This window comes from Gordonia sp. SCSIO 19800, assembly GCF_018132775.1.
Classification (GTDB): domain Bacteria; phylum Actinomycetota; class Actinomycetes; order Mycobacteriales; family Mycobacteriaceae; genus Gordonia; species Gordonia hongkongensis.
Map to the genome: position 1 here is coordinate 1 of NZ_JAGRQM010000002.1, position 109,307 is coordinate 109,307.

Consider the following 109,307-nt stretch of genomic DNA (forward strand, 5'->3'; position numbering starts at 1 on the left):
CGAAGGGCCTGGTGAGACAGGTTGCGGAGCCCTTCGTGGCTCGCTTCGCTCGCACCTCAGGGAGCAGAGATGTGGACCATCAAGAGGGTTCTTCGTAGTCCACGACGGCCGCCCGGCCGCAGGTACTGAGGAGCGGGCCGGAGCTTGCGCAGGGCCCGACCACCCGCCGCACTAGCCCCCGGCGAGTTCGTCCAGCCAGACCCGCGCCGACGCATCCGAGGGTGAACGCCAGTCGCCGCGTGGGGACAGCGACCCGCCCGACCCGATCTTGGGGCCGTTGGGCATCGCCGAGCGCTTGAACTGGTTGCCCATGAACCGCTTCAGGAACACCTCGAGCCAGTGCTCGATGGTCGCGGTGTCGTACTCGTTGCGCTTGTCCTCGGTCAGCAGATCCGACCACGGGCCACGGCTGCGGTCACCCCACGCCTGGCGCGCGAGATAGGCGATCTTGCTCGGGCGATAACCGAAGCGCGTCAGGTGATAGAGGAAGAAATCGTGCAGCTCGTAGGGGCCGACCGTGTCCTCGGTGCTCTGGATCCGGCCGTCGTCGCCGGCGGGGACGAGTTCGGGAGAGATGACGTCGTCGAGGATCTCGACGAGCGTCTCGGTGGTCTCGGCGGAATGGTGCCCGCTGGTGATCATCCACCGGATCAGGTGCTGGATCAGCGTTTTCGGCACCGACCCGTTGACGTTGTAGTGCGACATCTGGTCGCCGACGCCGTAGGTGCACCATCCGAGCGCGAGTTCGGAGAGATCGCCGGTCCCGAGCACGATGGCGCCGTTGGCGTTGGCGAGCCGGAACAGGTGTGAGGTCCGCTCACCGGCCTGCACGTTCTCGAAGGTGACGTCGTAGACCTTCTCGCCGCGCGCGTACGGATGGTCGAGGTCGGCGAGCATCTGCTCACAGGACGGCCGGATGTCGATCTCCGCGCCGCTCACCCCGAGCGAGTTCATCAGCGCGTGGGCGCGCCGCAGTGTCGGGCCGCCGGTCGCGAAGCCGGGCATCGTGTAACCGAGGATGTTGGTGCGCGGCAGGCCGAGCCGGTCGAAGGTGTCGACCGCGACCAAGAGTGCGAGCGTCGAGTCCAGCCCGCCGGACACCCCGATGACGATCTTCTCCAGACCCGTCGAGCGCAGTCGTTGGGCCAGTCCCTGGACCTGGATGGAGCGGACCTCTGCGCAGCGTTCGTCGCGGTCGTCGGAATCCGCTGGGACATAAGGGAATCGGGGGACCACCCGCCGGACGACATCGTCGTCGGACAGGTCTCCGAAGTCGAAACCGATGCGACGCAACGACTTCAACCGGTCGGAGTGATCGCCGACCTGGTCCCGGAGGCTGATCATCCGCATGCGTTCCTGCCGCAGGCGGTCGAGATCGATGTCGGCGGTGATGATCTGGTCGATCGTCGCGAACTGTTCACTGCGGGCGAGGAGCGACCCGTTCTCGGTGATGAGGGCATCGCCGTCCCAGGCGAGGTCGGTGGTCGACTCGCCGTACCCGGCAGCGACGTACACGTGGGCCGAGATGGTCCGCGCGGAATGCCCGGTGCACAGGTTGGTGCGGTAGCTCTCCTTGCCGATGGTGACCGGGCTGCCCGACAGGTTGGCCAGCACGGTCGCGCCGCCGAGAGCTGCCCATGTACTCGGTGGGATCGCCACCCAGCCGTCTTCGCAGATCTCGACGAACAGTGCGAAACCCGGCAGGTCGCGGGCCTCGAACACGAGATCGGCACCGAACGGGACCTCGTCGTCGCCGATCCGCACGGTCGTGGGGACCGCGTCGCGCGCCGCGGCGAAGAAGCGCTGCTCGTAGAACTCGCGGTAGTTCGGCAGGTACGACTTCGGGACCACCCCCAGGACCGCGCCGTCGTGGATCACGGCGGCGCAGTTGTACAGGCCGTCACCCACGCGCATCGGCAGTCCGACGCAGAGAACCGGCTTCAGCCCGGCACTGGCCGTCACGATGTCGTCGAGTGCGGTGCGGCAAGCGTCGAGGAGGGCGTCCTGGTGGAAGAGGTCGTCGACGCTGTACCCGCACAGCCCGAGTTCGGGGAAGACGACAATGCAGGCGCCGTCGTCAGCGGCCTGCGTCGCCAGTTCGACGGTGCGCGCGGCGTTGACCGCGGGTTCGGCGAGCGTCAGGACGGGTACGGCTCCGGCGACGCGGGCGAATCCGTTTGCGTAGACAGACACTCCGACACCCTAGTCGCGCACAGCCCGCCGTGCGGGGTCCGCCGAACGCGCCGGCCGGGTGCAGCGCTAGGACCGCCACCACGTGTCGTCGACCTCGACGGGGGTGGTGCGCTTGTGCCGGTTGCGGTGCCAGGCGGCCTCGATCTTCTCGGCCGCGTCCTCGGGGATCTCGCGCCCCTCGAGGTAGTCGTCGATGTCGTCGTAGCGCAGGCCGAGTTCGTCCTCGTCGGTCTGTCCGGCCTTCTCGTCCAGCAGGTCGGCGGTCGGGACCTTTTCCCACAGCTGCTGCGGCGCATCCAGGTGGCGCAGGATGGCACGCCCCTGTCGCTTGTTCAGGCCGGAGAGCGGCAGCACGTCGGCCGCACCGTCGCCGTGTTTGGTGAAGAAGCCGGTGACGTTCTCGGACGCATGATCGGAGCCGATCACCAGCAGCCCGCGGTCACCGGCGAGGGCGTACTGCGCGACCATGCGGTGCCGCGCCTTGGCGTTGCCCTTGGTGAAGTCGGTGAGCCGGGTGCCGGTGGCCTGTTCGATCTCGTCGTCGAGGGCATCCACGCCGGGTGCCACGTTGACGGTCACGACCTCGTCGGCGCCGATGAACTCGAGGGCCGCGGCCGCGTCGTCCTCGTCGTGCTGTACCCGGTAGGGCAGCCGCACGCCCATGAAGGTCGCGTCACCGCCGTCGGACCGGATGCGTTCGGCGGCGAGTTGGGCGAGCTTCCCGGCCAGGCTGGAGTCGACGCCGCCGGAGATGCCGAGTACGTAACCCTTGGCGCCGGTGGCGCGGACGTAGTCGACGAGGAACCCGACCCGCCGCTCCACTTCCTCGCCGGGGTCGATCGAAGACTTCACGGCGAGGGCGTCGATGATGGTTCGCTGGATCTCACGCATGATCCCAGTGTGCGCCACCGGTCACCCCTCGCGTGGGATCCGCACGCCGACGAGGTGGGCCTCGGGGTCCGGGGCCAACCCGATCCGGTCCCACTCGTGGGAGATGCCGACGACCGCATAAGCCGAGGTGGGGAAGCGTTCGATGTAGCCGTGCGGATCGAGCGTCAGCGCGGTCGACGGCATCCCGGGCTCGTGGCCGACGACGAGGACCGTCCGCGCGTCGGCGGGCGCGTGGACGCGGATGGCCTCCAGGATCTCCTCGGGCGCGCCGCCGTAGATGTCCTCGACGAAGGTCACGGGCGCATCGATGCCGGTTCGGGCGAGCGTCTGCCGCGTTCGCGTCGATGTCGAGCACAGCGCCGCGTCGATCCGCAGGCCCTCATCGGCCATCCAGCGTCCGGCGAGGGCGGCCTGCCGATCGCCGCGCTCGGCCAGCGGACGGTCGTGATCGGGCGTCGCGGGCGGATAACCCGACTTGCCGTGCCGCATCAGGACCAGCGTGCGGGTCCGGCTCATGCGGCGCCGTGCCGGCCGCGGTCCCGGGCGTCGGATTCGGACCCCGACTCGGCGCCGATCATCCGCAGGACCCGCACGGTCGCGCGCCAGGCGGCGGCCTCCTGGCGGAGGTAGGCCGCGTGTTCGTCGTGACCGCGGGCCTCGGCCTCGTCGGCGGCGACGTCGAACTCCAGGTACTCGTCCACGGCACAGTCGATGAGCTCACCCACCGAGGTGCAGTCGGTGCAGGCCACCTCGATCGCGGCGGCGTCGAGGGTGGCCAGTCGTTCCAGATCTGACCGATAACGCATGGGTTCGAATCTACGTTGTCCGGGCAGGCCGTTGGTGTTACGACACCGTCGATGTCGCCCGGGACGACCCCGGCCGGGACCGCGACCGCGGCTCACCGCCGTTACCCTGGGGATCGTGCACACCTGGGTACCCGCGCTCCTCGCGGTGCTGGCCGCGTTGATGATCGCCGCCGGTACCGTGCTGCGTCAGCGCGCCTCCCGGGTCAACGGTGCGATCACCCCGGGATGGTGGGCCGGTGCGGCGATCGCGCTGTGCGGCTTCGGTTTGCAGGCCTCGGCACTCGGACTCGGCTCGATCCTCCTCGTGCAACCCCTCGTCGTGCTCGCCGTGCTGTTCGCCCTTCCGCTCGAGGCGTGGGCCGATCATCGGCACCCGGCCCGCATCGAGTGGGCCTGGGGCGGGGTTCTCGTCGCGTGCGTGGTGACATTCCTGATCGTGGCGCGTCCCGAACCGTCGATGCGACGCCCCGATGCTCTCCTGCTGTGGGGCACCGTGGGAGCGGTCATCGGCGTCGTGGTCGCGCTGGTGATCCTCGCCCACCGCTCGAGTCCGCACTACAAGGCACTGTTCTACGGGCTCGTCGCCGGCATCCTGTTCGGCGTGTCGGCGTTGCTGGTGAAGACCGTGATCTACCAGATCACGCACCACTTCTGGCGTTCCTTCGTCCACCCCGAGATCTATCTCTTCGTGCTGGTGGTGGTCTGCGCCATCCTCGCCCAGCAGATGGGGTTCGGCGCCGGTGATCTGCAGACGTCGTTCCCGTCGATGACCGTCGCCGAGCCGGCCGTCGCGATGGTGCTCGGTGTGCTGCTGCTCGGTGAGAACCTGAAGGTGTCGGTACCGACCGCGCTGTTCCTGGGGATCGTGCTCGCGATCATGGTGCGCGCTGTGTGCGAACTCGCGAAGCTGTCGGCCGTGCGCGGATACGAGCAGGCCGTGGCGGCGGAGGAGTCCGCCGCAGCCGACGCCGCAGCGGACGCGGGCCCGGCGGCGGGCGCGACGTCGCGCCCGGCGGGTTGACCGGCCGCGTAGACGTCAGGCGTGCTCAGATCTCTTGGGAGATTCCCTCGGCCCACTCGGCGGCCTGTTTCGCCGGCTTGATGGGCGAGGAGTTGTCGTGGCGGGCGTGCTCGCCGACCTGGACCGCGCCGCGCTTGGTGAGCATCTCGGCGACGATCTCGCCGCCGCGGTTGAACGTGTCGTAGATCGAGTCCCCGAGACCGAAGACCGCGAAGCGGAGACCGGTGAGGTCGGGGTTCACGCTCTCGAGTTCGTCGGCGAAGGGCTCGGCGCCAGTCGGCAGCTCGCCTTCGCCGTACGTCGAGCACACGATGACGAGGAAGTCCTCGGGGTCGAGGTCCTCGACCGCGTATTCGCTCATGTCGTAGATCGACGGATCGTGGTCGGCGGCCAGCGTGTCGGCGATGGCGTCGGCGACGAGCTCACCGTTCCCGGTTTCGGTTCCGTAGAGGATGACGACCGACATGTGAACTCCTCTCGACGTCGGCGTTTTCGCTAAGCGAGGGTAGCCTAACCCGCCCGTCGGGGCGAAATCCCAGTTGAGGGGGGTTGGAAGAAATACTTGGATGTCCTACTATGTGGTGACACCGGCCATACCCCCAACGAAGTCGAAGGTGATCTCCGTGTCCGCTCCTGCTGTCCCCTCGATCCCGCACTACCTGAACGGCAAGCGCGTCACCGCCGAGGGCGGCCGCTTTGCTGACGTCTTCAATCCGAGCACCGGCGCCGTGCAGTCTCAGGTTCCGCTGGCGTCGACCGACGAAGTCGCCGCCGCGATCGCGACCGCATCGGCCGCGCAGAAGGAGTGGGCCGCCTGGAACCCGCAGCGGCGCGCCCGCGTCCTCATGCGGTTCGTCGACCTGGTCAACAAGAACGCCGATGAACTCGCGACCACGCTGTCGCTCGAGCACGGCAAGACCCACGCCGATGCGCTCGGCGACATCCAGCGCGGCGTCGAGGTGATCGAGTTCGCGATCGGCATCCCGCACCTCATCAAGGGTGAGTTCACCGCGGGTGCCGGCGGCGGCATCGACGTGCACTCCATCCGTCAGCCGCTCGGTGTCGTCGCGGGCATCACCCCGTTCAACTTCCCGGCGATGATCCCGCTGTGGAAGGCCGGACCGGCGCTCGCGTGCGGCAACGCCTTCATCCTCAAGCCCAGCGAGCGCGATCCGTCCGTGCCGGTGCGTCTTGCCGAGCTGTTCACCGAGGCGGGCCTGCCCGACGGTGTGTTCCAGGTCGTCCACGGCGACAAGGAAGCGGTCGACGCGCTGCTGACCCACCCGGACGTCAAGGCCCTCGGCTTCGTCGGCAGCTCCGACATCGCGCAGTACATCTACTCGACCGCGGCCGCCCACGGGAAGCGCTCACAGTGCTTCGGTGGCGCCAAGAACCACGCGATCATCATGCCCGACGCCAACCTCGACCAGGTCGTCGACGCGCTGATCGGTGCGGGCTACGGCAGCGCCGGTGAGCGCTGCATGGCGATCAGCGTCGCGGTCCCGGTCGGCGAGCAGACCGCAGACCGGCTGCGCGCCAAGCTGATCGACCGGGTCAACGCACTGCGCGTCGGTCACAGCCTGGACCCCAAGGCCGACTACGGCCCCCTGGTCACCGCCGCCGCTCTCGAGCGGGTCCGCGGGTTCATCGACAAGGGTGCCGAGGAGGGTGCCGAGGTCGTCATCGACGGACGTGAGCGCGCCAACAACGAGCAGACCTTCGGCGACGAGGACATCTCGAAGGGCTTCTTCATCGGCCCGACCCTGTTCGACCACGTCACCAAGGACATGACCATCTACACCGAGGAGATCTTCGGACCGGTCCTGTCGATCGTGCGCGCCGGCGACTACGAGGAGGCCCTCGCCCTGGCGTCGGATCATCAGTACGGCAACGGCGTCGCGATCTTCACCCAGGACGGCGACGCCGCCCGCGACTTCACCGCTCGGGTCGACGTCGGCATGGTCGGCGTGAACGTGCCGATCCCGGTGCCGGTGGCGTACTACACGTTCGGCGGATGGAAGCGTTCCGGCTTCGGCGACCTCAATCAGCACGGCCCGGCGTCGATCCAGTTCTACACCAAGACCAAGACGGTCACGACGCGGTGGCCCTCGGGCATCAAGGACGGCGCCGAGTTCGTCATCCCGACGATGGACTGATCGGCGTTGACGACTTTCGCCGACGCCGCACTCGCCCGGCTCGACGGTGACGAACGTGTCATCGTCGAGACCGCGGCGGGTTTCGCGGCCAAGAAACTGGCGCCGTTCGCGCTCGAATGGGATGCCACGAACCACTTCCCGGTCGACGAGTTGCGTGAGGCCTCGGAACTCGGGATGGGTGCCATCTACTGTGCCGAGGATTCCGGCGGCAGCGGTCTGCGACGCCTCGACGGGGTGCGCATCTTCGAGCAACTGGCGTACGCCGATCCGGCCGTCGCGTCGTTCCTGTCCATCCACAACATGTGCACGTGGATGGTCGACGAGTACGGCACCGACGAACAACGTTCGACGTGGGTGCCGCGCCTGGCGACGATGGAGACGGTGGCGAGCTACTGCCTGACCGAGCCGGGTGCCGGCTCCGACGCGGCGGCGCTCGCCACGCGTGCCGAGCGGTCCGGCGACGAGTACGTGCTCACCGGGGTCAAACAGTTCATCTCCGGGGCCGGGTCGTCGGACCTCTACGTCATCATGGCGCGCACCGGTGACGCCGGCCCCAAGGGCATCTCCACGTTCTTGGTCGAGAAGGATTCGCCCGGACTGAGTTTCGGTGCGCAGGAGCACAAGATGGGCTGGCATGCGCAGCCCACCGCCCAGGTCATCCTCGACGAGGTGCGGGTGCCCGCGGGCAACCTCCTCGGCGGCACCGAGGGCATCGGGTTCGGCATCGCCATGAACGGTCTGAACGGCGGCCGCATCAACATCGCGGCGTCGTCGCTCGGTGGGGCGCAAGCCGCCTTCGACAAGGCGGCGGCCTATGTCGCGAGTCGCCGCGCGTTCGGCAACGCGCTCATCGACGAGCCGACCATCCGGTTCACCCTCGCCGACATGGCCACCTCGCTGCAGGCGTCCCGGCTCATGTTGTGGCAGGCGGCGACGGCGCTCGACGATGGCGCGTCCGACAAGGTCGAACAGTGCGCAATGGCGAAGCGTTTCGTCACCGACACCTGCTACGAGGTCGCCGACCAGGCGCTACAGCTGCACGGCGGATACGGGTATCTCACCGAGTACGGAATCGAGAAAATCGTCCGCGACCTCCGTGTGCACCGCATCCTGGAGGGGACCAACGAGATCATGCGGGTCGTGCTCGGCCGTTCGATCGCGACCCGCTACCGGTCCCTCGCCCCCTGAGGTGCGAGGAGCGTTAGCGACGAGCCTCGAAGGGCTGACACTTCGCTTTAGACAACCACTTTCGTAGGAAGCAGAGACAATGACGACGATCGCCTTCCTCGGCCTCGGCAACATGGGTGGCCCGATGGCCGCCAATCTGGTGAAAGCCGGTCACACCGTCCGCGGTTTCGATCCGGTACCCGAGGCGGTGAAGACCGCGCAGGACAACGGCATCGAGACCTTCCCGGCCGCCATCGAGGCCGTGTCCGCCGCCGAGGTCGTGGTGACGATGCTGCCCAATGGCGGCATCGTGAAGAAGCTGTATGACGAGATCCTGCCGGCAACTCCGACCGGAGCCCTGTTCATCGACTCGTCGACGATCTCGGTCGACGACGCGCGGGACATCCACCAGCGCGCCACCGAGCACGGCTTCGCACAGGTCGACGCCCCGGTCTCGGGTGGGGTGAAGGGTGCCGTCGCCGGCACCCTGGCGTTCATGGTCGGCGGCGAGGACGAGGCCTTCGCCGCAGCGCGCACCACCCTGGATCCGATGGCGGGCAAGATCATCCACTGCGGTGCCGCGGGTGCGGGACAGGCCGCCAAGGTGTGCAACAACATGGTGCTCGCCGTCCAGCAGATCGCGGTGGGGGAGGCCTTCGTGCTCGCCCAGAAGCTGGGCCTCGACGACCAGGCGCTCTACGACGTGATCACCGGCGCCACCGGCAACTGCTGGGCCGTCGAGACCAACTGCCCCGTTCCCGGGCCGGTCCCGACCTCGCCGGCGAACAACGACTTCAAGCCGGGCTTCGCGACCGCCCTGATGAACAAGGACCTCGGTCTTGCGATGGACGCCGTCGCCAGCACCGGCGCCCGTGCGCCGCTGGGTACCCACGCCGCACAGCTCTACCGCGGCTTCGCCGAACAGCACGCGGACCTCGACTTCAGCGCGATCATCACCTCGCTGCACTAGGTCGTTCGCCGACCTCACGAGATCCGTATGACGTTGTGCCCGGTTTCCGGGCACAACGTCATACGCGTTTCAGGCGGCCGCTCGTCGGAGCACGGCCCTGACGTCCGCGGCGACCTGGGCGGGCCGGTCGACGAGGTCGGTCCACGTGAAGTTGAGGACAGTCCATCCGTTGGCGGTGAGCAGGTTGCGCTTAGTGCGGTCGCGCTGGAAGGCCGCGGCGTCACGGTGGAAGGAGAAGCCGTCGATTTCGACTGCGACCTTCCTGTCGGGAAAGGCGAAATCGATGACGTAGCCGTAGGCGGGCATGTTCGGCATCCAGCCGGAGATCCCAGCGGCGGTCAGCAGTTCGGTGGTGAGTCGTTCGGCTTCCGATCGTGCTCCGTCGCCGAGGAGTTTCAGATAGGCAGCGACGCGCGGTGCTCCGTGCCGGTTGGGGTAGCGGTCGTGGGCGGCGCGGAGAGCGTCGAGGGTGACGCGGGTGCTGAGTAGTGCTGAATCGAGGATGCTGATCCCGAGGTCGAGGGAGGCGTCGAGGACGGTCAGCGCGGCGCTCGTTGTTCGGAGACCTTGATGCTCGGTGATGTCGTCGTCGTGTAGTCGCCGGAACCTGACCACCGCGGTCGCGGACGAGCGTCGGGCGCTGCCGCGGGTCGGGGTGTAGACGAGGTGTTTTCGGGGTTCGGTGTCGTGCAGTCCGAGCCACCAGGCGGCCGCTGGTCCGCCGAGTACCGCCATGTTGTGCACCGACAGGACCGCGATGCGGGCCTGAGCCCGGGCTGTGCGGTGGTGCCCGGCGACGAGGTACACCCCGCGTGCTACCGCTTTCCACTCGCCGGCAGCGACTTTGCGTTGGATCGTCGACGAGCTCGCACCGCAATCACGCGCTTCGCGGGTGGAGAACACGCCGTCTCGGCGGGCGGTCAGTTCGGCGAGGTCCATGGGGTTTCGACGCAGACGATCACCGCGCGGTTCCAACGCCGAGCAGCTGAGCGAATCCGTATGACGTCGAACCCGGATTCCGGGCACGACGTCATACGGATTCCGCGCGCCGTTTCAGAAGTCCCCGTTGTGCTTGCGAAGTGACTGGATGGCGCCGACGAGGCCGGTCATCTCGTCGTCGGACATGCCGACGTTGCCGAACACCTCGCGGTTGAGGGTCTCCGTGGCGTCGCCCACCGTCTTGCGGCCGAGGTCGGTGATCTCGACGAGCGTGGTACGTCCATCGGTGGGGTGCGGGACGCGGCGGACGAGCCCGCCCTCCTCGAGGCGACGGATCGCGTGGGTCACGCTGGTCACGTGGACCTGGAGCCGGTCACTGGCCTTGGTGATCGGCAAGGACCCCTGACGCGAGAACGCCAGCAGCCGGAGCAGTTCGAAGCGGGAGAAGCTGAGATCGAACGGACGCAGGGCGGCCTCGACACGGGCGAGCAGGATCTGATGGGCGCGCATCACCGACGTCACCGCGACCATGCCGTCGGCGACCTCGCCCCACCCCGCCTGGGTCCAGTTCTCCCGTGCTTCGGCGATGGGGTCGAAATCCATGCTGCGCCCTGCCATACCGACACCCTAGTGGTCCTCCGGCCCCGCCGCGGTCAGGCGCGAGCAGGACGCCATCCGTCGATGACCGCCGTCGCCGCAGCCACCGGGTCGGCACCGTCCGGGTAGTTGCCCGACAGCAGGAGCATGGCCATGCCGTGCACCTGGGCCCACAACGAGGCGACGACGGTGTCGGTGTCGGCGTCGCGGAAGACGCCCGCGGTGATCGCGGCCTGTACTCCCTCGCGCAGCGGGGTGATCGCCCGCGTCGCAGCGGCGCGGGTCTCCTCGGTGCGTGCGACACCCACCAGCGCATCCCCGAACATCAGCTCGTAGAGCCGGGGATTCTCCAGCGCCCACCCGACGTATGCGACACCGAGTTCGGCGAGCGCGGTCGGGTCGGTTGCTGCCGCCGCGGCGGAGCGCTGTGCGTCCGCGAACGCGTCGAAGGCGCGCACCAGGATCGCGCGCGCGAGGCCTTCCTTGTTGCCGAACAGCGAGTAGACGGCGGTGGTGGAGGTGTCGGCGGCGCGAGCGACCTCCCGCACCGACAGCGCACCGATGCCGTCGGCGGCCACCATGCGAACCGCCTCGTCGAGGAGCCGGACACGGACGTCTTCGGTGTGGGATCGGGGTCTTGCCATGTCCGCAATCGTTTCATAACATCGTTTCGTAACAACGTTACGAAATGTCCTGGAGGTCTCATGTCCGCTCGCCGAGCCGCCCGCACGACCAACGACACCCCGCCGCCGGGCACGACGCTGTTCTTGATCGGGATGCGGGTGACGCGACCCTGGCGGGTACGCGCCTGGTTGCCGGTGCTGACGTCGATGTCCCGGATGCTGATCCACCTCCGTCGCCGACCGGATGCGGGCATGCTCGACGCGCGCCTCTATCTGGGCGGTTCGCCGATGGTGTTGTCGTACTGGCGCAGCGCCGACGATCTCCGACGGTTCGCGTCCGACCCCGACGCCCCGCATCTGTCCATGTGGCGGTGGTTCAATCGCGAGCTCGCCGACACCGACTCGGTCGGGATCTGGCACGAGACCTACGTCATCGGCGAACACGAGACCATCTCGAGCGGGATGCCCCCGCAGGGCCTGGCCCGGGCGGTCGGGTGGCACCCCGTGGGGCCGGGGACCGCAACCGCCTCGGCTCGGTTGACGCGCAACCGGCCGGCCCCGCAACGTGGCTGACCCAGGGCAGCTGCGTTCGCTTTTTGTCGTTCATCAGTCGTGTCGTCTCAGCGAATGACGTCGACGATCATCTGGTTCCGAGTCGTCGACATCGGCGCCGCATTTCCGATGAGTCCGGTCCGGCGCCAAACGCTGAACATGGATAAACGATTCGTTAGCAATGACACCTAAACAAGCTCCGTCTGTTCTGGGCGATTTGCGTGAGACGGGCGTGATGGACCGATTGATCGGTCGCCCGAAAAAACAACTGCTCCTTGTGGTTTGACAGACTCCGAGTGAAGAATGAATCCACATTCGCTTGTCGAATGAGTTGATCTGAAAATCAGAGACACGGGCGAAAATCCACGCCTTTCGGAAAACTCATCCGAATGGACTATCGAATTTCTCCGTGACCATTCTGAGACGTTTTATCGCTGGTCTTTACTTCGCCTTTACTGACGTTTTACCTTTGCCGAAAAGGGATGTCGGCGAATGTTAATCGGGAGTATGGTCCGATTTGTCGACGGGGCGACAGCTCTCCAGGGGGGGCTTATCTGGCTTGATCTCGCGCGGGTTGTGAATTGTCCATCCCGTGGTCTGCGGGGGTGCCCGGGTGGTCCTGATACCCGGACGAGTGCGATCGATACGAACGCATGGAGGCCACGTGACCATCTCAGACAAGGATCTCGTCACCCCGTCCGCGCACTCCTCGTCGACCCGGATGCCGGCCGGTGACCATCCCACGGAGACGACCGGGGCCGCCACGTCGGCGAGACCGGATCCCGGTGTGGACTCACTTCCGTTGTCCGCCGCGCAGCGCGGCATCTGGTTCGCCCAGCATGTGGCCGGTGACCTGCCGATCTCGGTGGCACAGTACGTCGACATCGACGGCGAACTGGACACCGAGTTGCTGACGGAGGTCTGCCTGATCACCGGGCGGGAGTTCGGCTCGGGGCACCTGCGCCTGGTCGTCGTCGATGGCGAACCGCGGCAATACGTCGCTTCCCAGAGCGCTCCGGTGAGCACCGTGGATCTGCGCGGCGAGGCCGATCCGACCGCGACAGCGCACCGGCTGATGCTGCTCGACTACACGAGACCGCTCGACCTGCTCACCGACGACCTGATGACGAGCATCGTCTACCGCGTCGGGGACGCGCACTACATGTGGTACCTGCGGGCGCACCACATCGCGCTCGACGGATTCGCCGCGGTGACGATGGTCCGGCGGATCACCGAGCTGTACAACGCGGCCGTTCGCGGCGATCCCGCGCCGCCGTCGAAGGCGAGCGACATCGCCGACATCATCGCCCAGGACGCGTCCTACCCCGGGTCGACTCGTCACGACAACGACCGCAGGTACTGGAGCGACCATCTCGACGGCGCCCCGCCGGTCGTGACCCTGGCCGGCCGGCACGGCAAGCCGACGCTGCACCCGATCCTCGTGAGCGCGCCGATTCCCGCGGAGACGGCCGCGCTGCTCGATGCGGCCGCGCAGGAGGGAGGTGGCGTGACCCCGGTGGTCGTCGCGGCGTTCGCCGCGTACCTCGCGCGGATGACCGGCAGTGCCGAAGTCCTTCTCAGCCTTCCGGTCTCGGGTCGCCACTCCGCCGTGCTGCGCCGGTCGGGCGGCATGGTGGCCAACGTCGTGCCGCTGCGTGTGCCGGTCGCCGGCCGCACGCTCGGCGACGTGGTGACCTCCGTGCAGGGGGAGTTGCTGAGTGCTCTGCGGCGGCAGCGGTACCGGCAGGAGGACATCTTCGCCGACATGGGGATGGCCCGAGACGAGTCGGCGTCCTTCGGGCCGGCGGTGAACCTCATGATGGTCGACAGCGAGGTGGTGCTGGGTGAGGTCACCGGGCGGTTGCACGTGTTGACCTCGGGTCCGACGTCCGATCTGTTCGTCAACATCTACCCGGGCGCGGGAAAGAGCAGCACGCACATCGACTTCCAGGGCAACCCGAACATCTACACCCCGGACGAGCTCACCGGGCACCACCGTCGCTTCCTGATGTTCCTGCACGCATTCCTCGGCGGGGCGTCCGACGATCGCGTGGGACAGCTCTCGTTGCTCGACGAGCATGAGCGGGCGACATTGCTCCCCGTGCGGGGCGCGCGTTGCGCCCCGCCGCGGGTACTCGCCGACATTCTCGCCGAAACGGTTGCGCGACAGGGAGAATCTACCGCGGTGTGCGCGTCCGGGCGTTCGATGACGTATCGCGAACTCGACGCCGCCTCGTCGCGCCTCGCGCGGCGCCTGCTCGCCGCGGGCTGCGCGCCGGAGGAGTCGGTTGCCATCCTGCTGCGACGGTCCCTGGGCACCGTCGTGGCCGTCTGGGCGGTGGCGAAGACCGGTGCCGCGATCGTGCAGGTGGATCCGGAATACCCGCGAAAGCGCATCGAGCACATCTTCGCCGACAGCGGTGCCCGTGCGGCGATCACCGTCGACGAGTTCGCCGAGCGGGTGCCCCCGTCGGCTGTCCGGATCGACCTCGGCGACCTCTCGCCCGACGGGAACACCGACGGCGCCTCGGGCGGCGGCTTCGACGACTCGCCGGCTCCGTCGCGGGCCCGGCTCGAGAACGTCGCGTACATGACCTACACGTCCGGTTCGACCGGCGTGCCGAAGGGCGTGCAGGTCACCCACTCCGGGTTGGCGAGTCTCATCGCCGATCGCACCCGCGCCTATGGCCTCGCGCCGGCGTCCCGGGTCTCCTACGCGCTCTCCCCGAGCTTCGATGCGTCGATGGAACAGCTGCTGACCTGCTTCGCAACCGGATCCGCCCTGGTGATTGTGCCTCCGGAGGTGATCGGCGGCGAGCGGCTCACCCAGTTGCTCGCCGAGGAGGAGGTCACCCACCTGACCCTCACGCCCGCGATGCTGGCGACCATCGAGCCGGAATCGCTGACCCGGATGCAGACCGTCGTCGTCGGCGGCGACCGATGCGCACCGCACGTGGTCGAACGGTGGACCCGGTCGGCGACGATGATCAACGAGTACGGGCCGACCGAGTCGACGATCACGGCGGCGAGTGCGGTGGTCGAGCCCGATGCAGACGTCACGGTGGGCGGCCCCATCCGCGGTACGTCGGTGATGGTCCTCGACCACGCACTGCAACCGGTGCCGATGGGAACCGCAGGCGAGCTGTACCTCGCCGGCCCGGGGCTGGCTCGCGGCTACGCGCGCCTGCCCGGTCAGACCGCGGCACGTTTCGTGGCCCACCCGCACGGCGCGCCGGGCGAACGGATGTACCGGACCGGCGATCTCGCCCGCTGGGTCGGGGCGGGGACCGCGCCGTCGCTGGAGCTGTTGGGCCGCACCGACTTCCAGCTGAAGATCCGTGGGTACCGGATCGAGCCCGGTGAGATCGACGCCGCTCTCACCGGGCACGCCCAGGTGGACCAGTCCGTCACCGTGCCCGCGCTCAACCTCGCCGGCGCGACCGTCCTGGCGTCGTACGTGGTGCCGGCGACGGGACAGCGGGTCGAACCGGCGGAGCTGGAGCGATTCGCACGCGAGTGCCTGCCGCCGCATCTGGTCCCGTCCGTCATCACGATCCTCGACGCCCTGCCGCTGAATGCGTTCGGCAAGGTCGACCGACGAGCCCTGCCCGCGCCCGTGTTCGCATCCGCGCGATCGGGGGGGCCGCCGTCGACTCCCCGGGAATACCGACTGGCGCAACTCTTCTCCGAGGTACTCGGGGTCGTCGAGGTGGGTGCCGACGACAGCTTCTTCGTCCTCGGCGGCGACAGCATCCTGTCCATCCAGCTCGTGGCGCGGGCGAAGGCGAGCGGGCTCGCGTTCACGACCCAGGATGTGTTCGAGCACAAGACCGTCGCCGCGCTGGCCGCGATGGCTTCCGATGTCTCCGACGACGACGGACTGCGCGAGTTGCCCGGCGGCGCCGTCGGCTCCATCCCGCTGTCGCCGATCATGCACGCGATGCTCGAACGCGGTCCCGTCGACCGGTTCGGACAGGCCGCGCTGGTCGAGCTCCCGGATGCCGCCGGGCGCGACGAACTGGTGCGCACACTGCGCGCGGTGCTCGACCGGCACGACATCCTCCGGGCCACGCTGGTCGACGATCTCGCCGACCAACCCCACGTGGTGGTCCGCCCACCCGGTGCGGTCGACGCCGACGAGGCGCTCGAGCACGTGTGGCTCGACCGACGGGACGGCGACGAGATCGACCGCCACCTCCAGGCCGCGGCCGATCGACTCGACCCACGCGCCGGCGTCCTGGTGCGGTTCGTGTGGATGCAGCACCCCGACCGCACCGCGCCCGACCTGATGTGGCTGGTCATCCATCATCTGGCCGTCGACGGGGTCTCCTGGCGCATCCTTCTCGCCGACCTCGTCACCGCCTGGCACCAGATCCGCAGGGGCGCGGTGCCGGGCCTCGGCCTGCCGACGACGTCGGTCCGCCGTTGGGTCCACGGCCTCGTCGAGCAGGCACCCGTGCGCGCCGCGGCCGAACTGGACCGATGGACGGAGATCCTCGAGCCCGGCGACCGGTTGCTCGGACGCCGCGCGCTCGACCCGGATCGAGACATGGTCGCCACCGCCGGACGCATCCGGATGCGGATTCCGGCGGATGTGACCGAGGCGGCGCTCACCACCATCCCCGCGCGGTTCCACGGCGGTGCCAACGATTCGTTGCTGGCCGCGCTGGCCCTGGCGCTCGCGCACTGGCGACGTCGGCGCGGGCAGGCCGACGGCAGTGAGTTGATCGCCCTCGAAGGCCACGGTCGCGAGGAGGCCGCGGTACCCGGCGCGGACCTCACCTCGACGGTGGGCTGGTTCACCTCTCGGTTCCCGGTCCGGCTCGAATTGCACGGCGTCGACGTCGAGGACGCCCTCACCGGTGGTCCGTCGGCCGGACTGGCGATCAAGCAGATCAAGGAACAGCTGCGGGCGGCCCCCGACCACGGGATCGGCTACGGCATGATCCGATATCTCGACCCGGCCGGCCGCGACGAACTGGGCGACCGGCCCGAACCCCAGATCAGCCTCAACTACCTGGGCCGGATGGGGACCGGCGAGCACACCGGTCCGTGGATGCCGGCGCGCGATTTCGACGCGTTGGTCGGGACCGGGCACCCGTGGATGGCGTTGCCCGCCGTCATCGACATCAATGCGATCGCCGAACCGGGTTCGGCCGGCGTCGAACTCGACGTCGGCTGGGAGTACGCCGCGCTGGTGCTCGACCGGGTCGACGTCGAGGAGCTGGCCGGCCTGTGGGTGCAGGCCCTGAAGGGTCTCGCCCAGCACGTCCGGTCCGGGACGGCCGGCGGCCACACGCCGTCGGACTTCCCGCTGGTCTCGACCACCCAGGCCGACATCGATCACTGGACCGCCGCCCATCCGTCGATGGTCGACGTGTGGCCGCTGACCGCGCTGCAGTCCGGACTGCTGTTCCACGCGACCTACGACGCCGCCGCCGTCGACGGGTACACGGTGCAGGCCGAACTGCGACTCGGCGGGCGGCTCGAACCGGACCGGATGCGTCGGGCGGCGCAGGCGCTGATCGCCCGGCACGACAGTCTCCGCGTTGCATTCGTCGAGACCGGCGCCGGGCCGCGGCAGATCCTGCTCGACGACGTGACCGTCGACTGGTCGGACTCCGACCTCACCGGGATCGCCGACGCCGACGACCGGGACCGTGCACTGCGTCGTCTCATCGCCGGGTCGGCGGCCCCCTTCGACCTGGCTCGGCCGCCGCTGGTCCGTTTCCACCTCATCCGGTTGACACGCGACACCGAGAACCCGGGTGGCGACGAGTTCCTGCTGTCGATCACCAACCACCACATCGTCCTCGACGGGTGGTCGATGCCCGTCGTCATCTCCGAACTGCTGCAGTTGTACCTGGCCGACGATGACGCCGACGGCGCTGCCGGACTTCCCGCACCCCGGACGTTCCGGGACTACCTGCAGTGGCTGCATACCCGCGACCACGACGCGACGGCACGTGCGTGGCAGGAGACCCTCGCCGGCATCGAGAGTCCGACGCGACTCACCGGCGCCGCGGAGCGCGACGCGACGGCCGAGGTCGACGAGACCGCGCTCGATCTCGACATCGCGACGACGGAGGCGATCGCGGGTCTCGGGCGCGCCCACGGGGTGACCGCGAACACCTCGATCCAGGTGGCGTGGGCGATGCTGCTCTCGATCATGACGGGCCGATCCGACGTGGTCTTCGGCAACACGGTGTCCGACCGTCCCGCCTCCATCCCGGGCATCGAGCAGATGATCGGGCTGTTCATCAACACCCTCCCGGTGCGGATCCGGCTCGACCCGGACGAGCGGGTGATCGACCTGCTCACGAGAGCGCAGTCCGAGCAGGCGGCGATGCTCGGCCACCGCGACATCGGCCTCGCCGAACTCCAGCGGGTGACCGGGGTGGCCGACATGTTCGACACCGCCACGGTGCTGGAGTCGTACCCGGTCGACCCGGACGAGATCAACAGCATGCTCGGCGACGCGGGACTGCGGTGGAACGGCCTGGCCGCCCACGACGCGACCCCGTACCCGGTCAGCCTCCAGGTCACGCCGCCCCGGCCCGGACGGGCCGACCAACCGGCCGCCGATCGGCCCGGCACCTACGAACTGGTGGTGAAGTACGCCGTCGACCGCCTCGACCGGGAGTCCGCCGAGGTACTGCTCGAGCGGTTCGTGCTGCTGCTGCGCCAGATCGCCGCCGAACCGGGCCGCAAGGTCGCCACGCTGGCACCCTGTTGGGACACCGAACGATCCGCCCTCTGTCCGATCGAGGGTCCGCCCGCCGTGTCGCCCCGCCTACTCCGGGACATCCTCGCCGACACCGCGCGACGACACCCCGAGGCACCGGCGGTGCGCGCCGACGGCGTCACGATGACATATCGCGAACTCGTGCGCCGCAGCAACCGGCTCGCCGACGAGCTCGCCGCCCGCGGCGCCGGACCGGAGACCTCGGTGGCCCTGGCGATCCCGCGGTCGGCCGCGCTCATCGTGGCGATCTGGGCGGTCGCCCGGACCGGAGCGGCCTTCGTCGCCGTCGACCCGGGCAATCCGGCCTACCGCATCGCCGAACTGCTCGCCGACGCGCGGTCCACGATCGGGGTGACAGTCGACGCCGTCGTCCCGAATCTCCCGGACAGCGTCGAGTGGCTGACCCTCACCGGACCCGGCTCGCTCCCGCTCGGTACCGACGACTCGACACCGCTCGGTACCGGGGACCCGCTCCCGCTCCGGCCGGACAACGCGGCCTATCTGATCTTCACGTCCGGCTCCACCGGCCGGCCGAAGGCCGTCCACGTCACCCATCGCGGCCTCGCCGACCTGGTGGTCGAGTACGCGGAATCCTTCGCGGTGGAACCGAATTCGACGGTCCTGCAGGTCGCGTCCCCCGGCTTCGACGCCTGCGTGTCGGAGGTGTTGGTCGCGCACAGCGCCGGCGCCTGCCTGGCCGTCGCGCCGCCGGAGATCTACGGCGGTGCCGACCTCGAGGACCTGCTGCGGACCGAGCGGGTGTCCCACGCCATCATCACGCCGACGGTGCTCAACACGATGGACCCGTCGCGTCTGCCGGAGCTGCGGATCGTCGCGGTGGTCGGCGAGGCGACGGGCGCGGACATCGTCACCCGGTGGTCGCCGGGTCGTCGGCTGATGAACCACTACGGACCCACGGAGACCACGATCTGGGCGACCGGCGCCGACGATCTCCGGCCCGGGGAGCCGGTGACGATCGGGGAACCGATCCGGGGAGTCTCGGCGTTCGTGCTCGACACCTGGTTGCGGCCGGTGCCGGTCGGAGTGGTCGGCGAACTCTACCTCGGTGGTCCCGGTCTGGCGCGTGGCTACTTCGACCGCGCAGGCGTCACCGCGACGAGGTTCGTGGCCGATCCCGTACGCTCCGCCGGCGAACGCCTCTACCGCACCGGCGATGCCGTGCGCTGGATTCGCACGGACGGCGCCCTGCGGCTGGATTATCTGGGGCGCAACGACCAGCAGGTGAAGGTCCACGGCCTGCGCATCGAGACCGGGGACATCGATGCCCATCTCGCGCGGATCGCCGGCGTCGCGCAGGCGGCGACCGTGCTCCAGCGCGGACCGGCGGGTCGTCCGGTCATCGTGTCCTACGTCGTGGGGACGCCGGACGAGCCGATGGACGTGCATGCGCTGCACGACGACCTCGCGAACACCCTGCCGCATTACATGGTTCCCGCAGCGATCGTCGAGCTGGAGTCGATGCCGGTCACCCGGTCGGGGAAGGTCGACACGAAGGCGCTGCGGCAGTGTGAGTTCCGTGCCGAGAGCGGGGGCGGCCGCCCGCCGGAGACACCGGCCGAGCGCGTCATCGCCGCGCTGTTCGCCGAGGTACTGGAGCTCGACGACGTCACCGCCGACGACAACTTCTTCACGCTCGGGGGCGACAGCATCGTCTCGATGCAACTGGTCGCGGCGGCGAAGGCCGCCGGACTATCGCTCACTCCCCGGGCGGTCTTCGAGGCGAAGACCGTCGCCGCGCTCGCCGAGATCGCTACCACCGCCTCCGCGACCGGCGACCCGGCCACCGGTTCGGCCGTCGAACAGGCTGTCACCGAGCAGGATTCGCCGCTCGTCGATCTTTCCGACGCCGATCTCGACCGGCTGCGCAACGACTACCCACGGCTGTCGGACGTCTGGCCGTTGTCGCCGACGCAATCGGGTATCCACTTCCATTCGACCCTCGATCCCGATGCGGTGGACACCTACACCGTGCAGTCGACGATCGCCCTCTCCGGTCCGGTCGACGCCGGCCTGCTGCGCCGCGCCGCGCAGGCGCTCGTGGACCGCCACGACGTCTTGCGGACGGCCTTCGTCGAGACGTCGCGCGGCCCGCGGCAGGTCGTCGTCGACGGCGTCGAGGTGCGCTTCCGGACAGTCGATCTCACCGTTGCCGCGGACCGCGGGGCCGCCCGGCGGGTCGCCGCCGACGACGCCGCCGCCGGTTTCGACCTGACCGAACCCTCGCTGATCCGATTCACCCTCGTGCGGCTCGACAGCGACCACTTCGCCCTGCACGTCACCAACCATCACGTGATCCTCGACGGCTGGTCGATGCCCCTGCTGCTCGGCGAACTGCTCCACTATTACGGCGACCCGGGGCAGATCGGCGCATGCCGGCCGGCAGCCTCGTACCGGGACTACCTCGCGTGGCTCGGCGAACAGGATCAGGACGCCTCGACGGCCGCATGGGCGCAGGCCTACGCCGACGTCGACGGACCCACCCGCGTGACCCGACTCGGCGCCGCGACCACCGTGTTCGACGCCGGTGAGGTCATCGCCGAGCTGCCCGGGCAGGAGTATGCGCGTCTGCGGTCGGCCGCCGCGGAGTCCGCGGTGACGGTAGGGACCGCGTTGTCCGCGGCGTGGGCCCTCGTCCTGCGAACCCTCACCGGCGACACCGATGTGGTCCTGGGCTCCGCGGTCGCCGGACGGCCACCGGAGCTGCCCGGCGTCGACCGGGCGCTGGGGATGTTCCTCAGCACGGTACCGATCCGGGTCCGTCTCGAACCGTCGATGTCATTGCGCGAGTTGCTGGTTCATGTGCAGGACGCGAACGCGCTGGTCCTGGACCACCACTACGTCGGACTCCCGGCCATCCACCGCGCGGTGGGCCGGTCGGATCTGTTCGACACCGCACTGGCCTTCCAGTCGTTCCCGCTGCGCGAGGACGCACTGCAACACTTGGTCACCGCGGCGGGCTTGCACGTCGACAGCGTCACCGGGCTCGACGCCACGCCCTACCCGCTGAGCGTCGTCGTGGCGCCGAAGATCGACGGCGGCGAGGGGGAACCGGGACTCGGCATCACCGTGCGGTTCCATCGGGACGAGTTCGACGAGAGCCGCGCACGGGAGATCGTCGACCACTTCGTGGAATGTCTCGCCCGCATCGCCGATGAGCCGGGTTCGCGCCTCGGCGCACTCCGTCACATCGGGCACGAGGCAGGCGCCGGTCGGATCGACGCGAAGACGGAACCGGCCACCCTGCTCGACATCCTCACCGCCGCAGCCGGTCAGGCGCCCGATGCGATCGCGGTGACCTGCGGCGAGCGGTCGCTGTCGTACCGGCAGCTGGACGCCGAGTCCGATCGCCTGGCGCGACAGATCTCGCGGCAGGCGCGGTCCGGCGTCGTGGCATGCGCACTGCCGCGGTCCGTCGAGGCGGCGATCGCGATCTGGGCGGCGGCCAAGGCGGGAGTGCCGTTCCTGCCGCTGGATCCGAACCTGCCCGCCGAACGCATCGAGTTCGTGCTGGCCGACGCCGGCGCCGGGTTGGGGATCACCGTCGGCGCGCGCCGGGCCGCACTGCCCGACAGCATCGATTGGCTCCTCGTCGACGAACTGCGGACGGACGGCCCCCAGTCGAACGAAGGCGGCGGCTCCCCCCGCTCCCTGAGGAGCGAGCTTGCGAGCGTCTCGAAGGGTCGCTCCAGCAATCCGGTCAGCGACGTCGAACAAGGCGGCCCGATCCGGCTCGGGGACACCGCCTACCTGATCTACACGTCCGGTTCCACCGGCACGCCCAAGGGCGTCGTCGTCTCCCACCGCGGACTCGCGCCGGTGGTCGCGGCGCAGCGCGCGGTACTCGGCGTCGACCAGTCGTCGACTGTGTTGCAGGTGGCCTCACCGAGCTTCGACGCCTTCGTGTTCGAACTCCTGATGGCCCACGGCTCCGGGGGACGTCTCGTGGTCGCGCCACCCGATGTCTACGGCGGTCCCGAGCTCGCGAATCTGATTCGGCGCGAGAAGGTCTCGCATGCCGTCCTGACCCCGTCGGCACTGGCCACCGTCCCGGCCGACGGTCTCGACACGCTGCGCGTACTGGCGACCGCGGGTGAGCCGGTCGGGCCCGAGTTGGTCTCACGGTGGGCCGACGGCCGGAACATGATCAACCTGTACGGGCCGACCGAATCGACCATCTGGGCCACCGCCGGCACGCCGCTGCGGGCGGGTCATCCGATCACGATCGGGACGGCGGTGGGACCGGTCGGCACGATGGTGCTCGACACGTGGATGCGTCCGGTTCCGCAGGGCGTCGTCGGCGAGTTGTACCTCGTCGGCCCCGGCCTGGCCGACGGTTATGTCGGCCGGCCCGCGACGACGGCGGCGCGGTTCGTGGCCTGCCCCGCCGACGCGCCCGGAACCCGGATGTACCGGACGGGCGACCTCGTCCGGGTCTCCCGGTCCGGTGCACTGGAGTACGTGGGACGCAACGACTTCCAGGTGAAGGTGCGCGGCACCCGGGTAGAGGTGGGCGAGATCGACGCGCGCCTCGGATCACGCGCCGACGTCGCCTACGCCGTGACCGTCCCGCGTGGCGGGAACGGAACGCCGCACTGTCTGGTCTCCTACGTGACCGCCACCGCGGGGGCGTCGCTCTCCGGTGACGAACTACGTGCGTCGCTGGAGCGATCGCTGCCCGCGTACATGGTCCCGGCCGCGGTGGTCGTGCTGGACGAGATACCCCTCACGCCGACCGGCAAGCTGGATCGGAGTCGCCTGCCCGAACCGGTGATCGCCCCGCGTGGGTTCCGTGCACCGTCCGGCCCGGCCGAGTCCGCCGTGGCGCACGTCTTCCAGGACGTCCTCGGCGTGCCGCGCGTGGGCGCCGACGATGACTTCTTCGCCCTGGGTGGCGACTCGCTGACCGCCTCGGTGGTGACGGCGCGGCTGGGTGCGGAACTGGGAGTACGGGTTCCGCTGCGGTCGGTGTTCGACGCGCCCGGCGTCGCGGCACTGGCGGAGCTGGTCGGGTCGCTGGGCGACGACCGGCGCACCGCGTTGACGGCAGCCGTTCGCCCGGAGCGCATCCCGTTGTCGCTGGCGCAGCAGCGGATGTGGTTCCTCAATCGGATGGAGCCGGAGTCGCCGGCCTACAACATCCCGGTGGTCCTCGAACTCACGGGGCACCTGGACCTCGCGGCGCTCGGGCAGGCCCTCGACGACGTGGTCGGGCGGCACGAGGTGCTGCGGACGATCTACCCCGACACCGACGGCGAGCCGTGGCAACTCGTCCTCGACCACGCCCCGGTGCTCCTCGAGTCGATGCGGGCATCGGCCACCGAGGTCGAGGACGTCGTCGCCGTATTCGTACGCCGCGGCTTCGACGTGACCGCGTCGGTACCGATGCGTGTGGCCGTGGTCGCGATGGACCCGGACGGCGTGGACGATCCCGATGGCCCGGACAACCGCGACGCACACGACGACCGGGAGGGGACCGACGGGCGTTTCCTGCTCGTCCTCGTGGTCCATCACATCGCCGGTGACGGCCAGTCCATGGCGCCGCTCGCCCGCGATGTGATGACGTCGTACGCCGCCCGCATCGCCGGCGCGGAACCGACCTGGGAACCGCTCGCGGTCCACTACGCCGATTACGCGCTGTGGCAGCGAAACATGCTGGGGAGCGAAGGCGATCCGACCTCGTTGATGCACGCCCAACTGGATTTCTGGCGGTCGACCATGTCGGGTGGCCCGGACGTCCTCGATCTGCCCACCGACCGCCCGCGTCCGCCGGTGGCGACCCTGGCGGGCGGGCAGGTGCCGGTGGCGATCGACGCCCGCCTGCACGGGCAACTCCTGGCCCTCGCGCGGGCACATGGCGCGTCGTTGTTCATGGTCGTGCACGCCGCGCTCGCCGCGGTGCTCGGCCGGTTGAGCGGCGCCGACGACGTCGTGATCGGCACCCCGGTCGCCGGGCGCGGCGAACCGGGACTGGAACCGCTCGTCGGCATGTTCGTCAACACCCTCGCGCTCCGGACCGACCTCGACGCCGCGGAGTCGTTCGCCGGATTGCTCGGCCGCGTGCGCGAGGTCGACCTGGACGCCTTCGAGCACTCCGACGTCCCGTTCGAGCGGATCGTCTCCGAACTCAACCCGGATCGGTCCACCGCGCATCATCCGCTGTTCCAGGTCGCGCTGGCCTTCCAGAACCTGTCCGACGTCCATCTCGACCTGCCGGACCTGCGCGTCTCCCGCGCGCAGGCCGACACCGGCATCTGCCAGTTCGACCTCCAGGTGGTCCTCGCCGAGTCCTACACCGAAGACGGCACGGCACAGGGTCTCTCGGGAACCGTGATGTTCGCCCGCGACCTGTTCGATCCGGGGACGGTGGCCGGCATCGCCAGTCGGTTGCACCGTGTGCTCGACGCGATCGTCGACGACGCGACAACACCCGTCGGTGACATCGACTGGCTCGGTGGAGCCGAGCGCGCGGAACTGTTGGCGAAGGTGGTACCGGGTGCGGTCGCGGAGCCCGTGCTGCTGCCGGAGATCTTCGCGGCCGCCGTCGTGGCCGACCCGGACGGTGCGGCGGTGATCTGCGGCGACGTCGAGCTGTCCTACGGCGAGCTCGATCGCCGATCGAATCGGCTGGCGCGGTACCTCATCGACAATGGTGCGGCACCGGAGCGGCCCGTGGCGGTGGCCGTGGAGCGGTCGGCGGAATCGCTGGTCGCGTGGTGGGCCGTCGTGAAATCGGGTGCTCCCTATGTCCCGGTGGACCCGCATTACCCGGCCGCGCGGATCGACCAGATGGTGTCCGATTCGGCTGCGCCACTGGGGATCACGACACGTGGGTCCCGGCCGACGCTGTCCGGGACGCTCGACTGGGTCGTGCTCGACGACCCCGCCACCGCCGCCGAGGTTGCCGAACTGTCGTCGTCGCCGATCCGACAGACCGATCGGGTGTGCCCGGTCCGGCCCGCGAACACCGCCTGGGTGGTCTTCACCTCCGGCTCCACCGGCGTGCCGAAGGGCGTCGCCGTCACGCATGCCGGCGTCGCCGACTACCTCGCCACGCTGCACATCGACCGTGAGCCCGGAACCAGCCCGCGGGTACTGCATTTCGCCTCTCCCTCGTTCGACGCGTCGCTGCTGGAGATCCTGCTCGCCGTGAGCGCCGCGGCCACCGTCGTCGTGGCGCCCACCGGGATGCGGGGTGGTCGCGAGCTGGCCGACTTCCTCCGCGATCACCGCGTCTCCCATGCGTTCGTCACCCCGGCCGCGCTGGCCTCGGTGGACCCGGACGGGCTCGACGACCTGCGGGTCGTCATGTCGGGCGGTGACGAGGTACCGACCGACCTGGTGAGCCGGTGGGTGGGTGCCGATCCGGCTACTGGCCGGGAATTCCGGGTGCTGTACGGCCCCACCGAGACCACCATCGTCGCCACCGCCACTACTCCACTGCGGGTGGGAGAACGGTCGACGATCGGCACGGCGCTCGCCGGGATGCAGACGCTCGTGCTCGACACCCGTCTGCAGCCCGTGCCGGACGGGGTCGCGGGGGAGCTGTATCTGTCCGGACCCGCGCTCGCGCGCGGCTACCTGAACAGGTCCGGGGTGTCCGCGGCCCGGTTCGTCGCCCACCCCTTCGGCGATGCCGGGGAACGCGCATACCGTACGGGGGACATCGTGCGCCGCAACCACTCGGGCGACCTGGAGTTCATCGGACGCAACGACTTTCAGGTGAAGGTCCACGGCTTTCGGGTCGAGCTCGGGGAGATCGACGCCGCGCTGGCAGAACTCGCTCGGGTGGCCTACGCCGTCACCGTCCCGCGGCACGACTCCGGCATCGGTGTGCGCCTGGTGTCCTACGTGGTGCCCGCGCCGGGCGTCGCCCTCGTCGGTGAGAAACTTCGTGCCGAACTCGGTGAGGTGTTGCCGACGTACATGGTCCCGGCGGCGGTCGTGGTCCTTGACGAGATCCCCCTGACACCCAGTGGGAAGCTCGACCGGCGTGCCCTTCCCGCGCCGGTCGTCACCACCCGGAGTTTCCGTGCCCCGGCCACGCCGGTCGAGGAGATCGTCGCGGGGGTGTTCGCCGACATCCTGGCCGTCGATGCCGCGGTCGGCGCCGACGACGACTTCTTCGACCTCGGCGGCAACAGTCTCGCCGCAACGCGGGTGGTGGCGAGAATCGGTGCGGCGCTTGACACCACGATCCCGGTGTCGGTGATCTTCGAGGCGTCCACGGTGACGCGGCTGGCCGCCCGCGCCGAGTCGCACACGGACACCGGGCGCGTCGACCTGGTGGCACACGAACGCCCGGAGCGGATCCCGCTGTCCTATGCGCAGCAACGCATGTGGTTCCTCAACCGGATCGAACCCGAGTCGCCGGCGTACAGCATCCCGGTCGTGGTGCGGTTGTCCGGAAGTCTCGATGTCGACGTCCTCCGCCGGGCGATCGGTGACGTCGTCGCCCGCCACGAGATCCTGCGCACCGTCTACCCCTTCGTCGAAGGCGAACCGGCCCAGGTGATCCTGCCCGCTGACACCGTCCCGATGGAGGTCGTCCAGGTTGCGGAATCCGATGTCGATCAGGCGATCGCGGAGTTGATCGCGGCACCGTTCGACCTCACCGCCGGGGCGTCGACCCGGATCGTGCTCTTCGAGCTCGGCGGCGACGAGTGGGTGCTCGCCGTGATCCTGCATCACATCGGCGGTGACGGCTCCTCGTTGGGGCCCCTCGCGCGGGACATCATGACGGCCTACGTCGCGCGTCTGCAGGGCGAGGCGCCCGGATGGGTGCCGTTGCCGGTGCAGTACGCCGACTACGCGATCTGGCAGCGGGCGGTCCTGGGCTCCGAATCGGACCCGAACTCGTTGCTGCGCGCGCAGATCGACTACTGGGCCGAGCAACTGGCCGGCACACCGCCGCTGCTCGAACTGCCCACCGATCGGCCGCGCCCGGCCACCCAGTCCTACGCCGGGGAGTCCGTCGGCCTGACCGTCGACGCCGATCTGCACGCCGGGTTGCAACGGGTCGCCCGCGCCCACAACACGACACTGTTCATGGTCTTCCATGCCGCGCTGGCCGCCCTGCTCGCGCGACTCGCCGCGACCGACGACGTCGCCGTCGGGACCCCGTACGCCGGACGCGGGGAACGTGCTCTCGACGATCTGGTCGGGATGTTCGTCAACACGCTCGTCCTGCGCACCCGGGTGCGGAGCGGGATGTCGTTCGCCGAGTTGATCGACGACGTGCGCGCCACCGACCTCGCGGCGTTCGGTCACGCCGACGTCCCGTTCGAACGGCTCGTCACCGAACTCAACCCGGTCCGCTCCGACGCCCACAACCCGCTGTTCCAGGTGATGCTGGCGTTCCAGAACATCTCGAGCACCGACATCGAAATGCCCGATCTGTCGGTGCGGGCCGTCGAACCGGACACCGGACTCGCCCTGTTCGACCTGCAGGTGACGGTCGCCGATTCCTACGACGCGCACGGGGCGCCGGCCGGCATCACCGGTGGTGTCACCTTCGCGTCCGACCTCTTTGACGCGTCGACCGTGGAGCGGTTCGTCGAACGGTTGGTGGCGATGCTCGAGGCGATGACGATCGACGCCGACCGCGCTGTCCACGACGTGGACCTGCTCGATGACGCCGAACGGTCTGCCGCCCTCCAGGGTCCGAACGCGACGATGCATGAGGTGGACTCCGCCGAGACCCTCGTCTCGATGTTCGCCGCGGCCGCGGTCGCGTACGCCGAGGACACCGCGGTGATCTGCGGGACGGTCTCGCAGACCTACGCCGAGTTCTCCGGTCGGGTGAACCGGCTGGCCCGCTGGATGGTCGCACAGGGGGTGGGGCCGGACTCGCTGGTCGCGCTCCGTATGCGACGCTCGCTCGACCAGCTCACGGCGATGTACGCGGTGCACGCCGCCGGCGGTGGTTACGTGCCGATCGACCCGGACCATCCGGCCGAGCGGATCGACTACATGGTCGAGTGCGCCGAGCCGGTGCTGGTGCTGTCCGCGCTCGACTCTGTCGACCTCTCGGGGTTCGACGACTCGCCGCTGACCGACGATGACCGGATCACGCCGCTGACCCCGGACGCCCTCGCGTACGTGCTGTTCACCTCCGGCTCCACGGGTCGACCCAAAGGCGTTGCCGTGTCGCATCGTTCGGTGGTCAACCAGCTTCGCTGGATCAGCGCCGAGTATGGGCTGAACCGATCGGACGTGGTGCTGCAGAAGACTCCCGCGACCTTCGACGTGTCGGTGTGGGAACTGTTCGCGACCCTCTCCGTCGGTGCCCGACTGGTGATCGCGCGACCGGACGGCCACACCGATCCGCGCTACCTGGCCGAGGCCATGTCCACCCATCGGGTGACCATCACCTCGTTCGTGCCGTCGATGCTGGCGGTGTTCGCCGATGCCCTGCCCACCGGCGCGGCGCTGTCGTTGCGGGCCCTGCTCGTCGCGGGTGAGGCCTTCGGGCCCGACGTGGTGGACGCCGCCCGCCGTGCGCTGCCGGAAGTGGAGTTGTACAACCTGTACGGGCCGACCGAGTTCACGGTGCACGCGACCTCCTCCGCGGTGGGGACGGCCGACGACGGCGCGGTGCCGATGGGTGCGCCGGTGTGGAATGCCTGTGCGTACGTGCTGGACTCGCGGCTGCGTCCGGTGCCGGCGGGGGTGACCGGCGATCTCTACCTGTCCGGGACGCAGGTGGCGCGGGGTTATCACGGACGACCGGCTCTGACCGCCGATCGCTTCGTGGCCGATCCCTTCACGGCCGGCGCCCGGATGTACCGCACCGGTGATCTGGTGCGGCGTCGCCGAAGCGGTGCGCTCGAGTATCTGGGACGCAGCGACTTCCAGGTCAAGCTCCGCGGGCTGCGCATCGAACTCGGTGAGATCGAGGCGGTCTTCGCCGCGCACCCGGACATCGCCCGCGCGGCGGCCGCGGTCACCTCGACCGACACGGTCGACTATCTCACCGTCTACCTGGTGCCGGTGGGGGCCGACCGCGGCGTCGGCGTGAGGGACGTCGGGGAGAGGTCGGTGAACACCGCCGAGGTCACCGCGTTCGCGTCGGCGGCGCTCCCGGGATACATGATGCCGACGGCGGTGATGGTGATCGACTCGCTGCCGATCACCGCGTCGGGCAAGCTCGACCGGGCGAGGCTGCCGCAGCCGACACGTGACGCCTCGGCGTTCCGCGCACCGTCGTCGTGGCTGGAGACCGAGATCGCCCGGACCTTCGAGCACGTGCTCGGTGTCCCGCGGGTCGGTGCCGACGACGACTTCTACGCGCTCGGCGGCAATTCGCTGCGGTCGGTCCAGGTCGTCAACGACCTCGAGACCGAGTTGCACGTCGAGATCCCGGTCCGGTGGATGCTGTCCGATTCGAGCCCGGCCGACCTGGCCCGGCGGATCGAGGACGGGATGCGTAACGGGTTCGACGTTGCGAGCGGGCCGGGGGACGAGTCGCCGGGCGGGGTGGGCTTCGACGTCTTGCTCCCCATCCGGCCGGAAGGCGAACTGCCGCCGCTGTTCTGCGTCCACCCCGCCTCCGGACTGGCCTGGTGCTACCAGACGCTGAGCCGGCAGGTCCCGCCCGGCCGGCCGGTGTACGGCCTGCAGGCGCCACAGATCGGTGGCGAGGCACCCGGCCCCACCACGATCGACGAGATCGCACGCCGGTACGCCGACGAGATCCGGACGGTACAGCCCGAGGGGCCGTATCACCTGCTGGGATGGTCGCTGGGCGGGGTGATCGCGCACGCGGTCGCCGCCGAGATGCGGGCGGCCGGTTCCGAGGTCGCGCTGCTCGCCATGCTCGACACCGAGGCCGACGGTGTCGACTCGTCGGCGATCACCACCGTCACCGCCGGCGAGCTGATCAGCAATCTCGGCCCGGTCCTCGGCATCGACTACGTCAGTGCGGACGCGACCGCCGAACAAGCCGCCGAGCAGATCGCCGAGCGCCTCGGCGCCGGGTTCGGCATCGACGCCGCGACGATCGAGCGGCTGACCGACGCCTACAACCTGTTGATCCGGGCCACCGGTGACTGGCACCCGCCGGTCGTCGACACCGACGTGCTCTACTTCACCGCAGTGCGCGATCGGCGACCGGATGCGTTGGGCGCCAACGGATGGGGTCGGTACGTCCGGGGGAGCATAACGAATGTCGACATCGACACCCACCACCTCGGGATGACCGAGGACGAGGCGATCAGACAGATCGCGACCGTCCTCGACGATCATCTGACGCGCGAAAGTGCCTCGCGGAAAGCCGCTTCGGGGTTAGCGTTTTCTCACGATGATCGGTTCACCAACAAGAGATGAGGTCGTCCATGGACAAGAACGGCAAATCCGGCGCACACCGTTGCCCACGTCCGCGCGGTCGCCGCCCGGCGGGCGCCTTGCTTGGCTGCGCAATGGCCGCGTCGCTCACGGTGACGGCCCCGGCCGTGGCCCAGGCGGTCTCACCCGGGGTGGCCCTGCCCGTCCCGGTGGTACCCTCCTCATCGACGTCGGGAGCACAAACACTGCCCGGCAACGCTTTCCGCATCGCGCAGATCGACGCCGCACTGGTCTCGGATGCGGCGCCGGTGGTGGTCGGGTCATGGCCGGAAGTGACGTCGGTCGTCCCGACACCGGGGCCGCGGCACCTGCGGCCACTCGGTTCGGTGGCGGTGCCGGTCGCCGATGCCGGGGACCGGGTTCGGGTCGGCAACCTGGACCTGACCCGTCCGCGAGCGGTGTCGCCGCAACTGGCCGCGCAGATCTCGGCGGGAGCCGGCGAGATCGTCCGAGGAATCTCGGATGTGTTGCAGAGCAACGGCGTACCGGTCGCGCGCGCCGACCGGGTGGCCGAGCAGATGGTCGGTGACGCCGCGGTCGGTGGCGTCATCGGAGCCGGGGTGGCAGCACCCCTCGCCCTCGCGGTCGGCGGTGTGGTGGGTGCCCCCTTGGGTCTGATACTCACGTTGCCGTTGTGGCCCACCGGACTCGTCGTCGGTCCCGTGGTCGGGACGGCTCTGGTCGCCACCCTCGTCGCGCTGCCCGCGGTCGCGGCCGGTGTCGCGATCGGCGCCGCGCACGGCTACGACAAGGGTTGGAAGGTGCCGGTCGACAAGCCGCGACACCTGCGCGCGGACGCCACCGAGGTGTCGGCCGAGCGGGTCGTACCGCATCAGCCGCGGCACGCCGCCCCGGAGCCGGTCGTACCGCAGGTCACCGGGCCGGTCGGCCGGCAGCTCGCCCCGACCCCCGCGGTGAAGCAGGTCGAACCCATGCGGGGTGTCGGGAGTGGTCCGGCGGACTGCTCGATCGTGCGCAAGATGGAGGTGGCGCTGCAGGGTGGCGTGATCGGAACCTGCTAGCCGTCACGCTCGCGGGGATCCCGTAGCGACGTGGGCCATGTGCGCTCTGTTGCTACAGGATTCGCGAGATCGCGTCGACGACGGTGGCGGCGAGACCGGCGGCCGTGTGTTCGCCGAGCTCGCCGCGCTGTTCGTCGGCGCGCATCATGATGACCGACTCCACCAGGCGGAAGGGGAGCAGCGTCCGCTTGTCGGTGGAGTCGCCGAGTGCCGCGGCCGCCAGGGCGGCATAGGAGTCGGCCAATTCCTGCCGTGCTGAACGGAATTCGACGAAACGCTGGTCGGCGACCTCGGGCAGCAGGTACAGGGCGCCGAGGTTCCAGCGCGACTGTGCCAGCTGATCGACATCGAAGCGCGCGAGCTCCAGCAGCCGCGCGAGCGCGGGTCCATCCCCGTCGAGGAGTACCCGCGCGCGGTCGAGTGAGGCGACGACTGTCGTCTCCAGCAGGGTCGCGAGAATGTCGTCTTTGGTGCCGAAGTAGTGGTACATCGACGCCTGTCGGATGCCGACCGCCTCGGCGATCATGCGTGTCGACGTCCCGGTGTACCCGTGGCGGGTGAACAATTCGGCAGCGGCGTCGAGGATTTCCTCGCGCGCGGTCTGCCCGCGGCGTCGGGCCTGGACCAGGCGCGGGCGGCCGCGGCCGGTCGGCGTCGGGGCCGTACTCGAGCCGGACGGCATGTCGTCTCCTCAATTGCGTCAACAGATCTCGCAACCCGGGCATCTTGTGACCCGGATTTCTCGACCCTAGCCGACAGACCGCGTGCTTCGGCTGTTCGCGGACCCGCCGACCGGGGAAATCCCAGGCGCGTTACGCGGACGTAACGGGAGTTTTCACGACCGGAACAATTCTGTCAATCGATAGAAATCAGCGAGGGCTTACCTATCAGGTGACAGGAAACAGTGCCTGCCTCAACCGTGCTCAACGTGGAGCTTTCTCTCAGAAAGGAAGACCACGCATGACCTCCACCCCCGAAGTGGCTCCCGCGCCATCGCCCTCCTCGGCCGCTGGATCATCGTCCGGCCCGGGCGCCGGAGATGCCGACGCACACGACCTCTCGGCACTCGGCTACGACCAGCAACTCCATCGTTCGCTCGGCAAGTTCGCGTCCTTCGCCGCCGGGTTCTCGTTCGTCTCGATCCTGACCACCATCTTCCAGTTGTTCGGTCTGGGTTTCGGTTTCGGCGGCCCGGCCTTCTTCTGGACCTGGCCGATCGTCTACGCCGGCCAGTTCCTGGTGGCGCTGTGCTTCGCCGAAATCGCGGCGCGATACCCGATCTCGGGCGCGATCTACCAGTGGTCCCGCCGAATGGGCGGCGAGGTCGTCGGTTGGTTCGGCGGCTGGTTCATGATGATCGCGCAGGTCGTCACCGCTGCCGCGGCCGCGATCGCCCTGCAGGTCGTCCTGCCGTCGATCTGGATCGGCTTCCAGATCATCGGCGACGACCCAACCCTCACCACCACGAGCGGTGCGGCCAACGCGGTGCTGCTCGGCTCGGTTCTGCTCGTCATCGTGACCGCGATCAACTGCATCGGTGTCCGGTGGATGAGCCGGGTCAACAGCATCGGCGTCGTCTGCGAACTCGTCGGTGTCGTCGCGGTGATCCTGGCACTGTTCACCCACGCCCAGCGCGGTCCCGACGTCGTCTTCGACACCGGCGTTCCCGGTCAGCAGCCCGGTTACATCTGGGCGTTCATCGTCTCCGGTCTGATGGCCGCGTACGTCATGGTCGGTTTCGGGTCGGCGGGTGAGCTGGCCGAAGAGACGAGGGACCCGCGCCGCGTCGCACCGCGCACCATCCGGATGGCGCTGACCGTCTCGGCCATCGGCGGCGGACTGATGCTGCTCGGCACCCTGATGGCGGCACCCACCCTCGATGAGCAACTCGCGACCGGCGGTCTGCCGTACGTCCTCGATTCCGTGCTCGGCAGCTTCTGGGGCAAGGTCCTGCTCGCCGACGTGGCGGTGGCCATCTTCATCTGTACCCTCGCCATCCAGACCGCCTGCTCGCGTCTGATGTTCTCCATGGCTCGCGACGGCCGGCTCCCGTTCTCGGCGCAACTGGCACATGTCAACAGCCGCACCGGGACCCCGATCCTGCCGTCGATCCTGATCGGTGTGCTCTGCATCGGCATCCTGCTCGTCAACGTCGGCAACTCGGCGATCTTCGCGACCCTCGCCAGCGTGTGCATCATCCTGATCTACCTCGCCTACCTGGCCGTCACCGGCCCGATGCTCTACCGGCGGTTCCAGGGCTGGCCGCATCGCGGCGGCCGGGACACGCCGGCCGTCGACGCCGGTGGCCGAAAGCTGTTCAGCCTGGGCCGATTCGGTATCGTGGTGAACGCCCTCGCGGTGCTCTACGGCGTCCTGATGGTGATCAATCTGGCGTGGCCGCGGGCCGAGGTCTTCGACCCGTCCGGTGAGATGCCGATCCTCCGCTGGGCCGGCCCCATCTGCATCGTGGCGACCGTCCTCGTCGGCATCGCCTGCTACCCCCGCGGAAAAGAACACCCGCGACCGGTGACGACCTCCCCGTCCGCCTGATGCCCCCTTGCTCCCTAATCCGAAAGAACCGCACAACCACTGCTCCCTGAGGAGCGCCCGGAGCTTGCGGAGGGCGCGTCACGAAGGGTCTGGCGAGACGAGTTGCGAAGACCCTTCGTGACGCTCGCAAGCTCGCTCCTCAGGGAGCAGGGGGAGACGTTCGCTAGCTCGCTTCTCGGGGAGCAGGGTGGCACCCGAACACCATCTACAACAAGGAGTTCCGAATGAGCACGATCACCGCGGCGGGTACCGGCACCACCACCGGCGCCCGCGAACACGCCCGTGCGCAGGCCGGTGCCATCACCGACAGCATGCCGGTGGTGCCGCCATCGGCCTGGCCCAACCCGCCCGCAGACGTCCCGCCCACCTCGCTGACCTGGGCGGAGACGGTGCCCGGTGGCCGCTACACCAGCAAGGTCCTGGCACGGGGAACCCGGTTGCGGCTCACCGATGTGGCCGGCGCGGCCTGCGCACATCTGCTGCTCTGGCGCGCCGACGCGCCGTGGGAGCGTCTCAACGTCGCCGACACCGTGAAGGTCCCGTGGCAGGCGTACCTGGGTGCGGGTCATCCGCTCCTCAGCGATCAGGGCCGCGTGCTCGCGACCGTGGTCGCCGACGACTCCGGTCACCACGACGCCCTGTGCGGTACCTCGACCCTCGCGGGCAATACCGCGAGATATGGAGCCGGGGAGGTGCATTCGGGTAGTCCGGCCGGACGTGAGCTGTTCACGCTCGCGGCCGCGAAGCACGGTCTGACACCCACGGATGTGGCGCCGTCGCTGTCGTTCTTCCACGGCGTCACCGTCGACGCCGACGGGACACTGCGCTCGACCGGCAGCGCGGGCCCCGGGCGTTCGGTCGATCTGATCCTGCATCTGCCGTGCACAGTCGCGATCGCCAACACCGCGCATCCGCTCGACCCGTCGCCGCATTTCGACACCACCTCGCTGGAAGTGCTGGCGTGGCAGGCGAAGAGCGACCTCGACACGCTGCTGGCCGAGGTCGCCGGCACCGACCCCGAGTACCAGCGCGCGGTCGCCAACTCCGAAGACGTCTGGGCCGCGGCTCATCACTGAGCCGACCCACAGAGAGGACCACCCATCGTGACCGAGACAAACACCGCACTCATCACCGATTTCGCCTCGCCGCCCGCCGCCGAACTCGCTCTCGTCCCCGGCGCCGTCGTCGACGACGCGCATGTGGGCGACCGGGCTCCGTGGTCGGGCGTCGTCGCCGCCGGCGACGTGCTGACCATCGTCGACCTGCACGGCAACCAGGCCGTCGACACGCTGTTCTACGCCGCCGCCGACACTGCCCAGCGGTATTCGGCCCAGGCGACGATCGCCGCGCAGGGCAACATCTTCCTCACCACCGGCAGCGTGATCCGTGACCACGACTCCACTCCGCTGATGACGATCGTCGCCGACGAGGTCGGCAACCACGACACCCTCGGCGGCGCCTGCTCGCAGGAATCCAACACGCTGCGCTACGGCCACCACACCAAGCACCAGCACGCATGCGTCGAGAACTTCCTCATCGAGGGCAGCCGGCACGGCCTCGGCAAGGCCGACCTCGTCGGCAACGTCAACTTCTTCATGAACGTCCCCATCGATCCCGACGGCTCGCTGGGGATCGTCGATGGGTTGTCCGCCCCCGGCAAGCGACTGGCGCTGCGCGCCGAGGTCGACACCCTCGTGCTCATCTCGAACTGCCCGCAGATCAACAACCCCTGCAACGGATTCGATCCGACGGCGGTGCGCGTCATCGTCACCCGGCCGTCCTGACCTCCGTTCACCTCCACGCCCCCGGGCGTCGCCTGACTCCGACGAGGATCCCACCATCATGTCTGCCACCACCACGGGCGCGGTGACCGTACTGCGGTCCGGTCCGCTCACCACCATCCAGGACTGGCCCGGCCGGGTCGGGTACTGGAAGGTCGGCGTACCCCCCTCCGGTCCCATGGACGACCTGTCCTTCCGGCTCGCCAACATCGCTGTCGGCAATCCGGGGACGGCAGCCGGTCTCGAGATCACGCTGATGGGGCCGGCCCTGCGGTTCGACCGGTCCGCGGTCGTGGCCGTCACCGGGGCGCCGGTCCCGGTGACGATCAACGGAACGGTTGCACCGCAATGGGTTCCGCTGACACTCGAACCAGGTGACGTGCTCGACATCGGATCGATCGGCACCCTCGGCATGCGGGCGTATCTGGCGGTGGGGGGCGGGTTCGACGCCGCCGATCACCTCGGGAGCCGCTCCACCTTCACCATGGGCAAGTTCGGCGGGCTCGACGGGCGGGCACTGGTGGCCGGCGACGATCTCGCGTTGCTGGGTGCGCCGGCCGGCGCACCCCGGCGCATCCTCTCCGACGAGCAGCCGGCGTTCACCAACAGCTGGCAACTGGCGGTGACCGTCGGACCCCACGGCGCCCCGGAGTTCTTCACCGAGGACGACATCGCCGATCTGTTCGCGACCGACTACGAGGTGCACTTCAACTCCGACCGGACCGGTATCCGGCTGATCGGCCCCAAACCCCGATGGGCGCGCGACGACGGTGGCGAGGCCGGCCTGCACCCGTCGAACATCCATGACACCGCCTACTCGGTCGGCGCCCTCGACTTCACCGGGGACACACCGATCCTGCTCGGCCCGGACGGCCCGAGTCTCGGTGGATTCGTGTGCCCGGTGACGGTCACGACCGCGCAGCGCTGGAAGCTCGGCCAGCTGAAGCCGGGTGACACGCTCCGGTTCGTCGCGGTGCGCGGTGACCGTGCGGCCTCGCCCGCCGAGGTGGGGCTGGGCCGGCGGGCGTGCTTCGTCGACGTCCTGTCGTCGGGCGGCGACGCCGACAACGGAATCCTGGGCACCACGACGACCGCCGACGGATCGACCACCGTCACCTACCGCCGGTCCGGCGACGACAACGTGCTCGTCGAGTACGGCGAGATGCACCTCGACCTGGCCCTGAGGGCCCGGGTACATGCGCTGGCCGAGCGGATCGCCGCCGAGAAGCCGCGCGGGCTCATCGATCTCACGCCAGGAATCCGCTCCCTGCAGGTGAAGGCGGACCCGGACGTGTGGTCGCAGGCGCACATGCTGGAGTGGCTGACCGAATGCGAGAGCCAACTGCCGGCCGCCGAAGACCTCGTGGTGCCGAGCCGCACGGTGCACCTGCCACTCTCATGGGACGACCCGGCCACTCGCGAGGCGATCGAACGGTACATGCTCGGCGTGCGGTCCGACGCCCCGTGGTGTCCGTGGAACATCGAGTTCATCCGCCGGATGAACGGCCTGGACTCCGTCGACGACGTGTACCGCACGGTCTTCGACGCGAGCTACCTCGTGCTCGGCCTCGGCGACGTCTATCTCGGTGCGCCGGTGGCCGTTCCGCTGGATCCACGCCACCGCCTGGTCACGACCAAGTACAACCCCGCCCGCACCTGGACCCCGGAGAACGCGGTGGGTATCGGCGGCGCCTACCTGTGCATCTACGGCATGGAAGGCCCGGGCGGTTATCAGTTCGTCGGACGGACAACCCAGGTGTGGAATCACCGGCATCCGTTGCCGGCCCCGGGTTTCGATCCCGAACATCCGTGGCTCCTGCGGTTCTTCGATCGAATCCACTGGTATCCGGTCAGCGCCGAAGAGCTCTTGGACATGCGGGCCGACGTCGCCGCCGGGCGCGGCGACAGCACGAAGATCGTCGACGGTGAGTTCTCGCTGGCCGCGCACCAGCGCTTCCTCGACGAGCACGCCGGCGACATCGCGGCTCGCCGGGAGACGATGGAGATCGCCCGTGCGGAGGAGCGCGAGAGATGGTCGTTACAAGGTGAATTCGCTGCGCGAGCGGCCGGTGTGAGCGTGGCCGACGGCGGAGCGTCGGAGCGCGCGGACGACGAGGAGCGGGTGGCATGAGCAGGATCGACGAGGTGTACGCGCGGATCGCCGAGGCGGATCGTCCGGAGGTGTTCATCACGCTCCGGCCCGAGGCCGAGGTGCGTGCCGAATACGAGCGGTCCGTCGCGACCGGCGGCCCGCTGGCGGGCATTCTTCTCGCGGTCAAGGACAACGTCGACGTCGGCGGTCTGCCGACCACCGCCGGGTGTCCCGGTTTCGCTTTCACCCCCAAGGCCGATGCGCCCGCGGTCGCCGCCCTGCGTGCGGCCGGCGCGGTGGTGCTGGGCAAGACCAATCTCGACCAGTTCGCGACCGGACTGGTGGGTACGCGCAGTCCCTATGGTGCGGTGCGGGATTCCCGACGCCCCGACCGCATCTCGGGTGGATCGAGCTCGGGGTCGGCGGTGGCGGTGGCCCTCGGATTCGCCGACATCGCCATCGGGACCGACACCGCCGGGTCGGGTCGGGTGCCGGCGGGCCTGCAGGGCATCGTCGGTGTCAAGCCGACCCTCGGTGTCGTCTCCACCGACGGAGTCGTACCCGCCTGTCGGAGCTACGATGTCCTCACCATCTTCGCCGCCGACCTCGCGCTGGCCGACCGATCGGTTGCGGTGATGGCGAAAGCCGCTGGGACACGCCCCTTCCCGAAGTCTATGCCCTACGCCGCGCCCGAACGCCCGGTCGTCGCCGTGCCCACCGAGCTGCCCGGTCTGGACGACAGATGGCGCGCCGCGTTCGACGACGCGGTGCATCGTGCCGAGGCGGCGGGGCTCATGATCAAGACCATCGACCTGTCGCCGTTCCTCGAGGCCGCCCGGCTCCTCTACGACGACGCGCTCGTCGCCGAGCGATACGAGGCGGTGGGGGAGTACCTCGATTCCGTTGCCGATCCCGGCGCCGCCGGCCTCGATCCGACGGTGTCGGCCATCATCGGTGCGGCGGACCGTTTCTCGGCGGTCGACCTGTTGCGCGCCCGTTGTCGGCTTGCGGACCTTCGTGCGGCGGCGATGGACCAGTGGGGCGATGCGACGGTCCTGATGGTCCCGACCGCGCCGGCGCACCCGACGCTCGCCGAGGTGGCCGCCGATCCGGTGGGCGTGAACTCGCGGATGGGCACGTACACCAACTTCTGCAACCTCTTCGACCTCTGCGGACTCGCGGTGCCGGCCGGGACGGTCATCGAAGGAGACGGCAGCACAGCCCAGTTCGGCGTCACGTTCCTGGGCGTCGCGCATGCCGACGCCGTGCTCGTCGACGTGGCACGTCGCTTCGTCGGTGACGACTCGGTGGCGTCCTCCTGGGCGGAGCCCGACGATGCGATCGAACTCGCGGTCTTCGGGGCGCACATGCGGGGTGGGCCTCTGACGCACGAGCTCAGCGAACGGGGTGCCCGGTGGGCCGGCGAGGTCACCACGACCCAGTCGTACCGTCTGGTCGCACTTGATACGACCCCGCCCAAACCGGGACTGATCCGCGATCCCGAGGCCGGCCGTGCGATTCGCGGCGAGGTGTGGACGCTCGCCCCGTCGGCGCTGGGGGAGTTCCTGGCCGCCCTGCCCGAGCCGATGATGCTGGGCAAGGTCGAGATCGCCGCGGGAGAGAGCGGTCCTGCCCGCTGGCTCGTGGGATTCGGGTGCGCCGCCGACGCCGGTGCCACCGGTCAGGGTCTCGATCGCGACCGCTGGTAGGGGTGGGACGTCTGACCAGAACCGCCGATTCGTGCCATTTCCTCCGATCGACCATCTGTTCACCGAGCGTGATGATTCACTTACTCAGCTCGGGCGGTCGGGGAGAAGAGGGTGGGACGGATGACCAGGTTGGGGCGCAGCGGAATTCAGCGATCGAAGAAGGTCGCTCGACGCGAGAACCGGAAGCAGCGGCGGCAGCATCGTGCGATCGCGGGGGCGGCCGCGTTGGCGACCGTCGCCGCGATCGGAGCGGGGCAGGTCGCGGAGCCGACGGTGGCCGAGGCCGCGGTGATACCACCGGCGATCGGCGAACTCGACGACTGGCTGAACGGTTTCAACAGCGGAAACCCGCTCGGCAGTCTGATCTCCGAGATCGGGAACGGCGCGCTCGCCGACATCGCGGAGCAGTGGCGCATCCAGAGCTGCCTGTCCGGCGGCGTCCGGGACGGGGCCGACTGCTCTCAGTCGAGCACCGAGCTCGGCGGCATCGGACTCGCCGTCGTCCTGCCCGACCGCATCGAGGTGGTGCCGGTCGCGATCTACGATCCGGTCAAGCAGGTGTTCGACACCGTGTCCGGTTCGGTCCTCGGCGACATCCTCCGCTTTCTCGGCATCGACCTGCCGCCGACGATGACCGACGGCCCCGCCACCGAGGGTTCGGCGACGGTCGCCGGGAACGGCTTCCAGTTCGCGCTCGCATACCGTGGCGGCGACGCAACTGCGACATCGTATCTGCCGCTGAGCATCGCGACCGCGGGGGCGAGTGACGGACGGACGGCGAGGTCGTTCGCACTGATCGGGATGGCACACGCGTGGAACACCGGGCCGCTCGACGTCACGGTCCTCGGCGAGACGATCACGACGATCCCCGGCGTCCAGGGCGTGGGTTGCTATGGCGGCCTCACCGGTGCCTATGCCGACGGCGTCGGAGCCTGCGCGAACGTGCTGGGCACCTTCGACTTCCGGTGGCAGCAACCGAACGGCGAACTCCAGTTCGCGCTCACTGACCCGACAGCGCTGATCGCCGATCCGGGAGGGGTTCTCGGCGGACTCGGCGCCGACGTTCTCGAGGGTCTGCTCGCCGGCGCCCTGAGTGGTTCCGGAATCGACTTCGACGGCGACTGGATGTCGCTTTCCAAGGACTTCGCCCGCCTGAGCATCGGGGGCGACTACGACCTGTTCAGCGGGAACTTCCTCCGGCTGACGAGCGATTACGGATTCACGGCTCCGATCACCGTCGACTGGCTGGGTTCGACCGTCACCTTCCGACCGCTGGTCGAGGTCAACGGCGAGCTCCGGCCGAATCGACTGGGCCTGCCGGTCATCGAATTCGGGCAACTCGACACCGGCGAACTCGTCCCCGTGATCCGCATCCCGAGTTACGAGTTCCCGTTCGGCCTGCCCGCCACCGATCCAATAGACACCGGCGCGTCGAACACTTTGGCGCGCGCGAGCATGTCGGTCGTCGACACATCGGCGGATTCGGCCGCCACCGACGATGAGACCGACGAGGCCGATAGCTACGTCGGCAAGCACCGCTCGGCGGAGAACTCCTACGTCGGCAAGCACCGGACGCCAGAGCCCACCGACTACAGCGGCGTCGAGGGCTCGGATGCCGGCGACGCCGATGCAGCCGAGTCGGGCGGCTCGGACTCCGACAGCGAGGATTCCGGGAACCCGGATTCGGACAGCGTCGATCCCGACGTCTCGGCTCCCGACAGCTCGGATTCCGACGGAGCCGATGCCGACACCTCGGATTCCGACGACACCGACCCCGGGAGCGGGTCGGACTCTAGCGTCGATTCAGATTCCGGCACTGACTCCGGAGATGCCGCGGCCTGATCCGGCAGAGCCGCAAGTTCCGTGCTTCCTGAGCTGAGGGGTGGGTGTTGGCCGACCATGGCTGACCTACCCGCGTGGCCAACGGTTGCTGTCGAGGGCGAGATCGGTGGATTTCATTGCAAGGTCGCCCCCGACCCAACCGGGATGTGTACCGAAAGTGATTGCAAGTGATTGCCTTTCGCTGCAGCATCCCGGTGGGTGGGGTTCGGTTTCACACTGTGGAGTTGTCAAAGATCGTGTGGCATCGGGGTCGATGCCCGAGGGTCTGGTGCGGCGGGGACGGTTAGACGAGTGCGTCGTCGAGTCGCATGGTGCGCCGATTGTAGGCGGGTCGGGGGAGGCGTTTCGGGTCGATGTCGGCGGGTGGGATCAACCAGGGATGCCGGTCCGGGCCCATCACCACCTCCCAGCCGTGGTGATGGACCTGGGTGTGGCAGCGCTGGCAGAGTAGGCAGCCGTTGTCCAGATCCGTCGGTCCGCCGTCGGCCCAGTGGACCAGATGATGCACTTGGGTATGTGCTGCTGGGGCACCGCATTTCACACAACACGCATCCCGCACGACGATCGCCTGACGTAAGTGATGCGGAAACAGTCGTTTCGTCGTTCCCATCCGTAGCGGCACGCCTTCGGCGTCGAGGACGATCTCGGCGACCGCGCCGTCACACGACAACCGGCGCGCCGTCGACGCCGACACCACGCCCACCCACGGCAGACGCGCCGGATCGGCAGCGTCAGCAGGGATGGTGACCAGTAGTTGGGTGCGTGGTGCTCCTGCGGTGGTCATGGCCGCGCCGATCGCGGCCTGATCGAGCAGGAGTTCCAGACCGTCGGCGCGGCGTTGGCCGGCATCGCGGCGGTCGTCGGCGCCGTCGGGTTCGGGGCGTGGGCAGGAGCGTTCGTCGATCATCGTCAAGAATTTTTCCCCGATCACTGCGGTGACGTCTGCGCTGATCGCGACCCGGCCTTCGTCGGTCACCCTGGTGTGCAAGGTGTTCAGCGACGCATCATCGGCCGGCGCGACCGCGTGCGGATCGTCATCGGCGACCCGCATGGCGATGCTCCGGGCGTGAGTGTTGATCTCGGCGGGGGTGGCACCGGAGAAGGCCTGCGCCAGTAGTTCGCTTTCGAACGCCGACAGGTCGTCGTCGGTCAGCGCGGGCGCTGCCTGTTTGTCGATGGACGCGATGCCGCGGACCACGGCATCGACACACTCGGCCGCGAGATACCCGTCGGCGGCGCAGTCGGCGACTTTCGGCAACGATCCCAGTCCGGCGGCGATCCGTGCACCGCGGTGCGCGGCCGTCGGGGGTAGGCCCATCTCGATCAGCCAGGATCGGGTCGTCGACCCAGCTCGCGCCGGTGCCCCCGAATCCTCCAACAGGGCGATGTGGACGGCGATCTGGTGATCGAGGACGTTGCGCAGCACGCGTAGTCCGTCGAGTCGCTCGACTACCAGGCGACCACTCCCGTCGTCGGGCGGGGGTTGCAGACCAATGAGGGTGTCGCGGAGCTCGGTGATCGAGGACATGAGACCAATGTACTCGCCAAGACGTTCGACGACGAGGTTTGTCCACAACCTATCTGCCGTCGAATCAAGCTGTGCGGCAATCTATGTCACACTAACATCAGTGGTGAACCGCAGTGAACCGTGGTGAACAGAAACCCCAGCAGTCACAGGCTGTTGATCGAACAGGGTTGTCATCGCCACTACGCAGCCGACAACAGGAGCGGGTGCGACGCCGAGGATGTGCAACGAAACAGCCGACTGCCCGCGCATTTTCCCTGAGCCCAGCCGAGTCGCACCGCATCGGCAGACGAAAGCGGGTCGCGACCCGGAAGACCGCCGGCTCCGTCATCTGTGCAATCGGATCGGCAACCTGATCAACGCCAACCTGCCATACACCTACGGTCAGTAATCGGAATCCGCGACGTTTCATCCGTCCTCGGTTCCGTGGGTCAGTCGTAGAACGGCTGGCGACCGTAGCGGTCTGCGGTCACGACATCGATGTCGTTTCGCAATGTGAGGTCGCGGATGGTGGCTGTGTTCGCCCCGATCCCGGCCCAGTGAGGATCGGTGTCGCTTGCCAGGCACCAGGCATGGTCAGCGGGCCATACAAAGGCCGGCGGGTCGTGAAACATCGCAGGCGTTTCGTGCGTCAAGGGCTCCTCCCACGCCTTGAGGTCGGACAGTGTGCCGACGTAGAGGTGGTAGCCGCGGTTGGGGATGTACATCCGAGGGCCACCCGGTACAGGAGACACGACACCTGAATAGCCGGCCCAGATCGCGAAGTAGCACTCGTCCGAGCTGCGCGTCGCCGCAGCCAGGGCTCTACACGTCCTGGCGACGATGGCGTGCTCGTAGCCCTCATAGGCGGGCTCTGTGAAGTCCTTGTTCGGAACGCTCTGGTGAGGACGGTCTGGATCCGGTATGAAACGGACCCGTGCGTAGGCCTCGAACTCAGGAGGGCCGAACAGCGCTAGAGCTTTCCAAGCCTGGCCCGACGCGACGTTGTCGGTCGCGTCACGACTTCGTGTGATCCAGTCCGCGGCTGAGACGTCAGCACAGAAACGCAGCATGCCACGACTATGCGCCGGACGGGGTTGCCGCGGCCATCCTTTGTGAGAACGCCGGGGCGTCTCATCTGATGCAATATGCAGTCGATTACTTACCAGGTGAACCAGGTCAGACCAGACTTCGGAGCGAAGCAAGAAGTAGAAACCGCGGCCCTCCACATTCCACCAGAATGGAAGCCGCTGAACGGCATAGACATGTCAGTCGGAGTAGACATGATCGGGTGGACCCGACATCGGTGCCGGCTCCGCCGCGGTCACCGACATCCTCGCCGACCCGCACATGTTCGCGTTGGACGTCCCGGCCGACTCCTCGGGCAGATACATCTGCCGACATCGGACCGTGTGGCTGACGATATGGCTATTCGCTTCGCGGGCAGTTCGATGAGCTGAGAGCAGGGGTCAGACCGCAGAGTCCCTGACCGGAACGGGGGCGATTTTCCGGGCCTGTCGCGACACGCGGCTACCCTGGGCACACGACCCCGGGCCGTTCACGGGCCGATCCGGGTGCAACCGACCAGGGAGGGCATCATGGCCATCGATCGGGACAAGAGCAGAGCGGTGTCGGAGGTCGTGCGTCAGCACCCGGCGATGAGCCTGGTCGCGGTGTCACCGGGCATCGCGGTGTTCGTGACGTTGCTGCTGCTCGACCAGACCTTCTTGGCGATCTTGTTCCTCGTCCTGGCCGTCGGCGGGGGCGCATACCTGCTGACGCGCAAGCGCTGACGGTGTCGCCTGTTCAGCACCCGCGGCGAGCTGGGCGACCCCGCTACAGTGGTGCCCAACGAGCACCCGGCAGGGTTGAAAGCGCGGTGAAGGGAGTCGGCGTCGTGGGCACTGAACCGGGTCGGGGCGCCTGCGCCGGACGGACTCCCGGGTTGCGGACGAGTCGGCTGGGCGGCTGACCATGTCCACCCGCGTCGATGCCTACATCTGGGCCATCCGTCTGACCAAGACCCGATCGGCGGCGGGCGCCGCGTGTCGGGGCGGGCACGTCCGCGTGAACGGGGTGACCGCCAAACCGGCCCAGCCGGTGGTGCCGGGTGACGAGGTCCGCGTACGGCTCGCCGGACGGGAGCGCATCGTCGAGGTCACCAGGACGATCAGTAAGCGGGTGTCGGCGCCGATGGCCGCCGAGTGCTTCATCGACCGGTCTCCGCCGCCGCCGCCGAAGGAGATCCTCGCGAGTCAGCCGCGTCGCGACCGCGGTGCCGGTCGGCCGACGAAACGTGAACGGCGTCAACTGGATCGGCTGCGCGACGGCACCTTCCTCATCGCGGTTCTGGCAGCGATCACGCTTCTCGTCGGCGCCTGCTCGGACGACGAGCCGACGTCAGATCCAAACTCTCCGAACACGCCCGAGGCGCCCGCCCAGGCCGGTTCCGGACCGTTCTTCGGCGAATGCGGCGGCGTGTCCCTCGACGAGGTGGTCCGCATCACCGGGTTCGGTGGACTCACCGAGACCGTGAACAACACTTCGGTGTGCGAATGGGACACGACCGGTTCGCGGACGGGTGCCGTCGCCTCGTTCAATTGGTATCGCGGATCGCCGATCGGTCGTGAGGAGGCGAACGTGAAATTGTCGCGCGACGTCACCAACAGACTCGAGATCGACGGCCACGAGGGATTCATCGGTTACACGCAATCAGGGCAGATCTGTGAGGTCGGCGTCGGTTTCGGCGCGGACTTCTTCGAATGGTCGATCCGCGGCGACGCGGCGACACCACGGCCGATCGAAGAGATCTGTGACGCCGCACGCGAGCTGGCGACGCTGTCGATAGAGCGTGCGTCGTGAAGCGCGCCCTCATCGTGATCGCCGCGCTGCTGCTGGGACTGACCGCCCTGGCTGGGTGTGCGCGCACCGTCGACGGTGAGGCGGTGCCGTTGGGGGCCGCGGACCAGTCCGGCAGCAGCGACATCGACACCGACCAGTTCGACCGGCTCTTGCTGGAATGCGATGTGCTACCCGACGCGATGATCGCCGATGTCGTCGCCGGCGGCGGGTTCGCCGAACGGTCGTTCAGCGGGGCCATCTGCCGATGGTTGGTCTCCGGCACCACCGACGTGGTGAGTGTGACGTTCAACTGGTTCGAGTGGGGCAACGTCAACGTGGAGAAGGAGACGGCCAAGAAGCTCGGGTTCCAGACCGAGAACATCAAGGTCGCCAGCCAGTCGGCGTTCACCCAGCGCAGTCCCGACCGGCCGGGCGTCTGCGGTGTGACCGCCCGCGCGCCGAGCCGCGGCATCTTCACCTGGTTCGTCGAACCTCGCAGCGCGCCCCAGGGCGATCCGTGCGCGGCGCCGATCAAGCTGATGGAGTTGCTGCTCCAGGGCGGTCAGTAGAAGTTGCTCACCCCGGGAGCGGCCCGACGACGACGCTGGCCGCGACCACGAGTTCGTCGCCGGTGCCCGGCATCAGCAACCACACGGTGAGCCGGTCGCCCTCGCGCACCCGGCGCAGGACCAGCCGCGTGCCCGGCACGATGGGCCGGAGATACTCGATGACCACCCGGTGCGGAGCGTCGACCAGGTCGGGATGCTCGACCAGTTCGTCCTCGATCGCCTCGAGGTAGGCGGCATTGTTGAGGTGCTTGAACGGGTCGAAGTCGGTGATCCGGAGAACGTGTTCACGGTCGGGGAAGTCGATGTCGGCGGCGTCGGGGGCCTTCTCGGGGTTCATCGACCGCCAGCGAAGGCGGTGCTCGTCGGTCATCGCCGACAGCATCGCGAAGGCGTCGTCGGACAGGCGTGACGGCACGCCCTGCTCGTTGACGTTGATCCAGAACGCCTCGGTCTCGATCAGGCCCGCGGGACGCGGTCGGGGGTTGAACCGGTTTGTCTCGTGCTCGGCGGTGAGGCGCACGCGCATGTTGGTCCAGCGCGTCGACAGGGCACCGCACCAGCGCTGCGCGGTCACCGTACCCGGCCAGGTGATGGGCTCGATGACATCGATGATGGTCCGCCGAACGATCCAGAACGGGTCGGTCGCGCTGAACTCGGTTGCCTCGAGGTTGTCGTTGGCGACGTCCTGCAGGTAGCGGGCCACCGCATCGAGGCGCACACGCATGTCCTGATCGACGTCGCCGGTGCGGACGCGATAGCCCACCTCGTAGAACTGGGCACCAGGCTTGCGATCCGGGAGTGATGCAACCGACACTGCTGGCGTAACCTGGCTCACTCGAGTCCCTCCGATAGGTCGCCGGTATCTTTGCGGCTAAGATACATTCAATCGGAAAAATAGAACACGTTCTACGTGTCGGATCACGAGGAAACAGCAGATGGCGCATGTGATTACCCGCCCATGTTGCAACGATGCCAGTTGCGTCAGCGTGTGTCCGGTGAACTGCATTCACCCCACGCCCGACGAGCCGGAGTTCCTCACGGCGGAGGCCCTCTACATCGATCCGGAGACCTGCATCGATTGCGGCGCCTGCATCGACGAGTGCCCGGTGGAGGCGATCATCCCCGACGATCAGCTGGACGAGCGTGACGAGCCGTACCTCCAGATCAACGCGGACTACTACAAGGACCACGACGTCGAGGGCGGCCTCGTGCCACCGCGCAAGGCACCCAAGCTGCCCGAGAAGGAACTGCACGTGGCCATCGTGGGTGCCGGGCCGGCGGCCTTCTATGCCGCGGAGGAGCTCGTCCGCAAACCGGCCATCAAGGTCGACATGTTTGACCGGCTGCCGACGCCCTACGGACTCGTGCGCGCCGGGGTCGCACCGGACCACAGCGCCACCAAGGGCGTGGAGAAGACCTTCGCCTCGGTCGCGGCGAAGAAGAACTTCAGCTACTACCTCAATGTCGAGGTCGGCAAGCACATCAGCCACGACGAGCTGGTCGCCCGCTACCACGCGGTGATCTACGCGGTCGGCGCCGCGACCGACAAGCGGCTGGGAATCGAAGGCGAGGATCTGCGCAATTCGGTCGCCGCGACCCAGTTCGTCGCCTGGTACAACGGTCACCCGGACTTCGCCGACCTCGACGTCGATCTGTCGGGCGAGCGGGCCGTCGTGGTCGGCAACGGCAACGTGGCACTCGACGTCGCGCGCATCCTCGTCACCGACCCGGACGAGCTCGCCAAGACCGACATCGCCGACCACGCCCTCGCGAAGCTGCGTGAATCCAACATCTCCGAGGTGGTGCTCCTGGGCCGCCGCGGCGTGGCGCAGGCGGCATACACCAACAGCGAGTTCCTGGCACTCGGTGACGTCGACGGTGTCGACGTCGTCATCGACCCCGACGAGCTGGTCCTCGACCCGGCCTCGGAGGCGGCGCAGTCCGACGACACGCTCGACTCGACGATCGCCACCAAGGTGCGTCTCGCCCGAGAATTCGCCGAGCGTCCGCAGACGCCGGGCAACAAGCGCATCGTGTTCCGGTTCCTCACGTCTCCCGTCGAAATTGCCGGTGACGGGGAAGTGGCTACGCTTACGTGCGTGCGCAACGCCTACGCCGACGCGACCGGGACAGTCGCGGTGACACCCACCGAGGATCGGTTCGACCTCGAGACCGGACTGGTCCTGCGGGCCATCGGTTACCGGGGCGTGCCGGTCACCGACCTACCGTTCGACGAGGGGCACGGCGTCGTCCCCAACACCGAGGGGCGGGTCCAGACCGCGGCCGACGGCGATGTGATGCCCGGCCTGTACGTCACGGGTTGGATCAAGCGAGGAGCGACAGGGGGTATCGGCATGAACCGCATCTGCGGTCAGGAGACCGCGCAGGCGGTCATCGCGGACTTCGTCGCCGCCGCGTTCGACGACCCCTCGACCTCGCGGGACGACGTCGCCGCACTCGTGGCCGACCGCGGCGCCAACCGCATCGACCTCACGGGCTGGAAGGCGATCGACGCCGCCGAGAAGTCCGCGGGCAGGGCCACCGGCCGGGTCCGCACGAAGTTCGTCAGAATCTCCGAGTTCGAGGCGGCTGCCACCGCCGGGGCGCAGTGACCGTGCGCATCGCACTGCTCTCGTACCGAAGCAAGCCGCACTGCGGTGGCCAGGGCGTCTACGTCCGCCACCTCTCCCGCGAACTGGCACTGCTGGGGCACAGCGTCGAGATCTTCTCGGGGCAGCCCTACCCCGAACTGGACCAGGTGGCCATCGACGCCGGGGTCACCGTCACCAAAGTGCCGAGCCTCGGTCTCTACGACGAGCCGGACCCGTTCCGGACGCCTCGTCCGGGCGAGTACCGCGATTGGATCGACGTGCTCGAGGTCGGCTCGATGTGGACGGCGAGCTTCGGCGAACCGCTCACGTTCAGCCTCCGGGTGGCGCGCCTTCTCAAAGAGCGCCGCGACGACTTCGACATCGTGCACGACAACCAGTGCCTCGGTTACGGACTGCTCGACATCCAGAAGGCCGGGTTCCCGCTGATCGCGACGATCCACCACCCCATCACCCGCGACCGCACACTGGCGGTGAAGGCGGCCAAGGGGTGGCGCAAGATCAGTGCCTGGCGGTGGCATTCGTTCCTGCGCATGCAGGGGCGCGTCTCACGCCGTATCCCCGAGCTGCTCACCGTTTCCCGCAGCAGCGAGGTCGACATCCGCAAGGCCTTCGACATCCCGTCGGGTCGGATCACCACCATCCCGCTGGGGGTGGACACCGAGATCTTCACGCCGGCCGCCACGCGCGTTCCCGGACGTATCGTGTGTGTCGCCAGTGCCGACGCGCCGCTGAAGGGTGTCTCGTACCTGCTCGAGGCGGTCGCGAAGCTGTCCTCCGAGCGGGATGTCGAATTGGTACTGGTGTCTAAGTTGGACCCGAACGGTCCGTCCGCCAAGATGATCGAGGATCTGGCGATCGGCGATCGCGTCTCGGTGGTGTCCGGCCTCGAGGACTCCGAGATCGCCGGCCTGCTCGCCTCCGCCGAGGTGGCGTGTGTGCCCTCGTTGTACGAGGGGTTCTCGCTGCCGGCGGTCGAGGCCATGAGTTGCGGAACGCCGCTGGTGGCAACCCGGGCCGGTGCGATCCCCGAGGTCGTCGGCACCGCTGAGGAGGCGGCGTTGCTGGTGCCGCCGCGGGATTCCGGATGCCTGGCGCAGGCGATCGGCCGGCTGCTGGACGATGCCGATCTGCGGACGCGTCTCGGCGACGGTGGTCGTCGACGCGCCGAGGAGCACTACAGCTGGGCAGCAGTGGCCGCGAAGACTGCGGCTCACTACGAAACCGTGCTCGCCGGACATCGGCGGGCAACAGAAGGGACATCGAGTGCTCACAGTTGATTTCGACCGGCTTGGCGTTGGACCGGGCACCAAGGCGATCGACATCGGGGCGGGGCAGGGTAGGCACTCGTTCGAGATGTTCCGTCGTGGCGCGGAGGTCATCGCCTTCGACATGTCCGAGAGCGACATGTCCGACGTCGGTGAGATGTTCGACGCCATGATGGCGGAGGGTCACGTGCCCGCGTCGGCCAAGGCGCGCGCCGAGGTCGGGGATGCGCTTCGACTCCCGTACGCGGACAACAGCTTCGACGTCGTCCTGATGAGCGAGATCCTCGAGCACATCCCGACCGACGAGGGCGCGATCAATGAGATGGTGCGCGTGCTGAAGCCGGGTGGCGTCGCCGCGGTCACCGTGCCCCGGTACTGGCCGGAGAAGGTGTGCTGGGCCCTGTCGGACGAGTACCACGAGGTCGAGGGCGGACACGTCCGCATCTACAAGGCCTCCGAGCTCGCGGGCAAGTTGCAGCGAGCCGGACTCGAGGTCACCGGCACCGACCACGCCCATGCCCTGCACGCCCCCTACTGGTGGCTGAAATGCGCTGTGGGAGTCGAGAACAACGACAATGTCCTGGTGAAGGGCTACCACCAGCTGTTGGTCTGGGACATGATGAGCAAGCCGTGGCTGACCCGGGTCGGCGAGCAGGTGCTCAACCCGCTCATCGGCAAGTCGGTGGCCCTCTACCTGCGCAAGCCCGAGACCGCCACCGCGTCTTCATGACGGGGGCCTCCAGGACGGGAGCCCCATGACGGCCGTCCCGGCGATCCCCAGTGTGGTCACGGCCGAGCAGATGCGGGCCACCGGTGCCGCGATCGTCGGCATGCAGGAGGCCGACGGTGCGTTGCCGTGGTTCCCGGGCGGGCAGACCGACCCATGGGACCACATCGAATCGGCGATGGCGTTGTCCGTGACCGGGTTTCACTCCGAGGCAGAGGCGGCTTACGAGTGGTCGCGGCGTAAACAGCGCGACGACGGGTCGTGGCCGATCCGCACCGTCGTAGGAAAGGTGGAGGACGCCGGCACCGACAGCAACTTCTGCGCCTACATCGCGGTCGGGGTCTGGCATCACTATCTGATCACCGGTGACGACGCCTTCTTGCAGAAGATGTGGCCGGTGGTCTGGTCGGCGATCGACTGCGTGCTGCGCTTCCAGCGTGAGGACGGTGCGTTCCGCTGGGGCGGCGACCACCGGACCGGAGCGATGTTCGGTGAAGCGCTGATCACCGGGAACGCCAGCATCTTCCAAGCGCTGGACTGCGCGATCCGGATCGCCGGTGAGATGGATCAGCCCGACGCCGACTGGATCGCGGCGCACAGTGTGCTCGGCGACGCGATCCGTGCCGACGTCACGCGTGACGAGTGGCAGACCTTCACCCCGCCGTCCGAACACTCCATGGACTGGTACTACCCGATCCTCGGCGGCGCCGTCCGCGGACGCGACGGGCAGGAACTCATCGCGCGGCGGTGGGAACAGTTCGTGGTGCCCGGCAAGGGTGTTCGCTGCGTCGACCATCGTCCCTGGGTCACCGGCGCCGAGACCTGTGAGCTGGCACTGGCACTCGATGCCCTCGGTGACACCGCCGATGCCATCGAGCTCATCGCGTCGATTCAGCATCTGCGCGATCCGGACGGATCGTATTGGACCGGACTGGTTTTCGCCGATGGCAAACGCTGGCCCGTGGAGAAGAGTTGCTGGACCTCAGCGGCTGTGATCCTGGCGGCCGATGCGGTGAGCCGCACCAGCGTGGCCAACGGGATCTTCCGGGACGTCCGCCAGCGGCTCGTCGCACCGACTCCCTGAGCCGACTGCGGACGGCGCGCCCATCGCCGCTCCCTGGGGAGCGCCCCCCATTTGCTCCCTGGGGTGTGAGGAGCGATAGCCGCCGGGCCGTGCAAGCGACGAAGGAGCGCGTCGAGGTCGACGAGCCACGAAGGGCCTGGTGAGACAGGTTGTTACACCCTTCGTGGGTCGCTTCGCTCGCACCTCAGGGGGCGGGGGTGGGTCGCTTCGCTCGCACCTCCCACAACGGCCTACACGACCGCCGGGGTGATGCCGAGCTTGCCGGCCAGCTTGGCGAGGTAGCCGCTCGCGCGCTCGACCGAGTCGTCGGGGAGGCCGTACAGCACTGTCGTGACCCCGATCTCGCGCCACTTCTCGAGCTTCTCGGGTACCGGCCGGAAGTCGAGGACGACGATCTCGGGGTCGCCCGCACGACCGGCGTCGGACCAGATCTGCTTGAGCAACGACACCGACCCCTCGATGTCCTCCTCGCCGGGTGTGGTGATCCAGCCGTCGGCGCTGCGCGCGATCCACTTGAAGTTCTTCTCGTTGCCTGCCGCGCCCACCTGGACCGGGATGTGCGACTGCGTCGATTTGGGCCACGCCCAGCTGGGGCCGAAATTCACGAACTCGCCCGCGAACTCGGCCTCTTCCTTAGTCCAGAGCGCGGTCATCGCCTCGAGGTACTCGCGCAGCATCGTCCGCCTGCGCTTCGGCGGGACGTTGTGGTCGGCGAGTTCGTCCAGATTCCAACCGAATCCGACGCCGAGGGTGACCCTTCCGTTCGAGATGTGGTCGAGCGTCGCAATGGTCTTGGCGAGCGTGATGGGGTCGGACTGCACCGGCAGTGCGACCGCGGTGGCGAGCCGGATGCGTTCGGTGACGGCCGCGGCGGCGGCGAGTGACGTCCAGGGATCGAGGGTGCGCATGTAGCGCTCGTCGGGCAGGGTCTCGTCACCGGTGCGGGGATGCGCGGCGTCGCGTCGAGTCGGGATGTGGCCGTGCTCGGGAACGTAGTACGACGCGAAACCTGCGTCCTCGATGAGCGGGGCCAGGACGTGGGGCTTGAGCCCGCGGTCGCTGGTGAACTGCACGATCCCGAAATCCATGGGGCCCTCCGACGGCGTCGTTCGGTCGTCCGCGTTTTCCGGACGGTTGACTGGACACTAGTCTAGGTGATCGGCGTCACCCAGGCCAGAGGGCATCGGGGGCCTCACCGACTCATCCCTGCGGGTCGGTGGCCAGACCCGGCATGACGAACCGCTCGAGATGGCGTCGGACCTGCCGCGCGTCGTCGATGTCGAGGGCCTCACCCGGGGAGGTGCCGAGGCTGATCAGGACGCGCGCAACCCATTCGGACACCTCGTACGGATCGTGCGCGGGGTGTATCTCCCCGCGGGCGGCGGCCTGTTCGACGAACGGAAACCAGAACGCTGCCAGGTCGGGAACCAGCTTGACGACACCGACACCGGCGCATTCGGCGAACTCCGTGGGTTCCTCCGTGCGGAGTCGGAGCAGCAGCGTGCCCGGGTCGTCGTAGGCACCCCGGCCGATCCGGACGCCGGCGGTGAGTTGCCCGACCAGGTCGGGGATGGCGTCGAGTTCGGCCCGGGCGTCGCGCCAGAACGACTCGGTGAGACGGACGATGGTCGCGCCGATCATGGACGGTTTGTCCGGATAGTGCCGATACAGCCACGCGCGGGACACGCCTGCCGACTCCGCGACCTGCTGCATGGTGGTCGCCCGGATTCCCTTGTCGGCGAGCAGCTTCTGCGTGGCGTCGAGCAGTCGTTCGTGGACCGTCGTGGTCGAGGCCTCGGTCACTGACTCCTCCTGTGGTCGTGGTCGGTGCGCGCCGCGTCCCCACATCCACATGTCTGCTCAGGAGGGCGCTGCGTAGACAGTTCGCGGATTCTGTGTACACGATACGTCTCATCGTGTAGACACAAATCAGATTGTGTCTACATCCAACGGGTCCACCGAGGGGGCAGTGTGCCTTTACCAACCACCGCGATCATCGGCGCCGGTATCAGCGGGCTGACCGCCGGCAAGATGCTCACCGACTACGGCGTGCCGTACACCTGCTTCGAGAGTTCGGACCGGGTCGGGGGCAACTGGGCCTTCGGCAACCCGAACGGTCACAGCAGTGCCTACCGGTCGCTGCACATCGACACCTCGAAACACCAGTTGTCGTTCCGCGACTTCCCGATGCCCGACGAGTATCCCGACTTCCCGCACCACACCCAGGTCAAGGCCTACCTGGACTCCTACGCCGAGGCCTTCGACCTCTACTCCTCGATCGAGTTCACCAACGGAATCGAGCATGCGACCCGACTGGACGGGGGCGGCTGGGAACTGGAGACCCAGGGCGGTGAGCGCAGGCGGTTCGACCTGCTGGTGGTGGCGAACGGCCATCACTGGGATCCGCGCTGGCCCGATTTCCCGGGCGAGTTCGACGGAATCGAGATGCACGCCCACCACTACATCGATCCGCGTACCCCGCACGATTTCACGGGTAAGCGCATCCTCGTCGTCGGCCTGGGTAACAGTGCCGCCGACATCGCCGTCGAACTGTCGTCGAAGGCGCTGGACAACAAGCTGACCCTCTCCACGCGGTCGGGAGCGTGGATCGTGCCGAAATACTTCGGGGGCAAGCCCGCCGACAAGTACTACCGGTCGACGCCGTATCTGCCGACGTCGTGGCAGCGCAAGTTCGTCCAGGTCATGCAACCCGTGACCGCCGGCCGGCCGGAGGATTACGGTCTGCCGACACCGAATCACAAGTTCTTTGAGGCACATCCGACGCAGTCGGTGGAACTGCCACTGCGACTGGGCTCGGGCGACGTGACCCCCAAGCCCAACATCAGCCGGTTCGACGGGTCCACGGTCCACTTCGACGACGGGACCGCCGACGACTTCGACATCATCATCTACGCAACGGGTTACAACATCACGTTCCCGTTCTTCGACCCGAACTTCATCAGTGCGCCCGACAATCGGATCGACCTCTACAAGCGCATGTTCTACCCGGGAATCGACGACCTCGTCTTCGCCGGTTTCGCGCAGGCGGTTCCGACGCTGTTTCCCTTCGTGGAATGCCAGGCGCGGCTGATCGGGGCCTACGCCACGGGTCACTACCGGCTCCCGTCGGTACCGGAGATGCGGCAGACGATCGAGGCGGACATGCAGTACTACACCGGACACATGCTCGACCGCCCGCGGCACACGCAGCAACTCGATCACTATCTCTACGAACACAACATGCGGACCAAGGAGATTCCGGCGGGGATCCGGCGGGCCCACCAGCAGGGGCCGCCGACGTGGGCCGGGGTGGCCGACGATCTGGTCTCGAAGGGAGCATCCGCATGACCATTTCAAATGGTGCGACCACCGTACGCTTCCGATCGTCCGACGCCGACTGCGACGCCTGGTTCTTTCCGGGCGCGGAGTCTTCGCCGTTCGAGATCGACGGCAAGCGCCCCGTCGTCGTGATGGCGCACGGTTTCGCGGGGACCAAGGACTCGGGTCTGGCGCCCTATGCGCAACGGTTCGCCGACGCGGGGTTGGCCGTGTTCGCGTTCGACTACCGCGGCTTCGGGCTGTCCGGTGGCGAACCGCGACAGTCGATTTCGCTGGAACGGCAGGCCGACGACTACCGCGCCGCGATCGGCGCCGCCAAGAAACAGCCGGGAGTGGACCCGGAACGGATCATCCTCTGGGGAGTGTCGCAATCCGGCGGGCATGCGCTGACCGTGGCGGCCGACCGGACCGACGTGGCCGCGGTGATCGCGGTGGTGCCACTGGTCAATGGGCTCGCCGCCGGTCGCGTCGCCTACGCCCAGGTCGGCGGGGCGGCGATCGCCCGCTCGACCGCCACGGCAGTGGCCAGTTCGGTGGGTCGACGGCTGGGCCGGGGTCCGAAGATGTTGCGGGTCGTCGGCGAACCCGGCGACGTGGGCGCCGCGCTGACCGCACCAGGGTTTCTGGAGAGCTACCGCGCGATCGCGGGGCCGTCGTGGCGCAACGAGGTCGACGCCTCGGTCGGTCTCGAGATCGGCTCGTTCCGAGTCGACAAGCACGCCGCGCGCGTCGATGCCCCGGTGCTGTTCCAGATCGCCGACTTCGATTCCGCCGCACCGCCGTACGCGGCGTCGAAGACCGCGTTCAAAGCTCACGCCGAAGTGCGCCACTACCCGTGCGACCATTTCGACATCTTCGCGGGCAACGACTTCTTCGAGCTCTGCGTCACGCACGAGATCGGTTTCCTGCGCCGTCATCTGGCATCGAACGCCGACGTTGTGGAAGCGGCTACGCGATGAACCGGGCGGTCGTGATCGGGGGTGCCTCGGGGATCGGACTGGCCACCGTCGACGCGTTCGTCGGCGAGGGGATGCAGGTGGTGGTGGCCGACCGCGACGTCGAACGTGCCGAGCAGGTGGCGGCGACGCGCGACGGGGCGCGGGCGGTGCACATGGACGTGACCGACGAGGACTCGGTCGCAGCGACTTTCGCCGGCATCGGCGACTTCGACACGGTGGTGAACTGTGCCGGACTGTCGAATCCGGGTGCGCTGACCGAACTCGAACTCGATGCCTGGCGCAACACCGTCGACATCTGTCTGACCGGAACGTTCCTCGTGATCAAACACGCCGGCGCCCGGATCGCCGAGGGCGGATCGATCACCTGCATCGCCTCACTCAACGGCCGCCAACCGGGCGCCGGGATGGGGGCGTACTGCGCGTCGAAAGCCGGTGTGCTGATGCTCGTCGAGGTGGCCGCACTCGAACTCGCCGACCGTCGGGTGCGGGTCAACGCGGTGTCGCCGGGGCTTGTGATGACCCCGCTGACCGAGGGCATCGGCTTCGTACCGGGCCTCACCGAGGACTACCTCGACAACACCCCACTGGGCCGGAGCGGAGAACCCGCCGAGATCGCCGACACCGTAGCCTTTCTCGCCTCCGACAAGGCGCGTTGGATCACCGGTGCCGCCTTCGACGTCAACGGCGGTGCGCACCTGAAGCGCTATCCCGACGTGCTCGGCAAGGTGCGGGCGCTGGCCGGCGAGGCCTGACGCTGACGGCCTCCGACGTGGTCAGGCTTTCCGCGGTAGCGGTGCGCCCACCTCGCCCGAGTCGCGGCGGAGGACGCGCAGCGATCCCTCCGCCCGCACCTCGGTGAACTGTCCGGTTTCCAGTGCCTGGCAATAGATCTCGTACGGCGGGCGGCCGCCGTCGGCGGGGTCGGGGAAGACGTCGTGGATGAGCAGGGCCCCGCCGATGCGCACCCACGGCGCCCAGCCGTCGAGGTCGGTCTGCGCCGCCTCCATGCTGTGGCCGCCGTCGATGAAGACGAAATCCGCCGGTCGGCCCCAGACCTTAGCGGCGACGGCCGACGGGGCGAGCAACCCGACGACGGTGTTGTCGAGCCTGGCGTCGAACATGGTGCGGCGGAAGCGTGCCGAGGTGTCGAGCGTCCCGGTGTGTGCGTCGACGAGGGATTCGTCGTGGTACTCCCAACCGGGCTGGTGTTCCTCGGAACCGCGGTGATGGTCGACGGTCACGATGACGGCGTCGTTCGCTTCGCCGGCCGATCCCAGGAAGACGGTGGATTTCCCGCAGTAGGTACCGATCTCCACGCCGACCTTCGTCGAATCAGGTTGGGACAGATATTCTCCGGCGATCTCGAAGAGCGTCTGGGCCTCGTCGAGCGGCATGAATCCGGGTGCCTCGTCCGCGACGCGGAGGCGGTCGGGGGAGGGTGCGTTCGGCGACTGTGCCGCAGGTTGTGACATGGCATCAGATCCTATCGGGTGTGTGACGGTCGCCGCGTAGGGTGAGCCGTATGAAAGCTCAGGTACTCACCGCAGAGACAGGCCCGTCCGGACTCGAGTTGCAGGACGTTCCCGATCCCACCCCGGCCGACGGCCAGGTCGTCGTCGACGTGAAGTCGTGCGGCGTGTGCTTCCCCGACGTGCTGATGAGTCAGGGCAAGTACCAGCTGCGCGTGCCGACGCCGTTCACGCCGGGTACCGAGGTCGCCGGCGTGGTGCGCTCGGCTCCCGAGGGTGCCTCGGTGAAGGTCGGGGACAAGGTGCTCGTGGCGTCGATCGTCGGCGGATTCGCCGAACAGGTCGCGGCCGCGCCCGAACAGCTCCTGCCGCTTCCCGACGGGCTGTCCTTCGAGCAGGGCTCGGCCATGGGCATCAACTACCAGACCGCCTTGTTCGCGCTGAAGACCCGTGCGCACACCCAGCCCGGTGAGGTGGTCGGCGTGCTCGGCGCCGCCGGCGGCGTCGGGACCGCGTCGATCATGGTCGCCAAGGCGATGGGCGCGAAGGTCATCGCCATCGTCCACCGGAAGGGTGCCGAGGACCTGCTGCGCAGCGCCGGGGCCGACGAGATCGTCCAGCTCGAGGAGGGCTGGGGTACCAAGCTCAAGGAGATCGTCCCCAAGGGCGTCGACGTGATGATCGACCCGTCGGGCGGCGAGGTGTTCGACGAGGCACTCCGTCAGGTCGCCCCCGATGGCCGCTACGTCGTGGTGGGCTTCGCGGCCGGTGGCATCCCGACCGTCAAACTCAATCGAGTCCTGTTCCGCAACATCGCCGTCGTCGGGGCCGCGTGGGGCGAGTACGTGCGCACCCATCCGGAACTGAATCTGCCCGCGAAGCTGCACGAAGAGCTGTCGAAGATGATCGCCGACGGGATGGAACCCCAGGTCAACGTGACCTACACGCTGGATCAACTGCCGGAAGCGTTGACCGATCTGGCCGAAGGGCGGATTCTGGGGAAAGCGGTGGTCAAGATCGGCGAGTAGGCCCTCGGCGGGTCGGCCGGTTGCGAGGTCGCATCGCCTTCCGCCCAGCGCGTCCGTCATCGAAGGGATCTGCCATGTGCCGCAACATCACCGAACTCCGCGGACTCGAACCGCCGGCCACCGAGGACGAGATCGAGGCGGCCGCGCGGCAGTACGTGCGCAAGGTGAGTGGAGTTCGCAACCCATCGCCGGCGAATGCGGAGGCCTTCGAGGCCGCGGTGGTCGCCGTGACCGCGGCTACCCGCACGCTGCTCGACGTCTTGCCCGAGCGTCGTCAGCCGCCGAAGACGGTGCCCCCGCTCCGGCGCCCCGAGGTGCAGGCGCGGATTGCCGCTCGGGGCTGAGGAGTCCCACACAGGTTCAGCAGTAGGTATCGCGAGGCGATACCTACTGCTGAACTCGTCCTGAGGTGGTGGAGCCTACGAGCCGGCGGCTTCGTCACTGCCGGTGACGATCATTTCCGCGAAGTCCCACAACAGATTGTCGAAAGCCTCGATTGCGTAGAAGATTGCAGACAGCATGATATTTCCCGCTTTCACTTCGAATTCGACAGTGGACGCAGGCCGCAACAAAGGCGCACGTCGGCGGCCCGTGGGATAGCGGGATGGGTGCCAGATGATCAAGAGGGGGTTGATTTCTGGCGCGGTGAAGAAATGATGTTACAAATCCCGAATCCCTGTATCATTGGTAGCACGCGAATCGTTTTCCGACAAGCAATTGGCAAATTCCGATAGAGAAGTATCGGCGTCGACCCCACGCAAGTGTCCCCGATGATCGGCGTGAGATGGCCAGGCCGACGGTGGCCTCCGCAGCGCGCCTCGCAGGCGCCCCGTGACGACGACGATCCCCAGCTCAACCGGGTTAAACCCACCGGCGAGCAAAAATTTGGGACACCTCCTGCGCGTGGGGATAGTGTCGACATGGTGTCCAACCACCGATCCCATCGCGCCCGACGGGCCGCGCCGCGCGCCGTGCGCGTCGTCGCGCTGGCACTGACGGTCGCCATCGTCGGCCTGCTGACCATCCTCGGCGGACCTGCGCCACGAGCCCAGGCGGCTCCCGCCGACAGCTGTGCGCCCGCTGGACTCGCGTCGGCCTCGGCCGCGCCGGTCAACCTCGCCGCAGCCGATCAGGGCGGTGAGGACCGCTACACCACCAAGTCCACCACGCCGCTCGACCAGATCGACGTGAGTCGTCTCGAGTTGCTGTCGCCCGGCAAGATCTCCGTCGGCACGCTGTCGGACGCCGGACCGAGCATCTGCGTCAACGGCGCGGGCGACTTCACCGGCTTCGACAACGAACTCCTCAAGGCCGTCGCCGTGAAGCTGGGTCTGCAGATCGAGTTCAACGGCACCGAGTTCGCCGGCCTGCTGTCCCAGGTCGCCAACAACCGCTTCGACGTCGGGTCGTCGTCGATCACCACCACCGACGACCGGCGCAAGACCGTCGACTTCACCAACGGCTACGACTTCGGCTACTTCTCACTCGTGGCGCCGACCGACGGGGCGATCAAGGGCTTTGGCGACCTCTCCGACTCGACGCGCATCGCCGTGGTCCAGGGCACCGTCCAGGACGACTACGTCGTCAACACCCTGGGCCTCGACCCGGTGAAGTTTCCGGACTACGCCACCGCCTACGCCAACCTCCGGAGCGGTCAGGTCGACGCCTGGGTCGCACCGTCGCAGCAGGCGGAGGGTGCGGTCCGAGAGGGCGACGGCACCGCGATCGTCGAGAACACCTTCAGCGTCAACAACTTCGTCGCGTGGGCCGTCGGCAAGAACAAGCCGCGGCTCACCGAGGCCCTGAACTCCGGACTCGACGCCATCATCGCCGACGGCACGTATGCCGACCTCTACGTCGACTGGGTGCCGCGCGAGCTACCCGAGGGGTGGAAGCCGGGCAGCAAGGCCGCGCCCGCGCCCGAACTCCCCGACATCGCCGCCATCGCCGCCGAGAACGCGGAGAAGGCGGGCCCGGCCGAGGAGACCGCGCCCAAGAGCACCCTGGAACAGCTCGGCGACACCTTCTTCAACTGGGATCTCTACAAGGAGTCGTTCCCGGAGCTGATCAAGACCGGGCTCGTGAACACCTTGATCCTGTCCGTGGTGTCCGGGGTGCTCGGCACCATCCTGGGCATGATCCTGGCGCTCTGCGGCATCTCCCGGTCGCGGTGGCTGCGCTGGCCGGCGCGCGTCTACACCGATATCTTCCGCGGACTGCCCGCCGTCGTCGTCATCCTGATCGTCGGACTCGGTGTGGGCCCGGTGGTCAAGGGCATCACCGGCAACAACCCGTACTGGCTCGGGGCGGTCGCCCTGGCCCTGCTCGCCGCGGCCTACATCGGCGAGATCTTCCGGTCCGGAATCCAGAGCGTCGACGACGGGCAACTCGAGGCCTCGCGGGCCATCGGGTTCAGCTATCGGCAGTCGATGCGTCTGGTGGTGGTGCCGCAGGGCGTGCGGCGGGTGCTCCCGGCGCTGATGAACCAGTTCATCAGCCTGATCAAGGACAGCTCGCTGGTGTACTTCCTCGGGTTGCTGGCCAGCCAGCGGGAGCTGTTCGCGGTCGGCCGCGACCTGAACGCGCAGACGGGCAACCTCTCGCCCCTCGTCGCCGCGGGAATCATGTACCTGATCCTCACGATCCCGCTGACGCACCTGGTCAACTACATCGACCGGCGCCTGCGCACCGGACGTCCCACCGACGTCCAGGACGACCCGCTGCCCCCGACCGTCGTCGAGAAGGGATAGGTCCATGCCTGATCTCAACAAGTCCGAGACCGACACCGAGGGCTCCCAGACGCCGGGCTCCCGGACGCCGAGTGCGACCGCCACCCGGACGGCCGTCTCGCTCACCGGCACCGACCTGCACCTGTCCTTCGGCAAGCACCACGTGTTGCGGGGCGTCGACATCCAGGTCGACGCCGGCACCACGACGACGGTCATCGGACCGTCGGGCTCGGGCAAGTCCACTCTCCTGCGCGTGCTGAACCGGCTGCACGAACCCGACCAGGGCGACATCCTGCTCGACGGCCGGTCGGTCCTGAAGGACAACCCGGACGAACTCCGACGCCGGATCGGCATGGTGTTCCAGCACTTCAACCTGTTCCCGCACAAGAGCGTCGTCGACAATGTCGCGCTCGGACCGCGCAAGCTGAAGGGGCTGAGCAAGGACGAGGCCCGCGAGGTCGCGCTCCGTCAGCTCGAGATCGTCGGGCTGACCAACAAGGCCGATGTGCGCCCGGCACGCCTCTCCGGCGGCCAGCAGCAGCGGGTGGCCATCGCCCGTGCGCTCGCCATGACCCCCGAGGTCATGTTCTTCGACGAGGCGACCTCCGCCCTCGACCCGGAACTGGTCAAGGGGATCCTCGCGCTCATGGCCGACCTTGCCAGCGAGGGGATGACCATGGTGGTCGTCACCCACGAGATGGGCTTCGCGCGCAACGTCTCCGACAACGTGCTGTTCATGGATCACGGTGCCGTCGTGGAGACCGGGCGTCCGGAACAGGTCTTCGACGACGCGACGTCGGATCGGCTGCGGGCGTTCCTGTCCCAGGTGCTGTAGGCGCTCGCCCCGGTCAGCCGATCCCGAAGAGCCTGGAGCCGTTGCGGTAGAACACGTCTCGGAGCCACTCGGCCCCGAGGTCGAGGCGGATGATCGCCTCGAGGGCGTGGGTGTAGCCGTAGGGGATGTTCGGGAAGTCGCTGCCGAACAAGATCTTGTCGCCGGCGTCGGCCAGTCGCGGCAGGTAGTCCGACGGGAACGGGGCGTCCTCTTCGGCGAAGTCGGTGAACGCCATCGTGGTGTCCAGGCGCACGTTGGGGTACTCCAACGCGAGGTCGAGGAACGCGGTGTACTCGGGCATCCCCATGTGCGCGACGATCAGTGGCAACGACGGAAACCGGTGCAGCAGTTCGCGGATGGGGTCGGGTCCGGTGTACGTCCCCGGGGCGGGCCCGGAACCGCAGTGGATGATGACCGGAACCTGGGAGTCGGCGATCTGCGACCACACCCCGTCGAGCAGCGAATCCGTCGGGGCGAAGTCGCCGACCTGGATGTGGCATTTGAAGACCTGCGTGCCGGCTTGGATGGCGCGGGAGACGTAGGTGTGGGCGGACTCCTCGGGATAGAACGTCGCCGTGTGCAGGCAGTCGTCGTGGTTGGCGGCGAAGTCGTGCGCCCAGCCGTTCAGCCACTCGGCCATGTTCGGTTTGTGTGGATAGACCAGGGACGAGTAGGCCCGCACCCCGAAGTCGCGCAGGGTGGCGACGCGGACGTCCTCGTCGGCGCGGTAGGTGATCGGCCACTCCCGTCCGACCAACGGCCCGACGGCATCGAAATAGGCCCACACCTTGTCCATCACCGGTCGCGGCATGAAGTGGGTGTGGACGTCGACGATGCCCGGCAGGCCCAGCTCGGCAGAGATCGCGCGCACCTGCCGCGCCTCGTCGGTGCTGAACGGCTCGGGGGCTTCGGGGACGGCACTGTTCACCCGAGTGACCGTACGCCGGTTGCGCGGGCGGCCGCGAGTGCCGATCAGCCGACCGTGGACACCCCGGGCGCGATCAGCACCTTGCGGTGGTCGTTGGGCGCCGAGAGCTCGCGGACGACGCGATCGGTCTCGTCGAGCCCCACGATCCCGCTGACCAGCGTCGACGACCCGATCGCGCCCTTGTTCAACTCCGCTGCGGCGGTGTCGAACTCGCGCTTGGTGTAGTAGGAGACGAAGTGCATGGTGATCTCCTTGACGACTCCGGCCACCGGCATGAACGTGTCCGGGCTCAAGCAGACGCCCGCGATGACCACTGTGCCGTGGGTCGCGACCGCGTCGAGGGCGGACGCGATCATCCCCGGCTTGCCCACGCACTCGACGACCACGTCGAAGCCCGATTCGACCTGGGCGGGGAGTTCGTCCGGAGCGCACACCGCGGACGCGCCGAGATCGAGTGCGGCCGCGCGCCTGCCCGGCGACGGGTCCGAACACACGAGTTCGGTGGCCACGCCGCGGGAGAGCCAGTGCAACGCCGCGAGGCCGACGGGACCGGCGCCGAGGACCAGCACCCGGTCGCCGGGCCGGACGGACGCGCGGGTGACGGCGTGCAGACCCACCGCCAGCGGCTCGACCAGCGCGCCGTCGACCGGGTCGATGTCGTCGAGTAGGACACTCTCGGCGGCACCGACCACCGCGAACTCGGCGAGTCCGCCGGGTAGGACGCCGAGTCCGAGGGTGCGCGCAGACGGGCAGCGGGCGACGTCACCGGTGAGACAGGCGCGGCACCGATGGCACCCGATGACCGGCATGGCGGCCACGGCGTCGCCGACCCGGAAGGCGTGGGGGACGTCCGGGTCCGCGGGCCCGATGCCGACGACCTCGCCGGCGAACTCGTGGCCCATGATCGTGCCGGCCGGGAGCAGCGGCGCGGTCGACAGGTCGGAACCGCAGATCCCGTTCGCCGCGACCCGCAGAACGAGTTCGCCGGGTCCAGGCGTCGGATCCGGACGGTGCTCGACGACGAATCCGCCTGGGCCGAACTGTCCTGGGCCGAACTCTCCTGGGCCGGACTCTCCTGGGCCGGACTCTGCGGGGGCGGTAACCGCGGCTCGCATCAGCCCGCCGACCAGCGCACCGACGGGACGTCGACCGCGGAGCGGGGCACGATGAACACCCCTTCGGCCTCGCAGGTCACCCCGTCGGCGTCGGAGATCGTGCCGCGGACGATGCGTTTGCGTCCGTTCTGCTCGGTCACCGACGCCTGCGCGACCAGTGCGCCCAGGGGCGTCGGTCGCCCGTACCGGACGGTGAGGGTGCCGGTGTAGCACGGCCCCTCGACACTGGCCGCATTGCCGAGGACGTGATCGAGGACCATCGCGCACACCCCGCCGTGCACCTGACCGGGCGGCCCCTCGTAGGCCGCTCCCAGCGTGAACTTACTGCGGACCCCGTCGGCGACATGCACCACGTCGAGCGGTGGCGCGAGCGCATTGCGCACGCCGATGACCGCATTTCCCCAGGCCATCCCGGTGTTCTCGCGGGTGTGTCGCACCCCGAAGGCCCCGTCCATCTGGCTTCTCCGCAAATCGGCCACCACGTCGGCGATCCGTCGGCGCGCTTCGTCGAGGTCCTCCTCGGCGACCTCGGTGCGGATCACCGCGTCGACGAGGTCCCGGACGGTGTCGGTGAGAGGGGTGTAGACCGCGCGGCGACGCGCGACCTCCGCTTCGGAGATGTCCTCCAGGATGAAGTCCATAAGGCTACCGATCAGTCAGTTGTGGCATGGGTAACGAAGTGTGGCGACGCAAAGTAGAACGTGTTCTAATTTAACCACTAGAACGTGTTCTCATTTTGCGGTTCCGAGGACATCGACCCCGGTCGGACATCTGGCTCCGACCGATCCAGCGGTGATCCGCGCGAACCGCGAAATCGATCCCACAGGAGATGGACCGATGAGTGCCGAGACCTTCGACCTCACCGCACGCGACGAGACCTGGGTGAAGCGGGTGCTGCCCGTGCTCAAGCTCGTGGCCAAGACCTACTTCCGCTCCGAGGTCCGGGGCATGGACAAGGTGCCCGACGGCGGTGCCCTCCTCGTGTCCAACCACTCGGGCGGTCTGATGGCCTTCGACGTCCCGGTGATCAGCGTGGCCTTTGCCGACGAGTTCGGGGCGGACCGGCCGTTGTACACCCTGGCCCACGACCTCATCTTCACCGGATCGGGCAAACAGATCTTCGGAAAGGTCGGGTTCCTGCCGGCTCACCCGAAGAACGCGGTCGCCGCCCTGCGGTCCGGCGCGGCCACCATCGTGTTCCCCGGCGGGGAGTGGGAGGCGCTGCGGCCGAGCAGCCAGAGCGCGACGATCGACTTCCACGGTCGGACCGGGTACATCCGCACCGCACTCGAGGCGGGCGTCCCGATCGTCCCGATCGTCACCATCGGGGGCCAGGAGACGCAGCTGTTCCTCAACCGCGGTGACACGCTGGCCCGGATACTGCGGCTCGACAAGCTGATCCGCACCGACACCGCTCCGTTCGCGCTCGGCTTCCCGTTCGGTCTGACCGCGCACCTCCCGCCGAACATCCCGTTGCCGTCGAAGCTGGTCACCGAGGTCCTCGACCCGATCGACATCACCGCCGAGTTCGGCAACAACCCCGAACACGACGAGGTGGACCAGATGGTCCGCAAACGCATGCAGCACGCACTGGACGACCTCGCCCGCAAGCGCCGATTCCCGGTCATCGGCTGATCACCAGGAGACGACGGTGATCTCGCAACTCCGCGATCGCGTCACCACACAGATGTGGCTCGTTCGCACCCTCGTCCGCAGCGGCTTTCTCGGTTCGCTCCGGGTCGATCGCTATGTCCGCATGGGGCTCAACCTCCGTCGGCACGGCGGCGCCTCGCCGGTGAGCGGGATCGGCCTCGCCGCGGCGCGCGACCCCCACGGACTCGCCCTCATCGACGAGGCGGGACAACTCACCTGGCGCGAGCTCGATGCCCGCTGTGACGCGCTCGCCGTCGGTCTGCGCGATCTACCCGGCACGACCGTCGGCACCGTCGCCATCCTCTGCCGCAACCACCGCGGTCTCATCGAGGCGCTCGCCGCGACGTCCCGGCTCGGTGCCGACGCGGTACTCCTCAACACCGGGTTCGCCGGACCCCAGCTCGCCGACGTCCTCGAACGTGAACAGGCAGACGTGCTCATCGCCGACGACGAGTTCGACACCGTCGTCGAGGGCGCGGCGCAACGACTTCCGGAACTGCGGCGCATCCGTGCATGGACGGAGTACGAGTCGTCGCAAGGTGTCACCGTCAACGGACTGATCGGCGCGAATCGCGGCGCGCGACCCGCGCGGCCCGATCGTGCCGGCCGGATCGTGTTGCTGACCTCGGGAACCACCGGAACGCCCAAGGGTGCGCGCCGAGGCGGAAGCACCGACGTGGCGTCCCTCGCCGCGATGCTCGACCGGATTCCCTGGCGCGCAGGCGAGTCCATCGTCATCGCGGCCCCGGTCTTCCACGCATGGGGTTTCGGGCAGGTGGCCATCGCGGCGACGATGACGTGCACGATGATCATGCGCCGTCGCTTCGATCCCGTGGCGACGCTCGACATGGTCCGCGACCACGGGGCCACCGGCCTCGCCGTGGTTCCGGTGATGCTCGAACGCATCACGGACCTCCCCGACGACGTCCTCGACGACCACCCGATGCCGACACTGCGCTTCGCCACCGCGAGCGGATCGCGGATGCGCTCCGACGCTCTCGTCGCATTCCTGGACCGGTACGGCGACGTGGTCTACAACAGCTACAACGCCACCGAGGCGGGTCTCATCACCACCGCCACCCCAACCGATCTGCGCACCGCGCCGGAGACCGCCGGGCGGCCGCTCGCGGGTACGAGTGTTCGCATCCTGGACGACGACGACCGCGAGGTCCCCGTCGGCGAGGTCGGGCGCATCGTGGTCGCGAACAACTCCGGGTTCGACGGTTACACCAGCTCGGACACCAGGGCATTCAGCGACGGACACATGGTGTCGGGCGATGTCGGCCGCTTCGACGAGAACGGGCTGCTGTTCGTCGTCGGCCGCGACGACGAGATGATCGTCTCCGGTGGGGAGAACGTGTATCCCCTCGAGGTCGAGTTGGTCATCGGGGCTCTCGACGAGGTGGTCGAGGTCGCGGTGACCGGGGTCGACGACGACAGGTTCGGCCAGCGTCTCGTCGCCCATGTGGTGCGAGCACCGGAGGCCGAGATCGGCGCCGAGGACATCCAGCGGCACGTGCGAGAACAGCTCGCCGGGTTCAAGGTCCCCCGCGACGTCCACTTCCTCGACGAACTGCCGCGCAATGCCACCGGCAAGATCCTCAAACGCGAACTCCCGTCCGCCCCGTCGACCGAACGAAAGGTGAGCTGAATCATGCACGCTGTCAAGCAGATCGACCGCTCCACCGGTGTTCTGGACGCCGAACGGATGTCCGGTCCCGACGCGCTGATGCTGAACATGGAATCGGCGTCGACCCCGATGCACACACTGAAGGTCGCGGTGCTCGACACCTCCCGTCGTGGCCGGCCCCTCGATCTCACCGAGATCGCCGACGTCCTGCCCGACTACCTCGGCATGTTCCCGCGCGCGACCCAGCGGCTCGCGTGGGCTCGCGGACACGGCGCCCGTCCCTTCTGGGTGCACGACAACGACTTCGACGTGCGCCGGCACCTGGACGAGCGTTCCGCCGCCGCACCGGGGGGACGTGCCGAGCTGGACGCGATCCTGTCCGAGCTCGCCGTCCGGCAACTCGATCGGAGTCGGCCGCTCTGGGGACTGACCCTCGTGCACGGTCTCGCCGGTGGGCGGCAGGCGGTCGTCGTCCGCGTCCATCACGCCGTCGCCGACGGTCTCGCCGCACTCAACACGTTCATGGCCGCGACCGCCGGTCCGGATGAGCGGGTCGAGCAGGCGCCGATCTCCGCGACCCGCATCGAGCACGACGACGACGAGCTCACGCGCGCAGCGCGTTCGGAATCCTGGCGTATGGTTCGTCGCCTGCCGTCGGCAGCGTCGGCACTGGCGCGTGCGGTTGTCGCGAAACGCCGGGCCGGCGATGCCGAACTCATCCCGAAACCCCTGACGGTCCGTCGGACGAGTTTCAACGCCCGCAGCGGCGCCGAACGCGTGTGTGCGTCCGGCGACATCCCGCTCGCCGCCGTCCAGCGACTCGCGCTGGCCACCGGAAACACCGTGAACGGGGCTCTGCACGGTGTCATCGCCGGTGCGATCCGGGCGGAACTCATCGCTCGCGGCGAGGAGCCGGGAGTGTCGGTCTCGATCTTCGGGGTATGCAAGGACCTGGCCTCCACCCGTGTGCACGGCAACGAGATCGCCACCGCGATGGCCTATCTCAGGTCGGATCTGGCCGACCCGATCGAGCGGATCGCGGCCACCGGTGAGAGCTGCTCGGCGACTGTTCGATGCCGGCGCGAGGTCGGCTTCGATCTCACCGACGCGCTGGCCACCTACACCGGACGGCTCGGCCCGACCTTCCGCGGTCTGGCCGCGAATCGCGCGCCGCTGGTGATGAACAACATCACCACCGCCAACATGCCGGGTCCGCGCACCACGCGGTGGGTCGGGGACATCGAGGTCGTCGACTGGATCTCGTTCGCGCTGGCCATCGCACCCGCCGACGTCAACCTCACCACCTACAGCTATGCCGGCAGGCTCAGCATGGGCCTCATCGCGACACCGGAGTCGATGCCCGACCCGGCCGGCTTCTTGCGGCGGGTGGCCGACGCGGTCGCCGAGGCCGCCGATGCGCTCGGACGGACGACCGCCGACGAGGACGAGAACAGTACCGCGATGGCGCAGGAGGCGAGTTGATCGACTGGGAGTCGGGAGCAGCACGACTGGGGTTGTTCGCGAAAGTGCTGCCCCGTGCGATCGGCAGTTCGCGTGCGGCCAGCCGCGGGGATCCCGCGACGGGCGTCCCGCCGGCGGACTGCGGTCCGCGGATGGTCGGGGAGACCGCCGTCGACGAGCTGTTCATCGCGGTCAACTCGGTGATCCGGGACATCCCGCCGATCGACTTCGTGGAAGACTGCGTCGACCGATGTGTCGGTGTCGCAGATGAACTGGCTGCCCTCGGTCCGTCGCGAGTCCACCTCGACCCCGGCCCACCCGGCATCGTCTCCCGCAACCGGAAGACCTTCGGGACCACCTCGTTCGATCACATCGACTACTCGGTGGCGGTGCCGCTCCCGGAATCGATCGCCGCGGCCGACCCCTACGCCGACGGGATCGCCTCGGTGCGGGTGCTGTCACGACGACGCGCCGGTCGCCGCTGGTTGATCTGGGTCCATGGGGCGGCTCAGGGTCGGGCCGACGATCTCTACGCGTTCCGCGCGGCCAACCTGTACAACAAGCTCGGTTACGACGTGGTCTTCCCCGTTCTTCCGGCCCACGGCTCGCGGCGAGTCGAGAAGGTGGCCTATCCGGGGTTCGATCCACTGGTCAACACCGTCATCACCATCCGGGCGATCGCCGAGATCCGTTCGCTCATCACGTGGATCGAGAGTCAGGAACCCGCCGACATCGCGATCGCGGGCACGTCGCTCGGCGGACCGATCGCCGCGATGGTCGCCTCGATGGACCCCCGTATCAGCTCGGTGCTCGCCGTCGTGCCGATGCTGGAGATGCATGCCACCCTGGCTCATCACATGGAGCGCGGCGGGTCCAAGGGGCGCCATCTCGCGTCGTTGATGCGGAGCGAGCCGGTTCGTGCGGTCTCGTCGGTCATCAACCCACTGTCCGTGGAGCCGGTTCCGACACCAGAACGCCGCATGGTGGTCGCGGCGCTCAACGACCGGGTGACCTCCGTGACCGCCGCCCAGCAGCTACACAATCACTGGGGTGGGAAAGTCCACTGGTACTCCGGTAGCCATGTCGGACACGCCATCTCGGGCAGTATCCGACAGGCCACCGACGAATTCTTCCGCGCCGCTCCGCCCCCGCGGTCCGACAGCGAACCGGGCCTCCGTTCGCTGATGTGAGGCAGCGCTGACCTCTTCTGCTCCCTAATCCGAAAGAACGCCCTGCCCCTGCTCAGGGAGCAGTAGTTGGGCTCGCACCTCAGGGGGGTGGGTTCGTTTCGCTCGCACCTCACGGGGTGCTGTGATACCCCAGTTCCTCCGCGCGTCGAACCAGTGCGAGATTGCGTTCCCAGGATGCGTCGACCGGGTCGTCGGGATGGTGTGCCGACGCCCAGGTGCCGTACACATTGGTCCACACCCCGAACCGGGGCCCGGTCACGAGTTCGCTCCCGTCGCGGGACGCTGCAGCCAGGAGTCGAGTTCGAAGTCTTCTTCGATGCTGCCCTGCTCGACCAGGAATGCCTTGGTGCCGGTGAGCAATTCGACGGCGCGGGCCGGGAACGGCTCCTCGGAGTAGCCCTCGGGGTTGGCGGCGGCACGGACGGCGGCTTCGGGTGCCTTGGAGTTGCTGAGCTCGAACTGGAGGTACTCCTCCCAGTTCGCCTTCGCGTAGCGGACCGACGACGCGTGCAATTGCTGCCACGTCGCGGCGAAGTCCGGGTTCTTCTCCAGGAACTGGTCACTGCTGACCGTCACGCTGGTGCCGGCCAGATCGGGATGGTCCCGGTAGACCGAGTCGACCAGGTGAAATCCCCTGCCTTCGAAGGTCTGCAGCGCCACCGACGGGATGACGCCGGGCAGCGCCGCTCCGTCGATCTCACCGGAGTTCAACGGTGCCTCCTGATCGGCCGGATACAGGTGGATCAGGTTGGCGGTGATGCCCTGTTCGGCCAGTGCGCCTTGCAGATAGCGGTCGATGTAGGACCCCTTCGGCACACCGATGTTCTTGCCCGCCAGGTCGGCCAGCGAGCGGATCGACGGGTCTTTGGCCACCACGCCGGCATCGTTGTCGAACTGGTTGATCGACAGCAGGCGGGTTTGTAGTCCCGAGCCGCGGGCGACGAGGGCCGGGGTGTCACCGTAGCTCGCCACGTCGAGGCGTCCGCCGATGAGCGCCTGGTTGAGATCGGGCCCGTTCGGGAAGTTGAAGACCTCGACGTTGTTGACACCGAGCGGGGCGAAGGCCTCGAGCAGTTCGCCTCGACTGTGGGCGAAGCCGACCGGACCGGCGATCACGTTGCTCGAGCCGATGACGCCGATCCGGAGTGTGTCGATGACCTCGCGCTGCGCCGACGACGCGTCGTCGGAACCGCACGCGGCCACCGCTGCGATTGCCACGCCCGCCGACAAGAGGGCGAGGGCGCGTCTGATCCGGCGCAGCGGTGATCCGAAAGATGATGTGGTGGGCATGAGTTCTCTGTTCTGGCGATCTGAAGGGATGAACGGGGTGAGCCGGTCAGTCGGCGTGTTGCTCGACGAGCCGGGGTGGCGGGTCTCCATGCGGGATCGGGGGCCCGACCGCGGTGAGGCTTCCTGGTGCGCGCCCCTTGCCCCAGCCGAGCCGCTCCCGGTAGCTGCCGATCAGCTCGAGCGGCAACGATTCTCGGGTGCCGAGTGGGGACGACTCCGGGCTGACGTAGAGAGCGTCGGTGGGGCAGTACGCCTCGCACATGAAGCAGGTCTGGCAGTCGGACTGCCGTGCGATGACTGGTACGCCGTCGGGTCCGGTGTCGAAGACGTTGGTGGGACAGGCATTCACGCATTTGTCGCAGGCGATACACGCCGACGCGACGACGAGCTCGATCACGCGGGAATCCTGACGGCGAGCCGAGGGGCCGGGTCTGGCCGGCGGACAGCCGATCCGGGTGCGGCGACCCAGACATCGCCGAGTCCGCCGGTGCGGACGTGATCGCCCAGTGCCGGGTCGAGCTCGGGGTGGTCGGCGCGCTTGCTCATCCCGCGGGATTCGGTGCGGGCGAGTGCGGATCGGTAGATCCACCGTCCGACCGCGGTGATCGCAGCCGCCTCCCGCGCGCGGACGCGCCCCGCCGGTGTGCGGGCGCCGTAGGCCGGGCCGGAGACCTCATCCCACAGCGAGTCCAGGGCGTTCAGCGCCGGACCCATGCGGTCGCCGTGACGCAGGTAGTTCTTCTCGAAGGGGATCAGTTCGCCCTGTGCGGCGGTCACCACCTCGTCGGGTGTGATCCCGCTCCGGGCGGAGTCCAATCCGACGGTGCCGGCGCCCGAGAGCCGATCGAGTGGGGATGCCCCGCCCGCGTCGCGGGCCGCTCGTGCCGCGGCAGCGCCTGCGAAACTGCCCGACGACATCGCCCAGGCGGAGTTGTGACTGCCGCCGCCGGTGAAGCCACCGCAGATCCGCTCGCGGGTGGCGGCGTCGCCGGCCGCGTAGAGACCCGGGACGCCGGTCCAGCAGTCCGCGTCGACGATGTCGATGCCACCGGTTCCGCGAACGGTGCCCTCGGCGAGGAGATCGACCTCGAACCGGTCGGTGAACGGGTTGATGCCCCGGCGGTCGAACTGGAGGAAGAAGTTGGGTTGACCCTGGCGCATCTGTGCCGCCACCCGCTCATCGGCCCGGTCCAGCTGTGCGTAGACCTTCTCCTGCAGCAGAGTCCGTGCGATCACCGACCGCCCCTTCGTCGATCCCGCACCCTCGACGATGCGTCCGTCGGCGTGGAAGAAGGTGGCGTAGCCGTAGTACGCGGTCTTGGTCACCGTGGAGCCTTTCGGCACGATCGCGTACGCGTTGGCGAACTCCATCCCGGAGAACGAGGCACCCACCTCCGCCGCCATCAGTGCGCCGTCGCCGGTGTCGACGTTGCTGCCCAGTGCCTTGGACAGGAACGCACATCCGCCCGTCGCCACGACGACCGCGCCGGCCGAGATCCGGAAGTCCTGGCCGGTCTGCCGCTGGTGTCCGGCGGCGCCCCGCACGGCGCCCTCGCTGTCGGTGAGGAGTTCCAGGACGGGGGAGTGATCGAGGATCTGTACTCCGCGGCGTCGGACCCACGCGCGCATGCGACGCATGTACTCCGGGCCCTGTACACCGGTGCGGATGGGCTCCCCGGTGTGCTCGTCGATCGGGAACGGGTAGCGACCCTCGGTGCCCAGCCGGTGCATGTTCGCGTAGGTCCTGTCGAGAACCCGGTCCATCCAGGCGTGGTCCGCGAGATACCCGCCGAGGGCTTCGCGACTCGCCTTCGCCGCCGAGCGCTTGTCCGGGTCGGGGGCGACGTACCAGACCCCGGTCCCGGCAGGGGCCGTCGTACCCGACGCACCGCAGTAACCCTTGTCCACGATGATCACCTCGGCTCCGGCGTCGCGAGCGTGGATGGCGGCCCAGGTCGCGGCGGGACCACCGCCGATCACCAGCACGTCCGTGGACAGGGTCAGTACGTCAGACATGGGTGAACTCCCGGGGTGTCGTTGTCGGTGTCGTTGTGGGGCCGGTGGATTCGGCGTCGGTTCCGCCGACGCCGAGCCCGGCGAGCAGTTGCGAACGGAGGGCGACGAATTCGGGATCGGTGACCTGGCGTGGGCGAGGTAGATCCACGACGATCTCCTGTGCGATCCGGCCGGCCCGCAGGATCAGCGCGCGATCCGCGAGCAGAAGGGCTTCCTCGACGTCGTGCGTCACCAGCAGTGTTGCCGGACGGTGCGCTTCCCACAACCGGGCCACCAGGCGTTGGGCATTGATCCGGGTCAGGGCGTCGAGCGCGCCGAACGGTTCGTCGAGCAACAGCAGGTCGGGCTCCCGGACGAGTGCGCGTGCCAGCGCGGTGCGCTGGGCCTCGCCACCCGAGAGCGTGGACGGCCAGGCGCCGGACTTGGCCGCCAGCCCCACCTCGTCGAGTGCGCGGAGCGCGCGGGCCTCGGTGTCACCGCCGCGCCTCCCGAGCGCGACGTTGCGCCACACCGACATCCAGGGCATGAGTCGGTGCTCCTGGAACACGATCGCCTTGGCCGAGGGTGCCTCGATCGTGCCGGTGAAACCGCGGTCGAGCCCGCCGATCCCCCGGAGAAGGGTGCTCTTCCCGGAACCACTTGCTCCGAGCAGCGCGACGAACTCGCCCCGGGCGATGGTCAGATCCACGCGGTCGAGAACCCGCCGGCCGTCGAACTCGCGCCCGGCCCCGAGGACGCGGACACCGTCGATTCGATCTGCGGACATTCCACTCACCTACCTTCGAATCCGTTGCGCCACGACAGGAACCGACGCTCGAGTCTTCGCACGCCGATGTCGGTGAGCAGTCCGAGTACCGCGTAGATCACCAGGACCAGGAAGATCTGATCGGTGCGTAGGTACTCCTTGGCGTCGTTCATCAGGAAGCCCAGACCGACCGGGGTGGTCTGCATCTCCGCGACGACCAGGACAAGCCAACCGATGCCGAGCGCCTGTCGTAGCCCGACGAAGATCTGCGGTAGTGCGCCCGGCAGGACCACGTATCGCACGAGTTCGAAACGCGTCAGCTCCAGCGATTCGGCGGCTTCGATGAGCTTCTGGTCCACGCCCCGGATGCCGGCGAGGAAGTTGAGATAGATGGGGAAGATCGGGGCGACGATGATCAGGGCGATCTTGAACGAGTCGCCGATCCCGAACCAGATGATGAAGACCGGGACGAGGGCCACGGCGGGCATCATCCGCAGCACCTGGACCGGTGCGTTGACCAGGTCTTCGGCGACCTTGAAGAGGCCGGCGGCCGCGCCGAGCACCGCGCCGATGGCGATCCCGAGCGCCAGTCCGATCGCGACGCGCCGCCCCGACGCGGCCAGATGGGTCCAGAGTTCACCGGTGCTGATCAGTTCCCAGCCCGCCTCGACCACCTCGGTGGGCGCGGGGGTGGTCGCGCCGAGCCATCCCCGCGCGCCGAGCTGCCAGATGACGACGACCAGGATCAGGCCGATGGACTGACGGAGCGTGCGTGTGGCGGCGTGACGGGAGAGCCGTCGCCGACGTACTCGGGCCGCCGGGCCGCCGGACGGCACGTCGACGGGCCCGGCCGCGGACGGGGCGGGGGCGACACCGACGGGTGTCGTGAGTTCTAGAGTCATCGAAATCCGCCTGGGAGAGGGCTGGCAGGACTTCTGGGACGCTACTGAGAACTCGACTCCACCGGCACCGTTGGAGTCATGGTGATTTTCAAACCGCCGCGCGCCGAGACGAATCGGCGGACGGTCAGTTCGGGATCAGGTCCGGATTGGCGTCGGCGAGCAGCTCGTCACGGTCCTCGGCGAGGACGAATCCGCCGGCGATGGCGGCGTCAGCAGCGTTCCGGTAGTGCTTCTCGTATTCGTCGCGCGTTCCGTACCGGGCCGCCAACGCGTCGGCGGGGACCGGGAATGTCGTGCCGAACAGCAGGCAGATGCGGGAGACGGGGTCGGCGACGATTCCGCTGAGGACCTGGGTCGGTGCGTCGACGCACGGCGTCCGGACCCCGCCCCGGACGTTGCCGATGTCGTCCAGCTCGAACACGGGGTCGGCGCCGTCGATGTCCCGGAGGGCCAGCGGGTCGGCTGCCGGCGGCGGATCGCCACCGTCGGCCCAGGATCGCAGGTGCCGCAACGCAGCCCGCAGGACGAAACGCTGCTGACCCCGGTTGACGGGGTCGGGGCAGCCGAGGAACTCCTCGAAGTCGCCGACCTGGTGCAGGTCGGCGTGGGACGTGCCCGCCATTTCCCACACGCGTAACCGGTCGGAATCCGGTTGCCGCGCAGTGTGATAACGGAAGTTGGTCAGGACGTCGGTCTCGGTCTGCACCACGAACACCGGTGCGTCGAGGTCGGTGCGGATCGTGGTGGGCTCGCGCCCGAAGACTGTCGCCACGTCGATGGCCGAACCGACCTCGCCTGCGGGCAACCCGGCGGCCGCGCGGCTGTGGATGAGGTATCCGTCGAACGGCGCCGCATCCGGGCCGATGGCGTTCACGTAGGTCGTCAGGGCCATCGCCGACTGTGATTCGCCGATCGCGAGCACGGTGGCGACCGTCAGGCCCGCGAGGGGATGGTCGGCCCCAGCGGTGTCCCGGGCGGCGCGTCCGATCGAGCTGAAGATGTCGTAGCAGTAGGCGTCGCCCGGATGGTGGAGTCCGGCATACCGTTCCGGGTCCTTGGCGGCGAGACTCTGCGGCGCACCGGTCGCGACGCCGACCGAGCCCGTGCCGCCCTCCACTCCGACGAACTGGGCCGAGACCCCGATCCAGGCGTGCCCGGAACGGACCAGTTCAGCAGCCACATAGGAGTATTCGGGGGCGGCGTCGGCGCCACTGCTGACGTTCAGCCACTCGACGACAACGCAGCCGCTGAACGTCGCGGGCTCCGCTGGGCGTCGGACGACGACCCGGGTCGTGAACTCGGCGGCGGATGCGGGCGGGTCCCCGACGATCTTCTCGGCCACCCCCGACGCCGCGTACTCGATGTCGGTGTATCCGGCCGCGGCGAGGTCGGGGAGGGGAGAGGCGCTGAGCAACGAACACCCGTCGCCGCCCTGTAGGACTCGAAACCGCATAAGTCGACTCACTTCTTCTTCCGGTGCTGCTTGATCACCTCACCGAACATGAAGTGCATCTTGGTGCCCTGCGGCCAGCCGACGTAGTAGCAGAGGAAGAGGCTGATCTCCTCGAGCTGCTCTGGGGTGAGCTCTCCGTTCCCGAGTGCGGCACCGGCCTGGATCTCGGCGACGTCGATGTTGTTGCTCGCGGCGAGCGCGCCGAGCAGGAGCAGCCGGCGGTCACGGTTGGACAGACCCTCCCGGGCCCAGACGTTGCCGAACACCTGGTCGGCGGTGTGCGCGAAGTAGTCGCCCGGACCGTCGCTCACCTCCCAGCCGTAGACCTCCGACATCTTGGCGAGGCCGCGCCTGCGCGCCTCGTCGGGTGCGTCGTCGGAGATGTGGGAACGGGTCATGCTGGTTCTCCTTCGAGGTGGGGGACACCGAGCCCGGTGGCCAGGTTCTGCAGCGCGAGCTGCCCGAGGGGCAGGTCGACGCCGAGTTCCTCACCGAGTGCGAGTGCGAGCGTCAGGTCCTTCTCGCCCAGGGTACGGACGCCGGTGAGGATTCCGTACCAGGGATCGTCGCGCTCGACGGGAGCGGTGGTGTCGCGCAACATGATCGCCCCGGCCCCACCGGTCACGGCGTCGGAGTGCCGAACCACCTTGCCGAGCTTGGTGATGTCGATGCCGGCCGCCTCGGCCAGTCGCGCGGCCTCGGTGGTCGCGGTGAACGAGATGAAGTGGAGGAGGTTGCGCGCCAACTTCATCCGGGTACCCGCGCCGACCTCGGGCCCCGCGTGGACCAGCATGTCGGCGGTGAGCGCGAACGGTTCCTTCAGCTTCTCGTACGCGTCCCGCGGTCCACCGACCATGATCGCGAGACGGCCCGACGCCGCACCCATCGCACCGCCGGAGATCGCTGCGTCGAGCAGTGTCACCTCGCGCGCCGCGCACAGATCCGCCAGTTCGACGGCGGTCTCCGGCGCGATCGTCGAGTGGACGGTGATGACGGTGCCCGGGCGAGCTGCCGACAGCAGGCCGTCCGGACCCGCGACCACGGTTCGGACCTGCGCGTCGTCGAGCACGCAGATGCCGATGATGTCGGCCGACGCGGCGAGATCGGCGAGCGATTCCGCAGCGGTGGCGCCTTTCTCGACGACCTTCGCGACGGCGTCGGACGACAGGTCGAACACCGTCAGCCCACCCGCCCAGGCGGCCAGGCTCCCGGCCATCGGCCCACCGATGTTGCCGAGTCCGACATACCCCAGACGGATGGGGGACGACTCGCTCATGAGCGGATGACCTGGCCGCCGTCGACGTTGAAGATCTGCCCGGTGATCCACCCGGCTTCGTCGGACAGCAGGAACAGGCACATTCCGACGAGATCCTCGGGAGTGCCGAAACGCTTCAGCGGCAGCCGGTTCACGATGTCTGCGACCATCTCCTTGGGCGTCGTGCTGCGGGTCGCCTCGGTGTCGATGGGGCCCGGGGCGATCGCATTGACGCGGATGTTCTGCCCGCCGAGTTCGGTGGCCAGCTGCTGGGTCAGGCCGTTGACGCCGACCTTGGCCAGCCCGTAGAAGCCGCTGTACAGCCATGCGGCGGTCGAGGACTGGTTGACGATGGCGCCGCCGCCGTTGGTCATGTGCGGGTAGACCGCCCGGGTCACGTTGAGCGCACCGTCGAGGTTCACGCTCATGAACTTCTTGTAATAGTCCCAGGGCACGGTGATGAGGAAGTCGAGTTTCATCCCGCCGTAGATCGCGGCGTTGTTCACCAGACCGTCGATCGAACCGTAGGCGTCGACGGTGGCGGTGGCGAGCGCCTTCGCCGAATCCTCGTCCGCGACGTCGGTGCTGACGTACAGTCCGCCGATGTCGGCCGCGACCTGCTTGCCCTTCTCGTCGGCGAGGTCGGCGACCACGACGTTCGCGCCCTCCGCGGCGAGGGCACGCGCATAGGCCTCGCCGATCCCGCCGGCGGCGCCGGTGACGATGATGGTCTTGTTCTCGAAACGCTTGGAACTCATTGTCCTGCTTTCTGTGTGGATGATGTGCCGACCCTTCGAGGCTCGCTTCGCTCGCACCTCAGGGAGCGGGGGGATCTGCTCCCTGAGGAGCGGGGTGGGTGGCCTCTGCTCCCTGAGGTGCGAGGAGTGGGGTGGGTGGCCTCTGCTCCCTGAGGTGCGAGGAGCGGGGGTGTGGCCTCTGCTCCCTGAGGTGCGAGGAGCGATAGCGCGAGGCTTCTGCTCCCTGAGGTGCGAGGAGCGATAGCGACGAGCCTCGAAGGGTCACGCCGGGCGGGCGACGGCCTTGGTCTCCAGGTACTCCTCGAAACCGGCGACACCCATCTCGCGGCCGATGCCCGACTGTTTGAAACCGCCGAACGGGACGTCGGCGGAATACCAGATGCCGCCGTTGACACCCATCGTCCCGGTGCGAACTCCGTTGACGACCTTGTTGATCCGGTCCTCATCGGTCCCGTAGACCATGCCCGACAACCCGTACGGCGAGTCGTTGGCGATGCGGATCGCGTCGTCGTCGCCGTCGTGGGGGATGATCACGAGCACCGGGCCGAAGATCTCTTCCTGCGCCACCCGCGCCGAGTTGTCCAGACCCGAGATCAGGGTCGGTTCGACGAAGAATCCGGCGGGCCTGTCGGCGGGACGGCCGCCACCGATCTCGATGGTGCCGCCCTCACTGGTGGCGAGTTCGATGTAGGACTCGATGCGCTGGCGCTGCCGGGCCGAGATGACCGGTCCGCAGATGGTGCCGCCGTCGGTCGGGTCCCCGGCGGGCAGGCCGGCCATCGCGTCGCGGGTGGCCGTGATCGCCTCATCGAGGCTGCCGCGCGGAACCACGAGACGCGTCGTGATCGCGCACCCCTGGCCGGCATGGGTGACGACGTTGAACGCGGCCATGGCGCAGGCGGATCCGATGTCGGCGTCGTCGAGGACGATGAAGGCCGACTTGCCGCCCAGCTCCAGGAACACCTTCTTCAGCGACTCGGAGGCGGCCGCCATCACCTTCTTGCCCGTCGCGGTGGAGCCGGTGAACGAGACCAGGTCGACGCGAGGGTCGGTGCTGAGCTGGGCGCCGAGCTGATGGTCGGTCGAGGTGACGATGTTGAGGACGCCCGGCGGGAAGTCCGTCTCCTCGGCGACCACCTTGCCGACGAGCGCCGCACACCACGGGGTGTCGGGCGCGGGCTTGAGCACCACCGTGCACCCGGCGGCGAGGGCGGGTCCGATCTTGGCGAAGTTGATCTGGTGCGGGAAGTTCCACGGGGTGATCGCGCCGACGACGCCGACCGCCTCCGAGCGCAGCTCACGGTGGTTCTTCAGTCCCATGGGTTTCGCGGTGCCGAGGTCGCGAGTCCACTCATAGCTCTCGGCGAGGTCGGCGAAGTAGCCGAGATCGGTGACGGGTCCCTCGAACTGCGGGCCGTGGGTGAGGAACGACGGGCATCCCACCTCGGCGATGGTGAGCTCGCGGAGCTCGTCGCCGTGGGCGAGCAGTGCGTCGCGCAGTTGACGCAGGCAGCGAGCGCGGAAGGCGTGATCGCGCGACCAGTCGGTGGTGTCGAAGGCGGTGCGCGCGGCCGCGATGGCGGCATCCATGTCGGCCGCGGTGGCGTCGGCCGCCTGCCCGATGACCTCCTCGGTCGCGGGATTGACGACGTCGAAGACGCCACCGCTCCCGGGGGTGAGCTTGCCGTCGATCAACAGATCCGACGCGGATTCGGGGCGAAGAGGCATGAGCTGGAACTCCATCTGGACAGGTGTCTGGACTCGCGTTCAAACCTAGTGTAGCGTGGCTCACATGTCCAGCCCCGTGTCTCAGGAATCCACCCGCCGCAGGCTGACCCAGCAGCAGGCGGAGACGGTCACACGCCTCACCGATGCCGCGGTCGACGTGCTGAACGCCGAGGGTTTCGACGGTCTGACCGTGCGGTCGGTGGCCAAGATCGCCGGGGTCGCGCCGGCTACCGCCTACACCTACTTCTCGTCGAAGAGTCACCTCGTCGCCGAGGTGTTCTGGCGTCGCCTCTCGGCCGGGGTGCTCGAACCAGATTCCGGTGCGACGCGCAGCGAGCGTGTCGCGCAGGTGCTCCGCGAGGTCGCGCTGGTCGTGGCCGGCGAGGGGCAGCTGGGTGGTGCGGTGACGGTGGCCCTGCTGGGCAGCGACCCCGACGTCGAACACCTGCGCGTGCGGATCGGCGCATTCATCCGGCGTCGTCTCGCCGCCGCCCTCGAAGAGGACCCGGAGAACCCGGGCCCGCTGCTCGACGCCCTGGAGATGATCTACTCCGGCGGCCTGGTCTACGCCGGTATGGGGCACATGACCTACGAGCAGACCTCCGAACGTCTTGTCGCAGCCGCACATCTACTGATGGAGAAGTGATGACCGAAACGACGGCGGTGTCGGGGATGGAGCACGAGCTCCCCTTCGACCCGTATGCCTATGGTTTCCACGAGGATCCCTACCCGACCTATTCCCGTCTCCGCGCGGAGGCGCCGGTCTACTACCACGGCGGGATGAACTTCTGGGCGCTCGCCGGACACGCCGACGTCCGTGCCGCATTCCGTGACACACAACGACTCTCGAACAGCTGGGGCGTGTCGATGGACCCCTCGGCGTACGGTCCCGACGCGCACAAGTCGATGTCGTTCCTCGCCATGGACGACCCCAAGCACATGCGTATCCGCAAACTCGTCTCCAAGGGCTTCACGCCTCGCCGCGTCAACGAACTCACCGGCCGGATCACCGCCCTCACCCATCAGCATTGGAGCAGATGTCTCGACAAGGGCGAGTTCGACTTCGTGCACGACTTCGCCGCCCTGCTCCCGATGGACGTCGTGTCCGAACTGCTGGGAGTGCCCGAAGCCGATCGCACCCGGCTGCGCCACCAGTCCGACCTGCTGTTGCATCGCGAGGACGGCGACCTCGACCTTCCCGAGGCGGCGGTGTACGCGTACATCGAACTGCACAAGTACTATTCGGAGCTCATCGCCGACCGTCGCAAGAACCCCGGCGAGGATCTGGTCTCGGCCCTCATCGCGGCCGAGATCGACGACGACGAGACCGGTGAGAAGACGAAGCTCACCGAGGACGAGATCGTCGGGTTCATGGTCCTGATGGTGGTGGCGGGCAACGAGACCACCACCAAACTGCTTGCCAACGCCCTGTATTGGGGCTGGCGCAATCCGGACGAGATCGCCAAGGTCTTCGCCGACCCGGAAGTCGTCGTCCCGGACTGGACCGAGGAGACGCTGCGCTACGACAACTCGACGCAGATCGTCGTGCGGCGGGTGATCGAGGATGCCCCTTATGGCGACTTCGTGATCCCGGCGGGCGACCGCGTACTCCTGCTCGTCGGTTCGGCGAACCGCGACGTCGAGGTGTTCGGCGCCGACGCCGGCCGGTACGAGATCGGCCGCGACTGCGCCCAGTCCCTGATGAGTTTCGGCCTGGGCGCCCACTTCTGCCTCGGGGCGCACCTCGCGCGCCTCGAGGCCAACATCGGCCTGACCGAGGTGATCAAGTCGATCCGGGCAGTGGAGATCGATGCCGACAAGGCGGTACGGGTCCACTCGGTGAACGTGCGCGGCTTCGCCGAGCTCCCGGTGAAGGTGACGGTGCGCTGATGGCTTTCCGTCCTCATCCCGAGCGCCGACCGGTCTTCGTCGCGGGCGCGTCGTCGGGAATCGGCGCCGCCACGGCCGAATTCCTCTCCGCCGCGGGCCATCCCGTCGCCCTGGCCGCCCGCCGGGTGGAGAAGCTACAGGAACTCGCCGACAAGATCACGGCCGCCGGCGGCGAAGCCGTCGCGGTACCGTTGGACGTCACCGACGAGCAATCGGTGGTGGATTGCGTGGCGAAGGCCGAGGCGGCGCTGGGGCCGCTGGAGATCGTCGTCGCCGGCGCCGGTGATCTCGCAGTCGGTCTCTCCTACGAGACCGGCACCGATCATTTCGCCGATCAGATCAACATCCACCTCACCGGCGCGTACCGTATCTACCGCGCCGTGATCGGCGGCATGATCGACCGTGCGCGAGGCGATTTCGTGTTCATCGGGTCCGATGTCGCCATCCACCCCAGGCCGTGGTCGTCGGCCTACGTAGCCGCGAAGTCCGGTATCGACGGACTGGTCGCGACCATCCAGCTCGAACTCGAGGGGACCGGTGTGCGGGCCGGGGTCGTCCGTCCCGGACAGACCCTCACGGGCATGGGGATGAACCTCGACCCGAAGACGACCGAGAACATGCTCAACGACTGGATCACACACGGTCTGGCCCGCCACGGCAATTTCCTCTCGCCCGAGCACATCGCACAGGCCGTCGCGGCCATGGTGACCATGCCGCGCGGAGCGCACATGCGGTCGGTCGAGGTGGAGGCCGAAGGCGCGGTCAGCGACAAGAAACGACAGGCAGTACAGGAGAAGGGGACGGATGGATGACCGCCATCACCGAATCAGGCCTGAAACAACCGAATCGCGTCTCGGGTGGCGAGGGCGAACACGGACATCTCGACGAACTCGCCACCGACCCGATCTCGCTGTTCTGGCGCGTCCGTGAGGAATGCGGTGACGTCGGCATGTTCCAGCTCGCCGACCGCGAGGTGGTGCTCGTCTCGGGATCGGCGGCGAGCGAGGAGTTCTTCCGCGCGCCCGAAGAGGACCTGGACCAGGCTGCCGCATACCCGTTCATGACACCGGTGTTCGGTGAGGGCGTCGTGTTCGACACGAGTCCCGAGGAACGGTCGAAGGCGATCCACAACTCGGCGCTCAAGGGCGCGCACATGAAGCAGCACGCGGTGACCATCCCCAACGAGGTCGAGCGGATCATCGCCGACTGGGGGGACGAGGGAGAGATCGACCTCCTCGACTTCTTCGCCGAGCTGACCCTCTACACGTCGTCGTCGTGTCTCATCGGACGGAAGTTCCGGGAACGGCTCAGCGGACACATCGCCCATCTCTTCCACGACCTGGAAAAGGGCACGGACCCGATCGCCTACGTGGATTACAAGGCCGACATCGAGAGCTTCCGCAAGCGTGACGAGGCCCGGGCAGAACTGGTCGAGTTCATCCAGGGCGTGATGGACGAGCGGATCGCGAACCCGACCGAGGACAAGGAAGATCGCGACCTGATGGACGTCCTCGTCCAGGTCGGCTTCGACGCCAACACCATCACCGGCATGTTCATCTCGATGATGTTCGCGGGCCACCACACGACGTCGGGCACCGCCGCGTGGACCCTCATCGAACTGCTGCGCAACCCCGACTACATGCGACGCGTGTACGAGGAGCTCGACGAGATCTACGGCGAGACCCCGCCCGGCGAGCGCCCGGAATACACCTTTGCGCACACCCGTCAGATGCCGCAGCTCGAGAACGCGCTCAAAGAAGCGCTGCGGCTGCACCCGCCGCTCATCATCCTCATGCGCGTGGTGCAGAACGACTTTCACGTCGAGGACTTCGAGGTGAAGGCCGGGCAGTCGATCGCCGTCTCGCCGGCGATCTCCAACCGGCTGCCCGAGGACTTCCCCGAGGCGGACACCTTCGACCCCGACCGTTACGACAAACCGCGGCAGGAGGATCTGGTCAATCGCTGGACCTGGATCCCCTTCGGCGCAGGTCGTCACCGTTGCGTCGGTGCGCAATTCGCGATCATGCAACTGAAGGCCATCTTCTCGGTGCTCTTCCAGAACTACGAGTTCGAGATGTTGCAGCCGCCCGAGAGCTACCGCAACGACCACTCGAAGATGGTGGTCCAGCTGCAGCAACCCTGCCGCGTCGCCTACCGCAAGCGTCAGGACGCGTGATGCGCGTCGAGGTGGACCTGGACCTCTGCCAGGGACATGGGATGTGTGAGCTCGAGGCGCCCGAGGTCTTCGCCGCGCACACCGATCATGTGGAGATCCTCGACGCGACCCCCGACGAATCCCAGCGCGCCGAGGTCGAGGCCGGCGTGCACTACTGCCCGACTCAGGCCCTTCGGATCATCGAGGACTGAGCTCCGACCACGTCGCCCACGCAAGACCCGAACGATCGAATAAAGGTGGAACACATGTCTTTTGACCGTGCCGAACTCGACGAGATGAAGGAGCGGTGGCTCGCCGCCAACATCGAGGCCGAAAAGTCGGGGGACTGGAAGCCCCTGGCCGACTTTTACACCGAGGATGCCACCTACGGGTGGAACTACGGCCCCAACAAGGATTTCATGGCCGTCGGCCGCGAGGAGATCCGCGAGCTCGCCCTCGGACAGGAGATGGAGGGTCTGCAGGGGTGGGAGTACCCGTACCAGGCCTGGGTCATCGATGACCAGACCGGCGACATGATCGGGCTGTGGAAGCAGATCTACGAGGGCACACGCGACGACGGCAGCCACTACGCCCTCGAGGGCATCCAGGGTAGCTGGTTCAAGTACGGAGGAAACTTCCAGTTCCGTTGGCAGCGTGACTTCTTCGACTACGGCAACGTCTCGGCTCTCTTCATCGAGATGATGAAGAACAACGCGATGAGTGAGCCGATGCTCAAGCGTGTGGAGAAGTCGGCGCCGGGTAATCTGCCGGGTTGGTACGACTTCGGCAAGGCCCCGGTCGCGTTCTGGTGAACTGACATGACTTCCACAGCCCCGACCTACCAAGGTCTGAGTCAGGATCAGCTCGCCGTGCTCGTACCGGAACTGCTGCTGTCGGGTCAGATGATCGACCGCAGCGGCATGGCGCATCTCATCAGCGCCTTCGGCCGGGACGTGATGGGCAAGGTCGCCATCGAGGAGTGGATGGCCGCGAGTCCGGTCTACACGCATCGCATGCGCACGGCCCTGGGTATCGACGGCGACGGTGTCGAGGACATGTTCAAGTGTCTGCAACTCGACATCGGTGCGCCACCGCAGTTCATGGACTTCCGATACCGCATCGACGACGAGTACCACGGGTCGTTCGTGCTCGATCACTGCGGCGCGCTGCTCGACGTCGAACCCCTCGGCGACGACTACGTGACGACCATGTGTCACGACATCGAGGACCCCACCTTCGATGCGACGGCGATCGCGACCAACCGGCGCGCACGAATCCGTCCGGTTCATCGCCCCCCGCGTCGACCGGTCGATCGCACGCCGCACTGTGAGTGGACGGTCACGATCGAACCGGATCGAGACGAGCTGCCGCTGCCACCGGATTCGGTCGACATGTTCGAGACGAGGGCCGGTCAACTCGTCCTGTCGGCCATCGACACCACGGAGACCGACGGCTGGGTCGACTACCGCGGCCCGCTCGTCGAGGATCTGCAGTTCGCGGAGTGGTCGACGTCGGCTCTGGTGCGGGTCGCCGAAGAGGTTGCGCTGCAACACCAGTTGTTGTCGCTGGGCTTCCTCGTCAGCCTGCGCAGGTATGCCGAGAGCGAGGCGCAGACCACCGAGATCTTCCGCAAGCAGCTGATCGGCATCGCCGGACTCGCTGCCGACCGGATTCGCGTCGCGCTCGATCTGTCCGCCGACGCCGCAGGTCTCGCCCAGGTACTGGCCCTGCATCCGTGTTTCGGTCCGACCCAGTACACGGGACTCACCGCAGAGGCCGACGGGGACACGGTCACCGTCCGAATCCCCCGGGAGTCCGATGCGATGACCGACGGCGGTTGGACGTCGATCCTCGATATCGACCACGTCGAACCGTTGCAGGCGGCGGCGACCGCCGTCGATCCGTATCTCGTCGTCGCGGACGTGACCGAGGCCGACGGCGATCTCGTCGTCCGGATCACCAAGGCGGACACGCCGCAGAAGGAGTACGGCGAGGTGGCCGTCGCACGCTTCAGCGGGGGCGCGAGTTTCGAATTCGTCGACCGCGGGCGGTCGATCCCGATCACGCCGGTGGGCAGCTCGGCGTGACGTCGGGCGGCGGCTGGTCACCCGGCGGCGCGGGACTGGGGGGCCGGGTCGCCGTTGTCGCAGGCGCGACCCGCGGTATCGGACTGGCCGTCTCGTATGCGCTGGCCGGACAGGGAGTCTCGGTCGTCGTCAACGGTCGTGACGGACAGGCCGTCGACGACACCGTCGCCGAGATCCGCGGCGGCGGCGGATATGCCGTGGGCGTTCGCGGGTCCGCGGGTGACGACGGAGTGGCGCAGGCGATGGTCGAGGCGGCGCTGGCGGAGTTCGGTGCCCTCGACATCGCCATCAACTGCGCCGGCATCGCCGAACCTCCCGGTTCGACGGTGCTGACCATCGCTTCCGACGAGTTCTGCGAGCAGATCGACGCCCACCTGATGAGCGCCTTCCATCTCCTACAGGCCGCGGGGAGGGTGTTCGTCGAACAAGGATCGGGGTCGGTCGTGCTCACGGGTTCGGCGGCCTCGCTCGGAATGTTCGGTGGCAGCGGCTATCCCGCGGCGAAGGGCGGCGTCAACGCACTCGCCCTCGCCGCGGCCGCGGACCTCCGGGATCATCACGTACGCGTCAACGTGGTGATGCCGGGAGCGAAGTCGAGGCTGTCCTCCGGCGACGACTACGTCGCCCACATCGAAGGACTCCATCGTCGCGGAATCCTCGACGACCCCACGCGCGACGCGGCGCTCGATCCCGCCCCGCCCGAGTACGTCGCCCCGCTGTACGTGTTCCTGGCCAGTGACGCCGCCGAGCACATCACCGGCGAGATCTTCAGCGCTGCCGGTGGATTCATCGGCCGGTTCGAGTCGCAGCAGGCGAGTTTCGTCGCTTACCGCGACCACAAGGGCACCTCGCCCTACAGCCTCGACGAACTCGCCGGCATCCTGGCCGGGCCTTCCGGTCCCTGAGATCGATCGCGTTCGTCCTCCCTGAGAAGCGTGCGGAGCTTGCGGAGGGCCACCCCTCTGCTCCCTGAGGTGCGAGCGAAGCGAGCCACGAAGGGCTCGCAAGGTGCCCCACCAGGCCCTTCGTGGCTCGTCGACCTCGACGCGCTCCTACGTCGCTTGCTCGGCCCGGCGGCTTGCGCTCGTCGCACCTCAGGGACCAGTGCTTTTGCGGTTCTTGGGGATTGGGGAGCAGGGCGGGTTGACTCGCCCGCTGACCGAGCTCGTCGAGGTCACCAAGTGGCTTCGACTCGGCGCCTCGACCTCGACGCGCTCCTTCGTCGCTTGCTCGGCCCGGCGGCTTCGCTCGGTGCCGGCTCAACCAGCGGGGGTGGAGCCGGCTCAACCAGCGCGGCGGGCGGCGCGTCGTTCGAGCCAGAAGCGGGCACCGTCGGCGATGGCCTCGGTCACCGGGCGTGGATGCCATCCGAGGTCGCGTTCGGCCTTGCCGTGGTCCATCTCGGACATGAAGTGCATCAACCGGACCGAGGGGATCGTCAACTGCACCGGCTTGCGCGTCAGCGCCCCACGGGCGGAACCCACCGCCCCGAAGGTGTACAGCGCAGCGCGGTCGAGAACGACGCGCGGGGGCTGACGATCCGCGGTCGCGGCGGCGATGGCCACGATCTCACCGGTGTCGATGGACCGCTCGGAGACGATGTAGCGTTCGCCGACCTCGCCGCGGTCCGCCGCGAGGAGCAGCGCCTGCGCGGCGTCGTCGATGCCGACCGACTCGGCGCGACAGCCGCGGACGGTGAACGGCAACTTGCCCAGCGCCGCACCGGCAACGAATGCGCCGTGGGGAGTTGGTTGCCAGTCGCCGGGTCCGTAGGTGTTGGCGACGCACATCGCGAGGGCGGGTACCGCGTCGTCCTGCGCTCGACGCAGCACCAGGTCCTCGGCGGCCACGCGACTGCGCACATAGGCGGGAGCCCGCGCGGCCCAGTTGAACACATCGTCCTCCGTCGCCCGACGGCCGTTCACCCGCCCGATGGTCGCCGCGGTGCTGGTGAACACGAACTTCCGCAGTGGCATCCGGGCTGCGACGTCGAGCACCGAACGCAGGGCCTCGACGTTCGTCCGGTACAGCGGTGCCGGATCGCGCAACCAGGCGCGCGTGTCGACCGCGCAGTGGAACACCACGTCGCAACCGGTCATCGCCCGCGCGACGGCGTCGGCGTCGAAGAGATCGCCCGTCACGTGATCGACGCCGAGACCGGCCAGGGTCCGGAGGCCACTCGTGGGCCGGGTGAACACCCGCACCTCCTCGCCCGCGTCCACGAGCTGCCGAACGAGATGAGAACCGAGAAACCCGTTGCCCCCGATGACCAGTGACGGCACGGTTCACAGCCCTCCGGGTGCGAGATCGTCGATCGCGGCTGCACTGCGGGACAGCATCGCATCGAACATCGCGTTGCCACGCTCGGTGGGTTGTGCAGCAGCGGAGCCGAACACGATGATCAGCGGCGCCTGGATGAGGTTGCCGACGTAGTCGTCCCAGCAGTCGTCGAGCGTGTAGTCGCCGACGCCGGCGGTGACCAACGCCCGATGATACGAGGCGACGATGCCGCGCTCGTGCCGGCGCCGGTCGTCGGTGGTCAGACTGGTACTCAGCAGGAAGGCGATGTCGCGCAGCGGGTTACCGGTGGTGATCGTCTGCCAGTCGATCACCGTGACCTCACCGGACGGGCCGAACAGGACGTTGTCGACCCGGAGGTCGCCATGGATCAGGGTGGCATTGTCCAGCGGGGCGACCAGCCACTGGCCGGCTTCACGGACGAGCCAGTCGACCGCTGCCGATGACGGACCGATAGGGGAGAAGCGTTCGCGGTAGACCTCCGCCATCGGAGCGAGGATCGACTCCATCACCTCCCGGTCGGCGTCGGTGGGCAACGGCATCTCGGCCAGCAGGGTCGGATCGTTCCACCGGGGAGCGTGGAGACCAGCAGTCGCCACGGCTACCGCCTCGGCCTGCGCGGGTGTGCAGCCGGCGATCTGATCGCCCTGCACGGCTGCGCCCATGTCCTCCAGCAAGAGTACGAACTCGGTGCCGCGATCGGAGATGGTCGCGGCGAAGCAGTCGGGCATCGGCACCGTGAACGACGCGGCGAGGTCGCGATAGAAGCGCACCTCGTTGCGGAACACCCCCGATCCGAACTCGCGCTGGTCCGGAGACCCGGTCGCAAGCTTCGCGATCATGGTGTCGGGCAACGTCGCTGGGCTGTCATGCCCGAGGTGGAGGCGATAGGAACCCGCCATCTGCCCGGTTCCCACCGGTTCGGCACCGACCGACTCTACGCTGACGTCGTGACCGTGAGAGCGGAGGAATGAGGTCAACCACGTCGGGGTGAGTTCGTCTATGCAAGTCGGGATTCCGACGGTGTCCGGCACGGGCACGCCCTTTCGATCGAGCTGCGCGGGCCGGGCCGATGTGACCGGGCTCACCCAGGCCGCTGATCGGACACTACCGAGGAATTGGACTGGTGTCCAGGGAACCGGCGCGGCGGTGTGCAGCTGTGCGGGCCGGCCGCGCCGGGCGACCTTGCGAACAGCAAATCCATTCCGCCACACGAAGGATGGCCGTCGGCTAGGCTGCGCGCAGACGCGGCGGCCGGACTCGTGGCCGCCGGGACGAGGAGAGCGCGAGTGAGTACCAGACTCGACGGGAAGGTCGCACTCGTGACGGGCGCGGCACGGGGCCAGGGACGCAGCCACGCGGTGCGGATGGCCGAGCAGGGTGCCGACATCATCGCCATCGACATCTGCGATCAGATCACGACGGTCAATTACGCCATGAGTACCCCGGACGACCTGCAGCAGACCGCGAAGATGGTCGACGCGACGGACAGTCGCGTGATCGCGAAGATCGCCGACGTCCGAAGCCGAGACGCTCTGCAGGCCGCGATCGACGACGCGGTGGCGCAGTTCGGCAGGCTCGACATCGTCGTGGCCAACGCCGGGATCAGCCCGCTCGGGCCCGAGAGTCCTTCGGTCACCTGGCTGAACACGGTGTCGGTGAATCTCGGTGGGGTGATCAACACCCTCGAATTGTCCTTGCCGCACCTCGAAGCGGGTGCATCGATCGTCTGCATCGGTTCGATGGCCGCGTTCATGCCGTCGTTCGAGTCCGCGCAGGCCGGGCCGGGTGCAGGCGGTTACGGCCACTCGAAACGAGCGGTGGCGCGACTCGTCAACGACCTCGCCCGGCACCTGGCGCCGAAAGGTATTCGCGTCAACGCGATCCATCCCGGCAACGTCGACACCGCGATGGTGCATCACGACGAGATCTACCGGCTGTTCCGGCCCGATCTCGAGAAGCCGGTCTACGCCGACGTCAAGGACGTCTTCGCATCGTTGCACGCGATGCCGGTGGACCTGCTCGCGCCCGAGGATGTCACGGAGGCGGTCCTCTACCTGGTGTCCGATGCCGCCCGGTACGTGACCGGTCAACAGCTCCGGGTCGAGGCGGGCGCATTGCTCAACTCGGTGCCGCCCGGCGTGCCCGACTGACGGTCACTGAACCGATGGTCCCGCAACCGAACCCGGGTTCACTGGCAGAGTCGGCATGGCGGGTCGTATCGACCGGTACGCCGTCAGCACCGACAAGAGTTCCGACGGCGCGGCGCCGTGCATGATGACCGAGTCGACTCCCAGGTCGAACTGGCGCGCCACGGCGGCCGCGCACTGTTCGGCACTGCCGACCGCGCTGTCGGCGACCCATGACGCCGGGATGACCTCGGCGAGCCGGGTGAGTTCGTCGGCGGTGGCAGTGGCGTCGATCGGCCCGCGGGCGCCGGCGAAAGCCGGACTCTCTCTGATCCGTTCGAGATCGTCCCGACGCCATCCGTTGGCCCGCATCAGGACATCCGGATATCCCTGGAGATAGGTCGCGAGCCGGCCGTACAGACGGCGCAGCCGGTCGTCCTCGTCGAGTTGGTCGGGCACGGTGGCCAGTACCGACCAGATGCGCACTGAAGCGGGGTCCCGGCCGGCCTCGGCGGCCGCCGCCCGGACGGTCTCGACCGCGGCGATGGTGGCCTCGTCGGAGAAGAACGTGTGCAGGACGACACCGTCGGCGATGCACCCGGCAAGACGTAAGGTGTTGGGCGACATCGTCACGAGCAGGATGGGGACCGGTGGAACCGCGACACCGAGGTTGAGGTAGTCGTAGGTGCCGAGCGGACCGTCGTGGCCCAGGATCATCTCGCCGCGCCAAAGGGTGCGCAACACCGAGGCGGCGTCCGTGAGCTGGGCGCTCGTGACATCGGGAACCCCGAGAACCTGCCACTGTGCGGCGAATCCACGACCGAGGCCGAGCGCGAAGCGACCACCCGTCATGGTCGACAACGTGGCGGCCATGGACGCGGTGATGATGGGGTGACGGGTGTTGTGGTTGGTCGCGGCCGTGGCGACGCCCATGCGGCGGCTCGCCGCCGCGAGACCGCCCGCGAGCACGGCCGCGTCCTTCACGTTGAACCGCTCGGAGACGAAGGCGGCACCGAAGCCCGCGCGGTCGGCGAGCCGCGCCTCGTCGGCGAGTTCGGCGGGATCGACCGGATGGCGCGAGAGGGCGTAGTAGCCGATCTCCGGAAGCGTCTGCTGCGGAGCGGATTCCGGTGTCGGTGTGGTGGCCGCGGTCGAGGTCATGCCTGTGCGGCGACGGCTTGTCGATACACGCGGGACCGGGGCTCGCGCACCCAGAGTGTGCCCGTGCCGGGGACGGCGCCCTCGGATTTCAGGGTGCGCTTGAGGATCTTGTTCGTTGCGGTCGTGGGCAGGTCGTCCTCGATCCGGACATACGTCGGCCACGCTTTCGGCGACAGGTCGGGCTGTGCGGCAAGCTGTTCGGCGAAGGACTCCGGGGTCAGCTCGACGCCGTCCTGCAGGACGACGGCGGCCATCACCGCATCGCCGACGTGGTCGTCCGGAACGGCGTACACGGCAACGCGATTGATCTCGGGAACGCGCAACAGCACCCGTTCGATCGGTCCGGCGGCGAGGTTCTCGCCGTCGACGCGCATCCAGTCGCCGGTCCGGCCGGCGAGGTAGATCCAGTCGTCGGCGTCCTTGTACGCGAGGTCGCCCGACCAGTACATCCCGTGGCGGAGACGCTCGCTGGTGGCGTCGGAATCGTTGTAGTAGCCCATGAACATGCCGCCGCCCTCGATGTTCACCAGCTCGCCGATCGCGTCGTCGGCATTGAGAAGCGCCCCGCTGGAGTCGAATTCGGCACGCGGGCATTCGGTCAGCGTCGAGGAGTTGTACACTGCGACGTTCGGGAAACCCTTGCCGATCGAGCCGTGCGGGGTACCGGGCTCGCGGGTGATGATGATCGCCAGCTCGGTGGAACCGAAGCCGTCCCAGACGGTGCAGCCGAACCGGCGCGAGAAATCGTCGATGTCGCGGTCGGTGGCCTCGTTGCCGAACGCCACCCGAAGCGGATTGTCGGCGTCGTCGGGCCTCTCCTCGGTGGCCAGGATGTAGGCGAGCGGTTTGCCCACGTAGTTCATGTACGTCGCGTTGTAGCGGCGGATGTCGGCCAGGAAGGTAGAGGCGGAGAACTTGGCGGGCGCGATCGCGGCACCGCCGCACAGTGCGACGCAGTAACCCCCCATGAGCGCGGCACTGTGGAACAGGGGCATCGACAAGTAGCAGACGTCGCCGGGGCCGATGTCGTATTTGTCGGCGAGCACCGGGCCCGCGAACGGCATCATCATGTGCGCGAATTGGACCGGTTTGGGGTTCCCGCTGGTCCCCGAGGTGAAGATCAGCATGAACGTGTCCATCGCCCCGGGTACCGAATGCGGGGTCAACTCCGCGGCGCCGGAGAGCACCTCGGCCCACTGCGGAGTAGAGGTGTCCAGCACCGTCACGCCGGGTAGCTCCAAGCCATCGAGGAGAGGGCGGTGCTCGGCGTCGGTGAGCAGGATCTGACAGTCCGCGCGCACGATGTCGGCCGCCAGACCCTCACCGCGGCGAGTGTTGTTGATCCCCGCCGTCACGTAACCGCCCAGCGCGCCGGCGGCCAGGGCGATCAGCATGTCCGGCGTGTTCCCGAGCAGCACACCCACATGCAGCGGGCGCTCGGTGTCGGCGATGCCGAGAATCGCCGACGCGGCGCGTTCGGCGTCGCGAATGTACTCGCGCCACGTCCATTGCCGACCCTCGTAGGTGATCGCGAGGTTGTCGTCGTCGGCGCGTGCCTGCAGGAGCTGGGTGACTGTCTCGGCCATGCGGCAAATCTAGAACGTGTTCACCGCACGTGTATACAGATTTGCAGAATTGTCTACTGCGGTACCGGAGGGGGTCGCCGTGACCTTTGAAAGAACACTCGTGAGCGTCTGATCTCCATGCTCCCTGAGGTGCGAGCGAAGCGAGCCACGAAGGGTGTAACAACGTGTCTCGCCAGCCCTCCGAGGCTCGTCGCTTGCGCTCCTCACACCTCAGGGAGCACGGGTTACGGGCTTCATTCAGATCAGGGAGCAGGGTGGGTGGCTCGCGCCCTCCCGCTCAGCGGAGTGGGTGTGGTCGGCTCGGCGTCAGCGCGTGAACGATCCGCTGCCCGGGACGACCGTGAAGGTCTGGTCCCCCTGGCCGAGGATCGTCGTGGTGAACTCGACCGATCCCGCTCCGGTCGCAACGGCGACCCCGTCGGACGGACGACCGTCCGCACATGCGGCGAAGACCTCGTCGCCGGATGCGCCGGTCGAGGTGTTCTTCCAGGTGATCCCGACGCGCGCATCCTTCAGGTTGGTGGCGCAGGACTCGGTGGGCGTCGTGTTGAGCGTGATCAGCGTGACCCCGGGTTCGGTGGCCGAGGCGAGGATGCTCGCCACGAAACCGCCCGTGATGCCGTTGGCGCCGACGGTGACTCCGGCGTTGGGGACCTGCTCCACGCTGAGGGGTCGTTCCGCGGGTGCGGCGGAGGCGGTGCCTGCTCCTACGCCGAACGCTCCCACTGCCGCAATCGCCCCGATCGTCGCCACAGTTGTGCGTCGCATCTGTCTCTCCCGTCACTCTGGACACGTACGCACCCAGACTACGGGAGTGAGATTGGACTCTCCACTGTGAGATCGGCGGTACATCGCTGATACAAGAGATTTCATGAGCCAGCCGCACGATCCCCTGTCCGCGTTCCACCTCGGCGACATCTCGGTGTCGGAGACGGGCGTGCGTGCCTCGCAGCGGCTGTGCGCGCGGTTCGCCGACCATCGCGGCGTGATCGAGTTGCCGGCGCTCGCCGTGCTGTTCGATCACTGCGGTGGTATCCCGTTCCATCGCATCCACGACGACCCCGCCGCGGCGACCCTCCAGGCACGCCTGACGATGTCCACGCACGGCCGCGCAGAAGTGGGCGACCTGGTTGCCGCACGGGCCGAGGTGGTCATGCACGACGACGACTGGGGCTCGACGTCGGTCGAGATCCGCACCGGTACCGGGGACCTGTGCTGCGTCGGGACCGCACGCAACGTCCGCGTCGGCCGTGCCCCGACCGGTGCCACCCCGTCCGCCGAGATCGGCCACGCGACACCGCAATGCAGCGACGATGACGGGTCCGTCCTGCCCGAGCCCATACCCGCCGCGTTGTCCGGGCGGGCCGTGGTCGAGGAGATCGCGTCGAAGATGCGGGAACCCGGCCCGCTCACCGACATGCTCAACGGCCGCGTCGAGGTGATCGACGGCACCACCGACCGTGAGTCCGGCATCCGCTTTCGCAGCGCCACCGAACCGTGGATGGGCAACATGTTCGGCACCATGCACGGCGGCGTCATCGCCACCATCGCCGGCCAGGCGGCATCGTTCGCCGGGCATCTGCATGCCGGTGCCGGGCAGGAGTACTCGATCGGGGACATGGCGATCGGTTTCTACCGTTCACCTGCTGTCGACGGCAGTGAAGTGGTGGTCGAGGTGACGCCGATCAAACTCGGCCGCCGCATCTCGTCCTTCGAGGCGACGATGACCTCCTACGACGACGTCCTGCTGAGCCGAGCCACGGTCGACATCCACTACCGCTGATCGCAGTTGGGTCGTCAGCCGGCCGAGCTGCGTCGACCGAGCGTAGGGAGGTCGCTGCGTCCGTCGAGGTCGCTTCTTGCGGTCGGGTCGCCGAGTGGCTTCGACTCGGCGCCTCGACCTCGACGCGCTCCTTCGTCGCTTGCTCGGCCCGGCGGCTCCGCTCGGTGCCGGCTCAACCAGCGGTGGGGGCGCGGGTTGTCGAGTGGCTTCGACTCGGCGCCTCGCTCCGCTCGGTGCCGGCTCAACCAGCGGTGGGGGCGCAGGTCGCCGAGTGGCTTCGACTCGGCGCCTCGCTGCGCTCGGTGCCGGCTCAACCAGCGGGGGCGCGGGTCGCCGAGTGGCTTCGACTCGGCGCCTCCACCTCGACGCGCTCCTTCGTCGCTTGCTCGGCCCGGCGGCTCCGCTCGGTGCCGGCTCAACCAGTAGCGGTACCTGCGAGAAAAACAATCAAGCGCGCTTGATTCTTCTGATGCCGTGTGTGAGGGTGATCGCATGCCTGAGGGACAAGCAGCCGTGATCGGCGTCGTCGCCGACCTCGAAGCCGAATCCGCGCAGCTCGACACCCTCGTCGCGGGTCTCGACGATGCGGGCTGGGCCACCCCCACGCCGGCGCCGGGGTGGACGATCGCGCACCAGATCGCGCATCTGGCGTGGACCGACGAGGTGGCGGCGATCGCGGCCACCGACCCGGACCGGTTCGGCGCACTGCTCTCCGAGGCGGCGAGCAGCGTGGCGACCTACGTCGACGACGCCGCCGAAGCGGGGGCCGCCGCGCCGGCCGACGAGATCCTGGCCGGGTGGCGGGCGGCGCGCGAACGTCTCGCCGACGCGCTGCGCGAGGTACCGGCCGGCGTCAAGATCCCGTGGTTCGGACCACCGATGTCCGCGGCGTCGATGGCGACCGCGCGCCTGATGGAGACATGGGCGCACGGCCTCGATGTCGCCGACGCCCTCGGTGTTCCCGTCGTGCCGACCGATCGGATCCGCAGCGTTGCCCACATCGGCGTCCGCACACGCGACTTCGCCTACATCGTCAACGGCCGTACGCCGCCGGCCGAGCCGTTCCACTACGCGCTCACCGCGCCGTCGGGCGAGATCTGGACCTGGGGCCCGGACGACGCATCGAACAGCGTGCGCGGGCCGGCACTCGACTTCTGCTTCCTGGTGACCCAGCGACGCGCACTCGCCGACCTCGAACTCGAGCTCATCGGGTCCGACGCGGTCGAATGGTCGGGGATCGCACAGTGTTTCGCAGGTCCGCCCGGGCCGGGTCGCGAACCGCGGGCGAGCTGAGACGCCCGTCGTCGTCACCATCCGCCGCTGACGTCCACCGCCCCCCAGACGCCGCCGAATCGTCCGATCGCAGCAGCACGCAGTCGCACGCAGTCCGACAGGAGAACACGATGCCCATCGCCAGTCCGATCTGGGAGACACCCGAACGCCTCGAACTGCGTTCCACCGTGCGCCGATTCGTCGACAAACACATCCTCCCGTTCCAGGACGACTGGGAGCGCGAGGGTGCCATCCCCCGTGAACTGCACATCGAGGCGGCCAAACTGGGTCTGTTCGGGCTCGGGGTCCCCGAGGAGGTGGGTGGCTCCGGCGGTGATCTGATCGACAGCACGATCCTCGGCGAGGAACTGCATTACGCCGGCGCGGCCGGTGGCGTCTTCGCGTCGCTGTTCACCCACGGCATCGCCCTGCCGCACCTGATCGCCGCCGGCGACCCCGACCAGATCGACCGGTGGGTGCGGCCCACGCTCGCGGGCGAGAAGATCGGGAGCCTGGCGATCACCGAACCCGGCGGCGGAAGCGACGTCGGCCACCTGACGACGAAAGCCGAGCGCGACGGGGACCACTACGTCGTCAACGGTTCCAAGACCTACATCACCTCCGCGGTCCGCGCCGACTTCGTCGTCGTCGCCGTCCGCACCGGAGGACCGGGAGCCGCGGGCGTGTCACTGCTCGTCGTCGAGAAGGGCACACCCGGCTTCGAGGTCACGCGGAAGCTGGACAAGATGGGGTGGCGCAGTTCCGACACCGCGGAACTGTCCTTCGTCGATGCGCGGGTGCCGGTCACCAACCTGGTCGGGCCCGAGAACTCCGGATTCGCGCAGATAGCAACTGCTTTCGTCACCGAACGGTCCGGTCTGGCGGTGCAGGCGTACGCCAGTGCGCAACGCTGCCTCGATCTCACCCTGCAGTGGGCGCGCGACCGTGAGACCTTCGGCAAACCGATCATCGCCCGGCAGTCGGTGCAGGACACGCTGATCGAGATGGCGCGCCGCATCGACATCGCCCGCACCTACACGCGGGCCCTCGTCGAACGGAAGGTCAGCTCCACCGACGACCTCATCGCCGAGGTGTGCTTCGCCAAGAACACCGCGGTCGAGGCGGGGGAGTGGGTGGCCAACAAAGCCGTTCAGCTGCACGGCGGCCTCGGTTACATGACCGGCACCGAGGTCGAACGGCAATACCGCGACATGCGCATCATCGGGATCGGTGGCGGCACCACCGAGATCCTCAACGGACTGGCCGCCAAACGGCTCGGTTACCAGGCCTGACCGGCCGCCGAAACCGTCCGCCGCCGAACCACATCGAAGACCGAGACAGGGAGCATCGACATGACCGTGGACACCAATCCGTTCGTGGAGACCACCGAACGCGCCGAGCTGCGCGCGGCGGTCGCCGGACTCGCCGCGAAGTACGGACAGGAGTACTTCCGTGAGTGCGCGCGCACCGGCCGCAAGACCGACGAGTTGTGGGCCGAGGCGGGCAAGCTCGGCTTCATCGGGGTCAATCTCCCCGAGGAGTACGGCGGCGGCGGTGCCGGTATGTACGAGCTCGCCATCGTGATGGAGGAGATCGCCGCATCGGGCACCGGACTGCTGATGCTCGTCGTCTCACCGGCCATCTGCGGCAACGTCATCGCGCGTTTCGGCACCGACGAGCAGAAGCAGCGGTGGCTGCCGGGTCTCGCCGACGGGTCGATCACGATGGCGTTCGGTATCACCGAACCCGATGCCGGCTCCAATTCCCACCAGATCACCACCACGGCCCGTCGGGACGGCTCGGACTGGTTGCTCACCGGCCAGAAGGTCTACATCTCCGGCGTCGACCAGGCGCAGGCCGTGTTGATCGTCGCCCGCACCGAAGACGCGAAGACCGGCAACCTCAAGCCCGCGCTCTTCATCGTCCCCACCGACTCCGAGAACTTCTCGTACACGATGATCGACATGGAACTGCAGAACCCCGAGAAGCAGTTCCAGCTCTTCCTCGACGATGTGCGATTGCCCGCCGACGCGCTCGTCGGCTCCGAGGACGCTGCCCTGAGTCAACTGTTCGCCGGGCTCAATCCGGAACGCATCATGGCCGCGGCGTCGGCCGTCGGGATGGGCCGGTTCGCGCTCGACAAGGCGGTGTCGTACGTGAAGGAGCGCACGGTGTGGAAGACGCCGATCGGTGCGCACCAGGCGATCGCGCACCCGCTCGCCCAGGGCAAGGTCGAGCTCGAGATGGCCAAGCTGATGATGCAGAAGGCCGCGACCCTCTACGACGCCGGCGACGACTGGGGCGCCGCCGAGCCGGCCAACATGGCGAAATACGCGGCCGCCGAGGCCTGTGTGAAGGTCGTCGACCAGGCCGTGCACTCCCTGGGCGGCAACGGTCTGACCACCGAGTACGGACTGGCGCCGATGCTGAGCCTCGCCCGAATCGCCCGCATCGCCCCGGTGAGCCGGGAGATGATCCTCAACTTCGTCGCGCAGACCAGCCTCGGGCTGCCGAAGTCCTACTGAGGCTCGCGGTGACCACGTCGTCGGCGAACACCCGCTCGCCGCAACAGGAACGCTCGCGGTTGACCCGCGAGCGCCTGTTGCGGTCCACGGTCGACGCGCTGGCCGCGGACGGCTGGGCCGCCGCGACCGTGGCCGCGGTCGCCGAACGTGCCGGCGTGTCCCGCGGTGCGGCGCAACATCACTTCCCGACGCGCGAAACCCTCATCACCGCGGCACTCGAGCAGGTCTTCGAGGACATGACCCGCGCTGCGGTCGGGGATCCGCACGCATCGCCGGAGGCGGCCGACGAAGTGACCCCGGACCGGGTCATCCGCGCCGTCCAGCGGGCCGTCGACGTCTACACCGGCACCGAATTCAAGGCAGCACTCCAGGTCTGGGCCGCCGCCGCGTCCGACCCGGCGCTGCGGCGGCTGATCCTGCCACTCGAGGCGAAGTTCGCCCGCGCGGCCCATCAGCGGACGATGGCCGCGATGGGGGTGGCACCGGACGACGAGACCGGTCACCGGCTGGTGCAGGCGACTCTGGACATGGCGCGCGGACTCGGCCTGGCGGACACGCTGTCCGATGACTCCGCCCGGCGTGCGCTGGTCGTCGACACCTGGTCGGCGCAGCTCGTCGCGGCGTTCGGGAGCACGACCGCGGACCGGCCGGACGCGGACTAACCGCGTTCGGCGGCGGGGTGTCCGGGTTCCGAGGCATCGGGTCGCCGACCGCGGGTGCCGACCCAGTAGACGCCGAACGACATGAAGGCCATGCCGACGAACACGACCACGAGCGAGATCGTCATCGACAGGTAGCCCTGCCCGCGCGGATCGATGAACGGGTAGGGATACCAGTCCGCGAACGGCCCGCGGATCAAGGTGTAGACGCCGTACACCAGCGGGATCGTGAGCCAGGACAGCCACGCCCGTTCGGGGAGTCGCCGGGCGCGCACCACGATCCAGTCCACGAGCATCACCAGCGGGATGACGCGATGCAGCACGTCGTTCACCCAGGCGTAGGTGACGTCGACATCGATGCCCTGCAGCAGTAGCGCATAGACGATCCCGGTGATGACCATGCAGGTGGTCGCCGCCCCGCGGCACCACTCCCATACCGGGCCTGCCGGCGCGAGCAGTCCGCCGGCGAGCAGGACGATGGCGGCGAAGATGTTGCTCAGCACCGTGAAGTAGCTGAAGAAGTTCGCGAGCGTGAAGCCGGCGTCGCCGTAGCGCAGCACCGCCTGATACACGAGCGCGGTGACGCCCAGGGCGGCAAAGGCGATGCGGAGCAGACGTATCCACCAGGTCGCGGTCACATGTGTGATTCAAGCACCTCGTGCGGGCGCGGACCGGGAAACCCGCCCGGCGACGTGGGTGGCCGGTTCGCCCGAGGGAGACAGCACCTCGGGCGAACCGACCGGGTATTCACTCCGCGTGGATGATGACCCCGCGGATGTTCTTGCCGTCCCGCAGATCCTGGTATCCCTCGTTGACCTGGTCGAGGGTGTAGGTCTGCGTGACCAGTTCGTCGAGCTTGAGCTGCCCCGCGTCGTACAGGCGCAGCAGTTTGACGATGTCGTACTGCGGATTGGCCGAGCCGAACAGACTGCCCTTGATGGTTTTCTGGTTCAGGGTCAGATCGGTTCCGGAGACCTGCACGGTCAGCTTCGTCGGATCGGCGAGACCGGTGATGACGACCGTCCCGCCCTTGCCCACGACGGCGGTCGCGTTGGCCACGACCTCCGCGTCGACCGTGCCGACGAGGATGAGGGCCTGATCGGCACCCTGCCCCCAGGTCAGTTCGTTGACCTTCTCCGCGGCCTCGGCGGCATCGGCGAAGGCATGAGTGGCACCGAATTTGAGCGCCGTGTCGCGCTTGAGCGCGACCGGGTCGACGACCACGACGTATTTGGCCCCGGCCGACACCGCGCCCTGCACCGCGTTGATGCCCAGGCCGCCGATGCCGTAGATCACCACGGTGTCGCCGGCACGCACGCCGCCCGCGTACACCGAGGTGCCCCAGCCCGAGGGCACGCCGCAACCGACGAGCACTGCCTTGTCGAGCGGCAACCACTCGTCGACCTTGACGACCGAGTGCTGCGAGATCGTCGCGCGTTCGGCGAAGGTGCCGAGCATGCACATGGCTCCGAAATCGTCACCGCCACCGTGGAATCGGAATGTGCCATCGGGCATCGAGCCCTCGAGGATGGTGGCGCCCATATCGCAGAGGTTTTGCCGGCCGGTGGAGCAGTAGCGGCAGGTGCCGCAGTTCGGGATGAAGCTGCAGACCACGTGGTCGCCGGGCTTGACCTTGGTGACGCCCGGGCCGACCGCCTCGATGATCCCCGAACCCTCGTGGCCGCCCACGATCGGATAGCGGGGCGGGAGGTCGCCGTCGGTCAGGTGAAGGTCGGAGTGGCACAGCCCGGCCGCGGTGTACTTGATCAGCACCTCGCCTTCGCGGGGCTCGTCGAGGTCGAGTTCGACGATCTCGAACGGCTTTCCGGGTCCGGTGAGGACGGCGGCCTTGGTGGTGAGAGACATGAAATCGTGCTCCTTGGGTGTACTCGAGGGCGGATGGGGGTCAGAGCGAGATGTTGACGGCCTTGGTCTGGGTGTAGAGCTCGATGGCCGACGAGCCGAGTTCGCGCCCCCATCCCGACTGCTTGTAACCGCCGAACGGCATCGCCGTGTCGAAGCCGTTGTACTGGTTCACCCAGACCGAGCCGGCCTTGATCTGTCGAGCTGTCCGGTGCGCCTTGGACAGATCCGTGGTCCAGATGCCTGCTGCGAGACCGTAGATGGAGTCGTTGGCCGCGGCCGCGACCCCGGTGTCGGCATCGAAGGGCATGGCGGCGACGACGGGACCGAAGATCTCCTCCCGCACGATCGAGAAACTCGGGGCGACGTCGACGAAGACGGTCGGTTCGATGAAGAATCCCTCGTCGCCCCAACGCTTTCCGCCCGTCAGCGCCCGTGCGCCGTCGGCGAGGCCCGCCGCCAGGTATCCCGAGACGCGATCGAACTGCTCTTGGCTGACCAGCGGTCCGAGTTCGGTCGACGGGTCGAGGCCGGGTCCGATCTTGGCCTGCGAGGCCGCCTCCGCGACGGCCGCGGTGAAGTCGTCGAAGATCGGCCGCTCGACGAAGAGACGTGTTCCGGCGACACAGCACTGTCCGTGGTTGAACATCCAGGCCGCGACCGACCCGGCGACCGCCTTCTCGAAGTCGGCGTCGGCGAACACGATGTTGGGGCTCTTGCCGCCGAGTTCCAGCGACACCTTCTTGAGGTTGCCCTTCGCGGCGTCGACGATCTTCTTGCCGACCTCCGTCGAGCCGGTGAACGCGATCTTGTCGACGTCGTCGTGCGCGGCGAGCGCCGCGCCGGCCTCGCCGTAACCGGTGACGATGTTGACCACGCCCGGTGGGAAGCCGGCCTCTTGGAACACCTCGCCGAGGAGCAGGGCCGTCAGCGGGGTCTGTTCGGCCGGCTTGAGGATGACGGTGTTGCCGGCCGCCAATGCGGGGGCCAGCTTGAACGCGGCCATCAGGAGCGGGAAGTTCCACGGCACGATCAGGCCGCAGACTCCGACCGGCTCGCGCAGGGTGTACGCGTGGAACTCGCCGCCGGGCACGAACGGCATCGAGACGTCGACCGTCGAGCCGGTGATCTTGGTGGCGAGGCCCGCGTTGTAGCGGAAGATGTCGGCCGACCAGTTGGCGTCGACCGCGGCGGCGATGGTGGCCGCCTTGCCGTTGTCGAGCGCCTCCAACTGGCCGAACTCCTCGGCGCGTTCGGTGAGGATGTCGCCGACCCGCCACAGCAGGCGTTCGCGTTCATTCGGCTTCATCCGGGTCCACGGGCCGTCGTCGAAGGCCTGGCGCGCGGCGCGGACCGCGCGGTCGATGTCGGCCGCGTCGCCGTGGGCGACCGAGGTGAGCGGACGCGCCGTCGCGGGATCGATGGTCTCGAAGGTGCGGCCCGAGGCCGACCACACCCACTCGCCGCCGATCAGCATCGGACGGTCGGCGGAGATGAAATCGCGAACGCGCTCATGCAGGGCGGTGTCGGGAACGACGGCGGTCATGTGGCCTCCTGGTTGGCGTGGTGCCGGCGGTGATGTGGTCGGTGGAGTGATCTCGGTCATATTCGACCTGACTTATTTCTCTCACCGTTCCGACATGTCGCCGTGTCCAGAAACTGAACACCTGGGCTGTACAGGGGTCGCGGCGACCGGCCGTCACCGCGTGGCTACCGTGAGACGCCGGACAAGTCAGGGACCTTCGGAGGAGCAGAGTGAACGTGCGCCCAGCGGGCAGGGTCGGCGCCGCCCTGCGTGGCCTCGGCCCGGTGACCGGGGGTATCTCGATCCGTGAGGCCCTCCGGGCGGGAGCAGGGGCCGGGGTGGCGCTCGGACTCGTCGGTCTGGTGCTCGCCGCGTCGGGGGTCGACCTGCGGCTCGGACTCTTCCTGATCGCGCCGTTCGGGGCGACCGCCGTGCTCGTCTTCGCCGCGCCGAACAGTCCGTTGGCGCAGCCGTGGCCCGCGACCGTCGGCAACGCGGTGTCGGCAGTCGTGGGGGTGGCGACCACCCTCACCATCGGCCAGCCCGCGCTCCGGGTGGCGCTCGCAGTCGGTCTGTCCGTGGCCCTGATGATCGGGTGCCACGCGGTCCATCCGCCTGCCGGCGCGGTGGCGATGACAGCCGCGCTCAGTCCGGAGACGATCCAGTCGCTGGGGTTCCGATTCGTCCTCGCACCCGTCCTCGCGGGCACACTCCTGCTGGTGGTCCTCGCCGCCGGGTACGCCCGGTTGACCGGACGGCGTTATCCGTATCGCCGGTTCGACGCGGCGCCCCCGCCGGCGGCGCGGCTGGGTCTGGACGAGGACGAACTGACCGGCATCCTCGACCGGTACGAGCAGTCGCTCAACCTCGGTGTCGCCGACCTCGCGCGACTGATCGGGGCCGCCGAACTGCAGGCTGCCGGTCATCGCGCGGGCCCGCTCGCCGCGAAAGACGTGATGTCCCGAGACCTGGTGACCGTGAACCCCGAGACGCCGCTGCGAGACGTCGCCGTCCTCTTCGACGAGTACGGCTTCACCTCGCTGCCGGTGACCGCAAACGACGGCATGTTCGTCGGTGTGGTGTTCCAGATCCATCTCGTGCGGCGGTTGATGCGTCCGGACGACGTCGAGTTGTGCGCCGCGGACGTGATGTCGGCGGAACCGGCCGTCGCGACCCCGGGCACGCCGGTCGGGGCGCTGTTGCCGCTGCTCGCCGAGAGCGGATGCGACGCGGTCCCGGTGTTGGATGGGCACACCCTGGTCGGCATCGTGACCCGGACCGACCTCATCGCGGCGCTCGCACGGCAGACGCTGCGGGACCCGATGCCCCGCAGCACGGTGCCGGAGTAGCCGGCGCGCTCAGATGTCCAGTGCGCGCATCCGCGAGTACAGCGTCGTCCGGCTGATGCCGAGATCCCTTGCGGCATGCACCTTGTTGCCGCGGGCGCGGTCCAGCGCCTCGACGATCGCGGTGCGCTCGGCCTGCTCCCGGCCGGACAGGTGCGCGGCCCGGCTGGTCGTCCGGTAAGCGGGTGGCAGGTCGGCGGGTTCGACGACCCGCGCGGCGCGCGCTCGGCACGCCAGGGCAGCCTGCCGGAGCACCGAGTTGAGCTCGGTGAGGTTGCCCGGCCAGTCGTCGCAGAGCAGCGCATCCGTCGCCAGCCCGGACAGCGTGAGTTCTGGGTCGATGTCGGTCAGTGCGCTGCTCGCGATCGCCGCCAGCTCCGAGGTCCGATGACGTAGTGGAGCGAGATCGACCCGTGTGGCGCACCGGGCGAGGAGTGCGGCGACTCCCGGACTCGCCTGGTCGCGCGGCCCGCCGACGACGATCAGCGGCGACTCCGGCGAGCTCGACACCGCCACGCGCCCGAGTAGGGCGACCGCCTGCGCGTCGAGTAGGTCGACGCCGTCGATCACCAGGGTCGTGCTCATCGATCGGGCGCGTCCGACGAACGCGGGGATGTCGGGGCGACGACCGCTGATGATCTCGTCGGCGACATCGACGATCACCGGTGGCGAATCGGCTTCGGCGGCGAGCGCAGCGGCGTGGGTGCTGCGTCCGGTCCCCGGTTCGCCGGTGATCGCGACGCTGGTGCGGGACGGGGCGGTCGGTGGCGCGGACCGCCTCGGCGGCGGCTCGCTGACCGGCCGGAAGCGGAACAGGGCCGCGCCGCAGGCGCCCGGCACGGGTTCGACGGCGACCTCGACCTCGGCGCCCGACACCAGGGTCAGCGGCAGTACCGTCGCGCGCAGTGCGGGATCGGTCGCGACGATCCGCATCGCGCCGATGTCGGTGGGGGAGAGCAGTTCGGCAGCAAGGGCATTCGTGAGCTGGAGGTCGTCGCCGATGGCCGCGACGGCGAGGTCGCGACGCGGTGCGGCGCGCTGGAACGCGTCGAGGACGCATCGCTGGTGCGCTCGCGACCGGTCCAGCAGGCGGTCGGCGATGTCGGCGACGATCCCGTTGACGACCGGGATCGCCAGGGGGTTGATGCGATCGGCGATCTCGGACATGCAGATGATCCCGGCCAGTCTGCGGGTCGCGGGATGGATGATCGGCTGTCCGAAGCAACTGATCGACTTGAACTGGTCCAGGTAGTGCTCGGAGCTGTTCACGACGATCCCGCCCCGGGTCTCCGCCGGGGTACCGAGGGCTGTCGTCCCGACGACGTCCTCGCCGAACGGCACGCCCGGCGAGGCGCCGATCGCGTCGAGACGGCGCTCCACGGTCGTGCCGAACGCCACCCGCGTCACCATCCGGCACTCGTGGTCGACGAGCAGCAGCGAGACATCGGTGTCGGCGAGTCGGGCGGCGGCGTCATCGAGGACCGGGCGGGCGGCGTCGAGCAGCGGGTCGGCGGCAGCGATGTCCTGGACCTGCGTCGGCGTCCGGTCCTCGGGGCGGACCCCGGACAGCTCCGACCGACGCCACGACGACTCGATGACGGGCCGTCGGGGCGACGAATCGGAGGTGCGGTGCAACGTGTCGATACCCACCAACGTGACACACGTCACCGTGGAACGAAAGGCCGGGTCCGCGATCGGCGGTGGCCGGGCCCCGATGGCGGGGTACTACCGTGGTCGCATGCGCGTGGCGACCTGGAACGTGAACTCCGTGAAGCAGCGCATCCCGCGCCTGTTGCCCTGGCTCGACGAGCGCCGACCCGACGTGGTGTGCCTGCAGGAGACCAAACTCTCCGACGCCGCGTTCGACGAGTCACTCGGCACTGATCTCGCCGAGCGCGGATACGAGGTCGCGCACGCCGGACAGGGGCAGTGGAACGGGGTGGCGCTGTTGTCGCGGGTCGGACTCGACGACGTCCGGATCGGATTCGACGGCATGCCCGGATACCCCGACCCGTCGACTCTCGAGGCGCGGGCGGTGTCGGCGGTGTGCGGCGGACTCCGGATCCACTCGCTGTACGTGCCGAACGGCCGGACCCCGGACTCGGACCACTACACCTACAAACTCGAGTGGCTCGCGGCGCTGGCCCGCGCCGTGGAGGACCCGACCACGACACTCCTGTGCGGCGACATGAACATCGCACCGGCCGACGCCGACCTGTTCGACCCCGCCGCGTATGTGGGACACACCCACGTCACCCCGGCGGAACGGGCCGCGCTGGCCACCTTCGAATCGATGGGCCTGCGCGACGTCGTCCGGGACCGGTGGCCGAACGAGCGTGTGTTCAGCTACTGGGACTACCGCGCCGGCATGTTCCACAAAGACCTCGGGATGCGCATCGACCTGATCCTCGCCGGAGCGTCCGCTGCCGATCGCCTCGCGGCCGCCTGGATCGACCGGAAAGCACGCAAGGGCAGCAAGCCGAGTGACCACGCGCCGGTCATCGTCGACCTCGACGAGGCTCCCGATGGCGACATCGGACCGGTGGTCCCGCCGCCGTCGAATCCGGCGAAACCCGGTGCGACGAAGGTGAAACTGCCGCAGACGCCGGAATGATGCCCCGCCCGGCGTCCACGACGCGCCTGCGCCGTTCGGTCATCGCGGCCGCCCGGGCCTACGGGCGCCTGCTCGGCACGGTGCTCTCCGTCGCCCGCCGGCTCGGGGCGGGACGATTCGGCGACGCCCCGGCGGCCACGGCGGGTGTGCTCCTTGCGGTGCACCTGGTGCCGGTGACGATCTGGCTCGGCCCGCTCGGGTTCGTCGTCGTGCTGGGCGCGGGCCTCGTCACATCGAACGTCATCCGCCGCCGCGTGCGTCATCGCGGGTTGACCCCGGCCGAGCGAAGCGTGGCCGTGGCGGTTTTCGGGGACGCGGGGTGGCTCGATGACGTCGTCCTCACCGATCTCGCCGGTCGGGGCGGGCGCGCCTTCACGGTGCCCGCGGTCGACGGCCGCATCCTCTGCAATCTCGGGTCGCACCTCGACGCGACCCTGGGGCAGGGGACCAGGGCATATCCGGTGCCGGGTCAGCTGCTCATCCACGAACTGGTCCACGCCTGGCAGATCGCCGCTGCCCGGTCCCCTGCCGGGTTCCTCGCCGATGCGATGGCCGACCAGGCCCGGTACGAACTGGGCGAGGACGTGTACGGCGTGCGCGATGCCGGTGAGAACCACCACATGCCGCGCCGGGGCGAGGTGGAACGGCAGGCGACGATCGTCGACCGGTGGTTCGGCGGTCAGTCCTCGCCGACGCGTCGACCGTGCGACCCCGAGAGCCCGTCCGCACCCGTGATCGAGCAGCTCAGGCGACCCGTGCAGCGCGGATGACGGAATGGTCGCACCGGCGACTCGCGCCCTCGACGCATGCGGTTTGACGGTGTAGAAGTGGGAGGGTCACGCCGAGCACGAGCGTGGCCCGGAGCCGATCGCGCACGACCCGTTCACCTGCCGGTTGCGTGCAGGATCCGTTTTTTGACCTGTGTAAACCCGATCGGTAGAGTGGATCGTCGGTGCCCGGCCCATGCTGGGCCAGTCCGCATGCCTGCCCTACGGCTCTCGAGCCGCCGAGCATCTCGGGGTACGGCCGGCAGAGGGGCTGACAGGCGAATCCGCTGTCGAGTGTATGACACGCCCGACCTCGGGGTAGCGAAAATGTACTGACCAGCACATACGTGCTGGTGGGGCGAGTTGTGGAAGCCGCGAAAACAGGCCTGCCAGCCACTTCGTGCTTGCCCGGAGCACCAACCACAACCGATGACAAAGAGGAACGAACACCTAGTGCCAACCATCAATCAGCTGGTCCGCAAGGGCCGTCACGACAAGGCTGCCAAGACCAAGACCGCGGCCCTCAAGGGAAGCCCGCAGCGT

General features: G+C 68.4%; 86 protein-coding genes and 1 pseudogene. 49 read left to right on the plus strand and 38 right to left on the minus strand.

The features are described from left to right. Nucleotides 1-171 precede the first annotated feature (171 nt). The 4 genes from KB201_RS02500 to KB201_RS02515 all read right to left on the minus strand — a co-directional run bounded on the left by KB201_RS02500 (nt 172) and on the right by KB201_RS02515 (nt 3,890). On the minus strand, nt 172-2,193 hold the full coding sequence (locus KB201_RS02500) for an NAD(+) synthase (RefSeq protein WP_211538261.1): 2,022 nt from the start codon (nt 2,191-2,193) through the stop codon (nt 172-174). Nucleotides 2,194-2,259: 66 nt separating this feature from the next. After that, nucleotides 2,260-3,084, minus strand: coding sequence for an ammonia-dependent NAD(+) synthetase (gene nadE / locus KB201_RS02505; RefSeq protein WP_211538262.1), 825 nt, complete (start codon nt 3,082-3,084; stop codon nt 2,260-2,262). A gap of 21 nt (nt 3,085-3,105) precedes the next feature. After that, the gene (locus KB201_RS02510) at nt 3,106-3,600 is read right to left on the minus strand and encodes a histidine phosphatase family protein (protein ID WP_211538263.1); all 495 of its coding nucleotides are present in this window, start codon (nt 3,598-3,600) and stop codon (nt 3,106-3,108) included. After that, a complete protein-coding gene (locus KB201_RS02515; protein ID WP_058253832.1) occupies nt 3,597-3,890 on the minus strand; it encodes a hypothetical protein in 294 nt (97 codons plus the stop codon). Before KB201_RS02515 ends, KB201_RS02510 begins: the two co-directional genes overlap by 4 nt. A gap of 115 nt (nt 3,891-4,005) precedes the next feature. On the opposite strand from KB201_RS02515, the gene KB201_RS02520 reads away from it, so the two are divergent. Beyond that, nucleotides 4,006-4,911, plus strand: a complete 906-nt coding sequence (locus KB201_RS02520; RefSeq protein WP_058253831.1) for a DMT family transporter — start codon at nt 4,006-4,008, stop codon at nt 4,909-4,911. A 25-nt stretch (nt 4,912-4,936) separates the two neighbouring features. Here the strand turns inward: KB201_RS02520 and KB201_RS02525 are convergent, their stop codons facing one another. Further along, on the minus strand, nt 4,937-5,377 hold the full coding sequence (locus KB201_RS02525; protein ID WP_058253830.1) for a flavodoxin domain-containing protein: 441 nt from the start codon (nt 5,375-5,377) through the stop codon (nt 4,937-4,939). A gap of 100 nt (nt 5,378-5,477) precedes the next feature. On the opposite strand from KB201_RS02525, the gene KB201_RS02530 reads away from it, so the two are divergent. The 3 genes from KB201_RS02530 (at nt 5,478) to mmsB (ending at nt 9,204) form a co-directional block, all read left to right on the plus strand. Then, entirely contained in the window at nt 5,478-7,067 is a 1,590-nt protein-coding gene (locus KB201_RS02530) for a CoA-acylating methylmalonate-semialdehyde dehydrogenase (RefSeq protein ID WP_249145016.1), read from the plus strand. A 6-nt stretch (nt 7,068-7,073) separates the two neighbouring features. Next, a complete protein-coding gene (locus KB201_RS02535; RefSeq protein WP_211538264.1) occupies nt 7,074-8,255 on the plus strand; it encodes an acyl-CoA dehydrogenase family protein in 1,182 nt (393 codons plus the stop codon). Between the two features lie 79 nt (nt 8,256-8,334). Next, nucleotides 8,335-9,204, plus strand: coding sequence for a 3-hydroxyisobutyrate dehydrogenase (gene mmsB, locus KB201_RS02540; RefSeq protein ID WP_065629722.1), 870 nt, complete (start codon nt 8,335-8,337; stop codon nt 9,202-9,204). 69 nt (nt 9,205-9,273) lie between these two features. On the opposite strand, the gene KB201_RS02545 is transcribed toward mmsB, so the two are convergent. From KB201_RS02545 to KB201_RS02555, 3 genes are all read right to left on the minus strand, one after another. Further along, nucleotides 9,274-10,143, minus strand: a complete 870-nt coding sequence (locus KB201_RS02545) for a DUF559 domain-containing protein (protein WP_211538265.1) — start codon at nt 10,141-10,143, stop codon at nt 9,274-9,276. Nucleotides 10,144-10,257: 114 nt separating this feature from the next. After that, nucleotides 10,258-10,761, minus strand: coding sequence for a MarR family winged helix-turn-helix transcriptional regulator (locus tag KB201_RS02550; RefSeq protein ID WP_058253826.1), 504 nt, complete (start codon nt 10,759-10,761; stop codon nt 10,258-10,260). A 35-nt stretch (nt 10,762-10,796) separates the two neighbouring features. Then, nucleotides 10,797-11,393, minus strand: a complete 597-nt coding sequence (locus KB201_RS02555; protein WP_211538429.1) for a TetR/AcrR family transcriptional regulator — start codon at nt 11,391-11,393, stop codon at nt 10,797-10,799. Nucleotides 11,394-11,444: 51 nt separating this feature from the next. Here KB201_RS02555 and KB201_RS02560 point away from each other — a divergent pair, with 51 nt between their 5' ends. The 3 genes from KB201_RS02560 (at nt 11,445) to KB201_RS02570 (ending at nt 32,045) form a co-directional block, all read left to right on the plus strand. Continuing rightward, nucleotides 11,445-11,936 (plus strand): DUF4188 domain-containing protein, encoded by a 492-nt coding sequence (locus KB201_RS02560; protein ID WP_211538266.1) that lies wholly within the window; start codon nt 11,445-11,447, stop codon nt 11,934-11,936. Nucleotides 11,937-12,579: 643 nt separating this feature from the next. Further along, nucleotides 12,580-31,005 carry an amino acid adenylation domain-containing protein gene (locus tag KB201_RS02565; protein ID WP_211538267.1) on the plus strand — a complete coding sequence of 6,142 codons (18,426 nt, stop codon included), beginning with the start codon at nt 12,580-12,582 and terminating at the stop codon, nt 31,003-31,005. A gap of 92 nt (nt 31,006-31,097) precedes the next feature. Beyond that, nucleotides 31,098-32,045, plus strand: a complete 948-nt coding sequence (locus KB201_RS02570) for a hypothetical protein (protein ID WP_374193872.1) — start codon at nt 31,098-31,100, stop codon at nt 32,043-32,045. Between the two features lie 52 nt (nt 32,046-32,097). Here the strand turns inward: KB201_RS02570 and KB201_RS02575 are convergent, their stop codons facing one another. After that, the gene (locus tag KB201_RS02575; protein WP_058253821.1) at nt 32,098-32,727 is read right to left on the minus strand and encodes a TetR/AcrR family transcriptional regulator; all 630 of its coding nucleotides are present in this window, start codon (nt 32,725-32,727) and stop codon (nt 32,098-32,100) included. A 278-nt stretch (nt 32,728-33,005) separates the two neighbouring features. Here KB201_RS02575 and KB201_RS02580 point away from each other — a divergent pair, with 278 nt between their 5' ends. The 6 genes from KB201_RS02580 to KB201_RS02605 all read left to right on the plus strand — a co-directional run bounded on the left by KB201_RS02580 (nt 33,006) and on the right by KB201_RS02605 (nt 42,019). Continuing rightward, nucleotides 33,006-34,595 (plus strand): amino acid permease, encoded by a 1,590-nt coding sequence (locus KB201_RS02580; protein WP_165629685.1) that lies wholly within the window; start codon nt 33,006-33,008, stop codon nt 34,593-34,595. Nucleotides 34,596-34,819: 224 nt separating this feature from the next. Continuing rightward, a complete protein-coding gene (locus tag KB201_RS02585; RefSeq protein ID WP_078113647.1) occupies nt 34,820-35,671 on the plus strand; it encodes an urea amidolyase associated protein UAAP1 in 852 nt (283 codons plus the stop codon). Nucleotides 35,672-35,698: 27 nt separating this feature from the next. After that, nucleotides 35,699-36,379 carry an urea amidolyase associated protein UAAP2 gene (locus tag KB201_RS02590; protein ID WP_078113648.1) on the plus strand — a complete coding sequence of 227 codons (681 nt, stop codon included), beginning with the start codon at nt 35,699-35,701 and terminating at the stop codon, nt 36,377-36,379. A 58-nt stretch (nt 36,380-36,437) separates the two neighbouring features. Then, on the plus strand, nt 36,438-38,507 hold the full coding sequence (locus tag KB201_RS02595) for a 5-oxoprolinase/urea amidolyase family protein (protein WP_078113649.1): 2,070 nt from the start codon (nt 36,438-36,440) through the stop codon (nt 38,505-38,507). Beyond that, nucleotides 38,504-40,177: an allophanate hydrolase gene (gene atzF, locus KB201_RS02600; protein WP_211538269.1), complete on the plus strand. Its 1,674-nt coding sequence runs from the start codon at nt 38,504-38,506 to the stop codon at nt 40,175-40,177. Before KB201_RS02595 ends, atzF begins: the two co-directional genes overlap by 4 nt. A gap of 120 nt (nt 40,178-40,297) precedes the next feature. Beyond that, nucleotides 40,298-42,019, plus strand: coding sequence for a hypothetical protein (locus KB201_RS02605; RefSeq protein WP_307848023.1), 1,722 nt, complete (start codon nt 40,298-40,300; stop codon nt 42,017-42,019). Between the two features lie 283 nt (nt 42,020-42,302). Here the strand turns inward: KB201_RS02605 and KB201_RS02610 are convergent, their stop codons facing one another. Together KB201_RS02610 and KB201_RS24730 are read right to left on the minus strand one after the other, a co-directional pair. Continuing rightward, a complete protein-coding gene (locus KB201_RS02610) occupies nt 42,303-43,547 on the minus strand; it encodes an HNH endonuclease signature motif containing protein (RefSeq protein WP_159371378.1) in 1,245 nt (414 codons plus the stop codon). 428 nt (nt 43,548-43,975) lie between these two features. Further along, complete coding sequence (locus KB201_RS24730) at nt 43,976-44,596, minus strand: hypothetical protein (RefSeq protein ID WP_238994933.1); 621 nt, start codon at nt 44,594-44,596, stop codon at nt 43,976-43,978. Between the two features lie 525 nt (nt 44,597-45,121). Here KB201_RS24730 and KB201_RS02620 point away from each other — a divergent pair. From KB201_RS02620 to KB201_RS02630, 3 genes are all read left to right on the plus strand, one after another. Then, nucleotides 45,122-45,316 carry a hypothetical protein gene (locus KB201_RS02620; protein WP_058252431.1) on the plus strand — a complete coding sequence of 65 codons (195 nt, stop codon included), beginning with the start codon at nt 45,122-45,124 and terminating at the stop codon, nt 45,314-45,316. A gap of 181 nt (nt 45,317-45,497) precedes the next feature. Then, a complete protein-coding gene (locus tag KB201_RS02625) occupies nt 45,498-46,385 on the plus strand; it encodes a DUF3558 family protein (protein ID WP_078114130.1) in 888 nt (295 codons plus the stop codon). After that, the gene (locus tag KB201_RS02630) at nt 46,382-46,933 is read left to right on the plus strand and encodes a DUF3558 domain-containing protein (RefSeq protein ID WP_078114129.1); all 552 of its coding nucleotides are present in this window, start codon (nt 46,382-46,384) and stop codon (nt 46,931-46,933) included. Before KB201_RS02625 ends, KB201_RS02630 begins: the two co-directional genes overlap by 4 nt. Before the next feature lie 7 nt (nt 46,934-46,940). Here the strand turns inward: KB201_RS02630 and KB201_RS02635 are convergent, their stop codons facing one another. Further along, nucleotides 46,941-47,768 (minus strand): acyl-[acyl-carrier-protein] thioesterase, encoded by an 828-nt coding sequence (locus KB201_RS02635; protein ID WP_078114128.1) that lies wholly within the window; start codon nt 47,766-47,768, stop codon nt 46,941-46,943. A gap of 100 nt (nt 47,769-47,868) precedes the next feature. Between KB201_RS02635 and KB201_RS02640 the strand changes: the two genes are divergently transcribed. From KB201_RS02640 to KB201_RS02655, 4 genes are read left to right on the plus strand one after another with little or no spacing between them, the layout of a single operon-like run. Continuing rightward, a complete protein-coding gene (locus KB201_RS02640) occupies nt 47,869-49,545 on the plus strand; it encodes an FAD-dependent oxidoreductase (RefSeq protein ID WP_078114127.1) in 1,677 nt (558 codons plus the stop codon). 2 nt (nt 49,546-49,547) lie between these two features. Next, nucleotides 49,548-50,822 (plus strand): glycosyltransferase family 4 protein, encoded by a 1,275-nt coding sequence (locus tag KB201_RS02645; protein ID WP_078114133.1) that lies wholly within the window; start codon nt 49,548-49,550, stop codon nt 50,820-50,822. Further along, nucleotides 50,809-51,540, plus strand: a complete 732-nt coding sequence (locus KB201_RS02650; RefSeq protein WP_078114126.1) for a class I SAM-dependent methyltransferase — start codon at nt 50,809-50,811, stop codon at nt 51,538-51,540. The genes KB201_RS02645 and KB201_RS02650 overlap by 14 nt, the downstream gene beginning before the upstream one ends. Nucleotides 51,541-51,565: 25 nt before the next feature. After that, nucleotides 51,566-52,621 (plus strand): prenyltransferase, encoded by a 1,056-nt coding sequence (locus tag KB201_RS02655; protein ID WP_058252425.1) that lies wholly within the window; start codon nt 51,566-51,568, stop codon nt 52,619-52,621. A gap of 230 nt (nt 52,622-52,851) precedes the next feature. Here KB201_RS02655 and KB201_RS02660 read toward each other — a convergent pair whose 3' ends face one another. Both KB201_RS02660 and KB201_RS02665 read right to left on the minus strand, forming a co-directional pair. Continuing rightward, nucleotides 52,852-53,709 (minus strand): LLM class F420-dependent oxidoreductase, encoded by an 858-nt coding sequence (locus KB201_RS02660; RefSeq protein WP_058252424.1) that lies wholly within the window; start codon nt 53,707-53,709, stop codon nt 52,852-52,854. A 112-nt stretch (nt 53,710-53,821) separates the two neighbouring features. Continuing rightward, entirely contained in the window at nt 53,822-54,424 is a 603-nt protein-coding gene (locus KB201_RS02665; RefSeq protein WP_171011674.1) for a TetR/AcrR family transcriptional regulator, read from the minus strand. A 168-nt stretch (nt 54,425-54,592) separates the two neighbouring features. Here KB201_RS02665 and KB201_RS02670 point away from each other — a divergent pair, with 168 nt between their 5' ends. The 3 genes from KB201_RS02670 to KB201_RS02680 are packed head-to-tail and all read left to right on the plus strand — an operon-like array spanning nt 54,593 to nt 57,671. Beyond that, entirely contained in the window at nt 54,593-55,969 is a 1,377-nt protein-coding gene (locus KB201_RS02670; protein WP_058252423.1) for an NAD(P)/FAD-dependent oxidoreductase, read from the plus strand. Further along, entirely contained in the window at nt 55,966-56,919 is a 954-nt protein-coding gene (locus tag KB201_RS02675; RefSeq protein ID WP_211538270.1) for an alpha/beta hydrolase, read from the plus strand. Before KB201_RS02670 ends, KB201_RS02675 begins: the two co-directional genes overlap by 4 nt. Further along, nucleotides 56,916-57,671 (plus strand): SDR family NAD(P)-dependent oxidoreductase, encoded by a 756-nt coding sequence (locus KB201_RS02680; RefSeq protein WP_058252421.1) that lies wholly within the window; start codon nt 56,916-56,918, stop codon nt 57,669-57,671. Before KB201_RS02675 ends, KB201_RS02680 begins: the two co-directional genes overlap by 4 nt. 21 nt (nt 57,672-57,692) lie before the next feature. On the opposite strand, the gene KB201_RS02685 is transcribed toward KB201_RS02680, so the two are convergent. After that, nucleotides 57,693-58,391 carry a class I SAM-dependent methyltransferase gene (locus KB201_RS02685; RefSeq protein ID WP_211538271.1) on the minus strand — a complete coding sequence of 233 codons (699 nt, stop codon included), beginning with the start codon at nt 58,389-58,391 and terminating at the stop codon, nt 57,693-57,695. A gap of 50 nt (nt 58,392-58,441) precedes the next feature. Here KB201_RS02685 and KB201_RS02690 point away from each other — a divergent pair, with 50 nt between their 5' ends. The 4 genes from KB201_RS02690 to KB201_RS02705 all read left to right on the plus strand — a co-directional run bounded on the left by KB201_RS02690 (nt 58,442) and on the right by KB201_RS02705 (nt 62,980). After that, a complete protein-coding gene (locus KB201_RS02690) occupies nt 58,442-59,416 on the plus strand; it encodes an NADPH:quinone oxidoreductase family protein (protein WP_211538272.1) in 975 nt (324 codons plus the stop codon). A gap of 74 nt (nt 59,417-59,490) precedes the next feature. Beyond that, on the plus strand, nt 59,491-59,760 hold the full coding sequence (locus tag KB201_RS02695) for a DUF2277 domain-containing protein (RefSeq protein ID WP_211538273.1): 270 nt from the start codon (nt 59,491-59,493) through the stop codon (nt 59,758-59,760). 576 nt (nt 59,761-60,336) lie between these two features. Beyond that, nucleotides 60,337-62,166, plus strand: a complete 1,830-nt coding sequence (locus tag KB201_RS02700) for an ABC transporter substrate-binding protein/permease (RefSeq protein WP_211538274.1) — start codon at nt 60,337-60,339, stop codon at nt 62,164-62,166. Between the two features lie 4 nt (nt 62,167-62,170). Further along, nucleotides 62,171-62,980 (plus strand): amino acid ABC transporter ATP-binding protein, encoded by an 810-nt coding sequence (locus KB201_RS02705; protein ID WP_068971161.1) that lies wholly within the window; start codon nt 62,171-62,173, stop codon nt 62,978-62,980. A 13-nt stretch (nt 62,981-62,993) separates the two neighbouring features. Here KB201_RS02705 and KB201_RS02710 read toward each other — a convergent pair whose 3' ends face one another. Genes KB201_RS02710 through KB201_RS02720 form a run of 3 tightly spaced genes read right to left on the minus strand, consistent with a single transcriptional unit; the run spans nt 62,994 to nt 65,664 of the window. Next, the gene (locus tag KB201_RS02710; RefSeq protein ID WP_211538275.1) at nt 62,994-63,908 is read right to left on the minus strand and encodes an amidohydrolase family protein; all 915 of its coding nucleotides are present in this window, start codon (nt 63,906-63,908) and stop codon (nt 62,994-62,996) included. A gap of 44 nt (nt 63,909-63,952) precedes the next feature. Further along, the gene (locus tag KB201_RS02715) at nt 63,953-65,023 is read right to left on the minus strand and encodes an alcohol dehydrogenase catalytic domain-containing protein (protein WP_211538276.1); all 1,071 of its coding nucleotides are present in this window, start codon (nt 65,021-65,023) and stop codon (nt 63,953-63,955) included. Further along, nucleotides 65,023-65,664 carry a PaaI family thioesterase gene (locus KB201_RS02720; protein WP_211538277.1) on the minus strand — a complete coding sequence of 214 codons (642 nt, stop codon included), beginning with the start codon at nt 65,662-65,664 and terminating at the stop codon, nt 65,023-65,025. Before KB201_RS02720 ends, KB201_RS02715 begins: the two co-directional genes overlap by 1 nt. Before the next feature lie 196 nt (nt 65,665-65,860). Here KB201_RS02720 and KB201_RS02725 point away from each other — a divergent pair, with 196 nt between their 5' ends. Genes KB201_RS02725 through KB201_RS02740 form a run of 4 tightly spaced genes read left to right on the plus strand, consistent with a single transcriptional unit; the run spans nt 65,861 to nt 70,957 of the window. Further along, on the plus strand, nt 65,861-66,658 hold the full coding sequence (locus tag KB201_RS02725) for a lysophospholipid acyltransferase family protein (RefSeq protein ID WP_058252413.1): 798 nt from the start codon (nt 65,861-65,863) through the stop codon (nt 66,656-66,658). A gap of 16 nt (nt 66,659-66,674) precedes the next feature. Further along, entirely contained in the window at nt 66,675-68,327 is a 1,653-nt protein-coding gene (locus KB201_RS02730) for an AMP-binding protein (protein ID WP_211538278.1), read from the plus strand. 3 nt (nt 68,328-68,330) lie between these two features. Next, nucleotides 68,331-69,788, plus strand: coding sequence for a wax ester/triacylglycerol synthase domain-containing protein (locus KB201_RS02735; protein ID WP_211538279.1), 1,458 nt, complete (start codon nt 68,331-68,333; stop codon nt 69,786-69,788). Further along, complete coding sequence (locus tag KB201_RS02740; RefSeq protein WP_211538280.1) at nt 69,785-70,957, plus strand: alpha/beta hydrolase family protein; 1,173 nt, start codon at nt 69,785-69,787, stop codon at nt 70,955-70,957. Before KB201_RS02735 ends, KB201_RS02740 begins: the two co-directional genes overlap by 4 nt. Before the next feature lie 109 nt (nt 70,958-71,066). On the opposite strand, the gene KB201_RS02745 is transcribed toward KB201_RS02740, so the two are convergent. From KB201_RS02745 to KB201_RS02795, 11 genes are all read right to left on the minus strand, one after another. After that, the gene (locus KB201_RS02745; RefSeq protein ID WP_231742467.1) at nt 71,067-71,216 is read right to left on the minus strand and encodes a hypothetical protein; all 150 of its coding nucleotides are present in this window, start codon (nt 71,214-71,216) and stop codon (nt 71,067-71,069) included. Next, nucleotides 71,213-72,247: an ABC transporter substrate-binding protein gene (locus tag KB201_RS02750; protein ID WP_211538281.1), complete on the minus strand. Its 1,035-nt coding sequence runs from the start codon at nt 72,245-72,247 to the stop codon at nt 71,213-71,215. Before KB201_RS02750 ends, KB201_RS02745 begins: the two co-directional genes overlap by 4 nt. A gap of 46 nt (nt 72,248-72,293) precedes the next feature. Continuing rightward, nucleotides 72,294-72,644 (minus strand): ferredoxin family protein, encoded by a 351-nt coding sequence (locus tag KB201_RS02755; protein ID WP_058252408.1) that lies wholly within the window; start codon nt 72,642-72,644, stop codon nt 72,294-72,296. After that, entirely contained in the window at nt 72,641-74,263 is a 1,623-nt protein-coding gene (locus tag KB201_RS02760) for an FAD-binding protein (protein WP_211538282.1), read from the minus strand. Before KB201_RS02760 ends, KB201_RS02755 begins: the two co-directional genes overlap by 4 nt. Beyond that, nucleotides 74,256-75,029, minus strand: a complete 774-nt coding sequence (locus KB201_RS02765; protein WP_211538283.1) for an ABC transporter ATP-binding protein — start codon at nt 75,027-75,029, stop codon at nt 74,256-74,258. Before KB201_RS02765 ends, KB201_RS02760 begins: the two co-directional genes overlap by 8 nt. A 5-nt stretch (nt 75,030-75,034) precedes the next feature. Next, nucleotides 75,035-75,910, minus strand: coding sequence for an ABC transporter permease (locus KB201_RS02770; protein ID WP_211538284.1), 876 nt, complete (start codon nt 75,908-75,910; stop codon nt 75,035-75,037). Nucleotides 75,911-76,034: 124 nt separating this feature from the next. Beyond that, entirely contained in the window at nt 76,035-77,363 is a 1,329-nt protein-coding gene (locus KB201_RS02775; protein WP_211538285.1) for an alpha/beta hydrolase domain-containing protein, read from the minus strand. Nucleotides 77,364-77,371: 8 nt separating this feature from the next. Further along, the gene (locus KB201_RS02780; protein WP_068972526.1) at nt 77,372-77,761 is read right to left on the minus strand and encodes a carboxymuconolactone decarboxylase family protein; all 390 of its coding nucleotides are present in this window, start codon (nt 77,759-77,761) and stop codon (nt 77,372-77,374) included. Then, nucleotides 77,758-78,639: an NAD(P)-dependent oxidoreductase gene (locus tag KB201_RS02785; protein ID WP_211538286.1), complete on the minus strand. Its 882-nt coding sequence runs from the start codon at nt 78,637-78,639 to the stop codon at nt 77,758-77,760. The genes KB201_RS02780 and KB201_RS02785 overlap by 4 nt, the downstream gene beginning before the upstream one ends. Next, nucleotides 78,636-79,376: an SDR family oxidoreductase gene (locus tag KB201_RS02790; RefSeq protein ID WP_211538287.1), complete on the minus strand. Its 741-nt coding sequence runs from the start codon at nt 79,374-79,376 to the stop codon at nt 78,636-78,638. Before KB201_RS02790 ends, KB201_RS02785 begins: the two co-directional genes overlap by 4 nt. Before the next feature lie 261 nt (nt 79,377-79,637). Further along, the gene (locus KB201_RS02795; RefSeq protein WP_211538288.1) at nt 79,638-81,104 is read right to left on the minus strand and encodes an aldehyde dehydrogenase; all 1,467 of its coding nucleotides are present in this window, start codon (nt 81,102-81,104) and stop codon (nt 79,638-79,640) included. Between the two features lie 64 nt (nt 81,105-81,168). Here KB201_RS02795 and KB201_RS02800 point away from each other — a divergent pair, with 64 nt between their 5' ends. The 8 genes from KB201_RS02800 to KB201_RS02835 are packed head-to-tail and all read left to right on the plus strand — an operon-like array spanning nt 81,169 to nt 88,141. After that, nucleotides 81,169-81,750 carry a TetR/AcrR family transcriptional regulator gene (locus KB201_RS02800; protein WP_211538289.1) on the plus strand — a complete coding sequence of 194 codons (582 nt, stop codon included), beginning with the start codon at nt 81,169-81,171 and terminating at the stop codon, nt 81,748-81,750. Beyond that, nucleotides 81,750-82,994 (plus strand): cytochrome P450, encoded by a 1,245-nt coding sequence (locus KB201_RS02805; RefSeq protein WP_211538290.1) that lies wholly within the window; start codon nt 81,750-81,752, stop codon nt 82,992-82,994. The genes KB201_RS02800 and KB201_RS02805 overlap by 1 nt, the downstream gene beginning before the upstream one ends. Beyond that, nucleotides 82,994-83,806 (plus strand): SDR family oxidoreductase, encoded by an 813-nt coding sequence (locus KB201_RS02810; protein ID WP_211538291.1) that lies wholly within the window; start codon nt 82,994-82,996, stop codon nt 83,804-83,806. Before KB201_RS02805 ends, KB201_RS02810 begins: the two co-directional genes overlap by 1 nt. Further along, entirely contained in the window at nt 83,803-85,170 is a 1,368-nt protein-coding gene (locus KB201_RS02815; RefSeq protein ID WP_211538292.1) for a cytochrome P450, read from the plus strand. Before KB201_RS02810 ends, KB201_RS02815 begins: the two co-directional genes overlap by 4 nt. After that, nucleotides 85,170-85,361, plus strand: coding sequence for a ferredoxin (locus KB201_RS02820; protein WP_058252397.1), 192 nt, complete (start codon nt 85,170-85,172; stop codon nt 85,359-85,361). The genes KB201_RS02815 and KB201_RS02820 overlap by 1 nt, the downstream gene beginning before the upstream one ends. A 54-nt stretch (nt 85,362-85,415) precedes the next feature. Next, entirely contained in the window at nt 85,416-85,961 is a 546-nt protein-coding gene (locus KB201_RS02825; protein WP_211538293.1) for a nuclear transport factor 2 family protein, read from the plus strand. 6 nt (nt 85,962-85,967) lie between these two features. Beyond that, nucleotides 85,968-87,236 (plus strand): hypothetical protein, encoded by a 1,269-nt coding sequence (locus tag KB201_RS02830; RefSeq protein ID WP_211538294.1) that lies wholly within the window; start codon nt 85,968-85,970, stop codon nt 87,234-87,236. Further along, complete coding sequence (locus tag KB201_RS02835) at nt 87,233-88,141, plus strand: SDR family NAD(P)-dependent oxidoreductase (RefSeq protein WP_211538295.1); 909 nt, start codon at nt 87,233-87,235, stop codon at nt 88,139-88,141. The genes KB201_RS02830 and KB201_RS02835 overlap by 4 nt, the downstream gene beginning before the upstream one ends. Nucleotides 88,142-88,519: 378 nt before the next feature. Here KB201_RS02835 and KB201_RS02840 read toward each other — a convergent pair whose 3' ends face one another. Both KB201_RS02840 and KB201_RS02845 read right to left on the minus strand, forming a co-directional pair. Continuing rightward, nucleotides 88,520-89,518, minus strand: a complete 999-nt coding sequence (locus KB201_RS02840) for an NAD-dependent epimerase/dehydratase family protein (RefSeq protein WP_205334410.1) — start codon at nt 89,516-89,518, stop codon at nt 88,520-88,522. A gap of 3 nt (nt 89,519-89,521) precedes the next feature. After that, on the minus strand, nt 89,522-90,574 hold the full coding sequence (locus KB201_RS02845) for a phosphotransferase family protein (RefSeq protein WP_374193873.1): 1,053 nt from the start codon (nt 90,572-90,574) through the stop codon (nt 89,522-89,524). A gap of 249 nt (nt 90,575-90,823) precedes the next feature. On the opposite strand from KB201_RS02845, the gene KB201_RS02850 reads away from it, so the two are divergent. Next, nucleotides 90,824-91,687 (plus strand): mycofactocin-coupled SDR family oxidoreductase, encoded by an 864-nt coding sequence (locus tag KB201_RS02850; RefSeq protein WP_211538296.1) that lies wholly within the window; start codon nt 90,824-90,826, stop codon nt 91,685-91,687. Between the two features lie 3 nt (nt 91,688-91,690). Here KB201_RS02850 and KB201_RS02855 read toward each other — a convergent pair whose 3' ends face one another. The 3 genes from KB201_RS02855 to KB201_RS02865 all read right to left on the minus strand — a co-directional run bounded on the left by KB201_RS02855 (nt 91,691) and on the right by KB201_RS02865 (nt 95,178). Next, nucleotides 91,691-92,824, minus strand: a complete 1,134-nt coding sequence (locus KB201_RS02855; protein WP_211538297.1) for a TIGR03857 family LLM class F420-dependent oxidoreductase — start codon at nt 92,822-92,824, stop codon at nt 91,691-91,693. Beyond that, entirely contained in the window at nt 92,821-94,410 is a 1,590-nt protein-coding gene (gene fadD1 / locus KB201_RS02860; protein WP_211538298.1) for a fatty-acid--CoA ligase FadD1, read from the minus strand. The genes KB201_RS02855 and fadD1 overlap by 4 nt, the downstream gene beginning before the upstream one ends. A gap of 306 nt (nt 94,411-94,716) precedes the next feature. Continuing rightward, entirely contained in the window at nt 94,717-95,178 is a 462-nt protein-coding gene (locus tag KB201_RS02865; RefSeq protein ID WP_211538299.1) for a hypothetical protein, read from the minus strand. 103 nt (nt 95,179-95,281) lie between these two features. On the opposite strand from KB201_RS02865, the gene KB201_RS02870 reads away from it, so the two are divergent. The 5 genes from KB201_RS02870 (at nt 95,282) to KB201_RS02890 (ending at nt 100,652) form a co-directional block, all read left to right on the plus strand. After that, entirely contained in the window at nt 95,282-96,193 is a 912-nt protein-coding gene (locus tag KB201_RS02870) for a PaaI family thioesterase (RefSeq protein WP_211538300.1), read from the plus strand. Between the two features lie 492 nt (nt 96,194-96,685). After that, nucleotides 96,686-97,486: a TIGR03084 family metal-binding protein gene (locus KB201_RS02875; protein ID WP_211538301.1), complete on the plus strand. Its 801-nt coding sequence runs from the start codon at nt 96,686-96,688 to the stop codon at nt 97,484-97,486. A gap of 110 nt (nt 97,487-97,596) precedes the next feature. Next, nucleotides 97,597-98,757, plus strand: a complete 1,161-nt coding sequence (locus KB201_RS02880; RefSeq protein ID WP_205333706.1) for an acyl-CoA dehydrogenase family protein — start codon at nt 97,597-97,599, stop codon at nt 98,755-98,757. A 60-nt stretch (nt 98,758-98,817) separates the two neighbouring features. Beyond that, nucleotides 98,818-99,990, plus strand: coding sequence for an acyl-CoA dehydrogenase family protein (locus KB201_RS02885; protein WP_010840516.1), 1,173 nt, complete (start codon nt 98,818-98,820; stop codon nt 99,988-99,990). Between the two features lie 8 nt (nt 99,991-99,998). Then, on the plus strand, nt 99,999-100,652 hold the full coding sequence (locus tag KB201_RS02890; protein WP_211538302.1) for a TetR/AcrR family transcriptional regulator: 654 nt from the start codon (nt 99,999-100,001) through the stop codon (nt 100,650-100,652). Here the strand turns inward: KB201_RS02890 and KB201_RS02895 are convergent. The 3 genes from KB201_RS02895 to KB201_RS02905 all read right to left on the minus strand — a co-directional run bounded on the left by KB201_RS02895 (nt 100,649) and on the right by KB201_RS02905 (nt 104,058). Continuing rightward, the gene (locus KB201_RS02895) at nt 100,649-101,287 is read right to left on the minus strand and encodes a Pr6Pr family membrane protein (protein ID WP_211538303.1); all 639 of its coding nucleotides are present in this window, start codon (nt 101,285-101,287) and stop codon (nt 100,649-100,651) included. The genes KB201_RS02890 and KB201_RS02895 overlap by 4 nt on opposite strands. A gap of 109 nt (nt 101,288-101,396) precedes the next feature. Next, the gene (locus tag KB201_RS02900; RefSeq protein ID WP_058252381.1) at nt 101,397-102,515 is read right to left on the minus strand and encodes an NDMA-dependent alcohol dehydrogenase; all 1,119 of its coding nucleotides are present in this window, start codon (nt 102,513-102,515) and stop codon (nt 101,397-101,399) included. A 40-nt stretch (nt 102,516-102,555) separates the two neighbouring features. Then, nucleotides 102,556-104,058 (minus strand): aldehyde dehydrogenase family protein, encoded by a 1,503-nt coding sequence (locus KB201_RS02905; protein WP_211538304.1) that lies wholly within the window; start codon nt 104,056-104,058, stop codon nt 102,556-102,558. A gap of 209 nt (nt 104,059-104,267) precedes the next feature. Here KB201_RS02905 and KB201_RS02910 point away from each other — a divergent pair, with 209 nt between their 5' ends. Further along, nucleotides 104,268-105,386, plus strand: a complete 1,119-nt coding sequence (locus KB201_RS02910; protein ID WP_211538305.1) for an HPP family protein — start codon at nt 104,268-104,270, stop codon at nt 105,384-105,386. Between the two features lie 9 nt (nt 105,387-105,395). Here the strand turns inward: KB201_RS02910 and KB201_RS02915 are convergent, their stop codons facing one another. Continuing rightward, nucleotides 105,396-106,793, minus strand: coding sequence for a helix-turn-helix domain-containing protein (locus KB201_RS02915; protein ID WP_249145054.1), 1,398 nt, complete (start codon nt 106,791-106,793; stop codon nt 105,396-105,398). 328 nt (nt 106,794-107,121) lie between these two features. Here KB201_RS02915 and KB201_RS02920 point away from each other — a divergent pair, with 328 nt between their 5' ends. The 3 genes and pseudogenes from KB201_RS02920 to KB201_RS02930 form a co-directional block, all read left to right on the plus strand. Then, on the plus strand, nt 107,122-107,997 hold the full coding sequence (locus KB201_RS02920) for an exodeoxyribonuclease III (protein ID WP_211538432.1): 876 nt from the start codon (nt 107,122-107,124) through the stop codon (nt 107,995-107,997). Further along, the gene (locus tag KB201_RS02925) at nt 107,994-108,767 is read left to right on the plus strand and encodes a hypothetical protein (protein WP_249145018.1); all 774 of its coding nucleotides are present in this window, start codon (nt 107,994-107,996) and stop codon (nt 108,765-108,767) included. The genes KB201_RS02920 and KB201_RS02925 overlap by 4 nt, the downstream gene beginning before the upstream one ends. 450 nt (nt 108,768-109,217) lie before the next feature. Continuing rightward, nucleotides 109,218-109,307: pseudogene (locus KB201_RS02930) on the plus strand (30S ribosomal protein S12); the annotation flags it as partial.

Excerpts from the sequence above, each read along its gene's own strand:
- nadE (WP_211538262.1), bottom strand. The coding sequence starts at position 3,084 with ATGCGTGAGATCCAGCGAACCATCATCGACGCCCTCGCCGTGAAGTCT.
- KB201_RS02510 (WP_211538263.1), bottom strand. The coding sequence starts at position 3,600 with ATGAGCCGGACCCGCACGCTGGTCCTGATGCGGCACGGCAAGTCGGGT.
- KB201_RS02515 (WP_058253832.1), bottom strand. The coding sequence starts at position 3,890 with ATGCGTTATCGGTCAGATCTGGAACGACTGGCCACCCTCGACGCCGCC.
- KB201_RS02525 (WP_058253830.1), bottom strand. The coding sequence starts at position 5,377 with ATGTCGGTCGTCATCCTCTACGGAACCGAAACCGGGAACGGTGAGCTC.
- KB201_RS02530 (WP_249145016.1), top strand. The coding sequence starts at position 5,478 with ATGTCCTACTATGTGGTGACACCGGCCATACCCCCAACGAAGTCGAAG.
- mmsB (WP_065629722.1), top strand. The coding sequence starts at position 8,335 with ATGACGACGATCGCCTTCCTCGGCCTCGGCAACATGGGTGGCCCGATG.
- KB201_RS02545 (WP_211538265.1), bottom strand. The coding sequence starts at position 10,143 with ATGGACCTCGCCGAACTGACCGCCCGCCGAGACGGCGTGTTCTCCACC.
- KB201_RS02550 (WP_058253826.1), bottom strand. The coding sequence starts at position 10,761 with ATGGCAGGGCGCAGCATGGATTTCGACCCCATCGCCGAAGCACGGGAG.
- KB201_RS02560 (WP_211538266.1), top strand. The coding sequence starts at position 11,445 with ATGTCCGCTCGCCGAGCCGCCCGCACGACCAACGACACCCCGCCGCCG.
- KB201_RS02570 (WP_374193872.1), top strand. The coding sequence starts at position 31,098 with ATGGCCGCGTCGCTCACGGTGACGGCCCCGGCCGTGGCCCAGGCGGTC.
- KB201_RS02575 (WP_058253821.1), bottom strand. The coding sequence starts at position 32,727 with ATGCCGTCCGGCTCGAGTACGGCCCCGACGCCGACCGGCCGCGGCCGC.
- KB201_RS02580 (WP_165629685.1), top strand. The coding sequence starts at position 33,006 with ATGACCTCCACCCCCGAAGTGGCTCCCGCGCCATCGCCCTCCTCGGCC.
- KB201_RS02585 (WP_078113647.1), top strand. The coding sequence starts at position 34,820 with ATGAGCACGATCACCGCGGCGGGTACCGGCACCACCACCGGCGCCCGC.
- KB201_RS02595 (WP_078113649.1), top strand. The coding sequence starts at position 36,438 with ATGTCTGCCACCACCACGGGCGCGGTGACCGTACTGCGGTCCGGTCCG.
- atzF (WP_211538269.1), top strand. The coding sequence starts at position 38,504 with ATGAGCAGGATCGACGAGGTGTACGCGCGGATCGCCGAGGCGGATCGT.
- KB201_RS02605 (WP_307848023.1), top strand. The coding sequence starts at position 40,298 with ATGACCAGGTTGGGGCGCAGCGGAATTCAGCGATCGAAGAAGGTCGCT.
- KB201_RS02610 (WP_159371378.1), bottom strand. The coding sequence starts at position 43,547 with ATGTCCTCGATCACCGAGCTCCGCGACACCCTCATTGGTCTGCAACCC.
- KB201_RS24730 (WP_238994933.1), bottom strand. The coding sequence starts at position 44,596 with ATGCTGCGTTTCTGTGCTGACGTCTCAGCCGCGGACTGGATCACACGA.
- KB201_RS02620 (WP_058252431.1), top strand. The coding sequence starts at position 45,122 with ATGGCCATCGATCGGGACAAGAGCAGAGCGGTGTCGGAGGTCGTGCGT.
- KB201_RS02625 (WP_078114130.1), top strand. The coding sequence starts at position 45,498 with ATGTCCACCCGCGTCGATGCCTACATCTGGGCCATCCGTCTGACCAAG.
- KB201_RS02640 (WP_078114127.1), top strand. The coding sequence starts at position 47,869 with ATGGCGCATGTGATTACCCGCCCATGTTGCAACGATGCCAGTTGCGTC.
- KB201_RS02655 (WP_058252425.1), top strand. The coding sequence starts at position 51,566 with ATGACGGCCGTCCCGGCGATCCCCAGTGTGGTCACGGCCGAGCAGATG.
- KB201_RS02660 (WP_058252424.1), bottom strand. The coding sequence starts at position 53,709 with ATGGATTTCGGGATCGTGCAGTTCACCAGCGACCGCGGGCTCAAGCCC.
- KB201_RS02675 (WP_211538270.1), top strand. The coding sequence starts at position 55,966 with ATGACCATTTCAAATGGTGCGACCACCGTACGCTTCCGATCGTCCGAC.
- KB201_RS02680 (WP_058252421.1), top strand. The coding sequence starts at position 56,916 with ATGAACCGGGCGGTCGTGATCGGGGGTGCCTCGGGGATCGGACTGGCC.
- KB201_RS02685 (WP_211538271.1), bottom strand. The coding sequence starts at position 58,391 with ATGTCACAACCTGCGGCACAGTCGCCGAACGCACCCTCCCCCGACCGC.
- KB201_RS02690 (WP_211538272.1), top strand. The coding sequence starts at position 58,442 with ATGAAAGCTCAGGTACTCACCGCAGAGACAGGCCCGTCCGGACTCGAG.
- KB201_RS02695 (WP_211538273.1), top strand. The coding sequence starts at position 59,491 with ATGTGCCGCAACATCACCGAACTCCGCGGACTCGAACCGCCGGCCACC.
- KB201_RS02700 (WP_211538274.1), top strand. The coding sequence starts at position 60,337 with ATGGTGTCCAACCACCGATCCCATCGCGCCCGACGGGCCGCGCCGCGC.
- KB201_RS02705 (WP_068971161.1), top strand. The coding sequence starts at position 62,171 with ATGCCTGATCTCAACAAGTCCGAGACCGACACCGAGGGCTCCCAGACG.
- KB201_RS02715 (WP_211538276.1), bottom strand. The coding sequence starts at position 65,023 with ATGCGAGCCGCGGTTACCGCCCCCGCAGAGTCCGGCCCAGGAGAGTCC.
- KB201_RS02720 (WP_211538277.1), bottom strand. The coding sequence starts at position 65,664 with ATGGACTTCATCCTGGAGGACATCTCCGAAGCGGAGGTCGCGCGTCGC.
- KB201_RS02725 (WP_058252413.1), top strand. The coding sequence starts at position 65,861 with ATGAGTGCCGAGACCTTCGACCTCACCGCACGCGACGAGACCTGGGTG.
- KB201_RS02735 (WP_211538279.1), top strand. The coding sequence starts at position 68,331 with ATGCACGCTGTCAAGCAGATCGACCGCTCCACCGGTGTTCTGGACGCC.
- KB201_RS02750 (WP_211538281.1), bottom strand. The coding sequence starts at position 72,247 with ATGCCCACCACATCATCTTTCGGATCACCGCTGCGCCGGATCAGACGC.
- KB201_RS02760 (WP_211538282.1), bottom strand. The coding sequence starts at position 74,263 with ATGTCTGACGTACTGACCCTGTCCACGGACGTGCTGGTGATCGGCGGT.
- KB201_RS02765 (WP_211538283.1), bottom strand. The coding sequence starts at position 75,029 with ATGTCCGCAGATCGAATCGACGGTGTCCGCGTCCTCGGGGCCGGGCGC.
- KB201_RS02770 (WP_211538284.1), bottom strand. The coding sequence starts at position 75,910 with ATGACTCTAGAACTCACGACACCCGTCGGTGTCGCCCCCGCCCCGTCC.
- KB201_RS02775 (WP_211538285.1), bottom strand. The coding sequence starts at position 77,363 with ATGCGGTTTCGAGTCCTACAGGGCGGCGACGGGTGTTCGTTGCTCAGC.
- KB201_RS02780 (WP_068972526.1), bottom strand. The coding sequence starts at position 77,761 with ATGACCCGTTCCCACATCTCCGACGACGCACCCGACGAGGCGCGCAGG.
- KB201_RS02785 (WP_211538286.1), bottom strand. The coding sequence starts at position 78,639 with ATGAGCGAGTCGTCCCCCATCCGTCTGGGGTATGTCGGACTCGGCAAC.
- KB201_RS02790 (WP_211538287.1), bottom strand. The coding sequence starts at position 79,376 with ATGAGTTCCAAGCGTTTCGAGAACAAGACCATCATCGTCACCGGCGCC.
- KB201_RS02795 (WP_211538288.1), bottom strand. The coding sequence starts at position 81,104 with ATGCCTCTTCGCCCCGAATCCGCGTCGGATCTGTTGATCGACGGCAAG.
- KB201_RS02800 (WP_211538289.1), top strand. The coding sequence starts at position 81,169 with ATGTCCAGCCCCGTGTCTCAGGAATCCACCCGCCGCAGGCTGACCCAG.
- KB201_RS02805 (WP_211538290.1), top strand. The coding sequence starts at position 81,750 with ATGACCGAAACGACGGCGGTGTCGGGGATGGAGCACGAGCTCCCCTTC.
- KB201_RS02810 (WP_211538291.1), top strand. The coding sequence starts at position 82,994 with ATGGCTTTCCGTCCTCATCCCGAGCGCCGACCGGTCTTCGTCGCGGGC.
- KB201_RS02815 (WP_211538292.1), top strand. The coding sequence starts at position 83,803 with ATGACCGCCATCACCGAATCAGGCCTGAAACAACCGAATCGCGTCTCG.
- KB201_RS02820 (WP_058252397.1), top strand. The coding sequence starts at position 85,170 with ATGCGCGTCGAGGTGGACCTGGACCTCTGCCAGGGACATGGGATGTGT.
- KB201_RS02825 (WP_211538293.1), top strand. The coding sequence starts at position 85,416 with ATGTCTTTTGACCGTGCCGAACTCGACGAGATGAAGGAGCGGTGGCTC.
- KB201_RS02830 (WP_211538294.1), top strand. The coding sequence starts at position 85,968 with ATGACTTCCACAGCCCCGACCTACCAAGGTCTGAGTCAGGATCAGCTC.
- KB201_RS02855 (WP_211538297.1), bottom strand. The coding sequence starts at position 92,824 with ATGACCTCGACCGCGGCCACCACACCGACACCGGAATCCGCTCCGCAG.
- fadD1 (WP_211538298.1), bottom strand. The coding sequence starts at position 94,410 with ATGGCCGAGACAGTCACCCAGCTCCTGCAGGCACGCGCCGACGACGAC.
- KB201_RS02865 (WP_211538299.1), bottom strand. The coding sequence starts at position 95,178 with ATGCGACGCACAACTGTGGCGACGATCGGGGCGATTGCGGCAGTGGGA.
- KB201_RS02870 (WP_211538300.1), top strand. The coding sequence starts at position 95,282 with ATGAGCCAGCCGCACGATCCCCTGTCCGCGTTCCACCTCGGCGACATC.
- KB201_RS02875 (WP_211538301.1), top strand. The coding sequence starts at position 96,686 with ATGCCTGAGGGACAAGCAGCCGTGATCGGCGTCGTCGCCGACCTCGAA.
- KB201_RS02880 (WP_205333706.1), top strand. The coding sequence starts at position 97,597 with ATGCCCATCGCCAGTCCGATCTGGGAGACACCCGAACGCCTCGAACTG.
- KB201_RS02885 (WP_010840516.1), top strand. The coding sequence starts at position 98,818 with ATGACCGTGGACACCAATCCGTTCGTGGAGACCACCGAACGCGCCGAG.
- KB201_RS02900 (WP_058252381.1), bottom strand. The coding sequence starts at position 102,515 with ATGTCTCTCACCACCAAGGCCGCCGTCCTCACCGGACCCGGAAAGCCG.
- KB201_RS02905 (WP_211538304.1), bottom strand. The coding sequence starts at position 104,058 with ATGACCGCCGTCGTTCCCGACACCGCCCTGCATGAGCGCGTTCGCGAT.
- KB201_RS02915 (WP_249145054.1), bottom strand. The coding sequence starts at position 106,793 with ATGGTGACGCGGGTGGCGTTCGGCACGACCGTGGAGCGCCGTCTCGAC.
- KB201_RS02920 (WP_211538432.1), top strand. The coding sequence starts at position 107,122 with ATGCGCGTGGCGACCTGGAACGTGAACTCCGTGAAGCAGCGCATCCCG.
- KB201_RS02925 (WP_249145018.1), top strand. The coding sequence starts at position 107,994 with ATGATGCCCCGCCCGGCGTCCACGACGCGCCTGCGCCGTTCGGTCATC.